Annotated in this window: 93 protein-coding genes and 1 riboswitch; of the genes, 10 read left to right on the top strand and 83 right to left on the bottom strand. The window is 40.4% G+C overall.

Annotated features, from left to right (window positions below; translation table 11 throughout):
* Positions 1–603: 603 nt before the first annotated feature.
* The 5 genes from I6N96_RS14200 to I6N96_RS14220 form a co-directional block, all read right to left on the bottom strand.
* Positions 604–2112: a HAMP domain-containing sensor histidine kinase gene (locus tag I6N96_RS14200; protein ID WP_209558222.1), complete on the bottom strand. Its 1509-nt coding sequence runs from the start codon at positions 2110–2112 to the stop codon at positions 604–606.
* Positions 2109–2795, bottom strand: a complete 687-nt coding sequence (locus tag I6N96_RS14205; RefSeq protein ID WP_086349431.1) for a response regulator transcription factor — start codon at positions 2793–2795, stop codon at positions 2109–2111. Before I6N96_RS14205 ends, I6N96_RS14200 begins: the two co-directional genes overlap by 4 nt.
* A 369-nt stretch (positions 2796–3164) precedes the next feature.
* On the bottom strand, positions 3165–4586 hold the full coding sequence (gndA, locus tag I6N96_RS14210; RefSeq protein ID WP_209558223.1) for an NADP-dependent phosphogluconate dehydrogenase: 1422 nt from the start codon (positions 4584–4586) through the stop codon (positions 3165–3167).
* A gap of 365 nt (positions 4587–4951) precedes the next feature.
* Positions 4952–5131 carry a 50S ribosomal protein L32 gene (gene rpmF / locus I6N96_RS14215; RefSeq protein ID WP_086349406.1) on the bottom strand — a complete coding sequence of 60 codons (180 nt, stop codon included), beginning with the start codon at positions 5129–5131 and terminating at the stop codon, positions 4952–4954.
* 70 nt (positions 5132–5201) lie between these two features.
* Positions 5202–5756, bottom strand: coding sequence for a YceD family protein (locus I6N96_RS14220; RefSeq protein ID WP_209558224.1), 555 nt, complete (start codon positions 5754–5756; stop codon positions 5202–5204).
* 411 nt (positions 5757–6167) lie between these two features.
* Between I6N96_RS14220 and I6N96_RS14225 the strand changes: the two genes are divergently transcribed.
* Positions 6168–6947 carry an ABC transporter ATP-binding protein gene (locus tag I6N96_RS14225; protein ID WP_209558225.1) on the top strand — a complete coding sequence of 260 codons (780 nt, stop codon included), beginning with the start codon at positions 6168–6170 and terminating at the stop codon, positions 6945–6947.
* Positions 6948–7061: 114 nt separating this feature from the next.
* Here I6N96_RS14225 and pyk read toward each other — a convergent pair whose 3' ends face one another.
* From pyk to dnaE, 3 genes are all read right to left on the bottom strand, one after another.
* Positions 7062–8819, bottom strand: a complete 1758-nt coding sequence (pyk, locus tag I6N96_RS14230; RefSeq protein ID WP_209558226.1) for a pyruvate kinase — start codon at positions 8817–8819, stop codon at positions 7062–7064.
* 66 nt (positions 8820–8885) lie between these two features.
* Positions 8886–9848: a 6-phosphofructokinase gene (gene pfkA, locus I6N96_RS14235; RefSeq protein ID WP_209558227.1), complete on the bottom strand. Its 963-nt coding sequence runs from the start codon at positions 9846–9848 to the stop codon at positions 8886–8888.
* Between the two features lie 172 nt (positions 9849–10020).
* Complete coding sequence (gene dnaE, locus I6N96_RS14240; protein WP_209558228.1) at positions 10021–13350, bottom strand: DNA polymerase III subunit alpha; 3330 nt, start codon at positions 13348–13350, stop codon at positions 10021–10023.
* Positions 13351–13436: 86 nt separating this feature from the next.
* Here dnaE and I6N96_RS14245 point away from each other — a divergent pair, with 86 nt between their 5' ends.
* Entirely contained in the window at positions 13437–13622 is a 186-nt protein-coding gene (locus tag I6N96_RS14245; protein ID WP_209558229.1) for a YjzD family protein, read from the top strand.
* A gap of 267 nt (positions 13623–13889) precedes the next feature.
* On the opposite strand, the gene I6N96_RS14250 is transcribed toward I6N96_RS14245, so the two are convergent.
* The 3 genes from I6N96_RS14250 to I6N96_RS14260 form a co-directional block, all read right to left on the bottom strand.
* Positions 13890–15086 carry a multidrug efflux MFS transporter gene (locus I6N96_RS14250; RefSeq protein ID WP_209558230.1) on the bottom strand — a complete coding sequence of 399 codons (1197 nt, stop codon included), beginning with the start codon at positions 15084–15086 and terminating at the stop codon, positions 13890–13892.
* 192 nt (positions 15087–15278) lie between these two features.
* Positions 15279–16685 (bottom strand): NCS2 family permease, encoded by a 1407-nt coding sequence (locus I6N96_RS14255; RefSeq protein WP_209558231.1) that lies wholly within the window; start codon positions 16683–16685, stop codon positions 15279–15281.
* Between the two features lie 256 nt (positions 16686–16941).
* The gene (locus I6N96_RS14260) at positions 16942–19206 is read right to left on the bottom strand and encodes a bifunctional metallophosphatase/5'-nucleotidase (protein ID WP_209558232.1); all 2265 of its coding nucleotides are present in this window, start codon (positions 19204–19206) and stop codon (positions 16942–16944) included.
* A gap of 236 nt (positions 19207–19442) precedes the next feature.
* Between I6N96_RS14260 and I6N96_RS14265 the strand changes: the two genes are divergently transcribed.
* Positions 19443–20249 (top strand): Cof-type HAD-IIB family hydrolase, encoded by an 807-nt coding sequence (locus tag I6N96_RS14265; protein WP_209558233.1) that lies wholly within the window; start codon positions 19443–19445, stop codon positions 20247–20249.
* Between the two features lie 220 nt (positions 20250–20469).
* Here the strand turns inward: I6N96_RS14265 and I6N96_RS14270 are convergent, their stop codons facing one another.
* The 8 genes from I6N96_RS14270 to I6N96_RS14305 form a co-directional block, all read right to left on the bottom strand.
* Complete coding sequence (locus I6N96_RS14270) at positions 20470–20865, bottom strand: RidA family protein (RefSeq protein ID WP_209558234.1); 396 nt, start codon at positions 20863–20865, stop codon at positions 20470–20472.
* A 128-nt stretch (positions 20866–20993) separates the two neighbouring features.
* Positions 20994–21647, bottom strand: a complete 654-nt coding sequence (locus I6N96_RS14275; protein ID WP_209558235.1) for a hypothetical protein — start codon at positions 21645–21647, stop codon at positions 20994–20996.
* A 172-nt stretch (positions 21648–21819) separates the two neighbouring features.
* On the bottom strand, positions 21820–22083 hold the full coding sequence (locus I6N96_RS14280) for a type B 50S ribosomal protein L31 (protein WP_209558236.1): 264 nt from the start codon (positions 22081–22083) through the stop codon (positions 21820–21822).
* 99 nt (positions 22084–22182) lie between these two features.
* Positions 22183–23478 (bottom strand): transcription termination factor Rho, encoded by a 1296-nt coding sequence (rho, locus tag I6N96_RS14285; RefSeq protein ID WP_209558237.1) that lies wholly within the window; start codon positions 23476–23478, stop codon positions 22183–22185.
* Entirely contained in the window at positions 23478–24755 is a 1278-nt protein-coding gene (murA, locus tag I6N96_RS14290; RefSeq protein ID WP_209558238.1) for a UDP-N-acetylglucosamine 1-carboxyvinyltransferase, read from the bottom strand. Before murA ends, rho begins: the two co-directional genes overlap by 1 nt.
* 289 nt (positions 24756–25044) lie before the next feature.
* Entirely contained in the window at positions 25045–25209 is a 165-nt protein-coding gene (locus tag I6N96_RS14295) for a hypothetical protein (protein WP_209558239.1), read from the bottom strand.
* A 52-nt stretch (positions 25210–25261) separates the two neighbouring features.
* Positions 25262–26128: a class II fructose-bisphosphate aldolase gene (locus I6N96_RS14300; RefSeq protein WP_202059605.1), complete on the bottom strand. Its 867-nt coding sequence runs from the start codon at positions 26126–26128 to the stop codon at positions 25262–25264.
* 191 nt (positions 26129–26319) lie between these two features.
* The gene (locus I6N96_RS14305) at positions 26320–27249 is read right to left on the bottom strand and encodes a YitT family protein (protein ID WP_209558240.1); all 930 of its coding nucleotides are present in this window, start codon (positions 27247–27249) and stop codon (positions 26320–26322) included.
* A gap of 289 nt (positions 27250–27538) precedes the next feature.
* Here I6N96_RS14305 and I6N96_RS14310 point away from each other — a divergent pair, with 289 nt between their 5' ends.
* A complete protein-coding gene (locus I6N96_RS14310; protein WP_209558241.1) occupies positions 27539–28033 on the top strand; it encodes a YajQ family cyclic di-GMP-binding protein in 495 nt (164 codons plus the stop codon).
* Positions 28034–28321: 288 nt separating this feature from the next.
* On the opposite strand, the gene I6N96_RS14315 is transcribed toward I6N96_RS14310, so the two are convergent.
* The 33 genes from I6N96_RS14315 to I6N96_RS14475 all read right to left on the bottom strand — a co-directional run bounded on the left by I6N96_RS14315 (position 28322) and on the right by I6N96_RS14475 (position 74843).
* Positions 28322–28696 (bottom strand): hypothetical protein, encoded by a 375-nt coding sequence (locus I6N96_RS14315; protein WP_209558242.1) that lies wholly within the window; start codon positions 28694–28696, stop codon positions 28322–28324.
* Positions 28697–28707: 11 nt separating this feature from the next.
* Positions 28708–29643: a phosphodiester glycosidase family protein gene (locus tag I6N96_RS14320; RefSeq protein ID WP_209558411.1), complete on the bottom strand. Its 936-nt coding sequence runs from the start codon at positions 29641–29643 to the stop codon at positions 28708–28710.
* A gap of 8 nt (positions 29644–29651) precedes the next feature.
* Positions 29652–30704 (bottom strand): bifunctional glycosyltransferase family 2/GtrA family protein, encoded by a 1053-nt coding sequence (locus I6N96_RS14325; RefSeq protein ID WP_209558243.1) that lies wholly within the window; start codon positions 30702–30704, stop codon positions 29652–29654.
* A gap of 308 nt (positions 30705–31012) precedes the next feature.
* Entirely contained in the window at positions 31013–31978 is a 966-nt protein-coding gene (locus tag I6N96_RS14330; protein ID WP_209558244.1) for an asparaginase, read from the bottom strand.
* 14 nt (positions 31979–31992) lie between these two features.
* Complete coding sequence (locus I6N96_RS14335) at positions 31993–34356, bottom strand: helicase C-terminal domain-containing protein (RefSeq protein WP_209558245.1); 2364 nt, start codon at positions 34354–34356, stop codon at positions 31993–31995.
* Positions 34357–34470: 114 nt separating this feature from the next.
* Positions 34471–34836: an MmcQ/YjbR family DNA-binding protein gene (locus I6N96_RS14340; RefSeq protein WP_209558246.1), complete on the bottom strand. Its 366-nt coding sequence runs from the start codon at positions 34834–34836 to the stop codon at positions 34471–34473.
* Between the two features lie 120 nt (positions 34837–34956).
* Positions 34957–35643: a Bax inhibitor-1/YccA family protein gene (locus I6N96_RS14345; protein ID WP_209558247.1), complete on the bottom strand. Its 687-nt coding sequence runs from the start codon at positions 35641–35643 to the stop codon at positions 34957–34959.
* Positions 35630–36118 carry a MaoC family dehydratase gene (locus I6N96_RS14350; RefSeq protein ID WP_209558248.1) on the bottom strand — a complete coding sequence of 163 codons (489 nt, stop codon included), beginning with the start codon at positions 36116–36118 and terminating at the stop codon, positions 35630–35632. Before I6N96_RS14350 ends, I6N96_RS14345 begins: the two co-directional genes overlap by 14 nt.
* A gap of 264 nt (positions 36119–36382) precedes the next feature.
* Positions 36383–37813: a glycoside hydrolase family 1 protein gene (locus I6N96_RS14355; RefSeq protein ID WP_209558249.1), complete on the bottom strand. Its 1431-nt coding sequence runs from the start codon at positions 37811–37813 to the stop codon at positions 36383–36385.
* 148 nt (positions 37814–37961) lie between these two features.
* The gene (locus tag I6N96_RS14360) at positions 37962–39860 is read right to left on the bottom strand and encodes a beta-glucoside-specific PTS transporter subunit IIABC (protein ID WP_209558250.1); all 1899 of its coding nucleotides are present in this window, start codon (positions 39858–39860) and stop codon (positions 37962–37964) included.
* Between the two features lie 143 nt (positions 39861–40003).
* A complete protein-coding gene (licT, locus tag I6N96_RS14365; RefSeq protein ID WP_209558251.1) occupies positions 40004–40855 on the bottom strand; it encodes a BglG family transcription antiterminator LicT in 852 nt (283 codons plus the stop codon).
* Positions 40856–41273: 418 nt separating this feature from the next.
* Positions 41274–42611: a UDP-N-acetylmuramate--L-alanine ligase gene (gene murC / locus I6N96_RS14370; RefSeq protein WP_209558252.1), complete on the bottom strand. Its 1338-nt coding sequence runs from the start codon at positions 42609–42611 to the stop codon at positions 41274–41276.
* 417 nt (positions 42612–43028) lie between these two features.
* Positions 43029–43958, bottom strand: a complete 930-nt coding sequence (locus I6N96_RS14375) for a hypothetical protein (protein WP_209558253.1) — start codon at positions 43956–43958, stop codon at positions 43029–43031.
* Positions 43959–44780: 822 nt separating this feature from the next.
* The gene (gene asnS, locus I6N96_RS14380) at positions 44781–46079 is read right to left on the bottom strand and encodes an asparagine--tRNA ligase (RefSeq protein ID WP_209558254.1); all 1299 of its coding nucleotides are present in this window, start codon (positions 46077–46079) and stop codon (positions 44781–44783) included.
* A 51-nt stretch (positions 46080–46130) separates the two neighbouring features.
* Positions 46131–47327 carry a pyridoxal phosphate-dependent aminotransferase gene (locus I6N96_RS14385; protein ID WP_209558255.1) on the bottom strand — a complete coding sequence of 399 codons (1197 nt, stop codon included), beginning with the start codon at positions 47325–47327 and terminating at the stop codon, positions 46131–46133.
* 58 nt (positions 47328–47385) lie between these two features.
* On the bottom strand, positions 47386–47889 hold the full coding sequence (locus I6N96_RS14390; protein WP_347339089.1) for a cell wall elongation regulator TseB-like domain-containing protein: 504 nt from the start codon (positions 47887–47889) through the stop codon (positions 47386–47388).
* 79 nt (positions 47890–47968) lie between these two features.
* Positions 47969–50743: a helicase C-terminal domain-containing protein gene (locus I6N96_RS14395; protein ID WP_209558256.1), complete on the bottom strand. Its 2775-nt coding sequence runs from the start codon at positions 50741–50743 to the stop codon at positions 47969–47971.
* 155 nt (positions 50744–50898) lie between these two features.
* On the bottom strand, positions 50899–52440 hold the full coding sequence (locus tag I6N96_RS14400) for a hypothetical protein (protein WP_209558257.1): 1542 nt from the start codon (positions 52438–52440) through the stop codon (positions 50899–50901).
* 375 nt (positions 52441–52815) lie between these two features.
* Positions 52816–54249 carry an amino acid permease gene (locus I6N96_RS14405; RefSeq protein ID WP_209558258.1) on the bottom strand — a complete coding sequence of 478 codons (1434 nt, stop codon included), beginning with the start codon at positions 54247–54249 and terminating at the stop codon, positions 52816–52818.
* A 309-nt stretch (positions 54250–54558) separates the two neighbouring features.
* On the bottom strand, positions 54559–54993 hold the full coding sequence (locus I6N96_RS14410; RefSeq protein WP_209558259.1) for a GFA family protein: 435 nt from the start codon (positions 54991–54993) through the stop codon (positions 54559–54561).
* Between the two features lie 4 nt (positions 54994–54997).
* The gene (gene thiE / locus I6N96_RS14415; RefSeq protein WP_209558260.1) at positions 54998–55636 is read right to left on the bottom strand and encodes a thiamine phosphate synthase; all 639 of its coding nucleotides are present in this window, start codon (positions 55634–55636) and stop codon (positions 54998–55000) included.
* Positions 55633–56445: a bifunctional hydroxymethylpyrimidine kinase/phosphomethylpyrimidine kinase gene (thiD, locus tag I6N96_RS14420; RefSeq protein ID WP_209558261.1), complete on the bottom strand. Its 813-nt coding sequence runs from the start codon at positions 56443–56445 to the stop codon at positions 55633–55635. Before thiD ends, thiE begins: the two co-directional genes overlap by 4 nt.
* Complete coding sequence (gene thiM, locus I6N96_RS14425; RefSeq protein WP_209558262.1) at positions 56442–57248, bottom strand: hydroxyethylthiazole kinase; 807 nt, start codon at positions 57246–57248, stop codon at positions 56442–56444. Before thiM ends, thiD begins: the two co-directional genes overlap by 4 nt.
* Positions 57230–57913 (bottom strand): thiaminase II, encoded by a 684-nt coding sequence (gene tenA, locus I6N96_RS14430; RefSeq protein ID WP_209558263.1) that lies wholly within the window; start codon positions 57911–57913, stop codon positions 57230–57232. The genes thiM and tenA overlap by 19 nt, the downstream gene beginning before the upstream one ends.
* A 101-nt stretch (positions 57914–58014) precedes the next feature.
* Positions 58015–58114, bottom strand: a riboswitch (TPP riboswitch).
* 183 nt (positions 58115–58297) lie between these two features.
* Positions 58298–59332 (bottom strand): lysylphosphatidylglycerol synthase transmembrane domain-containing protein, encoded by a 1035-nt coding sequence (locus I6N96_RS14435; RefSeq protein WP_209558264.1) that lies wholly within the window; start codon positions 59330–59332, stop codon positions 58298–58300.
* Between the two features lie 11 nt (positions 59333–59343).
* A complete protein-coding gene (locus I6N96_RS14440; protein ID WP_209558265.1) occupies positions 59344–59634 on the bottom strand; it encodes a DUF1294 domain-containing protein in 291 nt (96 codons plus the stop codon).
* Between the two features lie 53 nt (positions 59635–59687).
* A complete protein-coding gene (locus I6N96_RS14445) occupies positions 59688–60590 on the bottom strand; it encodes a diacylglycerol/lipid kinase family protein (RefSeq protein WP_209558266.1) in 903 nt (300 codons plus the stop codon).
* Positions 60591–60668: 78 nt separating this feature from the next.
* Positions 60669–61898, bottom strand: a complete 1230-nt coding sequence (pepT, locus tag I6N96_RS14450) for a peptidase T (protein WP_209558267.1) — start codon at positions 61896–61898, stop codon at positions 60669–60671.
* A gap of 11 nt (positions 61899–61909) precedes the next feature.
* Positions 61910–63028, bottom strand: coding sequence for a Nif3-like dinuclear metal center hexameric protein (locus tag I6N96_RS14455; protein WP_209558268.1), 1119 nt, complete (start codon positions 63026–63028; stop codon positions 61910–61912).
* A complete protein-coding gene (locus tag I6N96_RS14460; protein ID WP_209558269.1) occupies positions 63025–63729 on the bottom strand; it encodes a tRNA (adenine(22)-N(1))-methyltransferase in 705 nt (234 codons plus the stop codon). The genes I6N96_RS14455 and I6N96_RS14460 overlap by 4 nt, the downstream gene beginning before the upstream one ends.
* 439 nt (positions 63730–64168) lie before the next feature.
* Positions 64169–70309 carry a SpaA isopeptide-forming pilin-related protein gene (locus tag I6N96_RS14465; protein WP_209558270.1) on the bottom strand — a complete coding sequence of 2047 codons (6141 nt, stop codon included), beginning with the start codon at positions 70307–70309 and terminating at the stop codon, positions 64169–64171.
* A 358-nt stretch (positions 70310–70667) separates the two neighbouring features.
* A complete protein-coding gene (alaS, locus tag I6N96_RS14470; RefSeq protein ID WP_209558271.1) occupies positions 70668–73310 on the bottom strand; it encodes an alanine--tRNA ligase in 2643 nt (880 codons plus the stop codon).
* A gap of 438 nt (positions 73311–73748) precedes the next feature.
* Complete coding sequence (locus I6N96_RS14475; protein WP_245187000.1) at positions 73749–74843, bottom strand: DUF7278 family profilin-like fold-containing protein; 1095 nt, start codon at positions 74841–74843, stop codon at positions 73749–73751.
* A 100-nt stretch (positions 74844–74943) separates the two neighbouring features.
* Between I6N96_RS14475 and I6N96_RS14480 the strand changes: the two genes are divergently transcribed.
* Positions 74944–75390: a GNAT family N-acetyltransferase gene (locus I6N96_RS14480; RefSeq protein ID WP_209558272.1), complete on the top strand. Its 447-nt coding sequence runs from the start codon at positions 74944–74946 to the stop codon at positions 75388–75390.
* 198 nt (positions 75391–75588) lie between these two features.
* Here I6N96_RS14480 and I6N96_RS14485 read toward each other — a convergent pair whose 3' ends face one another.
* From I6N96_RS14485 to I6N96_RS14520, 8 genes are all read right to left on the bottom strand, one after another.
* Positions 75589–75912: a hypothetical protein gene (locus I6N96_RS14485; protein ID WP_209558273.1), complete on the bottom strand. Its 324-nt coding sequence runs from the start codon at positions 75910–75912 to the stop codon at positions 75589–75591.
* A gap of 237 nt (positions 75913–76149) precedes the next feature.
* On the bottom strand, positions 76150–76503 hold the full coding sequence (gene rbfA / locus I6N96_RS14490; protein WP_209558274.1) for a 30S ribosome-binding factor RbfA: 354 nt from the start codon (positions 76501–76503) through the stop codon (positions 76150–76152).
* 35 nt (positions 76504–76538) lie between these two features.
* A complete protein-coding gene (infB, locus tag I6N96_RS14495) occupies positions 76539–79247 on the bottom strand; it encodes a translation initiation factor IF-2 (protein WP_209558275.1) in 2709 nt (902 codons plus the stop codon).
* Positions 79248–79259: 12 nt separating this feature from the next.
* A complete protein-coding gene (locus I6N96_RS14500; RefSeq protein WP_209558276.1) occupies positions 79260–79562 on the bottom strand; it encodes a YlxQ-related RNA-binding protein in 303 nt (100 codons plus the stop codon).
* Positions 79555–79851 carry an RNase P modulator RnpM gene (gene rnpM, locus I6N96_RS14505; RefSeq protein WP_209558277.1) on the bottom strand — a complete coding sequence of 99 codons (297 nt, stop codon included), beginning with the start codon at positions 79849–79851 and terminating at the stop codon, positions 79555–79557. The genes I6N96_RS14500 and rnpM overlap by 8 nt, the downstream gene beginning before the upstream one ends.
* 20 nt (positions 79852–79871) lie before the next feature.
* Positions 79872–81092, bottom strand: coding sequence for a transcription termination factor NusA (gene nusA, locus I6N96_RS14510; RefSeq protein WP_209558278.1), 1221 nt, complete (start codon positions 81090–81092; stop codon positions 79872–79874).
* An 89-nt stretch (positions 81093–81181) separates the two neighbouring features.
* The gene (rimP, locus tag I6N96_RS14515) at positions 81182–81655 is read right to left on the bottom strand and encodes a ribosome maturation factor RimP (RefSeq protein ID WP_209558279.1); all 474 of its coding nucleotides are present in this window, start codon (positions 81653–81655) and stop codon (positions 81182–81184) included.
* Between the two features lie 229 nt (positions 81656–81884).
* Positions 81885–82673: a GNAT family N-acetyltransferase gene (locus tag I6N96_RS14520; RefSeq protein WP_209558280.1), complete on the bottom strand. Its 789-nt coding sequence runs from the start codon at positions 82671–82673 to the stop codon at positions 81885–81887.
* Positions 82674–82893: 220 nt separating this feature from the next.
* On the opposite strand from I6N96_RS14520, the gene rnhC reads away from it, so the two are divergent.
* The 4 genes from rnhC (at position 82894) to I6N96_RS14540 (ending at position 85585) form a co-directional block, all read left to right on the top strand.
* A complete protein-coding gene (rnhC, locus tag I6N96_RS14525; protein WP_209558281.1) occupies positions 82894–83832 on the top strand; it encodes a ribonuclease HIII in 939 nt (312 codons plus the stop codon).
* 70 nt (positions 83833–83902) lie between these two features.
* The gene (locus tag I6N96_RS14530) at positions 83903–84334 is read left to right on the top strand and encodes a GNAT family N-acetyltransferase (RefSeq protein ID WP_209558282.1); all 432 of its coding nucleotides are present in this window, start codon (positions 83903–83905) and stop codon (positions 84332–84334) included.
* Positions 84335–84400: 66 nt separating this feature from the next.
* Entirely contained in the window at positions 84401–85246 is an 846-nt protein-coding gene (locus I6N96_RS14535; RefSeq protein WP_245186990.1) for an AraC family transcriptional regulator, read from the top strand.
* A 192-nt stretch (positions 85247–85438) separates the two neighbouring features.
* Positions 85439–85585, top strand: a complete 147-nt coding sequence (locus tag I6N96_RS14540; protein ID WP_209558284.1) for a 50S ribosomal protein L35 — start codon at positions 85439–85441, stop codon at positions 85583–85585.
* 72 nt (positions 85586–85657) lie between these two features.
* Here the strand turns inward: I6N96_RS14540 and I6N96_RS14545 are convergent, their stop codons facing one another.
* On the bottom strand, positions 85658–86314 hold the full coding sequence (locus I6N96_RS14545) for a GPP34 family phosphoprotein (protein WP_209558285.1): 657 nt from the start codon (positions 86312–86314) through the stop codon (positions 85658–85660).
* A gap of 155 nt (positions 86315–86469) precedes the next feature.
* On the opposite strand from I6N96_RS14545, the gene I6N96_RS14550 reads away from it, so the two are divergent.
* A complete protein-coding gene (locus I6N96_RS14550; protein WP_209558286.1) occupies positions 86470–87324 on the top strand; it encodes an Rgg/GadR/MutR family transcriptional regulator in 855 nt (284 codons plus the stop codon).
* A gap of 166 nt (positions 87325–87490) precedes the next feature.
* Here the strand turns inward: I6N96_RS14550 and I6N96_RS14555 are convergent, their stop codons facing one another.
* The 22 genes from I6N96_RS14555 to I6N96_RS14660 form a co-directional block, all read right to left on the bottom strand.
* A complete protein-coding gene (locus I6N96_RS14555; RefSeq protein WP_209558287.1) occupies positions 87491–88228 on the bottom strand; it encodes a hypothetical protein in 738 nt (245 codons plus the stop codon).
* Between the two features lie 36 nt (positions 88229–88264).
* Positions 88265–89248 (bottom strand): DUF5067 domain-containing protein, encoded by a 984-nt coding sequence (locus tag I6N96_RS14560; protein WP_209558288.1) that lies wholly within the window; start codon positions 89246–89248, stop codon positions 88265–88267.
* Positions 89241–91847: a YfhO family protein gene (locus tag I6N96_RS14565; protein WP_209558289.1), complete on the bottom strand. Its 2607-nt coding sequence runs from the start codon at positions 91845–91847 to the stop codon at positions 89241–89243. The genes I6N96_RS14560 and I6N96_RS14565 overlap by 8 nt, the downstream gene beginning before the upstream one ends.
* Before the next feature lie 22 nt (positions 91848–91869).
* Entirely contained in the window at positions 91870–92469 is a 600-nt protein-coding gene (lepB, locus tag I6N96_RS14570; RefSeq protein ID WP_245186991.1) for a signal peptidase I, read from the bottom strand.
* 21 nt (positions 92470–92490) lie between these two features.
* Positions 92491–93294, bottom strand: a complete 804-nt coding sequence (lepB, locus tag I6N96_RS14575) for a signal peptidase I (RefSeq protein WP_209558290.1) — start codon at positions 93292–93294, stop codon at positions 92491–92493.
* A gap of 22 nt (positions 93295–93316) precedes the next feature.
* Positions 93317–93994 (bottom strand): hypothetical protein, encoded by a 678-nt coding sequence (locus I6N96_RS14580; protein ID WP_209558291.1) that lies wholly within the window; start codon positions 93992–93994, stop codon positions 93317–93319.
* A 21-nt stretch (positions 93995–94015) separates the two neighbouring features.
* Entirely contained in the window at positions 94016–95107 is a 1092-nt protein-coding gene (locus I6N96_RS14585; protein WP_209558292.1) for a WxLIP family cell surface protein, read from the bottom strand.
* Positions 95108–95456: 349 nt separating this feature from the next.
* Positions 95457–96218: a WxL domain-containing protein gene (locus tag I6N96_RS14590; protein WP_209558293.1), complete on the bottom strand. Its 762-nt coding sequence runs from the start codon at positions 96216–96218 to the stop codon at positions 95457–95459.
* Positions 96219–96250: 32 nt separating this feature from the next.
* Positions 96251–97057, bottom strand: a complete 807-nt coding sequence (locus I6N96_RS14595) for a WxL domain-containing protein (protein WP_209558294.1) — start codon at positions 97055–97057, stop codon at positions 96251–96253.
* A 3-nt stretch (positions 97058–97060) separates the two neighbouring features.
* Complete coding sequence (locus I6N96_RS14600; RefSeq protein WP_209558295.1) at positions 97061–97438, bottom strand: LPXTG cell wall anchor domain-containing protein; 378 nt, start codon at positions 97436–97438, stop codon at positions 97061–97063.
* Positions 97439–97456: 18 nt separating this feature from the next.
* A complete protein-coding gene (locus I6N96_RS14605) occupies positions 97457–100147 on the bottom strand; it encodes a WxL domain-containing protein (RefSeq protein WP_209558296.1) in 2691 nt (896 codons plus the stop codon).
* A gap of 33 nt (positions 100148–100180) precedes the next feature.
* On the bottom strand, positions 100181–101518 hold the full coding sequence (locus I6N96_RS14610) for a pectate lyase-like adhesive domain-containing protein (protein ID WP_209558297.1): 1338 nt from the start codon (positions 101516–101518) through the stop codon (positions 100181–100183).
* Positions 101519–101659: 141 nt separating this feature from the next.
* Positions 101660–102352 carry a response regulator transcription factor gene (locus I6N96_RS14615; protein WP_209558298.1) on the bottom strand — a complete coding sequence of 231 codons (693 nt, stop codon included), beginning with the start codon at positions 102350–102352 and terminating at the stop codon, positions 101660–101662.
* A gap of 418 nt (positions 102353–102770) precedes the next feature.
* A complete protein-coding gene (locus I6N96_RS14620) occupies positions 102771–103883 on the bottom strand; it encodes a tyrosine-type recombinase/integrase (protein ID WP_209558299.1) in 1113 nt (370 codons plus the stop codon).
* A gap of 603 nt (positions 103884–104486) precedes the next feature.
* Positions 104487–105278, bottom strand: coding sequence for an NUDIX domain-containing protein (locus I6N96_RS14625; RefSeq protein WP_209558300.1), 792 nt, complete (start codon positions 105276–105278; stop codon positions 104487–104489).
* 343 nt (positions 105279–105621) lie between these two features.
* Positions 105622–106461: a nicotinamide riboside transporter PnuC gene (gene pnuC, locus I6N96_RS14630; RefSeq protein ID WP_209558301.1), complete on the bottom strand. Its 840-nt coding sequence runs from the start codon at positions 106459–106461 to the stop codon at positions 105622–105624.
* 37 nt (positions 106462–106498) lie between these two features.
* Entirely contained in the window at positions 106499–107644 is a 1146-nt protein-coding gene (locus I6N96_RS14635) for an AAA family ATPase (RefSeq protein ID WP_245186993.1), read from the bottom strand.
* 449 nt (positions 107645–108093) lie between these two features.
* Positions 108094–110787: an ABC transporter permease gene (locus I6N96_RS14640; protein WP_209558302.1), complete on the bottom strand. Its 2694-nt coding sequence runs from the start codon at positions 110785–110787 to the stop codon at positions 108094–108096.
* Between the two features lie 9 nt (positions 110788–110796).
* A complete protein-coding gene (locus tag I6N96_RS14645; RefSeq protein ID WP_209558303.1) occupies positions 110797–111492 on the bottom strand; it encodes an ABC transporter ATP-binding protein in 696 nt (231 codons plus the stop codon).
* 719 nt (positions 111493–112211) lie between these two features.
* Positions 112212–113864 (bottom strand): hypothetical protein, encoded by a 1653-nt coding sequence (locus I6N96_RS14650; protein WP_209558304.1) that lies wholly within the window; start codon positions 113862–113864, stop codon positions 112212–112214.
* Positions 113864–114598 (bottom strand): ABC transporter ATP-binding protein, encoded by a 735-nt coding sequence (locus I6N96_RS14655; protein ID WP_209558305.1) that lies wholly within the window; start codon positions 114596–114598, stop codon positions 113864–113866. Before I6N96_RS14655 ends, I6N96_RS14650 begins: the two co-directional genes overlap by 1 nt.
* 221 nt (positions 114599–114819) lie before the next feature.
* Complete coding sequence (locus I6N96_RS14660) at positions 114820–115227, bottom strand: hypothetical protein (RefSeq protein ID WP_209558306.1); 408 nt, start codon at positions 115225–115227, stop codon at positions 114820–114822.
* Between the last annotated feature and the right edge of the window lie 116 nt (positions 115228–115343).

Raw genomic sequence — 115343 nt, forward strand, 5'->3', positions numbered from 1 at the left:
TTGTCTTACTTTGTTCAGTTTTCAAAGGTCTACTTGTTTGCCTTGCAGCAACTTTTATATCATATCAAAGTTCTGATTTGATGTCAACTCTTTTTTTGAAGAAGTTGAAGTTTTTTTCTGCTTGGCTGTTGTCGTTTTTCTTTCGTAACAACTTTTATATCTTATCAATATTTTTGTTATTTGTCAACAACTTTTTTATTGATAAAACTGATTTCTTTGTTACTATTTTTTCAACGCTTTGTTATATTATCATGAAGAATCATCTTCGTCAAGATAAAATTTCAAGCTTTTTTTCTGTGCTGTTAGACAGCAATTAGAACATTTATTAATATATCAATTCTTACTCTAAAATGCAACTATTAATTGGTTCTTTTTTCGCCTTTTTTTCGATAGCGAACAAATCACTGATTCATGTGCTTAGCATTCGCTTTTTCCGATACAATCTATTTGCTTCTTCTACTATTATTCGCCATGCAAAATTTGTTGATAGTAAGAAGAAATTGCTGCAAACTGAAATTTATCAGTAAAGAATAGCACAGTACTATATTCTTGCTGCTTATAAAAAACTCCGAATCAGCTTTAATGCCGATCCGAAGTTTTATTTTATACTTCTGCATTCTTTATTATTGGGATATATATCCTGAATATCGTACCTTGACCAATAACACTTTCTGCATCGATTCTTCCTTTATAGCTTTCGATAAGCTTTTTAGCGATAGACAGACCTAATCCATTACCGCCTTTGGTTCTGGCTCTGGCTTTATCAACACGATAGAATCGATCAAATATTTTATTGATCTCTTCTTCCGAGATACCTTCTCCAAAATCTTGAATCGCAATTTCAAATTCTCCAAATGTTCTTGAAATAGATACATGAACTTCTTTTCTAGTGGTTGAGTACTTGACTGCATTATCCAAAATGATGATCAACAGTTGTTCAAAGTGATTACGGTAAATTCCAAGTACAACCTCTTCACTCAAATCATCATCCAAAGTCATTCGAAAATCAGGGTACAACAGCTTGAAGTTATTGAACACTTGATAAACGACTTCCTTTGCATTGGAGGTTCGATCAGAGTATTGAACATCTACCTGCTCTGCCCGGGAAAGGTCCAACATCTCCTGAACCAAACTCTTCATTCGAACAATTTCCTGAAGACTGGCTTTCAATGACTCATCCAAAATCTCCGGATCTTCCTTCCCCCAGCGATTCAATAGGTTCAGATGACCTTCAATAATTGCAACTGGTGTCCTCAGTTCATGAGAAACATCCTCTACAAACTGCTCCTGCTGTTCAATATATCTTCTCATCCTATCCAGCATTTCATTAAAAATCCCAGCTAAGTCTGCCAGTTCATCCTTCGAACCAATGGCAGGTACATGAGCATCAGATTGTGGGTTCTTCCTAACTATCTCCATTGTATCCCGCAATAATTTTAGCGGCTTCAGGAAGTATGAAGACAGAAGAAAACCAAGAATACTACTTAATATAAGAGAAATAACTTCTAAAACGAGCAATGTGAGCAGCAAGCGATTCCTAATTTCATAGAAAGAAGACAGCTCATAGAACGCTTGAACATACCCTACTTGTTCTCTCGCACTTTTTGAATGAACTGGTTGAACAATCAGAAAACCAGTTTCTTCTTCTATAGTTTGAATTTCTGCTTCCTGTTTCCCATCCGTAAGAAGTTTAAAATGCTTTTTCTGTGTTTCAAAGAGCAAGTCGCCTTTGGTGTTATAAACGGAAAGATACAGTGCTGGTGCTCCAAGCTCGGCAATGACGCTGTCCATCTCAAGAAGGCTCCCTACTGCACTCCTTTGATTATAACCGTCTGTGCTTTCAGGTGAAGGATTTTTCAAAGAAGTAAACACTTCCGTGACAGTCAGCTCTGATTCGGCATTTGACAGACGGTTAGTTACCTCAGCGACAATTCGTTCAACGTTCTCGCGTTCCTTTTCTACAAATAAATTGACTGACGTCTTATATGTGATTACAGCAAATATTGTAAAAACAACGAATATAAAGAAAGAACTTGCAAGGGCCCACTTAACAGTAAGTGAGGGCCCTCTCAGTTCTCGTTTCACTATTTCTTTAAACTTGTTCTTTCTCACGAGCGCATCACGTATCCAGTCCCGCGAACAGTTTGAATGTAGCTTTCTTCCCCAGGAACATCGATTTTATTACGTAGATAACGGATATAAACATCGACAACGTTGGTTTCCACCTCTGTTTCATATCCCCAGACCTTATTTAAAAGAACATCTCTTGCTAAAACAACATTGACATTCTCCATAAGGGTAAGCAGCAGCTCATATTCACGTTTCGTCAGCTCAATCATCTCAGAATTACGACGAACAACACGATTTTCTTTTTCGATCGTCAGGTCACGATAAGTGATTGTTGTTTGTTTCGCAATATTTTTATCGCCTTCAATATCGATTCGGCGAAGAAGTGCACGTAGTCGTGCCAATAATTCTTCAATAGCAAACGGCTTCACGATGTAGTCATCTGCTCCATGATCCAAACCTGATACACGGTCAATTACTGAATCACGCGCAGTCATCATGATGATTGGTGTATTCTTCACCTGTCTTACACGTCGACATACTTCCAGTCCATTCAACTCCGGCAACATCAGATCCAGCAGAATCGCATCCCAATCATTATTCAAGGCAGCTTCTAAACCTGTCCGTCCATTATAGTGAACTTCGGTTCTGTAACCTTCATGTTTTAATTCCAGCTCAACGAAGCGTGCTAAGTTTTTCTCATCTTCAATAATTAGAATATTACTCATTGATTTGCTATCCTTTCTCTCGTAACAGCCTTTTTTCAGCTTTTTCATTATACCTACTTTTATAATAAAAAGCCAGTAAATCTATTTTAGGGCAACAGACTTCAAATTATCCCTTTCAATCAAAAAGTACCGGCCCTTCATCAGTAGAATAATTATATGAATCCTTCTTCTCAGCAGATATAGTCCGTATAAGGCAGGCTAGCTACAGCTTAAGGCACCTGCCTAAACAATGAGGACTCCAATATCATACTGTCTATTAGCGAAATTCATAGGTTGAATAAGTTAAAAATCAAATCTGTTTTCGATTCCAAAAAATCGACAAAAGCAACGAACTGTCCAAATAATCAAACGCTCCGACTTATAGCATGTTTACTCTTCAGTATACCAGCTGTAGTGGTAGATTCCATCTTTGTCTGTACGCTCATAGGTATGGGCACCAAAGTAATCACGCTGCGCTTGGATCAGGTTTGCCGGCAAGCGTTCAGAACGATAAGAATCATAATAAGCGATTGCTGATGCAAAAGTTGGCACTGGTACACCAGCTTGAACGGCCATTGCAACAACGTCACGGACAGATTGCTGATATTTTTTCGTGATATCTACAAAATAGTCATCTAATAATAGATTTTCGATATCTGCATTTTTTTCATAAGCATCTGTGATCTTTTGCAGGAACTGTGCTCTGATGATACATCCCGCTCTCCAAATTTTTGCAATATCGCCAAATGGCAGATCCCAATCATATTCTTTAGAAGCCACACGCAGTTGAGCAAAGCCTTGTGCGTAACTCATGATCTTGCTGAAGTATAACGCTTCACGGATCTTCTCAACCAACTCTTTTTTGTCCCCGTCATATTGATAAGGTGCTGGCTTCGCCAAAACACCAGATGCTTTGACACGTTCTTCTTTATACGCAGAAATGAATCGAGCAAAAACAGATTCAGTGATCAGTGGCAATGGTACACCAAGATCTAACGAGCTTTGACTAGTCCACTTTCCGGTACCTTTGTTTCCAGCAGCATCCAAAATCACATCGACGATTGGCTTCCCGGTGCCTTCATCATCTTTGCGTGTCAGGATATCAGCTGTGATTTCTACTAAGTAGCTATCCAACTCACCTTGATTCCACTCTTTGAATATCTCAGCCATTTCATCTACTGATAGGCCAAGAATGTTCTGCATCAAGTCGTATGATTCAGCGATCAGCTGCATATCTCCGTATTCAATACCATTATGCACCATTTTTACATAGTGACCGGCGCCATTAGGGCCAATGTACGTTACGCATGGTTCGCCATCTTCTGCCTTTGCAGAGATTTTCTCAAGAACAGGAGCAACTAGCTCATATGCTTCTTTTTGTCCTCCCGGCATGATTGAAGGTCCCTTCAATGCGCCTTCTTCACCACCCGATACACCTGTACCGATAAAGTTAATACCAGAGTTAGCTAATTCTTCGTTTCTGCGCATTGTATCTTTGAAGAATGTATTTCCTCCATCAATAAGGATATCTCCTTTATCTAAGTGAGGCAGCAATTCTTGAATTGTTGCATCTGTTGCAAAACCTGCTTTGACCATCAACATGATACGACGAGGTTTTTCGATTGAATCTACGAACTCCTCGATTGTATAAGTTGCTTTGAAATTCTTATCTGGATGTTCTTCAACTACCTCAGTTGTTTTTGAACCCGTACGGTTAAACAATGCAACAGAGTATCCTCTACTTTCAATGTTCAAAGCCAGATTTTTTCCCATAACAGCCATTCCTACTACACCAAATTGTTGTTTTGTCATCATACATCCTCCCAATTACTAAAAAACCTAAATAATTCTTTATAATCTATTTCATTATAGCTTAGTTTGGCAGTATTGAAAACAAAATCGTTCGAATTATCACAGCTTTCTTCATACGAAACTAGGCTCTTAAACCCTTGGCAGCGCTTGATTTCAAGGCGAGATTCTGCCATCTTATTTCTACTCTTGAACATCTTTCGTTTCAATTTTTCAGTTTTGTTTCGCTTCTTCCGGCTCTTAGTCACCATTAGATTCCATATCTTCTCAATGTCGGGTACTGGTTCAGAGCTATCTGAACACACTAAAAAATCCCCGAGGCTCCATGGTTAGCCTGGGGGATTTTAACATTTTTCAAAAAAATGTTTTTACGCTTCTTTAGACATTACATCTTTTCCATCGTAGTGACCACATGCTGGACATACGTGATGGCTTTTTCTCATTTCACCACAGTTTGAACATGCGTTCAAACCTTTGATTGTCAACTTGTAATGTGTACGGCGTTTTGCCTTTTTAGCTTTAGAAGTTTTTCTAGCTGGTACTGCCATTGTTGTTCCACCTCCTTGTAAAAATCTGTGTATGTTCATACACAATATATTCCAATCTTAGCCAAACAAATTACTCTGTATCATCTTTCAATAATTCAGATAATTTGGCAAGACGAGGATCCATAGTTTGTTCTGCTTCTTTTTCCCGTTTTTCATAGTAATCATCCTCTGAAATCACTTCCCAGTCTGTCCCTTTCGGTAACTCGCTGTTTTGCTGCTCTTCTTCAGATAATACCTGCAACGGAATCGCCAGTAAGATATTGTCTTCCACTGACTCAGTCAGATCGATCGTCGGTTTATCAAGAACAATGATTTCTTCATCTGAAATCAATTCATCCTTGCCGCGAAACTGCTCTTCTGTCATAAACGTTTCATCAACACTAAGTGCCATTGGAACAGCAACCGGTGTTAATGATCGAGAAGAAGGTACTGTCACTACAACAGAAAGCTTATAATGTAGTAAGTAACCATTTTTTTCAACTGTGATTATGCCATTTACTTTCGCAGGGGAAACATCAAGTATTTGATTATCCCTAGCCATCAGTGTTTGTTTTACATCGAGCTCTTCTGAAAATTCAAGAGGAATTTCCCGATGTTTATTCAGTTCTAATAATGACCATTTCATCTCTCTCACCTCTACACAACAAAAGCTATTATACAGGGCTATTCGCCCTTTGTCAATGAAATTTTCTCTGCATTTTCTTTCATACATATTTATAAAAAAATTGTTCTCTCATCCTTTTTTAATGTTAAACTATATAGACCCTGTTTCGTTTTTTAATATACAGAAAACAGTCTTTGACTATAATGAGACACTGTAATTATCGTGGCTTGCAACAGGAGTCTTAGACACTCATAACGAAAACTGAATATTCAAGACTACTTCCTGTTCTTTGACAGGATTCATACAGAGGGATATTGCTCAATAAGCGATAAAGAAATAATTGCTATTTATTTATGCCATTGGTGCTAAAGAAATTATCACAGGAAAAACTATTTCACAAAAGTCATAGCAGCAAAAGGAGGAGAAATGCGGATGTCAATCATCAATTGTAAAGACGTTTCACTGATCAAAGATGGGAAAGTTTTGCTTGATCAAATCAACTGGACTGTTGAAAAACAGGAACATTGGGCCATTTTAGGTCTTAACGGTGCCGGAAAAACATTATTACTCCAGATCATCACAGGCTATCTCTGGCCCTCCAAAGGAGAAGTGACTGTCTTAAACCAACGATTTGGAACAAGCTCTATCCCTGAGCTGCAGCGACGAATCGGTTGGGTAAGTACTGCATTGCAGCAACGGATTCGCGGAAATGAAACAAGCGAGCGAGTGATCCTATCGGGAAAATTTGCAAGTATTGGAATCTATGAGCATTATTCCACGAAAGACATGGAAAAAGCCAAGCAGCTTCTAATGGATTCCGGTGGTTCTTCTCTTTTAGGGAAAAGCTATCAGATTCTTTCTCAGGGAGAACGTCAGTTAGTTTTGATCTGCCGTGCGTTGATGGCCGATCCAGAGCTCCTTATCCTTGATGAACCCTGTAATGGCCTTGATCTGTTTGCCCGAGAAAAGCTGCTTGAACAAATTGGAGGGATTGCTGAGTCACAAAACAGCCCTACCCTTCTCTATGTCAGTCATCACACAGAGGAAATTCTTTCCTGTTTTCAACATTTGCTATTGTTGAAGGAAGGCAAGATTGTGAGACAGGGACTTAGAAATGAACTATTCAATGAAGAAGTCTTGACATCTTTTTATAATGAGCCGATCCAGTTACTGCCTTTAGGCAAAGATCGACTGGCAGCTTATCCAGTGTGACAGCTGTTTAGCTATCATATTGCTGCAAATTTAATAGATCTAGAAGCTTACAACAAAAAACTCTCTGAGGCTTTCAATGATGAAAGCAACAGAGAGTTTTTATTCTAACTAAGCTTAGATAGCTGTTGTCGCGCCACGGTATACAATACCACGTCTAGGGTCAACAGTGATCAATTCATCGTTAGATACAAGCTCAGTAGCGTTAGCAGCGCCAACGATTACTGGAATGTCTTTCGCAATAGCAACTACTGCTGCATGAGAAGTCAATCCGCCTTCTTCTACAACTAGCGCAACTGCTTTATCGATAGCAGGCATGTAGTCTTTATCTGTAGTCTTAACGACCAAGATAGAGCCTTCAACTGCTTTTTCATTTGCTTCAGCAGCTGTTTTAGCAACTACAGCTTTAGCAATAACTGAATCTTCTCCAATACCTTGACCTTGAACAAGTTTTGAACCGATCAATTGGATCTTCATCAAGTTTGTTGTTCCTTTTTCACCAACTGGTACACCAGCAGTGATGATGATTAAATCACCTTCGCTTGCGAAACCGTTCTTTTGTGAAATTTCTGTTGCAAGAGTGAATACTTCATCTGTATTTGATGGTTTTTCAGCAACAGTTGCATAAACGCCCCATGATAGAGACAAGCTGCGTGCTTTTTGTTCTGAGAAAGTGATTGCAACGATGTGTGCTCTTGGACGATACTTAGCAATCATACGTGCTGTGTGACCAGATTCTGTCGCAGCAACAATTGTTTGGATACCCAAGTTACGCGCTGTATGCCCAACAGATTGACCAATTGCTTCTGTCATGTCTGTTTTGCTGTATAGTTTCAATGCAAATGCATCTTGGTCAACTAGTGCTTCTTCAGTACGAACGGCAATACGAGCCATAGTTTGTACAGATTCTAATGGGTAATCCCCAGCAGCTGTTTCACCTGAAAGCATTACTGCATCAGTTCCATCGTAGATTGCATTGGCAACGTCATTCGCTTCCGCACGAGTCGGGCGAGGATTACGCTGCATTGAATCCAGCATTTGTGTTGCAGTAATAACTGGTTTACCTAATGCATTACACTTTTTAATCAATTCTTTTTGGGCTACAGGAACATCTTCTGTTGGGATTTCAACACCAAGGTCTCCACGAGCAACCATCAAACCATCAGAAACTTTTAGGATTTCGTCAATGTTGTCGATCCCTTCCTGATTTTCGATTTTAGGAATGATTTGGATATGTGTTGCATTTTCTTCTTCCAAAATTTTAGTGATTTCCATCACGTCAGCTGCACGACGAACGAAGCTGGCAGCGATGAAATCAATTCCTTGGCCAATACCGAAACGGATATCTGCTTCATCCTTTTCAGTGATACCAGGTAGGTTTACAGAAACACCAGGAACGTTTACACCTTTTTTATTCTTAAGAACGCCTTCGTTTTTAACGATTGTTACGATTTCATCTGCGTTGCGATCGATATCAGAAACTTCTAAATCAATCAAACCGTCGTCCAGTAAGATATGTGAACCAACGTTTACGTCATTGATCAGTTGTGGGTAAGTAACAGAGAATTTCTCAGTAGTTCCCAACACTTCTTCCATGGAAATGCGGATAGTATCACCTGTTTTAAGTGTCATTGCTCCGTTTTCCATATCGTTCGTACGAATTTCAGGACCTTTTGTATCTAGTAAAATTGCTACTCTTTTTCCTGAGATTTTCATAGCCTCACGAATGTTTTTGATACGGTTGCCATGCTCTTCGAAGTCTCCGTGAGAGAAGTTCAAACGACAAACATTCATTCCGGCATTCATTAAGTCAACCAGCATTTCAACAGATTCACTTGCTGGTCCAATCGTACATACGATTTTTGTTTTTTTCATTACTAAACGCTCCTATTCGATTTTTTTATACAAAAGCTTTAAAGCCTATATACAGTAATCCAGTGTTTAAAATGAGATTTCTTTATTCAGATCGTAAAGAGACAGATCTGGTTTATGTCTATTGTTTTCTAATGTGTCAACGATATCAGCTGCTACAACTTTATTGTCAAGCATACCAATACATAATCCGCCCTTGCCTTCTTTCAGTAATTCAACAGCATAGGCACCAAATTTACTTGCTAAAACACGGTCGCGCGCGCTTGGAGAACCACCACGTACAACGTGACCCAAAATAGAAACACGTGTATGGAAATCGCCGTAAGCCGAAAGTTTATCAGCAAATTCATTTCCACCCATCACACCTTCTGCAAGGATGATCAGGCAATGTTTCTTCCCGCGATCTCGGCCTTCTCTGATTCTTTTAGCAACTAATTCCATATCAAATTCATGCTCAGGGATGATGATTTCATCTGCCCCGCCGGCAACACCAGACCAAAGAGCGATATCGCCTGCATCACGTCCCATTACTTCAATAACGAATGTACGTACATGAGATGTAGCTGTATCACGGATACGGTCAACGGATTCTAATACAGTATTGATCGCTGTATCAAAACCAATCGTGAAGTCTGTCCCCGGAATATCATTATCGATCGTACCTGGGATACCAACAGCCGGATAGCCGCGTTTTGTCAGAGCCATTGCTCCGTGATAAGAGCCGTCTCCTCCAATAACTACTAATCCTTCAATACCGAATTTCTTCAATTGCTCGATTCCCTTCAGCTGCCCTTCTTCAGTAGCAAACTCCGGATAACGTGCAGAGTAAAGGAATGTTCCTCCACGTTGAATCTTGTCACCTACATCAGCAATGTCCAGACGACGAATATCTCCAGCTACCAAACCAGCAAAACCGTAGTTGATGCCATATACTTCAATTCCATCATAAATTGCTTTACGTACCACTGCACGAATTGCAGCGTTCATTCCCGGAGCGTCTCCTCCACTGGTTAAAATACCGATACGTTTCATTCGCTCTTTCACCTCATACATAATATTATACTTTGATAAAGCAGTCTTACTTTACCTTTATTGCCTCAAAAATACCACGTCACCCATTTTACCATTAATAGTGCAAAAAGTCTTGAGTTAGCGCTAAAATTTTTGAAAAAAATTGAAAGCGTCTAGTAGATTTTACTGAAACTCATTTGAAAACGACGTTTTCCGCTCCAAGAAGCGTTGAAAACGACTCCAGAACGGTTTCATTTTCCATGATCCAATAATTTTTATCCAATACCACTTTTTTCTTTTTATCCGCATAAAACAGCACAACAGGAACGTTTCCGGGCGCTTTTTGGATGATCTCCCTCACCTGTCTAAGAATGTCCTGTGAGCCTGTTGTCTTTTCAATTTTCAAATAACAGGTTTTATCACTGATTGCAGCCTCTTGCGGCGCAGCTTCCGAGATTTCATTTACTAGAACCTGCAGCTCTTGATTGTATCGACTTCGTTCTACTTTTCCTTCCACGTAATAGACCTTGCCTACCTCTACAGTTTGTCTTATGGAACGGAAAACACCGGGGAAGAGTGTCAGGGAAATTGCACCAGTGCTGTCATCCCCCTCGACAAAAGCCATTTGCTCTCCTTTTTTAGTGCGAATCGCTCGGACATCTTTCACATAAATCAATAAGCGGACGGCTTGATTTTCAACGACATCGCTGATCGATAGAACTTGCTTCAGCTTCGCCAGCTTTGAGAATTCTTCGCTAGGATGACCTGAAAGATATACACCTAGATACTGCTCTTCTTCCGCCAGACGTTCTTCCAGTGTGTAATCCTGAATTTCTTCTTCTTTCAATTCCAGTGTTTCAAATAGGTCGGCGCTGCCGCCGCTATAAACGATATTCTGGATTTTGCTTTCCAGTTGATTAGCCAACTGCCTTCGATTCGCAGTCAGTTCATCAAATGCACCAATAGCAATCAATGGTAGAATGTTTTCTTTTTTCCGCCATTTTGCAGGAATACGAAATAGGAATTGGTCAAAGCTTTGATAACGGCCGCTGTCTTTTCGCTCATTTAGAATATCTTGGATAAAGTCTCTTCTTATACCTTTCAGTGAACTGAAGCCGAACATGATTTCAGCGGAATCCTTCAACATAAAGCTGTATTGACTGTGATTGATGGAGGGCTGGATGATGGTGATGCCGTTTTTTCTGGCTTCACTGATATATTCTTTGATTTTATTTGGGTTGTGCCGAACAGAATGCAGTAATGCCGCATAAAATGCAGCGGGATAATGAACCTTCAGATACGCCATCTGAAATCCTATAAAGGAATAGGCGAAGGCATGTGATCGGTTGAAACCGTAGTTGGCAAAACGTTCAATATAATCATAGATCATATTAGCTGTTTCCTCAGAGTACCCTTGTTTCATTCCACCCTCAACAAAGTGCCGACGTTCCTGATCCAGTACCTCTTTTTTCTTTTTACTGATGGCTCTTCTTAAAATATCCGCCTGTCCCAGACTAAAGCCTGCCATTTCCGCAGCTACCTGCATGATTTGTTCCTGATACACGATAACACCGTATGTATTTTCCAAAATCGGCTGCAATGACGGATCAGGGTATTCAATCGGTTCTAATCCTTTTTTTCGACGAACAAACAAATCGATATTCTGCATAGGCCCTGGTCGATATAAAGCGTTAACTGCTGCAATATCTTCAATACTGGTTGGTCCCAGCTTTCGCAGAACATTTCGAATACCTGCTGATTCAAACTGGAACACACCGCTAGTCTCGCCTCTACGGAACAACGCCAGCGTTTTTTCGTCATCTAAAGGAATCTCATTTAGAACTAACTCTTCTTTATACACTCTTTTAACAGATTTCAATGTATCGTCGATGATCGACAGATTTCTCAGCCCAAGAAAATCCATTTTCAGCAAACCGATTTTCTCTACATCGTTCATCGTGAACTGTGTCAACAAAATATCATTCGTGCCTGTTTGCAAGGGAGTCAGCTCCAGCAAATTCCGGTCACTGATCACCACCCCCGCTGCATGGGTGGATACATGTCGCGGCAGTCCTTCCAGACGCACAGCAGTGTCAAAGAGTAGACGATTACTTTCAGAGCTCTCAACTAACTCCACCAGCTTCTTGGATTCCTTCCAAGCCTGCTTCAACGTAATCTTCAGTGTACTTGGAACAGCCTGTGACCAGCGATTAGACTCGCTTTGAGAAAGTCCAAACACACGAGCGGCATCCCGCAGCACCATTTTTGCTGCCATTGTTCCAAAGGTTGCAATTTGGGCCATATGATAATGACCGTATTTCTTTTGTACATAGGCTAGGACTTGCTCTCTGCGGTTATCAGGAATATCCAGATCAATATCCGGCATAGAGAAGCGTTCCGGATTCAAAAATCGCTCAAATAGTAAATCATACTTGATTGGGTCGACATCTGTAATCGACAGTACATAGGATACCAATGATCCCGCTGCTGATCCCCGACCGGCACCTGTTACTATTTTCTGCTGGTGGGCAAAGGCCATAACATCCCAAACAATCAGGAAGTAATCATCAAACCCCATATCATGAATGATCGATAATTCTTTTTCCAAACGTTCTTCATAAACAGAAGACACTTCCGCCACCCGCTGAGGCAGCCGTGTCATGCATAAATCACGCAGGTAAGCCCCTGCTTCGATACCATTTGGAACCGGATAATGAGGCAGCAGCTTCTGATGGAGAGGCATGTCAAATTGGCAGGTTGCTGCAATCTGTTGAACATTAGCAACACTCTCAGAACCAATCAGCTCTTCCAATTGCTGCTGTGCTTCTTCCGGTTTTCTTAAATAGTAAGGACCATCTATCTCTGTTTCCTTGAGGTTGACCTTCATAGCAGTTCCAGATTCAATATGCTCTAAAACCCGTAAGGCAAATCCATCTTCCCTTACCAAATATCTGGTTTCCTGCAATGCAGCCAACGGAAATTGACAATTATGTATAAAATCGAACAACAATGGATCAGTCGACGGATTGCACATAAACGAAGCACCTACAAAGAAGGAAGCTGGATCGATTTTTGCAACTAGTTTCTTCAATTCACGTTGAACATCCTCCTTGTCCCGCTCCTTCAAAAAATTTATTACGCCCTTATCTGCCGGCATAATAACGATTATTTCTTTTAAATAATCAGCGAAATCTTCCAACTCAAAAGAACCCTCTTGCGTCATTTTCAAACTGGAGATTCGCATTAAATTTTGATACCCTGTCAAGTTTTTAGCATAGAACTGCAGCTCTACTTGTCGATCGCTTAAGGAAGAAGTATATTCTAGGGTCATTCCGATGATTGGCGTGATCCCTTCTGCTTTACAGGCTTCATAAAATTCAACAGCTCCGTGCAGAACGTTTATATCCGCAATTCCTAAGTGGCTATATCCATACTCCTTGGCTTTCTTGACAAATTCTGGTATCCTGATCGTGCTGGAAAGTAAAGAGTAGGAAGTGATTGTATATAGCTGTGGAAACATCATGAGTCCCTCCTTTATAACAAAATTCCCTCATTTCTTTACAATAAAAAAAATTGTGCTAAACTAAAGCTAGAAAAGAGGTGCTATCCATGCGTTACATTATTGTATTATTCTGGTCCTTCATTTTGGGACAAGTGGTAGGATATATTGGCGGTGCCTTAAACAACGGCAGTTACGACTTTGTATGGACGTCTATCATCTCACTTGCCGCCGGGGTACTTATCTTGTTGATTGGTCAGTTCGCACTGCCTAAAAAGAAAACGTCTCAGATTTAGAATCTGCAGCAGAAAACAACAAAGCAGGCTTCGTTTCCCTCTCTAGATTGACTGTTCATTCAACTCAACCCAGAGTAGTCGACTCGATTGCCTGTCTTTCTCTTTTCTCAGACAAAACATACTCGAAAAACAGCAGTGTTCTATTCACAGTTTGTTTTGCGAGTTATTTTTTGCTCTCTTTTTTCTTCTTGTATCCTTATATCAAGTGAAGTGCTGCAAAAAACCAGTTACATTAATTGTAACTGGTTTTTTTTTGTTTTCAACTGTTTATAATCGTTTCGTCAAAATTTTTCTGAAATTGAAGACAGATAAACCGATATTCCCTAAAACAAAGCAGGCCGTAGTAATAAATACTGAACTATAGCCAAAGCCATGGGCAACTGTTGAGCCAATCATCGGCCCTAAAACCTGTCCAAAGTTACTGAACATCTGATTATAGCTGTATATTCTGCTGACGCCTTCCGGTGGTGTCAGCTTACCGATAAGCGTATTGATTGAAGGCATCAGTGCTCCGGTAGAAAAGCCCAGCAGGAAGCGTAAGACTCCTAGTTGAAAAGGCGTCTTTACAAATGCCATAGGTATGTAGCAGAGGAGCGATAGAACCAGCCCACCCAGAAGAACCTTGTGATTGCCGATTTTATCCCCAAGCTTTCCGAGAGACGGCGAAGAAATGATCGCAGACACCCCCGCAACAGAAACAATCAATCCACTGACAAAGAGAATATTTCCTTGATCCCCACTCAACGAACGAATGTACAAAGTTAAAATGGGACTGATGCTGGTCACACCGATTTGTAAAATCAAGGTTGTGACAAACAAACCAACTAAGATGGACAGATGATCGATTTTTGAAAAGATCTCCTTGGTTGACAGTAAATCCTTTTTCTCTACCGGTTCAAAATCTTCCTTGACCATAAAGATTGTCAATAGTGTCGTGATCAGCAGCATAAATCCGGTAATGATAAATACATTTTCCATTCCAAACCACTGCGCCAGTGCACCACCGATAGAAGGTCCTATCAAATTTCCCGCAACCGCTCCGGTAGATAACGTCCCCAACGCCCAGCCGCTTTTAGACTTCGGTGCTTGAGAAGCAATCATCGCAGTCGCATTTGGGATATAGCCAGATAAAATCCCATTTAGAAAACGCATGATCAGCAGCCAGTAGACATTCGGAACGAAGGCCAAAGAGCCCATCGTGAAAGTCATCCCCGCAGCTGCACGGATCATCATGATTTTCCGTCCTTTTCTATCCGCAAGATTTCCCCAAATTGGTGCAACGATGGCTGCCGCAAACGCAGTCACTGATATCGCCAGACCTGAAAAAAGCTCGATCTGACTTTCGGGTGTACCTAATTGTTCAATATATACAGGAATGAAGGGCATTACCAGACTGATACTGGCTCCGGTGAAAAAGCTTCCCAGCCAAGCCACCATTAAATTCTTCTTCCAGTCTATCTTCATCTTTCTATCACCGCCTATAAAGGTTCTCTTTAACTATACTCCATTTTCAGAAAACTCACAAAATTTTTATTTCCATTTTTTCATTCTTTGCCCTCGTCTAAAGCTTTTGAATGCAAAAACAGAGCTGATCCCCATCAGCCCTGTCAGTATTCTATCGTTTTCCCGAATCTTTTTTCATTTTTTCCTTCACTCTTATAATATCGCTAAAATTACAAAGTTAATGATAAACAACAGATTAACGATCCAGATGATTGGTGACACTTCATTGATTTTTCCTTTTGCAACTTTAACAACTGCAAAGAAGATAAATCCAGCTGCAATCCCATAAGAGATACTGTAGCATAGACCCATGAAGATAGAAGCAAAGAATGCTGGTACAGCTTCTTCCAAATCTGTCCATTCAATGTCCTTGAAGGAAGCCAGCATCATCACACCTACTAAAATCAAGGCAGGCGCTGTTGCTTGTGCAGGTACAACAGAAATCAGTGGAGAGAACAAGCTGCTTAGTGCAAATAGTGCAGCGACTACTACAGAAGTCAGCCCCGTACGACCACCAGCTCCAATGCCGGCAGCACTTTCTACGTAAGTTGTAACATTTGATGTTCCGAACACTGCACCAACTGATGTGGCAATTGCATCCGCAAACAAAGCACGGTCCATCTTCGTCGCAAGCCCTTTACTGTCTTCCAGAGCAATTTCATCCTCTTTAGAGAAAATCCCTGTACGACGACCTGTACCAATAAACGTTCCAATCGTATCGAATGTATCAGATAAGCTGAAAGCAATGATTGTCATCAATACTTGAGGTATTTTAGATGTATCACTAAATAATGACTGCATACCATCTGCACCAAAAGCGGCACCAAATGTTGTTCCCAATTCTGAAATAGAACTTCCCAGAGAATTACCATGCCAGTCAATCGCAGATAAATCGACAACGCCCATCGGAATTGCCAGTATTGTTGTGAAAAGAATCCCTAAGAGAATCGCTCCACGGACATTCATCACAACCAAAATCGTCATGATCACCAGTCCCATAACTGCCAAAATGATACCGGGATTATTGAAATTCCCCAAAGCAGGTACGATGCTGTCTCCGTTAACTGCTCCATTTACAGGATCAGCTTGAATAGTAAAATCGAGTAAGCCAGCGTTTTTAATCCCGACATAAGCAACAAATATCCCAATACCTCCGCCAATGGCATGCTGCAGACTTTCAGGAATGGCACGAATCACCAGCTTACGAATTTTAGTAACAGTGATCAGGATGTTTACCAGTCCACAGATAAAGACCATTGCCAATGCCTGCTGCCATGTATATCCAAGACCAAACACGACTGTAAATGTGAAAAATGCATTTAATCCCATTCCCGGAGCTTGTGCATAAGGAACATTTGCGAATAGTCCCATAACCAGCGTACCAATAATCGAAGCAATGATTGTTGCTAAAAAGACAGCCTGAAAGGGCATCCCTGTTTCCGACAAAATAGACGGATTAACGAATAAGATATAGCTCATGGCAAAAAATGTTGTAACTCCCGCCATCACCTCTGTTGAAACAGTTGTACGATTTTCTTTTAAATTGAAAAACTTTTCCATGAATTTTTTTCTCTCCCTCAAAGTGATTCCTATTATTTGCCAGAAAAAATAAAAATAAGAGCAAAATAGTAATTCCTAACAAATACTATTAAATTATAGGAGACAACCAACTATTTTTCAACAAAATACTAACAATAGATTCATTAATTATTTTTAATGTTCGCATTTAATGCGTTTACATTTATAGATACACTGTTTTTTAAGGTAAAAAACAGATCAGATGAAAAATTCATCTGATCTGTCCAGTAATCAATTATTATCCTTTGACTCTCTTTTTAATAATCATGAATGAGCCGCCAACTAAAAGAATAAACCCGGAAATCAAGCTGATGTTGGTTATTGTCTCACCAGTATCAGGTAAGGCTCCAGTTGGTTTATCAGATGAGGTAGTTGTTCCCCCACCTGCTTCTTTTGTACTCGTTTCCACTGTTGTAGAGCTTGAGGAATCTGTCGATACAGAAACTTCGCTTAAAACATCCAGAGGAAAGACTGCACTATAGTCGTCTTCATCAATGACAACCGCAGTTACTCTCTTCTTGCCTTTCAGCTCAAGCGTAGTAACGTCGATTTTCACTCGACCTTCACTGTCTGCTTTAGCAGTGATATCCCCTTCCGGAAGAACATTTGCATCGATTTTACTTTGAGGGATTTCGCCATCAAATAAAACAATTGTGGCATTCGGCAATGTCACGCCCTGAAGATATTGGTCAGTTTCATGTAATGGATCAAAGAACGTCGCTTGACGAATGATTGCTTCTCTATCCTCTGGGAAAATAGAAGGCTCTTCAATCAATACTTTGCGATCCTGAATACCAGCTTCGATCAGCTCCCCAGCGGCTTCCTTCGATTCGATGTAGCCAATGAAGGTTTCTGTATCCGGCTGCATAGCATCTACTAGCTTAGCTTCTGTAAAGCCTGCAAACCCGTCACCGCCGCCATATAAGAAATCATTGATCACAACTTTATACGTCTTACTTGCCTCAAGTGCATTTCCATTCGAATCCTTGATTTGCCAAACCTTGAACGGTTGGTTTGCATCATCATTTTTAACAAATGTATAAGACAATCCGGAAACTTGCAGGAAGTATTTCTCTTCTTCATCATACTGCTCGTTCAATACCTGCTCAATTTGAGTACCTGTCATTTCCACAATTTGCATGATATTTCCAAACGGCTGCACTGCCTGCGCAGCACCCCATGTGATTTCACCACCACTGCCAACCTGAAGATCTGCACGGATTCCGCCATTATTGGTCATAGCAAAGTCAACATCGATCCCGTTGGCCTTAGCCATCGCAATTTGACCATCTGTGATCAAATTCCCAACAGGAGATTCTTTGTGTTCATTCACTTCACGAGTGATTGCTTCCGCAGTCTTGGCTGTACCGATTTTCTTACTTGTTACTGCGGACACACGACTGTCTGCATCTGCAACGATTGCTGCAACAGCTTCATCAGCGACCGGCACATTGTCCCCTTCCGGAGAAACAGGAACGATTTCAGCAGTTGGTGCTGCTTCAAAATCTTGAGTGCCCACATTGATATATCCTCGTACATCTGCATAGCCCTTCCCTTGAGAGGTAGACTGTACGACACGAGTTGAGCCAACTAGTCCATTCGTATATTGATGATTATGTCCAGCTAGAAGAACATCCACACTATTAGCAGGATCGATTTCATTTACAGCCTTCAATATATCTGCCGCTTCTCCAGAAACAGCATCTGCTTTACTTGTAGAAGGAACATGGGCAAGCACAACGATTGCGTTCACGCCTTCTTCCTGCAGCTGATCTGCATAGTAAGCAATTGTTTCTGCTTCATCAAGGAAGTCATAATCCTGATAATGTTCTTTCAATACCAGATTCGGTATTTCGGTTGTTACTACTCCAATGAAACCGATCTTGACCTTCTGATCTGTTCCAATTTCTTTTACCGTATACGGCTTCCAGTTATAAGGGATTTCTTCTGTATCCTTTTTAACGACATTTCCGATCACGATTTCTGTCTTCGATGTTTCTCTAGGATAATCCTTCAAGATACCATAAGGATCGGTTGTCGGATTGCCGCCGGTCATGATTCGATTGAATTCAGCCAACCCTTCATCAAACTCATGATTCCCTAAAGTACCAACAGAAAAATTCATCTCATTCAACACTTTAATCGTTGGTTCATCTTGAAGCAGCCCAGAATTAGCCGGACTTGCACCGACCATATCCCCAGATTGGACACGCAATGTCTGAGCCCCCGGATTTGCATCTGCAAACTCTTTTTCAGCCTGATTTAGATAACCGGCTAAAAGTGCTGCTGTTCCTGTATTGCTTACTTTATTTCCTGCATCATCATAAAATGATCCTGTCGTGCTCAATGCACCATGAAAGTCATTGATTCCCAGTAGCTGAACAGGAATTTTTCCAGTTTCCTCAGCATATACTGTTTGATTTCCATTAAACAAGAAGCTGCCCGCCCCACTTGCTGCTATTGAAGCCAGCAAAAGACAAAGCCCCCTATTTCTCTTTTTCATCTGCTTGATCCTCCTTATTGTTCTCACCCTTCAGACTAACAATTAATCAAATCAGTGTCAATATCATTTGACATTCTTTTCAATAAGTTCACTGTCAACACAACACTTTTCCTTATTTAGACTTGTCATTTCTGCTCTTTGTGCTAGACTAGGACGTATCTAAAAGCTCTGGCGGCAATTATTTTTTAGATAAATATGCCCTAGTGAAAAAGAAATTTGTCCAAGGAGGAACTGCTTTGAAAAAACTAATAGCAATCGATCTGGATGGAACAACATTGAATGTTCAATCTTTGATCAGCGAAAAAACTGAAAAAACACTGCGAAAAGCAATTGCCCATGGGCATTATGTTAGTATTGCCACTGGTCGGCCTTATCGTTTGAGTCACCAATTCTACAATCAACTTAAATTGGATACACCAATGATCAATTTCAACGGTGGTCTTGTTCATATTCCAGAAAAAACATGGGAAAAGGAACGCTCATCCAGCGTAAACCGAGACATTGTCTTCGATATTGTTTCACAGAAAAAAGCGCTGAACCTTGATTTTGTTGCTGCCGAGAATAAGGAGACATTCTTTATTGACAGCTTTGACCACTTTGATGAAAAATTCTTTGCGGCACAGGCTACAGAGAAAAACCTGCTCACTGCACAAAATCTGACAACTGACCCAACTTCTCTGATGCTTTGTGCCCCACGAGAACTGGTTAGCGGTATTTCAGACACCTTGATGCAACAATACGGCGAACATCTGGATATCCGGACTTGGGGAGGCGCAATGCCTATCTTAGAGGTCGTCTCAAAAGGGATTCAGAAGGCTAAGGGTGTTGCTGAGGTTGCAGATTACTTGAACATCAAGCAAAAGGACATCATTGCCTTCGGTGACGAGCACAATGATGAAGAAATGCTGGAATACGCTGGTTGGGGTGTCGCTATGAAAAATGCGACTGATCATATCAAGAGTGTAGCCAATGATATTACTGAACGAACGAATGATGAGGATGGCTTGGCAAGCTATCTGGAAAACTATCTGGACTTAAATTAAGAAGAGGCTGAGACAGAAGTGTTTAGCTACAAGCAATAAGCCGGAATTCACGAAAATTGTTTCACAAATTTTTGTTGAATTCCGGCTTATTGTCGTAGGAGCTACTTCTGACTCGCCGTTTATTCGGATTTAGAGTATGGAAAAGAGTGGCAACAGATTATTGTCCCACTCCCTTTTTTATTCAACAGAGAATGTGCATAATCAACTCTCTATTATCCAATCAGTCCTCCACTTCACAAGCAGCCCAAGCTTCGATCTCAACCAAGATCTTTGGTGTCGCTAATCCTTTCACATACAACAAGGTCATACATACCTCTGCTCCTTGTAGAAATTCATTGAGTATCTGTGTTCTTCGTTCGAAATCGATTGGTTCCACAAGATAAATGACTAGCTTCGTCAAATCCTGAACAGCCATGCCCCCTGCTTCAAGATTTCTTTTGATGTTTGCCAGAGCCTCTTTGAATTGTTCCTCAGAACTTTTCGGAAGCTCTTTTGACGGATTCATCCCTACCTGACCAGATAAGGTCAGCCAACGGATATTTCCAGATAATTCAACCTGATGAACGTAGGCTCCTAACGGCGGATGGATCGTTTGTGGATTTCTGTTTTTTCTCATGATTTTATGCTCCTCGCTTTGCTTAGTTATAGTTATCCTGTTTATAGACAGAAAAAGATTGAGTCATCAGTTTACACACTGACAATCCAACCTTTTAGCTCCAGATTATCGATTCTTTTTGACCGTTGCTACATCATGATGGTCCGAATAATATCAACCACATATCGAATCAAGCGATAAAGTAAATATAAGGTAAACAAATTTCCAATAATCAAGCGAAAGACATTTGTTGAACTCGACTTGAGGTTGCGCCAAGTGAATGGGCGAAGGAAGCGCGGCACTCTGGAAACTCGGTTCTTACTCAATCTATATTTTTCTTCATAAGTTAAATCGTACATATTATAATAAAGAACGTGAAACGGCTGCTTATTGAAAAATGCTTTTGTAAATCCGACAAGCAACGTCAATTCTTTATTGTTGGAGGGAAGATTTCGGACACCCTTTTTATTGATTTTCAGCTTCTCGCCATTCTCCAGCAATACATTGTAGGTAAACTCATCTTCTTCTATTTTTTCGATTTTAGGCTCCTGCTCATTTGCCTTCAAAAACCCGTCGTATAATTCATTGAACTGCATTCTTTGACGGATGAAAAAAATCAAACCTGCTCCAAACAACAGGATCAACAATAAATTGATCAAGATACTTTCAGGAAAAAACACTGTATAAATAACCGTGATCAATAAACCGACAGCCATGATGATGATTCTCTTCAAATAATAGCTATGGTACATACCTTCCATCGTTCGTTTATAGTAACTAAAATCAAATGCAACAAACTCCATATTTTCCTCTCCTTTTTATTCATTTTAACGCATTATTCAGATTGATTGAACACTATTGATCAAAAATGCTGAACATGCTGCTTTTCAAAAGAAGCTTCTTACTCCTTTTTGATATAAGAAAAAAGAATTTCTCTTATACAAGAGAAACTCTTTATTTGTGACAATCTTTTGATTACTCTGCAGCGTTTTGATCTTTGAGACCGTATTTCTTGTTGAATCGGTCCACACGTCCGTCTGCTTGAGTGAATTTTTGACGTCCAGTGTAAAATGGATGAGAGTCAGATGTAACCTCCACACGAATCAGTGGGTAAGTGTTTCCGTCTTCCCATTCAACTGTTTCTTGTGTGTTCTTTGTAGAACCTGACAAGAATTTGAAACCAGTAGTTGAATCCATAAATACTACTGGATGGTAATCTGGATGAATTTCTTGTTTCATACTTTCTTTCGCTCCTTTGCCCTGAGTCATTTGCTGAATCAGAGTTATTTTGTCGATATACAACAGTACAATAATAGCATGTTTTATTTTGTGTTGCAATCATCTTTTTAAATTTCTTTTTGGTGCTGTTTTATTAAAGGACACATCATGAAAAGCGGTAAAAAACTCCTGATTACTCTTTGTTTTTCGCAGGAACTTAATCAACTGCTCAGTATATTCCAGAGAATCACCCTTCATATTCTTTCTCAGCTTCCATATTTCTTCAAGCTGCTCGCTGTCCATCAACAGGTCTTCTTTTCTCGTTCCAGATTTCTTGATATCGATCGCCGGGAAAATACGACGTTCTGCCAACTCTCTTGAAAGATGCAGCTCCATATTCCCAGTTCCCTTGAACTCTTCATAGATCATGTCGTCCATTCGACTTCCAGTATCCACTAATGCTGTTGCAAGGATCGTTAGGCTTCCGCCTTCTTCAATATTTCTAGCAGCACCAAAGAATCGCTTTGGCTTATAAAATGCCGCAGGATCGATCCCGCCGCTCAATGTTCGACCGCTTGGCGGTACAACTAGGTTATAGGCTCTTGCCAGACGAGTGATACTATCCATTAGAATAACGACATCACGTTTATCTTCTACTAAACGCATCGCACGATCCAAGACAAGTTCGGCAACACGTGTATGATTTTGCGGCTGCTGGTCAAAGGTTGAGGAAACAACATCTCCCTTAACACTTCTCTCTAGATCAGTCACTTCCTCCGGACGTTCATCGATCAGTAATAAAATCAGCTCTACCTCAGGATGGTTCTCAGTAATCCCATTAGCAATTTCCTTTAAAACACTTGTCTTCCCCGCTTTTGGAGGTGCCACGATCAATCCACGTTGGCCAAAGCCGACGGGAGAAAAAATATCAATCATTCGAGTCGATACTCTTCCCGGAGTTGTTTCCAGTTTTATCTGTCTTTCCGGATACAAAGGGGTCAGCGCCGGAAAATGCGGACGCAGCTTCGCTTCTTCCGGATCTTTACCGTTTACGCTCTCTACGTGCATCAAACCATAATAGCGCTCTGACTCTTTAGGCGGGCGGGCTTTCCCTGCTACCTTATCGCCATTTCTCAGACCAAAACGACGAATTTGAGATGAAGAAATGTAAATATCTTCAGCACTTGGTCCGTAGTTGATTGGGCGTAAAAAACCATAGCCGTCCTGAGAAACGATATCCAGAATTCCCTCCATAAAGAAGAACCCTTGTTTTTCTGCTTGCGCTCGAATAACAGCTAGGGAAAGTTCCTTTTTGTTCATCTGGCTGTAATAAGGTATCTTGAACTCCTTCGCATAGGCGTAGATATCCTTTAGTGTACTATTCTCAAGCTCAGCCATCGTTAAGTAGTCGCTCATCAGCTCACCTCTGATTCTTTTTCAGTTTCTATCATTTGAATATCGGCACCTAGAGCGGTCAATTTCTCAATGATATGATCATATCCTCTTAAAATATATTCTACATTATAAATTGTTGTTGTTCCCTCTGCCATCAATCCAGCGATAACCAGACAAGCACCCGCACGTAAATCAGAAGCAACTACTTCTGCTCCATGCAGCTTGGCAGGCCCATTCAAAATGATCATGTTTCCTTCAACAGACGCATTTGCACCCATTCTGACAAGCTCAGGAATGTGCTTTGTGCGTTGTGCATAGATCGTATCCATGACCTGCCCTGTCCCATATGCTTTCAAAAGCAATGGCGTCAGCGGCTGTTGTAAATCTGTCGCAAAGCCAGGATAAGGATAGGTCTTAACATTGATCATTTTCAAATCATCAGAAGGATGGACTTCAATCATATCTTCTTCAATCGTCATCTTCACACCTAGCTCCTGCAGCTTGGCAATGAAGCTTTCCAGATGCTCATAAATCACGTTGCGAACCTTAACGCCTTGACCCATCGCCGCAGCAATAGCTAGGTAAGTTCCGGCTTCGATTCTATCTGGAATAATAGAATGGCGGCAGCCATGCAGCTCTTTCACCCCTTCGATTCGGATGATGTCTGTGCCTGCACCTCTGATCTGCGCGCCCATGTTATTTAGCAGCGTCGCCACATCAATGATTTCAGGTTCACGTGCCGCATTTTCGATAATCGTTTTACCTTCAGCCTTTACAGCAGCCAGCATCACATTGATCGTCGCACCAATAGAAACCATATCCATAAAGATTCTCGTTCCTGTCAGCCCATCTTCAGTTCTTAAATACATAGCACCATGCTCATTGTTTACAGTAGCACCCAATGCTTCAAAGCCTTTGATGTGCAAATCGATAGGACGCGGTCCAAGATAGCAGCCCCCCGGCAATCCAACAACACCTTCTCCAAACTTGCCAAGTAAAGAACCCATAAAATAATAAGAAGCCCGCAAGCTGTTGATTTTTCCAGTCGGCATTGGGACAGACACGATTTCTGTCGGATCGATCACTAATGTATTATTTTCAAATGTCGTTTTTGCACCCATGATTTCCAAAATCTCAATCAATGAGTGGACATCCTGAATATCTGGAACACCATCTAAAGTAACCGGTGAATCGGCCAGAATGGCAGCTGGGATCAAAGCAACTGCACTGTTTTTCGCACCACTGATACATACTTCCCCTGATAAGGGACGATTACCGTTTATTACTATTTTTTTCATTTATTTATCTCACCTAACTATGTCAGAATCTGATTCTAATTTTATATATACCCAGACTATTCTAACACAAGACCCTTTAATAAAAAAGTGAGTATTTTCAAGAAATGCAAAACAATCACCGCTGTTCTGCTTTTCAATGTTATTTGAAGAGCAGTCAGAGAATAGTTATTCTGACAAATCGTCCTTTAAATATTCAAAATAAACAATGGCATAATTGGTCATCCGGCTCATATGAGCCAACTACTTCAATAGACAGTAGTTGAATCATTTAGTTAAGGTATCGCTGAACTCAATTCGTACACTCTCTGTTTTCCTTATCATACTCCGCCAGAACAGATTCCTTGACTGCCGTATATTCTTTCATAGCTTCAGCAATTTTTCCTCCAGCTGTTTTCTGCCATTTTTCAATTACCATTCCCCTCTTAACTTCATCATTTCCCTCTTCATACCCCACAACAAAAAAACTGCTGACGCGAAAATGCGTCAACAGTTTTTTATAGCAGCTATTATGCTTTGTTTTCTGAACCGAACCATTCGATACGTTGTTCAACTAGTTCAGTGATTGCTTTAGTACCAGGTGCTAATAATTTACGAGGGTCAAAGCCTTTTCCTTCAAGGTCTTTTCCTTCTTCAATGTATTTACGAGTTGCAGCAGCAAATACTTCTTGCGCTTCAGTATTTACGTTGATTTTAGAAACACCCATTGAGATTGCTTTTTGGATTTGATCTAAAGGAATACCAGATCCGCCATGTAATACCAATGGAATATCGCCAACAGCGTCAGCAATTGCTTGTAAGTGGTCAAATGCAAGACCAGCCCAGTTTTCAGGATAAGAACCGTGGATATTACCGATTCCGCAAGCTAGGTAGTCAATACCAGTTGCAACCATTTGTTTACATTCTTCGATGTCAGCTAATTCGCCGGAACCGATGATTCCGTCTTCTTCTCCACCGATAGAACCAACTTCACACTCTACAGAAACACCTTTTGCGTGAGCTTTAGCAACTACGTCTTTAGCTTTTTCGATGTTTTCTTCGAATGGCAAGTGAGAGCCGTCGAACATAACAGAAGTATAACCAACTTCAATACATTCTAATGCATCTTCGTATTCACCATGGTCTAAGTGAAGTGCAACAGGTACAGTAATGCCCATTGAATCTACTAGATCTTTTACCAAGTCGTAACATACTTGATATCCGCCCATGTATTTAGCCGCTCCCATAGAAGTTTGGATCAATACTGGTGCTTTTTTTGCTTCTGCAGCTTCAAGAATTGCTTTTGTCCATTCTAGGTTGTTTGTGTTGAATCCGCCAACACCGTAACCATCTTTGCGAGCTGCTTTAAGAAATTCTGTTCCTGATACTAATGGCATAAAAAATTCCTCCTAAGTTTTAAAAACCATATTTGTTAAGGCAATCCTTAACCAACAGTTACATTTTATCAGAACTTTAGGTACTTTTCTACTAAAATTACTTTTTTCAGAAAATTTTATTCAACTTTTCACAAAGTCCTTCTCTTCCTGTTTTTCCTCACATCAGAATCTCCTCTTACAAAAATGCTTTCCTAACGGATTCGATGCTTTTTCAACTCAGGAAAACTGCCAGTACTTTTGAAAAATCTTTGTTCATCTTCATTGGCAAATCTTCCTAAAACTGTTTGAGTAGGGACGATATTCATAAACGCATTCTCATCGATCGAGTGCACGATTTGTTCCAGATCATAGAGCTCATAGCGTGTAATAACCATCATGATCATTCGCCCTTCAGCTTTTGAGTAGCCGCCAATCGAAGGAAGCAGCGTCATACCTCGAGCCATTTGTTCAGCGATCCCCTGAACTACTGCATCTGAGTTTGTTGTGATGATCATGGCAGTAACCTTTTGATGGCTGGTATGCAGAGCATCAATTACTTGGGTCATGCAGTAAATCGAGATGATTGTATAGAGGGCACTTTCCCAGTTGAAAAGAAACCCTGCAACAGCAACAATGATACTGTTCAACGCAAAGATATATCTTCCAACAGTTCGTCCTGTTGTTCTGGATAAGACAAGCGAGACAATATCCATGCCTCCTGTTGTAAAGCCCATTTTTAAAGAAAGCCCGGCACCGATGCCAATCATTACGCCCCCGACAATTGCGTTCATCAGCGGATTATCTGTTACCGTATACACCGGCAAAATCATTGTCAGTGCGGATGCGACAGCAACATTGATAAAGCTGAAAATCGTTGCTTCTTTCCCAAGTTTCCAAAAGCCTAATGCAAATATAGGTAAGTTCAACAGGAAAATAAACAGTCCTGTATCGATCGTGATTGATAAATGATTATAAAGGAGTGTTGCCAGAATCTGGGCGATCCCGTTCATTCCCGCCGAGAAAACCTGTGCAGGAATCAAAAACATATTCAGCCCCATTGCTCCTGTGACCCCTGTCAGAAGAATCACTAAAATTTTCTTGATAAGCTCAGAACGCTTACGCAGTACAAGACTTTTCCCCATTTTTATCTACCTGCCTCCATCCAATATTTTCTACCCTAAAATCTGTCCTTCCTCATTATATGTTTTATAAAGATTTTCGCAAGATTTTTAATGGACTTTATCATCAAAATCTTTGTTTCAGATAGAAACAGCTCCGGTATGTGCCAGCGGATATTCTTTAGTTTTCCAGAGAGCTGCAGGTTTGTAGAGAGCGGCTGCTCTTATTTCTCTTAAAATTTCCATTAAATCACTTGTCGTGTTGCGCTTTCATTGTTACTATGGATGTAAGTAGAAATTAGGAGGTTAGTATATGGCCGCAAAAGATGCAAGTTTTGATGTTGTTTCTGAAATGGACATGGAAGAAGTAAAGAATGCGATGCAAATCGCTTTAAAGGAAATCAAGAATCGTTTTGACTTTAAGGGCTCTCTTGCTGATATCAAATTGGAGAATGATCGTTTGGTTGTTATTGCAGATGATGATTATAAAGTGGATCAGGTCAAGGATGTTCTGTTTGCTAAGCTAGTCAAGCGAGGTGTACCGATAAAGAATATTCAGTTTTCAGCTAGTGAGAAGGCTTTAGGGGGAACAGCTCGTCAATATGGTGAACTAATTAGCGGGATTGACAAGGACAATTCTAAAAAAATCAATGTGGCGATCAAAAACTCCGGTTTAAAAGTCAAATCACAAATCCAAGATGACAAAATCCGTGTTACAGGAAAAAACAGAGATGATTTACAAAAGATCATTACTCTGCTAAGAGACTTGGATCTGCCGATCGAGCTGCAGTTTACTAATTACAGATAAATCTAAAAACACCGATAACAGATTTCCAGACAATGGGACCAGTTATCGGTGTTTTTTATTTAAATGCGAAACTATCTATTCAATTGATTTTGGGGAATCAATAATAGTCAAAAAAACTAATTCAGCTCACTTACGGTCTCTCTGCTTACCTCTCTCACTGGTAATTGACGAAAGCAGCTGAAACAGCCCTCAATGCTGTTGACTTCTTATTCCTTTGGAATGATCAACCAGATCAATCCCAGAACCGCTGTAAAGAGAATACTTAGAAAAAGCCACATCCTGATCACCTCATTTTATATACGAAAACATCGTCAATACACATGCCGGCACAAGAAATACAAAGCTCACAATATAGAAAAAAAGAATGTACGGTGAATCCGTTCCGGCAATCTCCACGACCCCTGTCAAAACAAGAGCTGCTGTAAAAATAGCCAAGCTTGTATTCATCAAATTGAAACTCAAACGAAACAAGGAGGTTCCTGTTTTTTTAGGCTTACTGAAAACAAAAACAGTAAACAATGATCCGACAATCAACGGTGCGACCCAAATAGATTCTAAAGCGAAGGAGGTCACCCCATGCCCATAAAAATGATAGACTTTCTGAAAAAGGAAGAGTAGTAAACTGATGACTAAATAACTGATTATTAGTTTCTTTCTGTTCATTTGATCTCCTCCTAGTTAAAATATAGAATATCGCTGACAGAACGTTCTCCTGAACCCTTTTCTGTCGGCTGATTGATGACATTCCCATTGAACCATAATGTTGAAGAGCCGCCGCCATCTAAATTGTAAGCAGTAGACGCTCCAGCTTCCTGAAACACTTCAGCTAATTCATATAAAGACAGCCCTTCACTCTCATCCGTTCGTCCATCGGCTACAATTATCACGTAATGATTTTCACCAATTTGACCGATGGCCGTTCGCGGGTTGCTTTGCATCGCTTGTCCGACTTCCTCATCCTCAGTGACTGTGATTTCTCCGTTTTGAACCAAGCCCGGACCAAAAGAAAGAATCTGACGAGCACCATCATTCAGTAAATCCTCCGCTGAAGCATTGTCTTCTTCAACAATCTGGAAATCACCGTTACTGTCAATTACCAGTGCTTCTGTCCCGCTATTCACTGTATCTCGATAGAGAACGCCATTCCTTAAAACAAACCCCATATTCCTAAAGCCATAGTAGTCTCCATTGATTGCTACGATTGCCTGATTATCCTCTGCCATTTGAGACGTTGTTTCTTTGATATTTCGACCGTAGGTATTTTCAGCAAAAGCAGTCTTTAAGGCATCGGCACTGCTGACCTGTATATCGACGATATAGATTTCTGTTTCATATTCTCTTGTCGTTGTAAGGGAAACAGAAAGATCATCATCTGTATAGCTGGTTTCTGTGATGATAGGATCTGACTCCGCTGTCTCAGTAGTTGTAGTTTTTGCGGCTTCAGCGATTACATCCTCGCTGCTTTCGGAAGAGACAGAAGCAGCCTGCACAGCTTCTATGCTGATTTTATGAGAAAGGACAAAGGTATCCAGTAAAACAGCTGTAACAGCAGCGGATAAACCCAGCCCACAGCAAATAGTCCACAAATATTTTTTTGAAAAAAACTGAATCAACCGCTTCATTCCATCACCTTCCATTTTTGAAAAACTATTCGATTTTGAATAATAAAGCTAACACCAAATAACAGACTATCCACCAGCAATTTACTGATAAACGCAATTGGCAGAAATTTCAACAGCAGCTGAACGCCTATAGAGCTCAAGAACATTTGTCCTAAAAACAGCAAACCATATTTCCACAAGGTTGTTTGCACACGGCTCTTATCTTCAAATACCCAAGCACGAGCCAGCAAATAGTTGACAACGCCGGAAATGACCCGAGCAATGATTGTCGCAGGAACTACAATGTCCTCGGAGTTTCCCAGCAAAAACAGCAGAAGTAAAAAAACGGTCATATCAATTAAAAAGGAAAATAAAGCAGAGGAAATATAGCGGATCAATGGTTTATAGATAAGGTAAGAATCCTGAATTGCCCTGAAGTGGGAATGCTCATTGTTGCTCTCATAGATCGTTTCGATTGGTAGCTGCTCCAACTGAATCTTACGCTCTTTGCTCTGAAGTAAAACGTTCATTTCATATTCAAATCGCTCGCCTTCTATTGTTAAAAGCTCCGGCAGCAGCTGATGCTTCATTGCCCTCAAGCCTGTTTGAGTATCTTCACATTTCAATCCTGTAGCAAAATAGAAAAAGATGGCAGAAATCCTGTTTCCCCAATAGCTTTTAAAGGGTGTCTTCTTTTTATTAAAGGATCTTGTCCCTAAAATCAGAGTATGTGTCTGTACGGATTCCACAGCCGCAATCATCCGCTTGATATCATCGATGCTGTGCTGCCCATCAGAATCTGCCGTAACAACTCCGTCGACATCAGGATAGTCAGACATGATTTTTTGAAAGCCAATTTTTAGCGCTGCGCCTTTCCCTTTATTTACTGGATAAGAAAGAACTGTGACAGATGGCAAGACAGATAGCTTTTGGAAAATTTTCTGATAACGGACACCACTGCCGTCGTCAACAATCAATATTTGTGTTCCGGTCTCTTTCTCAAGCTGTTGCACAAACAGGAAGACCTTCTCCTGCGGCTCATAGCTGGGAATCAAAAGCATTACTGACATTCACTCATCTCGCTTTCCTGTTCTATTTAACGAAAGAATAACAGCAAGAACTTAAAAGGAGCTTAAACAAAATCTTTTCTATTTATCCTGTCAATTTGACAAGAAGATAACAGCAAATACAAAGCAAAAAAGAGAGTGGGACAATAATCTGTTGCCACTCTTTTCCATACCCTAAATACGAATAAACGGCGAGTCAGAAGTAGCTCCTACGACAATAAGCCGGAATTCAACAAAAATTTGTGAAACAATTTTCGTGAATTCCGGCTTATTGCTTGTAGCTAAACACTTCTGTCTCAGCCTCTTTTATATCAGCTCTCTAGATAAACCCTTAATTGATCTGTCGACTTGGCAGCGTTCAATCCCACCAGTAAACGTATACGTGCCTTTTGACCATTCAAGCCCTTCATGAAAATCACCCCATGCTCACGCAAGCCAACGCCGCCACCTTTATAAGCATAAATATCTTCAGCAATCCCATTGGAACATCTTGAAACAAGCACGACAGGTATTCCTTTAGTGAGGATTTCCTGTAACCCAGGCAGGACAGCCGGCGGCAGATTTCCTGCTCCTAACGCTTCAATCACCAAGCCGTCAAGATTCTCTGTGTTGATCAGCCTGAATATCTGATCATCCATTCCAGCATATGCCTTGATCAGAAAAATGTTCCCTTCAACGGCTTGGATATCACAGACTTCTTCCGCCATGACTTCCTTCGTAAAAAATGTTTTTCCTTTCGTCAGCATACCAATAGGCCCGAAGGTCGGTGTTCGAAAGGTTGCAACATTTGTCGTATGAGTCTTTGTCACATATTTAGCCATATGAATTTCATCGTTCATCACAACTAAAACGCCCTTATTTCTAGATTCCTCTGAAGCTGCCGTCCAGACTGCGCTCATAAAATTATACAATCCGTCACTGCCGATCTCATTGCTTGAGCGCATTGCACCAGTCACAACCACAGCAATCTCCTTTGGTACCGTCAATTCAAGAAAATAGGCAGTTTCTTCCAGTGTATCTGTTCCATGAGTAATAACCACTCCGTCCATTCCTTCAGCTATCCCAAGCAGAATACGTTCCTTAAGCTGCAGCATCCGCTCCAAGGTTATATGCGGAGATGGTAGATTGAAAATATCTTCCACGATAATCTCAATTTCTCCTTGAAACAGCTCACTTTGATTCATTAGTGGATTTCTTTCGTTCAAGATCACACCGCCATCGTCATTTTTCGACATGGAAATCGTTCCGCCTGTATGTAAAACCAGTATTTTCTTCATTGGCTTCCTTCCTTTCATTCTAATTTATCCTTTTCATTCCAAAAGGCACGAATATTTTCTTCCAAGTGATGAATCGTCGGCAGTATCTGAGCCTGATGCCAATGGGGAGGAACCAGTCGCTGATACGCTGGGCTGGCAAAACGCTGATCCAGCAACAATACTACGCCGCGATCCTCTGCATCCCGAATCACTCGTCCGGCAGCTTGAAGCACTTTATTCATTCCCGGTATCTGGTAGGCATATTGAAAACCCAATCCCTGTTCATCAAAATATTCCTTGATCAATTCCTGTTCCTCATTGATCTGAGGTAAACCAACACTGATGACTGCGGTTCCTATCAGTCGATCCCCCTTAAGATCGATCCCCTCTGAAAATACACCACCTAAGACACAAAATCCGATCAGTGTTTCTTCCGGCTTCTCTGTAAATTGCTCTAAAAACCGTTCCCGTTCCTTTTCATCCATCTCCGTTTGTTGGATCAGTGTGGAAATTTCCGGATTCTTCTTTTTGAAAGCATCATATACCATATCCAAATAGACATAAGATGGGAAGAAAAACAGATAATTACCTTTTTTCTGAGCAACCATTGCTGTCAGGCTTTCAACCAGATAATCCAAACTGTTTTCTCGTTCTCTATAGGTTGTCTGTACATAACGAGCAATCAGCAGCCGCTGGTTTTCATCAGGAAACGGATTCGGGATTCGATACGTCAGGCTATCTTCTTTACCACCAAGTATATCCTTGTAATAGCTCAGAGGCGTAAAGCTGGCTGAAAAGAGAACACTCGCATTGGCCATATCCAGCTTTTGCTCCAATAGATAAGAAGGGTCAAGGCAGAATAATTTAACAGATATCCCGCGATTTTTTTTCTGAATATAGGTACAATAATGGTCGTCATAAAATTCGCTGATTTTCAAATAATTCAGTAAGGAAAAGTAAATCTCTAACAATTGATTCAGTTCCGGCAGCTCCTGATTCTGCGGCAGCCACTCGCCGATTTTCTCTGTCAATCGAAAAATCTTCTTTTCAAGGCTGTCAATTGGTGCGGCCTGAGCAATAAACTCTTTGCCCTCGCTGATACAAAATTCATCTAGCTGATCAAATTCATCGATCACTTTATTGACCGCTCGTGTCAACGATGTTTGCTTTTTCTTCAGCAGTTTCTTCATCAGCAAAAGCTGCCCTTTAGATAGTTCTGCGGAATACATTTCTCTGGAACGATTAACCAGATTATGAGCCTCATCAATCAAAAAGAGATAATCCTTTTTGATTCCTTCATCAAAGAAACGACGTAGATAGACGGTTGGATCGAACACATAATTATAATCGCAAATGACCAAATCGCACCATAAACTTACATCCAAGGATAACTCATAAGGACATAGCTGATGCTTCTGTGCATACTTCTCAATGATTTCTCGTGTGAACTGATTCTCTTGATGGAGAATATCCCAAAGCCCTTCGTTCAGACGATCATAATACCCTGCAGCAAAAGGACAGTGCTCAGGTGTACAGTTTCTTTCTGTCAGAAAGCATATTTTATCCTTGGCAGTGATAGTAAGACTTTTGATTTTCATATCCTTTTGGTTCATTGCCTGAACAGCATCCTCTGCAACCTGTCTCGTGATTGTTTTAGCAGTCAGATAAAAGATCTTTTCCGCCTTCTCTTCGCCAAGCGCCTTTAGCGAGGGAAATAATGTAGATATCGTTTTTCCAGTGCCCGTTGGTGCCTCCACAAAAAGGCGCTGCTCACTAAGGATCGTTTTATAGACCCCCACCGCCAGCTCTCGTTGACCTTTTCGATAGTCTCCATATGGAAACGGCAACTCCTTCAACGACTGGTTTCGAATCTTTCGCCAGCTCTCGCTGAAAATCAACCATTTTTCATATTCTTCCAACAGTTCATCAAAGAAGGATTTCAGCTCAGAACGTGTAAATGCCTTTTGTGTCTTGGTGATTTCTTCAGTTGTTGTTTGAAAGTAAGTAAGCTGCAATGTGATTTCTTCCAGCTCTTCCTGCTCACTGTAAATAGCACCATAGCATTTTACCTGGTGCCAGTACATTGCCAGCTGCTCCTCATATAAATCATCAAAGGCTGTTTCTGATGTCTTGATTTCATCAATTACCAGCTTTTCCTGCTCATCAGTGAAGACGCCATCCATTCGTCCTTCGACAGAATAGGTCTTCTCGTTCAGTTCTACTTCCTTCGCGATTTTTACTTCCTTCTGATAGCCTTTACCAGCTTCTTTTTGAAGCTTTCGATGGATTCGTGAGCCTTCTTGAGCCGTATGGCTGCTGGTTCTGCGTGAATCAATGCTTCCCTTACGCAAAATGAATTCCACCAGTCTGCGAATCGGAATTTTCTCTGAATTAAACATCTGCCGTCACCTCGCAATCTCTCCTATTATAAAACATACGTTCGCAAATAGAAAGTAACTGGCGAAAAAAATACTGACCCTCACATTTTTTTGTAAGAATCAGCTTATGGACGTTTATTCCCCTAATGTATCACGAACTTTTTTAGGTAATTTCGCAACGACCAGCTCATAGGATTTTTTCAATAAGGCTGCACACTGCACTTCACTCAACGTATTGTCTTTCAGGATGATTGAATTCCAATGGGTTTTGTTGGCATAGTAGCCGGGAACGATAAAGCTGTATTGCTCTCTCAACAGCTCGTTTTCCTCCGGTTCTCCCTTAAATGTAAAAATCTCATTGCCTTCCTTATCCTGTCCCAACATTGCAAAAAACTTTCCTGCAATGTCAAAATAATCACAGTCCCAGCTTTCTCTATAGTAGACTGTCGCTCCTGGAAATGTTGCTGCTTCTTTTTTTAACGCCTCTTTTAACTTTTCCATTTTGTCTGCTCCCTCCCTATTCTTTTTCTGTTAATGATAAAAAAAGAGGAATTGCGGCATATGACTGTCACAATCCCTCAAACTTAAATAAATGATGATTCAAGTATATAGTTCTTTACTCTATTTTTTACCAAAAATTCGCAGGAATGCCAGAAACAGATTGATAAAGTCAAGATATAGCTGTAAAGCCATATAAACGGCAATACCATTTCCAGCTGTTCCATTTGTTGCAAAATAAATGGTTCTGATTCGCTGATTATCATACGCTGTAAGTCCTGAGAAAATCAGAACCATCAGGATAGAAATCACATAATCCATTGGACCGCTGTTGAAAAAGAATAGATTCAGCAGCATCGCAACGATGATCCCAATCAATGCTGTAAGTAATGCACGACCCATCCCAGACAGATCTTTTTTGGTCAACACACCAACGATTGCCATACAACCAAATGTAGATGCTGCACTAACAAACGCTGAAACAACTGTTGCCTCAGTATACATTGCCAACGTGACAGCTAATGTGACCCCATTTATTGCAGAGTAAGCAATAAAGCCGCCAATCGCAAGTGGTGGATTTTTCTGTGCTTTCATCCCAAGAAAAATCACTAAAGCAATCTCTACGATCCATAATCCCATAAAAGCATATGGATACTGATACAGGAACATGACCATTTCAAAGTAGAACACATTCAATATCAGATAAGAGATGACTGCACTGATTCCGATACCCAATGCTAAAAACCCGTAAATCTTCGCATAAAAACTATTCAAGCCCTCTTGTGCTTTTGTTGATTCAATCTGATTCATTCAATACCCCTTCTTTCTCGCCTTCTTCTAAAACAACATGCTTGGGCGGCTGTACAATAACAACTGCATCCAGCACACGATTTTCTTCTTCATTGACCGCTTCGATAGAAATCGTCACGACATCTTTCATCTTGTCGATTTTGATTACCTCAAAGTGAAAAGTCAGTGTTTCATAATGAAAAACAGGCTCTAAAAAATTAATAGAAAAATTAACCACGTGGGAGCCTGGTCCCGGCAAATGCTTTGAAATAGCACTTGTGATGATTCCCATCAACATGATCGACGGTACGATCGGTTTTTGATACTCTGTTTGTTTGGCATAATCATGTTGGATATAGAGGGGATTGGCATCATTCGTCAAGCCTAAATAAAGCAGCAGATCCTTGTCTTCAATCGATTCAGTTAAAGACAACGAATCGCCTTCCTCAATATCTTCGATGGTTTTGCCTAATTTCCTCGGTTTTCCGATGTTCAAATTAGTACACCTCCATTAATGATATGATAATTGTACCAAAACCACTGCAAAAGGCAAGTCGTTTGTTACAAAGGAATTGATCGAATGCTGATAACATAGGAAAGATACCTCATGATCATTTTTGCGACAAAAACTCCAAAGCCGATATTATTCCTGCTTTGGAGTTTGCTTCTTATTTCTATAACTGTTTTTCTCTGCAAGTGTTCTTCACTATGACGGTCTAAATCGTCTAAGTTCTAGCCAAGAGTACACAGACAGTATATTTTACAAATCAGAAAGATTTTTACCATTGGATTCAATCACTTGCTTATACCAATAGAAGGATTTCTTTTTACTTCTGGCAAGCGTTCCGTTCCCTTCATCATCACGATCAACATAGATAAAGCCGTAACGCTTACTCATCTCTCCAGTTCCTGCACTAATCAAATCTATACAGCCCCAAGGTGTATAGCCAATCAAATCGACACCATCATCAATGGCTTTCTCCATCTCAATAATATGGCGTTTGAAATAATCAATTCGATAGTCATCATTGATTGATCCATCTTCTTGAACTTCATCAAAAGCACCAAGCCCATTTTCAACCACCATCAACGGCACTTCATAGCGAGAGTAGATTTGATTCAAGGTATAGCGTAATCCAACTGCATCGATTTGCCAGCCCCAGTCGCTAGTTTCCAGGTATTCATTGGAAACGCCGCCAAAAAGATTACCACCAGATTTATCCTCACGTTTATCCAGATCTTCAGCAATACAAGTGGACATATAGTAACTGAAGGTATAATAATCGACTACTCCTTCTTGAAGCAATTCTCGATCTTCTTGAGTAACTTCCAGTTGAATATCATTTTTTTCAAAATAGCGTTTCATGAAATAAGGATATTTCCCTTTTACTTGAACATCTCCGCAGAAATAGTTAAATTTAGCATTTGCCTGCTGTGTCTTCAAAACATCTTCCGGGCGACAGGTTTTAGGATACATCGTAATATAAGCCAGCATACAGCCAATTTTAAATTCAGGATTGATCTTATGCCCTGCAACGACAGCTCTAGCAGACGCAAGAAAGATATTATGCAGCGCCTGAAACTGTTCCGTTTCTGAATATTCCCGATTAAATAAGCCGTTGATTCGCTTACCGTGATCCATGGTTCCAAAATTGATTTCATTGAATGTCAGCCAGTATTTTACTTTATCCTTGTATCGCTCAAATAGTGTAGTCGCATATTTCTCGTAAAAGCCAATGGATCGTTTATCTAAAAATCCGTCGTAATTCTTGCCTAAATGGAACGGCAATTCAAAATGAGAAATGGTTACCAGCGGTTCGATACCGTATTTAGCCAGTTCGTCAAAAACATCATCATAAAATTGCAGGCCTGCTTCATTCGGTGTCTCTTCATCTCCATTAGGGAAAATACGAGTCCATGCGATAGACAAACGATAGACCTTAAAGCCCATTTCAGCAAACAAAGCAATATCCTCTTTATAATGGTGATAGAAATCAATTCCTGTATGACTAGGATAATAATACTTATCTGTATCGATCACTAAGTCAAAAGCACGATGCGTATTCGCCGTTCGACTTCCCGCACGATTGTGATCGCTGATTGAATCCCCCTTACCATCAACATCCCAGGCACCTTCACATTGGTTGGCCGCTGTTGCGCCGCCCCATAAAAAATTCTTTGGAAAACTCATAAACTTCTCTCCTTACAATTGATTTTAAAATAGAAAACTGCATGAAGGTCAGCAAATACCTGTTTCATGCAATCTTCCACTAAAGAACGATTATCTTATTTTTCTATAAAAGATAAACCGTTTCTTAAGATATAATTGATTATACTTTTTAGTTTGAAATGACAGCAGTGATCAGTACATCCCCTTGTTTCACAGATCGATCTGCCTGTATGATTAAATCGGCATAATCTGGTGTATTGGTCACGATGATTGGTACCTGCGTGCTGTAACCCGCTTGTTCGATAGCAGCTATATCAAAGGAAACCAACTTATCTCCCTTTTTCACTTTGGCATTTTGCTCTACAAATGCTTGGAAACCTTCTCCCTCCAATTGAACAGTATCGATACCAATATGAATAAGCAGTTCAATACCTGTATCTGAAATCAACCCAATTGCATGCATTGTAGGGAACAGCGTCATAACTGTACCATCAAAAGGAGCAACAACTTCACCATTTGCCGGTTCAATGACAAGCCCTTTGCCCATGATTCCTTCAGAAAAGGCAGCATCTCTCGCTTCACTTAACGGCAGAGCTTTTCCTTCTAGCGGCGAAAACACTTCGTCCTTAGCTAGCTTTTTTTTTTGACCGGTTGCAGCTAATTTCGCATCTTCCTTTGATAATTGAACAGTTGGCTCATCATCTTTGAAGCCAAGTACCCAAGCTAATCCAAATCCTGCCGCAAGTGCGATTGCATCTAAAATCATACTGTAAATTGCCAGCTTCATATCCCCATCCGGAGAAATTTGTCCTGTATATCTAAATATACCAAGTCCGCCCATTTGATACGCTTGAATGCCTAAGCCCATTGCAACAGCACCTAGCACACCACCGACAATACATGAAGCCCAGAAAGGTTTCTTTTTAGGCAAGGTGATTCCGTAAATAGCCGGCTCAGTAACACCAAAAATCCCTGAAATAAAGGCTGGGATTGACAGTTCCTTTAATTTCATATTTTTTGTTTTTAACATTACTGCTAAAACGGCACCAGTTTGAGCAAACGACACGCTTCCTGATCCGGTTAGCAGCGATGTTGGTTGACCTTGAGACAGCGAGATAATAACAAATGGGATGAGTGCCCAGTGCATCCCAAACATAACGAGGATTTGCCAAGAAAATCCGACAATTGCCCCAAAAATGATAGGGTTAAAGTCTTGGATAGCCAATAAACCATTTCCTAGACCATCTGCAACAACATTCATGATTGGTCCAATGACTAAGAATGTCAAAGGGATTGCAATCAATGCTGTAAAGAACGGTACCAAAAACAATTTAACTACATCCGGAATAATTTTTCTCAATTGCTTTTCGAGAAATGCACTAAAGGCAGCAGCAGCAATGATCGGCATCACGGTTGAGCCGTAACCAGCTGCTGGGATCGAAAATGGAATACCGAAGAAATTCAAGCCTCCGCTCTCTGCAAAAGCGGCGGTAGCAGAGCCGTCAATAAATCCTGTATAAACCAGACTCGAAGCAATCATCATCCCTAGGAATGGCGATCCGCCAAATTTCTTCATTGCTGTATAACCAATAAAAATAGGTAAGAAAAGGAATAATCCATCCCCCATTGCGTTAATGACGGCGTAAGTTGAGCTTCCTGAAAAGCTAGCTCCAAGAGCGAAAGCTAAAACAGCATTCACCCCTTTTAGCATACCAGCTGCAGATAGAGGTGCCAGAATCGGCTGAAAAATACCTGAAATCATATCTACAAATCGATCGAATAAGTTCCCTTTCGGTCCATCATCGGCAACTGGTTCCAATACACCTAAAACAGCATCTACATCTTTCCGTACATCAGGAACGTGATTACCGATCACTACCTGATATTGACCGCCCGCCTGCATAACTGTAACCACACCATCCATATTTTTTAATACTTCTGTGTTGGCTTTCCCTTCATCCTTCAGCTTAAAGCGAAGACGAGTGATACAGTTAGTTAATGAATTGACGTTTTCTTTGCCCCCAACTTCTCTAACAATGTTTATCGCGAGTTCTTCATATTTCCCCATGTTTGTTCCCTCCAAATTAGTTTTTGTTCTTTTTATTCAGAGGTCTCGCCAACTTAATGTCACGATCCAAATCCCTTCCACAGGATAGCGCTGTCTACACACTCCTTTTCTTGAAAATGATTTATCTTAAGGAAACCAGTTCCTTAATTACTAGTTTTATCTATTATTCGAGCCAAATGTATGGTGATGTAAATCTGTTCATCCTTTGAAACATCATAGTCCCGTCGAGTTTTTAACAGCTCAGCAACTTTTTTCGTTGCTTCAAAGGCTTCCGGATACTGTTTACGAACCAGTAAGAACAGCTCATTTTCAATCTGGTCTTCTGTTTTTGCATCACCTTGATCTTTAAGTACCCTTTCAGAAAAAAACTTTAGGTGTGTGATAAAACGCTGAAAGTAAATATCATTTTCAATGAAATTGATTCTCAACGTATATTTGATGACTGTCAATATTTCTTCAATCAGTTGAGTTAGACTGATTGCATCATCATGATTACTGTCAATTTCTGCATTTGTGATATGCAACGCCAAAAATCCAGCTTCATCATCCGTCAAGTCAACATTCATTTGCCGATTCACCATCTGAACAGCCTCTCTAGCAATCTCCAATTCTATTGGAAAAAACCGCTTGATATCCCACAATAAAAAGTTTTTCACTTGAATATTTTTCTTTCCTCGTTGAATGGAAGAATAAAGATGATCCGCAATAGCAATAAAAGATGTCTCATTTAATGTTTTATCTAAAACCTTTTGAGCGTGAGATAAAATATCATAGGAAATTTGTATGATTTCTTCTGGTATCTCTGAAAACAGTTTTTCAATTTGTTCTGTTTCTACTTGATTTTTTAATTCAAAAATTTTTTCAATTTTTGCAGAGTCAACTTGGCTACCGGATTTCATTTGAAAACCCAACCCATTCCCCATCAAAATAACTTCTTCATTTTCCTCATTTAGAACAATCACAACATTATTATTTAGGATCTTTAGAATTTCCAAAGCAGCCTAGCCCCCTTATCCTTGTCCAAAAGATTGAAAAGAAAAAAGACCTAAACATTATCCTTCTCAGGTATTGTTTAGGTCTAGCTTAACTTAATAATAACCATCCATTTGATAAAGCAAATATACACTATAAAGAAAGCGCTGTCAACGTGTTTCGATATATTCCTTGCTAATTATTTTTATTCGTGACAAAAAGAACAGCTTTTCCATTTTTCGCCGTTGGGATACAAAAAATGAGGCTGAGACAGAAGTGTTTAGCTACAAGCAATAAGCCGGAATTCACGAAAATTGTTTCACAAATTTTTGTTGAATTCCGGCTTATTGTCGTAGGAGCTACTTCTGACTCGCCGTTTATTCGGATTTAGGGTATGGAAAAGAGTGGCAACAGATTATTGTTCCACTCTCCAGCCTGATTTTAAAGTACATTTCTTGTGGTATTGCTCAATAATGTTTCATAGGCTTGTTCAAATTTCTGAACATCTCCTGCACCCATAAAGACAAATACTGCATCTTCAAAATCCAGTAATGGCGAAACGTTGTCTTCTTTAATGACCTGTCCGCCTTTCTTGATACGGTTGCCAAGATCTTCGATTTTCACATCACCCTGTGTCTCACGGGCAGAGCCAAAGATATCGCATAGGAATACATGATCTGCCAAGTCCAATGCTTCAGCAAATTCATCCATCAAAGCAATCGTTCGAGTGAAGGTATGTGGTTGGAATACCGCAATGATTTCTCTGTCCGGATATTTTTGACGGGCACCATCAATCGTTGCCTTGATTTCAGTTGGATGATGCGCATAGTCATCAACGATCACTACATCCCCAACCTTTTTCTCTGTAAAGCGGCGTTTTACCCCTTGGAAGGTCAGCATTTCTTCCGCTACCTTCTTCATATCTAAATCTTCAAAGTAAGCAACAGCGATCACACCAAGAGCGTTCATGATATTATGCTCGCCAAATGCCGGTAAATCAAATCGGCCGACAAAATCTTCGTTATGGTATACATCAAATACAGAGCCTGTCGTTGTCCGCTCAATGTTTCTTGCTTGGATATCATCATTATCGTTCATACCATAATAATAAATCGGCACATCCGCCTCAAGCTGACGTAGGTATTTATCATCTCCGTATGCAAAAATCCCCTTTTTCACTTGACTGGCCATTGCCTGAAAAGCAGAAAAAACATCTTCAATGCTCTTATAATAATCTGGGTGATCAAAATCAATATTCGTCATGATCACATAATCAGGAGAATACGCCAAAAAATGACGGCGATATTCACACGCTTCGAATGAGAAAAACTCAGCATCAGGTACACCATGACCTGTGCCATCGCCAATCAAATAGCTTGTTGGTTTGATCCCGCTTAAGATATGGGACAGTAATCCTGTTGTCCCTGTTTTCCCATGTGAACCTGTAACAGCAATACTTGTATAAGGTTGAATAAACTGACCAATAAAGTCATGGTAGCGAATAACCTCTGCGCCTAGTTCCTTTGCACGCACCAATTCTTCATGAGCGTCAGGAAAAGCATTTCCGGCAATTACTACCATATCTTTTGTAATATTTTCAGCGTCAAACGGTAATAGCTTAATACCGGCTTTTTCTAAATCACGTTGTGTAAAGAAGTACTCTTCTACATCAGAGCCTTGAACATTATAGCCTTTTTCAAAAAGAACCAGGGCCAGTGAACTCATTCCAGAGCCTTTGATCCCTACAAAATGATATAACTTATTTTCACGATTCTCCATTATGATCCTCTTCTCTTAAATCTCTATGTAAACAATAATTATTAAAATTATCATAAATCGTACGTTCCTCATTATCGTATAAAACAGTAAAATAATCAACTAAAAAAAAATATTCCATTATTTTTGATAAATCAATTGTAAATCAAGAATAAAGAAGTGTATGACTATCTTTACTTTTTTAGAAAGAGTATCGGAATAGTATATCTCCTACTTTCTTCTACTCGTCGAACCTTCTACACCATGTACATTTTTTTAGAATAGTTTTCCTCATTCTGCTTTTTGCTCAGGAGTCCCTTTGACAGACGCTTCAGCTTTGTCAGCTAAAGATATAGAAAAAAGCCGAGAGCTGATTTCATCTCGGCTTCTTGATTATTGTTGTTAAGTAAAATGTGATTCTCCCTTTGATTCCTGCATTCATCAATTAAAGTACTTGCTGTTATCCATTTCCAAGCTGGATTCCTCAATAATACCACTTAATGATTTATCCATGATCCCTTTTTTTTGCTCGTTTTCTGCTTCTGAAACCTTCTGTGCATAAGATGTCTGGTTCTTCGCAGATTTAAGCTCTGTACGAGAACGTGGTAATTCTGCATCTGTATCAGCCCCGCCAAAGCGTTGCATATTTGGACGGATTTTCTGATATTGTCTACGAGTCAACGGGATATCCGGCTCTTCATTAGGAACATTGAACTTTTGAACGGATGGGTCCTCTGTTCTCTTTTCTCTGAATGGCACATCTTCATTGTCCAGAATCAAATAAGACTTTGAATCCTTCTTCATCGCTGTCAAAAGATCCTGATCAGAAATCTCTGCCATCTCAGGCACCTCATCAGGTATCACAGATGCTGGAACATACGTAGGTACAAAATACGATTCGGTTTTCTTCGAATCATTGAAGGAAGTAATTTTCCTACCTGTTGTTCGTTTGCCGAATGAAGCGGCATCGAAGGATTCCTTACTTGTTTTATGCATGTTGCCGAACAGATTCGGTTTCTTCTGTGGTTCGATCACTCTACTATGATTGTTTGAATAATCCGGAAGATTGAGTTTATGACGCTTCAGCTCTTCCACTTGTTCTTTTGTATGTGTCTGTTTTGGATCAACAGTTGATGTTTGTGTTTTTGGTGCAGCTGCTGGTGCAGTTGGTGCAACAGTCGCTACGGGTGTTGGTGCAGTTGTTGGTTCGAATTCTTGATAACCATTTGCAGTTATATTGCCTCTTTCAGTCAGAAGTGGTTCATTTTGAAAAAGATTTCTTCTGCTTCCAGTAGAAATTTTCACTCCTACCTGATCATCATAGGCTGGAAATCGAATATGCTTTCTTGTTACTTGTGCTGGGTTCCCCATTCACGTCAGTCCTTTACCTTTGCTTTCCGTCCATTTTACCATAAAATTCTGAAATTCTAAACAACTTACCTTACTTTTCTTAAATATATATAAACCTTACAGAAAATTTGAGTTTATCCAATAGTTTCTCTAACTATACAATTGATTGTATGATTATACCTAGTCTTACGTTATTCGATTCTCAACACATGTACATTTATCTGAAAGTACAGCGCTAGCTTCTCATGTAATGAACGCTTTTACAGGATATATGTAACTCGTGAAAATATAGAGCCAATTATTCATTTCAAAAATAAAGAATGGAGACTGCACTTGTTGATCAGGCTCCATTCTATACGTCATTAATTGATTCTCCACATGCTTCTGTCATTGAAAAATTGCATGATTTCATTTCTACTTTCGTAACCCGTTGACTATGTTCAGCTAACACTGCAACTAGATGACAACAGGTATAAATACTAAGGTCTGGATTTCAACTGATCCTCAGCAAAACCAGCCTTATACAGGAAGGCTTCTTCCTAAGGTTCGTCTAATCAAAAAGCACATCCCTCCTTACAGGCAGCTGTTGAAAAAGAAAAAAGCGGTGCTTCGGCAGCTGCCTCCAAACTGAAATTTTCCTCATACAGATTCCCCCTTCTTGACCATGCTGTGCTTACTCTTAGTCTAGCATCCTCTCTTACTTTACTCAATCAATAACCCTTAAAAAGAATCCGCTTTCAAATTATACTGACTTAACTATAAATTAACCGCACAAAAAAGCAACTGAGTACTACTTATTACAAGCGGCACTCAATTGCCAATACCATATTTATTTCTTTCAGATTAAGGATACAATCTGTTCAGCAGACGTGGGAATGGTATAGATTCGCGAACATGCTCAATGCCTGAAAGCCACGTAACTGTTCTTTCCAACCCTAAACCGAAGCCAGAATGAGGCACTGAACCGTATTTTCTAAGATCCAAATACCATGAGTATTCTTTCTCATCCAATCCGTGCTGACGAATTTGCTCCAACAGGAATTCATAATCCGTCGCTCTTTCAGAACCGCCAATGATCTCTCCGTAGCCTTCCGGTGCAATCATGTCCGCACAAATCACAACATCATCTCTTGTTGGATGCGGCTTCATGTAGAAAGGTTTGATCGCTTTTGGATAGTTCAAGATAAATACAGGCTGTTCGAATGAATTCGCAATAAATGTTTCATGAGGTGAACCAAAATCATCGCCCCATTCAATATCATCAAAGCCATTTTTCTTCAGTAATTCAACCGCATCATCATATGAAATACGAGGGAATGGTAATTTTGTGTATTTTTTAAGCAGCTCTTTGTCTCTTTCCAGTATGTCCAATGCATGATCACAATTATCCAGCACATTCTGCACTAGAAAAGCTACATACTTCTCTTGAACCTCAAGACTGTCTTCCTGATGCATAAAGGCCATTTCAGGCTCGATCATCCAAAACTCGATCAAATGACGGCGTGTTTTAGATTTTTCTGCACGGAATGTCGGTCCGAATGAAAAGACTTTCCCAAAAGCCATAGCCGCAGCCTCCATATACAACTGACCACTTTGTGACAAGTAAGCTTCTTCATCAAAATAATTCGTATGGAATAGCTCAGTCGTGCCTTCCGGTGCACTTCCTGTAAGGATTGGCGGGTCGATTTTCACAAACCCATTTGTATTGAAAAACTCATAGGTTGCACGAATGATCTCGTTACGAACCTGCATCACAGCATGCTGTTTTGAAGAACGCAGCCATAAGTGACGGTGATCCATCAGAAAGTCTGTCCCATGCTCTTTTGGTGTGATTGGGTATTCATTACTTTCCCCGATCACTTCGATTCCGGTAATCCCGATTTCATAACCAAATTTTGAGCGTGTATCTTCTCTGATTTCTCCGGTGATCATCACTGATGTTTCTTGATTCAGCCCTTTGGCAAGCTGGAAAACCTCTTCAGGTACTTCACTTTTTACAACAACTCCTTGAAAATAAGCTGTTCCATCACGAAGCTGTAAAAATGCGATTTTACCACTTGAACGTTTATTCGCTACCCAAGCACCGATTTTTACTGTTTCTCCCACATGATTCTTTGAATCAATGATTTGAATTTGTTCCACTATTGTCTCTCCCGTTCCTTCAATTTTTACCTATCCCGAATTAAGTTGTTCTTAGTTGTTTTCCCGGATCTTTTTCTCTATAAATCCGGCGATTCGCTCGATTGCCTGCTCTAAAACAGCTAAATCTGATGCATAGCTGATTCGGATGTGATTCTCAGATCCGAAGCCTTCACCAGTGACCAACGCCACATAAGCTTCCTCTAATAGATCATCCACCCAGTCAGTCACATTATTATAGCCGCACAGGGTCAATGTCTCACTGATATCAGGAAACAAATAGAATGCGCCCTGCGGTTTTGTCAGCTTAAAGCCTGGCAGCGCAGCTGCTTTGGGATAGATCGTATTCAATCGTTCCTCAAACGCTATACGCATTTCTTCCACCGTCTCTTGATTGCCATTCAACGCTTCTACTGCTGCGTACTGGCTGACTGCTGTCGGGTTGCTGGTTGAGTGAGAAGCGATATTGTTCATCGCATTGATCAACTGCTCATCTGCAATTGTATAACCAATCCGCCAGCCAGTCATTGCGTAAGATTTAGACACGCCATTGATAATGATTGTTTGTCGACGAATATCTTCTGATACTGACGCAAGCGGTGTAAACGTATTTCCATTATATACAAGCTGACCATAGATATCATCTGAAACAATCATGATATCGTGCTGAACCGCCCAATTTCCGATTGCCCTCAGTTCATCCTCTGTGTAAATCATTCCTGTCGGGTTAGAAGGAGAATTCAGAATCATCAGTCTTGTCCGTTCTGTACGAACCTCTTCCAATTGATCGACAGTCACTTTAAAATCATTTTCCTGCAGACAGGAAATAAAAATCGGTGTTCCTTCTGCAAGCTTTACTTGTTCACCGTAGCTGACCCAATAAGGAACTGGAATGATGACCTCATCTCCGATATCCAGCATCGCCTGAAACAGAAGGTACAGCGAATATTTAGCGCCATCTGTAACAATCACATTTTTTGCTTCATAATCCAAGCCATACTCTCTGCGGATCATTTCAACAACGGCTTGTCTCAATTCAGGAATACCAGCTGATGGTGTGTAATAGCTTGCTTTCCCATCTGTGATTGCCTGGATCGCCGCCTGTTGGATATTCTTCGGCGTAGCAAAATCCGGTTCCCCAACCGTCAGATTCAATACATCTTTGCCTTCAGCTTTCAGCTTCTTAGCCTTTGTTGATGCAGCCAAGGTCACTGACGGCAACAACTGACGAACACGTTTTGATAATTTCATACTTCCACCCCTCATTTTTGACTTAACCTGCTTTTTAATTAAAATTCAGTACTCTTTCTTAGATATCTAAAACAGTATTGACCTCTTCTCCACTTTCAAAATCAATCAGGTAATAATTCAATGGCCCTTCAGCAGTCTTACAGACAACCTCCCAAACTGCTTTTCCATCGAATATTCCCAGATTGGCTTTCTGGATGCTGCTCTTTCCGTAACGTTCCTTGACCAGTTGTCCCACTTGTCCTTCGCTCAGACCTTCATCCTGACCAAATGTCGTGATATCCCCGCCTTTTTCAGGAATGATCACCACGATTTCTTTCCCTGACGTATCCGTTCCAGTTAGACCAAAATAGGTTTCATCTCGATTAAACCAATAGAAATTTTCGACAGCATCCAGCTGTGCATGCTCTTCAGCAATTTTGACAGCCTCCCGCTTCGCTTGGGACCTTGAGTGAGTCGAACGGATATAAAAAATACTCAGCATAACGATGATGGTCAGCAGAATAGCGACCAGTGCTAAAAGTACTACAACTCTTTTATGTTCTTTCTGTTCATCTGATGTCACAATCACGTCTGTCCTTTCAAAACTTACTGTTTTTCATTATAGCAGAAAATAAATTCTTTTTGATGTACGACAGGCAAAATTATCCTTTTTCTTTAAAAAATTCATGGATTGATGCCATGGTATCCTCTAAAGTCAAATCCTCGACAGGAAGCTTTTTAGGCAACGCCCGCAGCATTCGCTTTCCATATTTAGTTCGGACTAGTCGACGATCCAAAACAAGCAAAACACCGTGATCATTTTCCGAACGAATCAAACGACCCAATGCTTGTCTCAAACGCATGGACGCTTTCGGCAACGCCTCGCCGGTAAATGAATTGATCCCTTGAGCTTCAAGGTAAGCATATTCCGCTTTCACCAGCGGACGATTAGGGTTCTCAAATGGCAGACGGGTAACAATCAGCAGCTGCAGAGAATCTCCCGGCAGATCCACGCCTTCCCAGAAGCTGTCTGCACCTAACAAAATACTATTTTTACTATGGTAAAAACGCTTAAGCAGTTTCTCTCTTGTTCCACTGATTCCCTGAGCCAAAACCTCTCTGCCTTCATTCATCATTGGCTGATGCAGATGAGCATATGTTTTCCTCAATACCTCATGGGAAGTAAACAGTACCAGAATCGGCCGATCCTCCTGCCTTGCAGCCTCCTGCACAGTCTTGCTGATATATTCTGCAAACTCTGCGTCAGACACCTCATGAATATCTATCGGCAGTTTGGGAATGTACAAACGAGCAGACTGTTCATAATCATACGGATCAGATAGAACCTTCACTGAAAAATCATCGATACCAAGCTTATTCGGCAAGTAGTCGCGATTTTTACCAAAAACCAGTGTGCCTCCAGTATAAAGAATATGTTCATAGTCGGGATACCAGCTGGCTTTTTTGATAATGCCGGCACTTAAATCATTGACCGCCAACACCGTCAACCCTTTCTTATCTGTACGATATTCCTTGACCCAATGGGCATCCCACTGGTTGACAAAAATATCAAAGCACTCCGCCAGATGGGTAACTTCAGAAAACAGTTGGAAAAGCTCTGTCAGCTTCATTCGCTCAGAAACTGAAAAGCTCTCTAATTGACGCTCGATTTCCAAACGAACCTTACGTTGAACTTCTTCCAAATCATTCAAATACATTTCGATTTTTCGAATCAGCTTTTCACCTTCTAAGGAGAGCTGATCAAACTGTAATTTCTCAATAACAGACTCTTGCAGTTGGTCTCTTCTGTTAACGTTCAACAGCTGCTCCAGTTCATAAGCAAAGTCCTTCAAATCCTCGACAATATCTAAAAGCGTACGAGAATACAGCTCTACATATCGTTTTTCCTCCGGCAGCTTTTCAAGCAGTTCAATTGCTTGATCAAACAATTGCCCCTCTTCACGTGCCTGAGTCACTCGCTTTTGAAAGCCGTAAATCGGAATAGTCTGCAGTGCTGTCCGCTTGACGACATCGGGTAAATGATGTGCTTCATCAATGATCAAACTTGCTTGTTTAGGCAGCAGCGGCTGCTTCCTAAATGATTCCTGCATCAAAAAAGCATGATTGACAATCAGCAGATTACTTTGCTCAGCCTTCTTATACAGAAATCGTACAAAGTCTTCCTTGTACAGCGGATCATCCTTTTTTAAAAGGTCCGTTCCTCTATGAGCTGTGTCTCTCCAGAAAATATGATTGAAGTTGATAAGCTGCAGCTCGTCAAGATCACCTGTTTCAGTCTCCAAAAGCCAGACCAGCACCCGCATTTGATAAAGGGCATACTGCTTTTGCTTCAATGGATTCTTCAAGGTTTCTCTGAAGCGTTGAAGATCCAGATAATGACGGTGACTTTTAAGCACAGTAGCCTGAAGCTTTCTTTCGGCGAAACGATTGGTAAATGGAATATCTTTATCAAAAAGCTGGTTTTGCAGCATGATTGAAACGGTACTCACGATTACCGGCTTTTCCGGCTGTGCGAAATAGCTGATTGGAAATAGATACCCAAAGGTCTTTCCGATCCCTGTCGCTGCCTCAATGAATAAATTTTTCTCTTCTCCATCGGTGAAATGCTTATACACATCATTCATCATTCGACTTTGTTCTTTTCGATAAGTCAGCTGCTTAGAAAATACTCGTTCTTTTTGTTTCTTTGATAGTGGATACTTTTCCGTTTCATAAACGGCTGATTCAAAATAAGCCAGATCCTTTTTCCTTAAAACCAGTCCATCAATAACTTGAAGGCCATCCTTTAAGGAATCAGGATGCTCCTTCATCTCTTCATAAATTCTATTTATATAAGCCCCAGTCTCCATCCCCAGTTGATCACTTAAGGATAAAATCATCTTTAAAGTCAACAAAGGTAAACGCCGGATTTTCTGCTCAAGCATCAGGAAGACCTCTGCAGTAACTTGTGCATCACTATCTGCCTGATGAGGATTATCATGGATCAAACCAAAGCTCTCAGACAAATCTCCTAGACGAAAGCTTTTTTCAGTAGGAAAGAATATCTGTGACAGCTCAACCGTATCGATTCCCGGGATTTTAAGCTCCGGTGCACCACAGCGTTGAAGCTCTTTATTCAAAAAGGAATAGTCAAAGTAAATATTATGGGCCACAAATATTGTCTCTGCCAGTAAATGATGGATCGTCAGAGCAATATCCTCGAAATAGGGGGCTTTATTTACTTGCTTATTAGTGATTCCTGTTAAATGCTGGATTTGCGGCGAGATACTGCGTCCTGGGTTTACGTCTGTTGAAAAGCGTGTGACGATCTCCCCATTTTCGATCAACGCACAGCCAAACTGAATGATTCGATCTACCTGCGGATCGGTCCCGGTGGTTTCTATATCAACGACCGCGTATATTGGATTTTTCTTCATGGTCTCTCCACCTTTCTGCCGTCTTGAAAATTATACTATAAAAACCAAGTTTTTCACTATCATTTATAGATAAAGCAGCATATTTTTATCAGCAGCCTGTTCAAGCATAAAAAAGAAGCCTGCTGCTCCTTACGGATTCAGCGGCTTCTTGATTTTTATTTATAATCTTCTTTAGATATCTGACTCAGCTTCTGCATGTATTGATCCATCAATACATAGCCTTCCAGTCTTCTCAGCTTATCGACAGAGCATTTGACCTTTCTTGTGAAAAGAGAAGGTCTGTTAGCTGTTCTCTTCATGTCATAAAGAAAATCATCCAGTCCACTGACTAATCCGGCACTGCTAAGACGGTTGCAAATCAACACATCTTCTTTTCGCAACTTCAGAACTTGTCCCCAAGAATAACTTAGGTATTCTGCCTTTGAAATCTGGCTTAATAGCTCAGATTGAGGAAGCCGCTTCTTCTGATCACGGCTTTTCTTCTTACCGATATTGATTCGTTTATTCATAAAGCGCAGATAGATATCATCTTCAAGATTTTCCATCTCACTTCTTGAAAAATTCGGAATTTTCTTAGGCGCCGGAACAATGTGACTATCCTGCATCAGCTTAGAAAAACGAGGCCAGTTACTCGGTGTCCGCTTTCTTGTTTTATTTCTTGCAAGAACTAATTTTTCCAGTAGTCTGCTTTTGATCTCTTCTTCAGAAAGCTCTGGCTCAACTGCTTTTGTTAAGGCTTCAGAAGCTTCTTCTACTTCTACGGTCTTTTCGATTTGGTTCTCGATATTTTTTCGCTTAAGTTTTTCAGCAGAAGATTCTTTTACAGGCTCAGTCTTATCAGCGTTTACTTCGCTTGGAGAGGCTGTAGCCTCTTCGACTGGCAGGATATCTTCTTGGACCGTTTTTGAACTCAGTCCGGCTATCGGCTTTTTTTCAGGTTCTGTTTCCTGTTCCGTCGGTTCAATAGTTACCTGCTGGATCTCAATCGTCGCTTCTTTTTCTTCTGAATATTCTCCTTCTACCGTTGGAGCTTCTTCCATCTTCACTTCAAATTTCTTTACAGGCTCTTTTGAAATTTCCGGATTTTCTATAACCAGAGGTTGTGCTCGCTTCAGATGGATCGTATGAACGCTTCTGGACATCAACGGCTGATTCTTAGCTTCCAGTCTCGCTTGCCCAATGGTTTCACTAAGGTCGCCAATCATTTTACGTAATCGGAACATTTCGTTCGACGCTTCCATCATCTGCTTCATGACACTATTTAGCTCAGCTGATTCGATTTCACTACTGCCCTTATGAATCAACGGTTGTGTGTCCTTCTCAACAGCAACGTCTGTCAGCCATTGCTTCAGCTCAGTCTTCGCTTCTTTGTTCAATGGATCAAAGCTGCCCATCAATAACGTGTAGTACATCAGTTCAGTCTCTACATAAATGTAGATTTTCTTGACTACCAGCTTATTGAATTCCTCTGCAGCATCCCAACTATCACAGATTGCATCAAAATAAGCTTCTCCTTCAGCCAGATTCTGGTAATCCTTCGCTAAATTCAGCTCACGAATTAAATAGAAATTATATGGCGTTTCAACATTGTCTGCATAAATTTCTCTACCTAAAAATTCAGGATCGACTGTCTTACAAAGAAATACAGATTTCTTCTCAATGTCTGACTTTTTACTCCGTTTACTAATTTTTCTCACTTCCTCGAATAGTCTTTATCTTATTTTATAATCATCTTTCAAAAAAGAAAAATACACTTCCTCAATAATTATACCGTTTATAAATAAAAATTGCTCTCAATTTTTTCTAAAAAAACTACTATTTGTGAGTCAACAATGATTATTTTACCATTTCTATGCTGAATCAGCAAAGTTCTTTAGTTGATCGTTCGTTTTTGCGCCTATTTTCTAATGAAGGAGTCTCTTCTGCAACTCATATAGACACGTATTTCACGCTACTAAAGAGGCATCCTTCAAATCTTTCTCCAATAATAAAACGAACTATCCGAAAACTATAAAGGATAATTTTCGGGTAGCTCGCCTCTTTTTATAAAGATGATGTATCCTGTTTTTAGATTACAGCTGATTTTTTTCCCGTCGAGCGATTGCCGGTAAGATCATCCCTAACATGATAAGAACGATAGGTGTCAGTATGTTTGATGCCAGTTGGAAGAACCAGCCCTGAGGATCGGCAGCAAAATCAAACTTCGGTACCATCCCCAGAACACAGGCAAACGCTGTGAAAAGGAAGCACCAAAGACCAAAAATAAAGCCGGCTTTCGGATTTTTCATGAACTTGTATTCAGACTGATAATTTTTATACGCCTTATTCAGCATCATGTATGCAAAGAATACCCATAAATAACGCATCGGCATAACAACTGAATTCAGGTTTGTCAGCCATTTCACAAGCTCATTCATGTTCTTCAGACCAAACATCGGCAAAGCAATGATGATGCTGACTAAGATACCTGTCAGCCAATAACCATTGACCAAGGTTCCCTTTTTCGTCTTCTTACGCAAAGCTGCTGGTACAAACTCAGGATCGGCATCTGCCAGAAGAATTTTCAGCGGCGCATCGATAGAAAATGCTAAGGCAGCAATTTGTCCTGCACCATTTGTCAAAGCATAAATGATCATCAGCAGGTTGCCGACACCATAATACTCACCTAAAATTTGGAACGCACTATAAGCACCATTAGCCATTAGATCTTCCGGAATATTGTTGCTGGCAAACAGCATGCCCATTGCAAATGAGCCAAGTACAGCAGATGCACCCACCATTGCAGCAAGGAAGATCATTCCCTTTGGAAATTCTTTTGCCGGATTTTTTGTTGCATTAACATAAGGAGAGATTTTTTCTGCTCCTCCTACTGCAAAAACAAGCATAGAAACCGTTGTAAAATAGCTAAAATCAAATTTTGGAATATACGTACTGATTTGCTCCATGTGAGGTGTAGCAAACTCAACAGATGAATTGATTGCCGGAGCCCCTACTGCAAAAAGAATGAACAGCATAGACATCACAAACGTTGCTGTCCCCGCAATCCCTCCGATCACTTTCAAGGTTGCCAGACCGCGCGTAGACAGCAGCAGGAACAGAAGAAAGATGACCAGCGAGAGAAAGGAAACTGTTGCAATCGACATGGTATTGACCAGATTTCCATTGCCTTGAATCGCCCAGCCCAGAGCAATTAGGATTGCCTGCGGCTTTTGTGCAAGATAGGGGATATGTACGACCCAATACGTCCAAGCCGCATAATAAGCCAGTCGCTTCGTACTGGTATTTTGAACCCAAGAGCTCACTCCACCATTACTATCCTTGAAGGTTGAACCTAACTGTCCGACAATCAACGCATATGGGATGAAATAAAGCACCAAAATCAGAACCCATGATGTGACAACAGAAATCCCTTGCTGTGCGTAGTTGTTCACAACATTCCCAATGCCCCAGACCATGTTGAAAGCAATTAGCCCAACACTAAACCATCTCAGCTGTTTTTGTTCCATAAAAACACTTCCTTCACTTTAAATAAACACAAAATGAATAATAGCATCCATTTCCCAGAAGCAGATAACCTCTGTTTTGAAATGCATTTTCAATAGTCTTATCATACTCGTTTTTCCTGTTAACTCAATTGTTAGTACAAAAATTCTTTTGATTTATTATCATTTCGCCATAGTCTTCTATTTTTAACTTTCAAATCTTAATCTGTCTATCAAAAATAACCGGAAAAACCTTTCCATTTAAAGGTTTTTCCGGTTGTTGTTTCTCATATTCTTTTAAGTTTTCTAATTTTTCAAAAAATTAAACTCTAATTAGTTTTCTGTACCTTCTGTTTCCTCTACAAACTGTTGATAAACCTGAGCTGCTGTCATTTTTTCAGTCTGATTACTGAAGGAATAGTACTCCGGTTTATTATCGTACATGATTTCCAGAGTCAGCTGAGCTTGATCAACAGTATCCAGCAAATCAATCGGAATATAGTAGCTGTCATCTTCTAAGCCGTGATAGAACAGTGATGATCCGCAATTTTTACAAAAGCCTCGTTCCGCCCATTCCGATGATCGATAGCGTCCAATTTGCTCTACGCCTCCAAACAGCACATTTTTACCGCTTCCGGCATCGATCGACAGCAATGGTCCTGATGTCCATTTTCTGCACATGCCGCAATGACAGGCAGAAACGGTCGGCTCTGCCTCCTTGATTGTAAAACGCACCTCTCCACACAAGCAGCTTCCATGATGTTCCATTTCGTTACCCTCCCATTTTTATTTTTTTGATGGTTTCATTTATATCGTCAGATTGTGTAACAGCTGAAATCACTGCTGATCCGGCAACAGTCGTTTTTTTGATTTCCCCGATATTGATTGTACTAATGCCTCCGATTGCAACAGAAGGTTTTTCCGCCAATACAGCCAGTTCACCAAGTTTCTTCACTCCAATAGGCGGTTTGGCATCCGCCTTAGATATAGTGCCGAATACTGGACCAATACCATAATAGCTGATTGCTGTCAGCTGGTTCGCCTCAGTGATTTCCTTTTCATCATAGCAGGACAGCCCAACAATTCTATCAGCAAACAACCTCAGCACTTCTTCAATGTGCTGGTCTTCCTGTCCAACATGAATCCCATCCGCGCCAATTGCCAATGCCAGCTCTACATCATCATTGATGATGAATGGGATCTTGTATTTTCGGCAGAGCTTCTGACAAGCTCGTGCGGTCGCTTCACGTTGTTCTTTTTGCTGAAGACTTCCTAACCCCTTTTCACGATATTGAAAGCAAGTCACTCCGGCAAGCAATGCTTGCTCTAACAGCTGAGGTAGGTTACCATCCGCTACGTCTTGGGTTCCAGCAATCAAATACACACCCAAATACTCCCAAGGCTCCATCATGACTGCTCTACCTTTCGATACGCCCAATGGTTGGTTGGTCCGTTTCCATGTCCCACATCGATACTGTCTGATATAGCAGCTTGAATAAAGGCTTTAGCTGTACGAACAGCTTGTTCAACAGATACACCCTTAGCAAGCTCAGCTGTGATACAGGCTGAAAAAGTACATCCTGTTCCGTGAGTCTTCTTCGTTTCGATTCGTTCAGCAGAAAGCCATTCACTCCCACCTGTAGACAATAAAAGCAAATCAGCAGATTCGTTGCCTTCTATATGATGGCCGCCTTTGACGACTACATTTCCAACACCCAGTGATTGAATTTTCTTACCTGCTTCCATCATAGCATTTTTTGAAGTGATTGCCATCCCTGTAATGACTTCTGCTTCAGGTATATTGGGTGTAACAACTGCAGCAAGCGGCAACAGCTCTTCAATCAGCGCTTTTACAGCAGAATCCTTTAGCAATGCATGCCCACTTTTCGCAATCATTACCGGATCGATCACTAATGGTCCAAAATCGACTTTTTTCAGGAAATCTGCTGTCAGATGAATAATCTCGTCTGTAAACAGCATTCCCGTTTTAACTGCCTGAATAGAAAAATCCTCGGCGATCACTTCTAGCTGATCAGAAATAGCAGCTAAAGGAATATCATAAACAGATTTGACTCCTTGAGTGTTTTGAATAGGTAAAGCGGTCAGAACCGAGGTGCCGAATACCATTCGTTCCTGAAAAGTCTTAAGATCAGCCTGTAGTCCGGCGCCTCCGCCACTGTCGAAACCGGCGATTGTTAATGCCTGAATGGTTGTATTCATGTTGTTCTCCTCCTGATTTTAGCCATCTGTTCAACTGTACTGCTATCTAATTGTGATAACACATCCAATAAATTGTTTCTAAAGGTACCTACAGCCAAACCATTTAGTTCTGCACTAGCCAGCTCACCAGCCACTGCATAGCTGCAATTTGCAATAACCACCGCTTCCAGCTTTCCCTCATTCGCCACAGACAGAAAAGCGCCGCAAAGACAAGACAGCAGACAACCTGCGCCTGTCATCGATGGAAAGAAGGCTGTGCCGTTCTCTACAAAATAAGTCAGCTGCCCGTCTGTGATGATATCTGTCTCCCCGCTAACAGACACTAGCGTTTGGTATTTTCCAGCAACTGTTTCAGCTGCATTAACTAGATTCCCAGAGCCGCTTCCGGCATCTACTCCTTTACTCTCCCATGGAATGTCAGCCAAAGCAGCAATTTCTCCGGCATTCCCTCGAATAAGAGAAGGCTGAACCTCTGTTAGCAGTTGGCAAATCTCTCTTTTTCTAAAAGCTGTCGCTCCGACACCTACTGGATCTATTATCACAGGCTTAGCCAACTGGTTAGCTTTCTTTCCGACGATTCTCATTGCCGCTAACTGCTCACTGGATAAAGTCCCTGTATTCAACACCGTCGCTGCTGCCAGCTCGGCAACCTCTTCCATTTCCTCCGGCGCACTTGACATGAATGGGGACGCACCTGCTGCTAATAATCCATTGGCAGAATCATTCGCTACAACAATATTGGTAATATTATGAATCAAAGGATTTTGTTTTCTTATTTCATCAATCAAATAATATGGATACATGCGCTGTCCTCCCATTTTTCCTGTACATAAGCCATCTCCCAGAATTTCCATTCCTGATAACTGCTGATTAGAAAGCCTTGCAGCATCGCCTGACGTTCTGTCTTAGTTGCTGAAGCAGCCAAACGATCTGTCAGTTCTTTTTGTCTCGTCACAGCCTCTCGATACCCTTCACTATCATAGGTCTCGATCCAACGCTGGTACAATGGATTTGAGGAACCGCTTTCTATCAGCTGTTCTCCTATTTCTTGATACAGCCAATAACAAGGCAGTAAGGCAGCAGCAGTTCGAGCTGTGCTTCCAGTAGAAAGCTCACTATGCATATGAGTCGTGTAGTGATAGGCCGTCGGTGCAATCGGAACCATTGCAATTTCTTCATTCGAGATTTTAAGCTCCTTGAAAAAGCCTTCTCTCACTGCAATCTCTGCTTCTTCCAGACCAATGACACCAGCCAAAAACAACTGCTTCTCTTCCTCGCGAACGGCAATATCCGCTGCCTTCTGATGAATCTTCGCAAACTGCTCTAAATAATACCTGTCCTGCAGTAAATAATAACGAAAAATATCCGACGATAATGTTCCTGCCTGTAATTCTTGAATAAACGCATGCTTCTTACTTTTTTCCCACAGCTCTTCTGCTGCTGTCCTTGCTTCACTTGTAAAGCTCATGTTACTCCTCCTCATGATTTTTTGAGAAGAAAGCCGAAAAAACAGAAAAAGACACTTCAAAAAGGTTATTGAACCATTTTGAAGTGTCTGAAATATCTATTCTATTCCTTAGACTACTTCCCTACGCGAGTCTCAACTCACAGGTTCAAAGGGTCCGTTCAGGTGAACATCTCAGTCATAATGACTCCCCTAGTATGTCTAACAGTATATCATACCGGCTTCATGGAAGACAGCAGAATCTCTGGCTACCACCGTGAAAAGATAGCCGCACTTAAAAGAAAAAGACCAAAGAGCAGCAGACTTATTTTGTCTCATACTCTTTGGTCATCTCTTGTAAAATCAATAATTGCTAAACAATCAGCCAAGTGATTCCTCAGAAAAAGTTTACTCTGAAGACTCCTCCCGTACAGCGATAATTTCCTCTTTTATTTCTCTGCGCTTGATCAGCATGACATAAACCATCCCAATCAGAAATGGCAAGACAAAGCTGCTGAATCGATATAACAGTAAAGAAGATACAGCATCAACCGTTCCTACAAGCGGCTTGAACAACAGCAGATAAACAAACTCAAAAGAGCCGATCCCCGCCGGTGTTGGGATTACTCCCGCCAGTACTATGGAGAAGCTGGTATATGATAGAACCTGCAGCAAATCAATAGTCGGATGCTGTTCCACCAGTGCAACATAAGGAATCAGCAGCCAGATCAATACCTTAGCAACATTCCAAAAGAAAATCCGCAGCAATGCAGAGCGATCCTTGATGATTGTCTGTACTGTATCCCTCAATGAGTAAATTTGAATGTTGCATTTATCGACCCAGTCACGCAGTTTTTGACTCTTGATAAACTTGTTGGCCCAGACTGTCAGAAGAACTTGAAGTCGAATGCTGACTGATAATGCCAGTATCGCAAAAACAATCAAAAATGTAATGATCATCCCCGCCAAAATAAACGGAATCATTTTTGGGGAGCTTTCATAAAGCTGTGTAAACTGAGAAATCAGACCCAATACTGCTAAAAAAATGACAGCCAGCTTATACATGATCATGTGGAGGGCAGTAACACCCATCCCTTGCGAAACAGCCAGTCCTTTCTTTCGATAAAAAAGAACTTCGGATACCAGTGTTCCGGTACCAAATGAAACAATGCGATAAAACGCTACATAGCAGGATGTAAAAAAGCCATCTGTCATAGTAAAGTTTGGTTGAAAACTCTCAACTATTTCCTTAATAGACTGTCCTTCCACAAATTGATACCCGACACCCAAGATAACGACCAAAACAGCAACGACTGCGCTGGTCTTCATCAACTGAGCAAAGATATCACTTAATGAATTATCCACCACATAGAAGACCACACCAATCATGACTGCCATCAGCAGTACATTCAGAAAAATCTTCAATTTAGGTTTGTTTTTCATTCTTTCTCCCCTTAACCATAATAATTAGTGAAGTAAAAATAGAGAATTCCGCAAAATACGACACTGCCAATTATAAAGGCAACATAAAATTTTGGTTTCTTCGTTTTATGACGAAACAGCTGTTGACTGATCAATCCTGCCGGTCCGCCGCCAAGAACTCCCGCCAGCAAAATCTGGCTTTCAGGAATCCGCCATTCTCTTTTTCTTGCCTGTCTTTTATCATAATACATCAGGATCAATGTATACAAGTTGATTCCTACTAAATAAATCCAAAATAGTTCATTTAAGCGTTCAGTTATCATGACCTTCCTCACTTTCCTCTCATCTGTAGAGGATCAAACCGTGACGACAGAAGCTACTCTTCCTTAGGTGCAAAAACTGACAGACCCTGTTTGACCATTATCAGCTCCACCGGTAAATCTTCAGCCGGATCTCCGTCTACTCTGGTTCGAACTTTTTCCTTTCTTCGATTTTTTATTGTAACATGAGCGCCTGTTAAGTAGTGAATATCCGGCAGCTCATTGACTTTTCCCATAATGACCTTTGGAAGGTAGAAAATCAGCCGCAATGAATTGATATGGGGCAAGATGATCAGATGGAATAGTCCATCATCCGGTTTTGCGGCAGCATCAAAATTACGATAACCACCCACAGAATTTGTCATCAGCAATGCAACAAGCTGTGTTTTCCCTTGCCATCGCTCATTATCCACTACTATATCCAAATCATAGTGCTTTTTCTTTAGCAGCAGCTTGAAAAAATTCCGAATGAAGATCATTTTTCCATACTTCTGCTTTTCTTTTTGAGTGATTCTTGCAGCCGTATCAGCCAAAATACCAATGGTCATTGTACTGACAATACTGTGTTCACCAATCAACCCATAATCGACCGCTCTTGTATGACCACTCAATATAACATCCGCAGCCTTCTCAAAATCACTCGGAAGCGCAAGCGCCTGAGCAACATTATTGACTGTTCCTCCTGGTAAAATCCCCACCTTCAAATGAGGCAATTCTTCTTTGAAGGCAGCGACCATTCTATTGATCGTACCATCTCCACCAATAATGATCAAGGTGTCGATTTCTTTCTCTCTTGATGCATCAACAGCTTCTTGATCGTCAATATCCGGACCGATTTCTTGAAGATAGCAGCTCAGCTCTTTGTTTTTTCCCTCTGCATACTCTTTGAAATGTTCTGCCAAGTCCTTGCCTTCATCGCTTCCGGAAGTATTGTTAAACAAAATCATCAATTTCTTCATGCAATCTCCCCCTACCGGAAAAAATCAGGCTGGAGCTTATCAAACTCATCAGCTCCAGCCTATCTATATGTTTCCTGATTATTTAGCGTTCAGTTCAGCAATTTTCACAATCACATCTGTCGCTTTTTCCATCGCTTGTAATGAAACAAACTCAAAACGACCATGCATATTTTCGCCTCCGGCAAAAATATTTGGTGTTGGTGTTCCCAGATAAGAGATTTTTGACCCATCTGTTCCGCCACGGATCGGCTCAATCAATGGTTTGATTTCCAAGTCGATCATTGCCTGTTTCGCCAGCTCGACGATACTCATATCCTTTTCAATGATTTCTTTCATATTATAGTACTGATCAGTCATCTCAACAGCGATTCGCTCTTGATCAAAGGCTGCGTTCATTTTTTCTTGAAGTTCAGTGATCAGTTGCTTACGCTCTTCAAATTTTTCTCGGTCGTGATCTCGAACGATATAAATCGCAGTAGCTTCCTCCGGTGTGCCTGATAAAGAATACAAATGGAAAAACCCTTCATAGCCATCAGTTTTTTCAGGAACTTCATTTGCAGGAAGCATATTCTGAAAATCAATCGCCAGCTGTAACGCATTGATCATCGTATTTTTCGCTGTTCCCGGATGAACATTTTTACCATAGAATGTTATATCCGCTTGTGCGGCATTGAAGGTTTCATACTGTAGTTCCCCAACAGGTCCTCCATCCATCGTATAGGCAAAGTCAGCATCGAACTGCTCTACATCAAATTTATCTGCCCCTACACCGATTTCTTCATCCGGACCGAACGCAACGCGGATCGTTCCATGTTTAATCGATGGGTTCTTAATCAGGATCTCCATTGCTGTCATGATCTCAGCAATTCCTGATTTATCATCTGCCCCCAATAAGGTTGTTCCATCTGTTGTGATCAATGTCTGACCAGCGTAGTTTTTTAGATTAGGAAAATCTTTTGTGTTCAGTGTGTATTTTCCAGCCTTATCTAATTTGATTGTAGATTCCCCGTCGTAGTTCTCTACGATTTGCGGATTCACATTCTCTGCATTGAAATCAGCCGTATCCATGTGAGCAATAAATCCAATCGTACGAACAGCCTTTTCTGTATTTGCCGGTAATGTTGCAATCACAAAGCCGTTGCTCTCATTATAGATAACATCAGACATGCCGAGCTCTTCTAGTTCCTTTTTCAAGGTATGGGCAAAAGCAACCTGTGTTTCTGTAGATGGTGTTGTCGTGCTCTTTGGATTTGAGCGTGTTTCTGTTTTTACATAGCTTAAAAATCGAGGTAATAAATTTTCGTACATCTTGATTACTCCTATCTAAATTTGAATGGATTCGTATTTATTTCAGATTGTATAAATGTTACATTCCAATTATAGTCCTTTTTCCATTGATTGAATAGTTTGACCAACTCGGGCATGCACAGTTCCTCAATATGATGGCCAGGATCGATGACGGCTAACCCCTCCGCTTCCATATCATGAGCGGTGTGATAGTAGACATCTCCTGTAATGTAAACATCTGCCTTTTTAGCTAACGCATCTTTGTAAAATTTCTCGCCGCTGCCTCCGCAAATTGCCACTCGTTTGATCTCTTTTTCTTCATCATCTGCTACCAATCGCAGGCCTTCCAATGAGAACTTTTCTTTGATCAACACAACAAATTGAGCGAGAGAAACAGGGCTATCCAACTCTCCTACTCTTCCTAAGCCGTAATCTTTTTTCAGATTATCGATTGTATACAAATCAAAAGCAGGCTCTTCATATGGATGAGCTGCAAGCATAGCCGAGATCACTTGTCTCTCCAAGGTTTCAGGAAAGATCACTTCGATTTTTGCCTCCTGCACACGCTCTTCTTGGTTAAGCTCTCCAATCGTTGGATTTGCACCATCGACAGGTGTAAAGCGACCTGTGCCAATCATTGAATAGCTGGTATTTCTATAATCACCCTGTGTTCCGGCGCCAGCTTGTCCTAGCGCAGTCCTCATTTCGGCTGCATGCTCCACCGGAACAAAAACAGCCAGCTTTTTATAAGGAACAGTATGTGTTTTCGTTAAGTAGGTCGTCTCATGAATCCCCAGCAACTCACAAAACCAGTCATTCAAGCCATTTTCAATAATATCAAGATTTGTATGGGCAGCAAACACAGCAATGTCGTTTTTGAGAAGATCCGCATACATCTTTGTTTGAGGCTCATCTATATCCAGCCGCTTTGCCGGACGAAAAATCGGCGGATGCTTGGCAATAATCAAATCAACCTTTTTCTCAATTGCCTCTGTCACTACCTCCGGACGAACGTCCAAAGTCACCATGACCGTTTCAATTTCCTTATTTAGTGTACCAATGTGCAACCCAACCGGATCACCAGCTTCAGCCAGCCATTGAGGGCAGTAGCTTTCAAACTTCTCAATAAAGGTATTTCCACTGATACTCATTTTTCCAGAACCTCCTCAATCCTATTGATCTCCTGTTCCAGCTCAATGATTTTCTGCTGCTGATTGATTTTAGATTTTTTCAGCTGTTCAACAACGTTCCTACGCTGAGCGATTTCACGCTGCCATTTTTTCATGAATACATTGCCTCTTGATTGAAGCAGAAGCGGGCCAAAAGTCAGTTCTTCCTCTGTATATACTGCAGCAGCGCTTTTTCGTTCCGCACAGATGATTTCATAAATTTTTTGATTTTCTTCTAAAATTTCCTCGGATAGAATGGTATAGCCCTGAGCCATCAGCCAGCTTCGCAATACCTTTTCGCCAACATTCGGCTGAAGGATCAACATTTCATTTCCATTCAAATGACTAGTTGCTCTCCCTTTTTCCAGTATGTCTCGAATCAGGATGCCGCCCATACCGCAAATTGAAACAGCATTGATTTCATCCTCTGCCTTCACTGCATCTAGACCATCAGCTAAGCGAACAATGATTTTTTCACTCAGTCCATTTTTACGCACCTGTTTTTCAGCAGATTCATATGGTCCTTTGACAACCTCGCCGGCGACTGCATATTCTATTTTCCCCTGAAGCATCAGCGCAACAGGTAAATACGCATGATCTGAGCCGATATCTGCCAGACGACTGCCGACAGGAACTAACTCTCCTACACGCTCTAAACGTTTCGATAATTGATTTTCATTCATGTCTTGATTCCTCCACAGCATATTATAACATTCAATAGTATAGAAATCCTGTTTAATAGTCGTGAGAAATCATTATTTTCTTTGCCGGAGCTGTGATTGACTGACCTTGTTTAAGGAGATCAAATTTCACTAAACAAAAAGATTTTTATTTCCAGAGTCACTCTCTTAAAAAGCTTGCTTTGGCTAAATTTTTTATAGTCGTGAAGCAGACAAAAAGTAAGACAGCTTCGTTATTCTACAGTGGTCAAAATGGAAAAAGAGAGAGGGACAATAATCTGTTGCCACTCTTTTCCATACCCTAAATCCGAATAAACGGCGAGTCAGAAGTAGCTCCTACGACAATAAGCCGGAATTCAACAAAAATTTGTGAAACAATTTTCGTGAATTCCGGCTTATTGCTTGTAGCTAAACACTTCTGTCTCAGCCTCTTTTTTACTTATCATTTTTTAGGTTTTCTACTTCGTTGGATCAGTATACCCGATGTCACAAGTACAACAACGATCCCTGCATAGAGCCATAGATTGTTGACTAGCGAATTCAGATTAGCTAATCTGCCGCTTGGTTTACGTGGTACTTTTGGTGTCGTAGGCGTTGTTGGTGTTTCCGGAATCCTACTATTTTGATAGTCACCCAAATCGATTTGTGTTGGTTTTCCAGCAGCTTCCTCTGAAACAGTAAAGGAAACAGACTTGTCACTTAACTGGAAGCCGTCCGGTGCTTGCGTTTCTTTCAACTCATAGCTACCCGGTACTAAATCACTCATGGTCACTTTACCCGCTGCATCAGACACATAGCTTTTCAGTTTAGCTCCTGTGCTATCATACAAAGCAAATGCTGCCCCTGCTAAGGTTTTTCCGTTTTCATCAACTTTCAGCAGCTGGGCTGATCCTTTATAGTTGATATATTGACCATTGAATATTCCACCATTTTCAGCACTCAGTTCACCTGAAACTTCTTTGCTGATTGTAAAGCTAAGTGGTTTCGTATTCACCATATAACCGTCGGGTGCTTCATCTTCCACAAGGGAATATGTTCCCGGTGCTAAACCGCCTCCGGCTATCAAACCTTTATCATTAGCAGAAAGCTTAGTAACAGAATTACCCATTAGGTCAGTTACCGTCTGCGTTTCCCCCTGCTCATTCTCAATATGGAAGATACCGCCGCTAAGTGCTTGTCCGGCATCGTTTACCTTCTTGATCGAGAATTTGCCTTTATAGTTATTGATATCTCCTAAAGACAATTGAATGCTTTCAGGTTTTCCAGCCTGGTTTTCTACAGTGAAGAAAATCGGTGTGGTATCAAGTATATAACCATCCGGCGCTTTTGTTTCTACCAGTTGGAAGGTGCCAGCTGCCGTACCTGATGCGAAAACTCTACCGTTTTCATCTGAAGTCAGCTTATTCGTATCTGTGATTTCATTTCCATCTGCATCATAGATCTGCTGAGTTTCATCCAAAGGTGTACCGTCCTCATTCAGAACAACAAACTCAGCTCCAGCTAGGCCTCTGTCTGGTGCATTTGAATCACCATCAAGTTTATAGGCTTCAATTGAGATCTGATAATTCGGCACTGTCACAGGATCGACCACAGGGGCTGTTTCTGAGTTATCCTGAATCACAAAGTAAATTGGCTGTGTATTGATAATATAACCAATCGGTGCTTTCGTCTCAACGATCTTGTAGCTGCCTGGACGCAAATTACTGATATCAATTTCTCCATCGTCACCAACTGTCACTACCCGTTCAACGATCTCTTCATTTTGATCATTTGTTCGGTAAATCGTAAATTCTGCACCGGCAATTGTTTGAGGAGCTTCTCCCTCCTTCGTTAACGAAATCTTTCCTTTGAAGTTTTGGAATTCACCCATATCAAGTACTTCCGGTTCACCTTCTGCTGATTCGGGTATTGTGAAGAAAACAGGGTAATCATTGATTACATAGTCCTTGCCTTCATCATCAACAGGTGCTTTCGTTTCCTTAAAGTAATATCTGCCAGGAGCCAGCTCATCAATACTTACTAAACCATCAGCGTTAGATGTCAAACCTTCTTGTATCAGCTGATCGTTTTCATCATAAACTGAGAATTCTGCACCGGCCAAAAGATCACCTTGTCCGTTCACTTTAGTTAGTTCCGCACTTCCCTTATAATTGACTGCCTGACCAACATTGATCACGGGAAGCTCGCCATTGTTTGTTTCAGGAACAGTAAAGGAATAGGTTTGTGTATTAAGAATATAGCCGTCTGGTGCTTTCGCTTCTTTGAAATAATAGGTGCCTGGTGCCAGTTGATCGATTGTCACTTCTCCGTTTGCATTTGAAACAAGCGGTGCCGTGTTGACCTTTGCATCCTTTGCATCATACACATCAAATTCGGCACCATTTAAGCCGTCTCCTGCCGCATTCATTTTCTCAAGAACTGCCTTGCCTTGGTAGTTGACCGCTGTTCCTGCATCAACAACTTCAGGCTCACCAACTGCTTCAGAAGCAATCGTAAATGGATATTCCTGCTGATTTAAAATGTAGCCGGTTGGTGCTTTTATTTCTACGAATTTGTAGCTTCCCGGAGCAAGATTTTCTATGGTCACAACTCCTGAAGCGTTGGACACAAGAGGTGTAGTATTCACCACCTTGCCGGAGGAATCCACTACATTAAACTGTGCGCCTGCCAACATTTGTCCGTCAGCTGATTCCTTCAACAGCGTCGCAGCACCTTGATAATTTGTCATATCCAGATCGATTTCCGGTATTTGATTATCTGCATTTTGAACTACTGTAAATTTAATTGGCGTTGCATCCAGCAAATAGCCAGTTGGTGCCTTTGTTTCAATCAAGCGATACTCACCGGGGAGCAGCTCATCAATTTCTAAAATTCCTTGTGCATTCGTAACAAAGGTACTATTCGCTGAAGCCGGCTGCCAGACGCCATTGAAATTTTGCTCTAGTCTGAAGGTTGCACCGGCCAAGAGTGCACCATTCGTCCCTGTTTTTGTCAAATAAACTTTAGACGTTTCGTTGACTACTCCCAGAGGTTGAGCGGAATCCTTACTTGTTTCTTGAGAAATCGTGATTGTACGTCCTGAAACCAGATCATCGGGAATCGTATACCCCGGCAAGCTGCTGGTTTCGACCAATAAATATTGACCCAATTTAAGATTACCAAAAGTGATTTGACCATTGGCATCCACATCCCCTTCACGAAGAAGCTGAGTTTTATCCAGATTCCAAAGCTCAAAATGTACCCCCGGCATAATAACATTATCTTCTGTCGTCTTCTGTAAAGTAATTTTCCCTTTTGTTCCAGAAGCACTACCAGCACTATGATCAATTTCAACGGTTGTATCTGTATCGGTACCACCGTCAACCTGTTCGGAGCCAGTGCCGGTTATAGATACCTGGTTACTTACCTTATCGGTACTCCCTGCCGCAGAAGAACTGATCAATGCCCGATACTCCATAACATAGGCTGTATCGATTTCATGCAGGAAGCTGACCTTCAGCACTTGATCCCCTGTTACACTGTCTGTGATGATCTCTACCTTGTAATCAACGTCCTCTATTAATTCATTACTATGATCCACTGTCACTGTACCATCTGCGGCAACCGTCGTTCCATATAGTTTAATAGAATCCTGATCAATAATTTGATTATTAGATGGCTTGTCTGTAACAACAACATCAGTTAACGTTGATTGACTTGGATTAATTGTGACATTCCACAAAACATAGTTTGGATCAGTGGGGTCCTGTTTACCGCTTTTTTGAATATGAGAACCACCGTTTTTAATAGACACTTTACCAACAATGTCTCTACTAACACCATCATTGACATAAGTTGCTGTATTTTCATAGGTCTTTGCTTCATTGACCACTTTATCGGTCAGTGTTGTCTGAAATTCAATGTAGTAGGTCTTCTGATTGTTTGGATACTGGATAAATAACGTATTGTTGTTTTCATCTGGTGTTTTGATATCAACCATTTCACTACTGATTTCAGTATCGCTTTCCTTTATTACACTACCATCAGGCTGAGTCACACCATAATAAATCTTCAAAGAACCTGGTACGTATTCCTGATTACCAGTAATAGGATCCGTCAATGTTGCATCATGCAGCTGATTTTGACTTAGGTTCGTGTGAAGCGTCCAAGTGATCATCTTGGTTTGCGCATTGTACGCACCACTTTTATCTGCATTATAAGAAAAAGCAGGGAGTGGTTCAAAGTCCTGATCATCTGAAGACGTTTGCGGATCACCGTTTTCATCAATCCAGTTTGCTGTCCCTTTGTTATAAAAATGGTCCTTCGCTGGATCACGCGGGTCGATCACACTGATATCAAACTTCGTTGTGTAATCGATTGTGAATGACTCCGTTGTACTTGCATAAGCACCAATGAACTTAATATCAAAACCGTAGTCACTACTGCCATCGTAATTGTTAACCACTAATTCATAATCTCTGCCTAGTTCGAGAACATTACCTGATGATGAAGTAATCGTCAATTCATATCCATCGCCTACGCCTTCATCAGGTCTTGCCAATGCCATTCCCGGAACCGGATCAAATACATCCTTGATGGTCAGATTATTCATAGTATAGTGATTTCTATTGACAACAAAACGCCAATTAGCTGTTGAAGTTGTATAGTCGACAGAAGTTAGGCTTTTGATTATATTTTGTTGGATTGCATTCCCGCCGCCGGAACTGCTCTCGCCAGTACCGACAGTCACTTCGTTATTTACCGGAGTCGTTCCTGTAACCTCTCCAGCTACCTGTGTCTTATAAGTAATTTTGTAGGCTCCATCAATATCATCCGCAAACTTGATGACAAAGCCCGGGCCATTTGGATTCGGCTCAATTGTATACGCTGAAGCAGGCAGCGGATCATGCTGCACCTCTGTGCCATCTGCATTAAAGGTGATTGGATAAATAACCAGTGAATCTTGGATAAAATCCATGTTATCACTCATGCTATCTGTGATGACTGCGTCATCTTTGGCAACATCTTTTTCTCCATAGTTATATTTGATTGTCCAGTCAAACTGCTGATTTGATGAATCGTAACCATTTTGACTCTTTTCAAGCATCTTGCCGTACTCTGCTGTAACAGTTGCTTCAGCAGGAATTTTTGTAGGATCTTTATCATCTGAAAGATCAGCTTGATTTTTAAGAGGTACTGATCCGCCATCATTCGGCTTTATATCTTCATCAATATCTGTCACATATTCTACTCGATAGGCATCAGAAGTATCTCCCAAAATCGTTACGTTTCCGTTCGCATCAATCGTGTATTGATCTGGATTTAAGGTTTCACCAACTGAGTTGACTGTACCGTCCAGATTCATGACCAGCTTATAGACCTTGATGGAATCTTTATCAACTGTCACTCCATTCGGCCAAGTTTCTGTAACAGTTGGGTTTTCAAGCTCATTCATTGCCTGATTGATATCAACTGTCCAGGTAACACTATCCGGATTTGGTGTTTTATTCAGCTTACCAGCTTTAGAAATAGAGGTATCTGTTGTGGGCTTTACAAAAACATCTACTGGAGGTAAATTATCTTCCTCAGGAAAAGTAATGGTCTTGTCTCCCGGATTTGTGATAACGTTAGGATTGAATTTTGTGTCAAAATCAAAAGTCCCATTGATATCAAATTCATCTGTCACATTCTCATTAAAAAGCATCGTTACTTTTCCATCTGCATCCACCGTATACGTACCATAGATTGTTCCATCTGCATTTTTTAGCTGACCAGAATGTGGTGTAGCAACTACTTCATCCGGCAGTTGGAAAGTAAAGTAGTCGTTTGGTTGGATTTTATCGCGAATTTCTTCTGGAATCGACCAGTCATAGTGAATATTGACATTAGCATCCGCTGGAATCGAACCTGTCAGCTCGTTTCCGTCACTATCATAATAAGTTACTTCTGCACCAGATATGATCGTTCCAGTTCCGTTGTCAAAATACGTACGGATATCTGTCCCTTCATCTGCTCTTACCTGTTTTTTTGGAATCAAGGAGGAATCTTGTATCTCCTGTTCTGTGCTTCCCGTAGTCTCTTGCGTCACACTGCTTGATTCAACAGGCGCGCTGCTTTCTGTCGTAGCGCTTTGTACAGGTTCGACGCTGGAAGAACTTGTTGTCTCTTGCATTGGAAGTATCGTAGAAATAGCTTGACCATCGACAACAAGTGTTAAGGAAGAGCCTCCCGCAACAGATTGCTTATCGACTGAAAATGCAAGGCTGAAATCACCCTGTGCATTGGCTGGAAGCGTCAGCTGAAGACCACCCTCAGTTACAGAATACGCAGCCGCAATATTTCCTGTACTCACACCATCTTTGGCAACCAGCGTTGCTGCTGTGCCAAGTATAAACTGTTTGTCGAGCGAAGTACTATGAACATTTTCAGCATGACCATCGAGCTTCAGATCGATCGTGCTTTCTGTTTCTCCGACAACAGTCATTCCTGATAGAGTCAGTTCATTACTTGCCTTGACCAGTTCCTCTGCGATAGCAGGCAATGGTGCCAGATACTGCAGAAAAATAAGCACAGCCATAAAGCTGTATATCAATTTTCTATTCATTTAATATTCCTCCCCTATGATTCCCTCTCCCTTACTTTACAAAAAAGTTATATTTTTTGGAAATATATTGCTTTAGAATCTATACATACTTGTTTTTTTGTCGGGTTTAATGGCAGTCCATTTATTTCATTTTCATACTTTTTTCATCAAAAAAAGAAACTTTTTGAAAAAGCCTTTCAAAGAGCTCCTTTACTTTTAACAGGCTAAACATGGAGATTCATGGATTTGTAATCGCCTTGAAAACAACTATAACTTTTTTTCATATAAAAATAACAGGCAGCTGAAACAAATCTGTCTCAACTACCTGTTATCCTATTAAATTATTCAGTATTCGTTTTTTTTGACTGAATCAACGATTTTACTTATTTTTCAACCAGATAGCAGCTTCTGCCAAAGCATCTGCAATCCCTGCCGGATTCTTACCGCCTGCCTGTGCCATATCGGGACGGCCGCCTCCGCCTCCGCCGACTTTCGGCGCAATCGCTTTGATCAAATCACCGGCCTTCAAACCAGCATCATTTGCCTTCGGTGACATCGCAGCAAGCAAGCTGACCTTATCATCCTGAGCAGTTGCCAGTACCAATACATCTGACAATTCTTTTTGCTTCCACTGATCAGCCAGTTGGCGCAGTTGATTCATATCCTTGACGTTGACCTTTGCAGCAATATACGTATGTCCGTTTACTTCTTTGATATCCTTAAAGACATCACCTGCTTGTTGGTTGGCAAGCTTGCCGGCCAACTGTTCATTTTCTCTTTGCAGTTGACGAAGCTGTTGCTGCAATTGCTCAGTTTTTGAAACAACCTCTTTTAACTGAGGTGATTTAACGATCCCTGCAATTGCCTTCAATTGTTTTTCTTCTTCATTCATCAGCTCATAAGCTTCCTTGCTTGTAACTGCTTCGATTCGACGAACACCGGCACCAATCCCTGATTCAGAGACAATCTTGAAGATTCCAATGTCTTCAGTATTTTTAACGTGTGTTCCCCCACAAAGTTCGATAGAATAGCCGTCAATATTGACCACACGCACTTCTCTTCCATATTTTTCACCGAATAGAGCCATTGCACCCATATTTTTCGCTGTATCAATATCTGTTTCGATTGTTTCAACTGGAAGTGCTTCCCAAATTTTTTCATTAACAATTGCTTCCATTTGAACCAGTTCTTCCGCAGTTACTTGACCAAAATGAGTAAAGTCAAAGCGCAAATGTCCCGGTGCAACAAGTGAACCAGCCTGATTCGCATGATCACCTAGAATATCCTTTAGTGCACGATGAAGCAAATGCGTTGCTGTATGGTTTTTCAAGATACGATTGCGCATCTTTTGATCAACCTTAAGCTGATAGCTGTTGCCTTCTGTTAAAAGACCAGTCAGTTCAACCGTGTGTAAAAATTGACCATTTGGTGCCTTCATCACATTGACAACATTCGCAACAACTGTGCCTTCACCGTCTTCAATCGTTCCATGGTCAGCAACCTGACCACCCATTTCCGCGTAAAAAGGTGTCTCTGAGAAGATCACTTGTGCTGTACCTTCTGAAATGGAATCAATGATCTCTTCATCCTGAAGAATGATCAAGAGCTTGCTTTCAGCTTCAAGTTGAGTATAACCGATAAATTTACTTTCTACCTTGATATCTGTCAAAACAGCAGATTGAACACCCATTGAAGCCGCTGTACTACGGGCAGCACGAGCACGTTCACGTTGACCATTCATTTCTTTTTCAAAGCCTTCATGGTCAACTTTCAACCCTTCATCCTCTGCGACTTCTTCAGTCAGCTCGACAGGGAAGCCGTACGTATCATAGAGCTTGAAGATATCTTTCCCGCTCAAGGTCTCTTCTCCATCTGCCTTCACTTTTTCGATAACCTGATTTAAGATTTCCAGGCCTTCATTGATTGTTTCATGGAAACGTTTCTCTTCATTATGAACAACTTTTTCAATAAAGTCTTTCTTTTGAAGAACTTCCGGATAATAGCTGACCATGATTTTCCCAACAACTGGAACCAATTCGTACAAGAATGATTTGTCGATCCCCAGCTTCTTCCCATGCATGACCGCACGGCGCAATAAGCGACGAAGGACATACCCGCGACCTTCATTCGATGGAACAGCACCATCACCAATTGCAAAGGACAAGGCACGGATATGATCCGCAATTACCTTGAAGGAAATATCTGTTTGAGGGCTTTCTCCGTATTTTACGTGTTTGCTCAATTTTTCCACTTCATGGATGATTGGCATAAACAAGTCTGTTTCAAAGTTAGTTGGCGCATCCTGAATGATAGAAACCATTCTTTCAAGCCCCATCCCTGTATCAATATTTTTATGTGGAAGCGGCTCGTAAGAACCATCTGCTTGATGGTTGAACTCTGAAAATACTAAATTCCAAATTTCCAAATAGCGTTCATTTTCTCCACCTGGGAAGTTTTCCGGATCATCTTCTGGAATATCAAGGAAAGATTCACCGCGATCATAGAAAATCTCTGAATCAGGTCCACAGGGTCCTGCACCAATATCCCAGAAATTATCTTCTACATCGACAATATGATCTTCAGCTAAGCCGACTTCTTCACGCCAGATTCTTTTTGCTTCTGTATCTTTTGGATAAACTGTTACATAAAGTTTTTCCGGATCGAAGCCGATCCATTCAGGAGATGTTAAAAACTCCCAAGCCCAATGGATTGCTTCTTTTTTGAAATAGTCGCCGATAGAGAAGTTCCCCATCATTTCAAACATTGTATGGTGACGAGCCGTCTTTCCGACATTTTCAATATCATTAGTACGAATTGACTTCTGTGCATTCGTGATTCTTGGATTTTCCGGTACAACGGAACCATCAAAATATTTTTTTAATGTCGCAACACCTGAATTGATCCACAATAATGTTGGATCATTGACTGGCACTAATGAGGCACTAGGCTCAATAGAATGTCCTTTGCTTTTAAAGAAGTCCAAATACATTTGGCGAACTTGACTACTGGATAATTGTTTCATTTCTTTCTTCCTGCTTTCTTCAATTAATTTCTTTGACTGTCATAACTGCTTTCCTTTGACCGCGATTTCAAAGTAGAACATATTTCTCACTCATTTATAAGATCGGGATAACGGCCTTTTCGTTTTTCTCCTGATCTTATCTTTCTGAACCCACTGGAAACCGTCCAAAAACATAAAAAAACACCATCGCAGTCAAGGACGATCGCTCGCGGTACCACCTTGATTGCAATGATGTTTATCATTACCTCTTAAGCTCGATAACGCTGAGTTGCGTCAGCATTTCTGCTGATTGTTCATAAAGGGAGCCGATTCAACCATGTATTGTTTTTCTCTCAGCAATGAAAAACTTTCTGTAAATACAGCGGATCAAAAAGATGTCCTTTAGATTTCTTATCAAAGTATAAGGAAAATATACGAAAAAGTCAACAGTTCCTTGAATCAGAGTGTGACAATCACAGCTTTTCTATATAAATAGATATCTGGACTGAGAATCTGACTCTTCGTAAGAGTGTGTCTTGACTGATAATAAGTAGATAAAGGAAGCATATTTTCAATCAATGAGCGCTGAGGACGCTGCCTTTCCAGCTTAACGATCTGTTCTTTATCCGTTAATTCATATCTGCTTTGATGGCTATCAACAACAACGCCAAACATATTCGGTCCGTTTATTTTATCAAGAATTTGACGTCCGGATGCCTTTGGAGGAAGTAACAGTTCGTTCCCCCAGCGGAAAAGTCGTCTTGTACCTGCTCCTACTGCAAATTCCCATTGATCCTCAGATAATAAGCTGAAGCCTTTTTGCTCCACTCTTTTCTTCAGCTGTGCATGCGTTTGCTCACGAGCAGAGTATACGAGATACACATCCGTTGTCGGAACAAACTCTAAATAGTAGTTATCCCGCTTATGGATCGATTTAGGAAATTCCCAGAAGAGGCTCTCCATAGCAGATAAAGTCGGGAATAAAGCTGCCATGATCTCCTCTTCATAAGGGAGATAGTTTTCCACTTCGCCTCTAAAGCTGCCAGTCACAGTATCCATGATCCCTAAAACCTCAGTTCCTGCCGGCAATGCATATTTTTGAACAAGCATAGCAGGAATTTTCATCCTCCGCAGTTCACTTGTATGATCATTGATATATAAGCTGATTCCTTCCAGAGAACTGAAATCATAGGATTCCTCTGCCTCGATCCAATCAGCGGCTTCACCGAGTTCTTCCTGTCGCAAGGAGGTTTTGAAGGTCTTGTCTTCTGTTTCCAGTAAATCAAAGCCTAATAGTTCGTGACTTCGCAGTCCTTCTGTACCAAGATCCCATCCTAAGATCGCTTCCTGATTTCCCGGGACAAAGACAAATGTTTCTCCATCCAATTCTAATTCGAAGGTTCGACATTTGATTCCGTATAATTCATAATCTTTCAAGCGGATGTCGCTGATTTCTATCATAGGATGTACATAATAAAGCAAAACCTGCTGAAACACAGACTTTTTAGCTTTATCAGACATTTTCTTCCAGCTGATCCAGTCTAATTGCTCCATGAACACTATAAAAGAACCTCCTCGTATTTCTGCCTCATTTCTGGTATTATAAGTATACCACTGAATCACTATTTTATTCTAAGAAACATGGAGGAAAATCATGAAACTACATTTTGGAAGCGAACGTTGGAATCAGGCGGCAGCTTTTGCCCTTCGATATGAAGTGTTTGTCAAAGAACAGCATATCTCAATTGAAGATGAGTTCGACAAATTGGACACGCCGGATCGTAAATATTTTGTTTTGTACGAAGGCAGAGAAGTCATCGGTACGCTCCGCTATGAATTGGCAGAAGAAGAGATTGTTCAACCAGACCGTCTTTGCGTGCAGGAAGACCACCGCAGAAGAGGAATGGGTCGTAAGTTGATGAAGGCATTGGAAGATAAAGCAATTGCCGAAGGCTGTACAACATCCACACTATCTGCTGAAATCAGTGTTGTTCCTTTCTACGAAAAGCTTGGCTATACCAAACAGTCAGGAACCTATTTAGAAGACAATATTCTATGTGTAAAAATGTCAAAAGATCTATCTGTTTCAACAGAAGGCTAAGAGTAAATACATAGCAGTATTTATTGAAACCGACCCAATTAAGTTGTTGAGCCAGTTATAAAAAAGATAAATCAACATAGTTCCTTTTTTGGAACAACTCTAAATATCTAGACAGATCATATTGACGCATTAAAAAAGATGCCGGAGTCTTAGCTAGACTTTCGGCATCTTTTTATTTTGATACGCTTCTCTCATTCCTTACCTTTGTTCCTCCTGCTTCTTCCATTCTTCATACTTTTTAGATAACTGCTGAATATAATAGGGAATCCGCTCCGGATTACTTCCTAGTAAAGTCAACGATTTCTGTTCAGCTTTCAGCATCTCCTGATCGACTACTTCCATGATTTTCTGCATTTCTGCTTCAAGGTCATGAAGCTTGTCAAACCACTCAAGTGATTCTTCAACCTTTTCCGGATTTTCCGGGTAATTCTTCTCTAAATCTTTTTCGAGTTCTTTTCGAATAAAGGGATAGTTTTTTACATGATCGATTTCCACGTTTAAACGAGGACGTTTTTCACTCATAGTTCACCTCTATATTATTATTAGGGTAATAAGCTAACTTAGAAACTGCTTTACTAAAATAATTTCTTTCCACTACAGTTTAATTTACATAACTATTTGTATCAAGTTTTTTCTGTCAGATAGTTGTGAAACTTTTATTATCTTATAGAATCAATCAAAATAAGCAGTGAGACAGCCTATACAAAAAAAGCGAGGAAGGCCCTACAATCAAGCCTTTCCCCACTTTTCAGTTATAATTTAATCTTGGTTTTGGTTGAGTTTACGAATCAATTCATCGATATGATTTCCATATGCAACGGATTCATCCTTCTCAAAAATCAGCTCAGGTGTTTTATACAAAGTCAGGCGTTGACCTAGTTCTTTACGGATCAATCCTTTTGCTTTATCTAAGCCCTCCTGTGCCTTTTGCTGATCAGAGGCCAGATCTGAAAGCAGGCTGTAGTAAATTGTTGCCTGCTGCAGATCGCCCGTCACACGCACATCTGTAATCGTAATATCCTGAACTCTGGGATCTCTGACACGTTTTCTCAAGATGTCGTTGATTTCCCGCAAGATTTCCTGTCCAACTCGACGGTCACGATAATTTGCCATTTCTATTTTCTCCTCTCAACTATGGAGCAGAGGGATTAAGCTCGTTTGATTTCTTCCATTACGAAGCCTTCGATCACATCATCAACCTTCAAGTCGTTGAAGTTTTCGACCATCGCTCCACATTCAAATCCTAGTTTTACCTCTTTCGCATCATCCTTGAAACGCTTCAAGCTGGATAACACGCCTTCGTAGATAACGATACCGTCACGAATGACACGCACACCGCTGTCTCTGCGGATAGAGCCATCTGTTACATAACAACCGGCAATCGTTCCAACTTTAGAGACTTTGTATAGCTCACGAACAACCATTTGTCCGGTGATTTTTTCTTCGAACTCAGGATCAAGCATCCCTTTCATAGCAGTTTCGATTTCTTCGATTGCATTATAGATGATTCTATGCAGACGAATATCTACTTCTTCCTGGTCAGCCTGTTGTTTCGCCTGAGGTGTCGGACGGACATTGAAACCAATGATGATTGCATTACTTGCTGCTGCAAGTGTTACATCACTCTCATTGATTGCACCAACTGCAGAATGGACGATCTTCACGCGTACGCCTTCAACATCGATTTTTTGCAAGCTTGCTGCCAATGCTTCTGCCGACCCTTGTACGTCCGCCTTGATGATGACATTAACTTCTTTCAGTTCGCCTTCTTTCAAGCTTTCAAACAAGTTGTCCAGAGTCACACGGTTGTTTGCTGAACGTTGCTCCAGCAATGCCCGTTTCGCTCTTTCTTCTCCAGCTTGTCGTGCTGTCTTTTCATCTTCCAATACAGCAAAACGATCGCCGGCCTGAGGTACACCATTCAATCCAGTGATCTCAACTGGAGTTGCCGGTCCTGCCTCTTTGTCTCTGCGGCCAATATCATTGGTCATAACACGAACCCGTCCGTAGGTGTTCCCTACAACGATTGGATCGCCGACTTTCAGTGTTCCCTGTTGAACCAATAGTGTTGCAACAGTTCCTTTCCCTTTATCCAAACGAGCTTCGATAACAGTACCGATAGCTTTTTGAGTAGGATCAGCCTTCAAGTCTTCAACTTCAGCTATCAATAAGATATTTTCAAGCAATTCATCGATATTCTGATTGAACTTCGCTGAGATATTGACAAAAATCGTATCCCCGCCCCATTCTTCTGGAATCAATTCATGTTCAGATAATGCCTGTTTCACATTATCCGGATTTGCGCCTGGTTTATCAATTTTATTGACTGCTACGATGATTGGTACCTTCGCTGCTTTCGCATGGTTGATCGCTTCAACAGTCTGAGGCATCACACCATCGTCTGCTGCGACAACCAAAATAGTGATATCAGTGATACTTGCTCCACGAGCACGCATACTTGTAAACGCCGAGTGACCTGGTGTATCCAAGAAAGTAATTGGTTTTCCTTCGATCTCGATCTGATACGCACCAATATGCTGAGTGATTCCGCCCGCTTCGCCGGAAGTTACACGAGAATGACGCAAGGTATCCAACAAAGTTGTTTTACCATGGTCAACGTGTCCCATGATTGTTACAACTGGTGGACGAGTCACTAGATTCTCCTCTGAAATTGCTTCTTCTTCAAAGAATTTGTCAATATCAGCAATATCAATCTGAACTTTTTCTTTCGGTTCAATACCGTAATCAACAGCTAGAAGCTCAATGGTTTCTTTATCTAGTGATTGGTTTTGGTTTACCATAACACCCATCATAAAGAGTTTCTTGATGATTTCTGCTGGCTCACGGTAGATTTTTTTAGCGATATCTGCTACGTTCATACCTTCCGTATATTCTAATACTTCAGGCAGCTCCTTGAACTTTCTAGCTGGTACTGGAGGCTTCGTAGATTCTTGATACTTGCCCTTTTTCCCTTTTTTGTTGAATCTGTTGCGGTTTTGGTTATTGTAATTGCCGCGATTATTGCGGTTTTGGTTGCCTCCGCCGCCAAAGCTGTTATTTCTATTTTGATTATTGTTACGATTTTGATTGTTTTGACCAGTTCCAGCCGTAGTACCTTGGCGATTTTGTCCGCCTTGCTGTCCCTGTTGAATTTGCTGCCCTTGTTGCGGACGATTGTTGCTTTGGTTTTGCTGATTTGGTCTATTTTGCTGACCTTGCTGTGGACGATTATTTCCTTGTCCTTGTTGGCTTGGTCTGTTTTGCTGACCCTGTTGAGGACGGTTATTTCCTTGTCCTTGTTGAGTCGGTCTGTTTTGCTGACCTTGCTGTGGACGGTTATTCCCTTGTCCTTGTTGGTTCGGTCTGTTTTGCTGACCTTGCTGTGGACGATTATTGCTTTGCCCTTGTTGGTTCGGTCTGTTTTGCTGACCTTGCTGCGGACGGTTATTCCCTTGTCCCTGTTGACTTGGTCTGTTTTGTTGACCTTGCTGTGGACGATTATTTCCCTGTCCCTGTTGACTTGGTCTGTTTTGTTGACCTTGCTGTGGACGATTATTTCCTTGTCCTTGTTGACTCGGTCTGCTTTGTTGCCCTTGTTGCGGGCGATTGTTATTATTATCTCTCATATGGTCTGCTTTTTGTCCTTGCTGTTTAGTTGGCTGCTGATTTGCTGGTTTCTGTTGAGGTGTCTGACTGCTCTTTTTGGTAAACGCCGAACGGATTTTTGTTTCATCATCTGAACTGATCGCTCCCATATGATTCTTCACGTCAATGCCCAGTTCATGCGCTCTGGTCACGACCTCTTTACTTGATTGATTCATTTCTTTGGCTAATTCATATATTCTCTTTTTTCCCATGCAATCACCTTCCTAGCCTTTCATTAATTCCTCGAATTTCCCGGCGAAGCCTCGATCGTTGACACCAACGACCATACGGGTTCTGCCAATTGCATGACTGATCTCCGATTGGAGCAGTTCACTGTTACAGGAAACTTTATAGTAGGAACATTTATCTTTGATTTTTTTCCGTGTATTTTCACTTGCGTCTGCTGCAACGAATACAAAAGCTGATTTATTGCTTTGGATATCTTTCACGGTCAGTTCTTCCCCTGTGATCAATTTCCCAGCTCTCATTGCCAGACCAAGTAGGCTTAATGTTTTTTCTTTATTCATTTCCAAACAACTCTTTACGTGCTTTCTGGTGTTCAACATATTCCAGCAGCTCTTGATAAAATTCATCAGTCAGCGTCGTTTCCAATACTCGATCGAGTACTTTACTTGTCTGCGCTTTTTTCACTTCCTCCGGTTCAAGGGCAATATAGGCTCCTCGTCCCGGCATTTTTCCTGATGGGTCCAGAGAAACTTCTCCTTCTTTCGAGCGGGTAATACGAACCAGTTCTTTTTTAGGCTTCATTTCTCCTGAAACAACAGATTTGCGCATTGGAATTTTTCTTTTTTTCATTTCCGATCCCCTCCAAAACGTTATTCTTCTGTTTGTTCACTCTCTTCAGGCTGCTCAGCATCAAACTCAGCTTCCTCATAATCAGCATCTTCAAGAACGGTTTCTTCGTAGTCACCATCTACTGCATCTGTTTCTACGAACTCTTCTTCATAGCCGTCAAGAAGCTCTTCTCCATCGGCTGCTTCAGCTTGCTGTGCATAGAAATCTTCCATCTCTGATTCTGGTTTGATATCGATTTTGAAGTTTGTCAGCTTCGCTGCCAGACGTGCATTTTGTCCGCGTTTACCGATTGCCAATGACAATTGGAAATCAGGAACAACAACGGTACAGGCCTTTGGATTTTGAGCATCAAAGATCACATCAACAACCTGTGCAGGATTCAATGCATTACTGATGAACACGGCTGGATCATCATTCCACTCAACGATATCCATGTTTTCGCCTTTTAATTCATTAACGATTGCCTGAACACGCTGCCCTTTAGGACCTACACATGTTCCCACTGGATCAACGTTCGAATCATTTGAACGAACAGCTACCTTAGAGCGATCGCCTGCTTCTCTGGCGATACTTACGATTTCTACGATTCCATCGTATACTTCCGGAATTTCCTGTTCAAACAAACGACGCAACAGATCAGGATGGCTGCGGCTTACAAAAACCTGTGGTCCCTTTGATGTATTTTCTACACGAGATACATAAACTTTGATTCGATCATGCGGCTGATAAAATTCATTCGGCATCTGATCTTGCTTTGACAACACTGCTTCGATCTTACCAAGGTTGACATAAATATAGCGACGGTCTTGTCTTTCAACGATCCCCTGCATAATGTCATTTTCATAAGCACTGAATTCATTGTAGATAACAGTTCTTTCTGCTTCACGAACACGTTGTAAAATAACTTGTTTTGCAGTCTGCGCTGCAATACGACCGAAATCCTTCGGTGTTACTTCAAAGCGGATTTTGTCCCCTAGCTCATATGCTTTGTTGATAGCCATTGCATCTTTTAAAGATACTTCCAGCTGCGAATCCATTACTTCGTCAGTCACTTCTTTTACAGCATAAACGTGGATGTTTCCTTTTTTCTCATCGAACTCCACTTCAACATTTTGTGCTTGACCATAATGTCTTTTATATGCGGAAATCAAGGCTGCTTCCAGCGCTTCAATCACCGTTTCTTTTTTTATTCCTTTTTCAGCTTCTAATGCATCTAAAGCATTTAACATCTCTTTGCTCATTAGTTATTCTTTCCTCCCGATTTTTTAGTCAAAGCTGAACGAATCTTGTCTCTCCTTATCTGAAAGACAAACCGTTAGAAGCTACTGCCTTAAAACTTTATTGCTAAACGAGCCTTTGCAATATTTTTACGATCTATGACCATTTCTTTTGTTCTTGTTTTGATTCTTACAGTTAAAGTAACTGTCTCTTTGTCAAAGCCTTCCAACGTTCCTTCGATCTGCTTTTCACCATCTACAGCCTGATAGAAAGAAAGGTGAATATATTCTCCTACAGCATTCTCATAGTCGGATTCCTTCTTCAATGGACGTTCTGCTCCCGGAGAAGAGACTTCGAGAAAATAAGCCTGCGGAATCGGATCCGGTTCTATGGCATCCAGTCGTTCACTTAATTGTTCACTGACAAATGCACATTCTTCAATATCAATGCCGCCTGTTTTATCAATAAACACACGTAAAAACCAGTTCTTCCCTTCCTTGACAAACTCTATATCTACAAGTTCAAAATTCTGCTCTTTCAAGATCGGTGTGACTAACTCAGTAACAGTTTCCACGACACTACTCAAAATTTTCGCCTCCTTCGAGATTAGATGTAACGTACCATTGGCAACTCAAGGCTCCTGATAAATGCCATTAAAAAGAGTGAGCAGAAACCCGCTCACTCACAATCAGTATCATTACTTGTATACAGTCTAACATAAATAGGAAGAAATTTCAAATAAACAAATCCCTCATGTTTTCTTACTGCTGTATTTACGCAAGACTGTCACTTATTAACTCTAATTTCCGTTGTTATTAATTGCTCACTGATTCTACTGGTTTCGTAAACAGGTGGTTGACTGAAAATGCCGTTTCTGCAAACCCCAGCTTTTTATAAAGGGACAACGCCATGCCACCAACGTCTGTGGTCAGACCTGCACCCAAGCGTTTATCCGCTCGTTCTTGAACAGCCGTCTTGATCAATGTTCCCGCAATCCCTTGCTTACGATACGCTTCATCCACATACACATTTTCTACCTTATAATAGTTTTGCAGCTTATAGATATCGACACTTCCCACCACCTTGTCATTTACAACAGCAATATAGAAATCAACAAAGGCTGACTGGTACAGCCAACGAATCAGCTCATCTTTTTCTTTCGCAAAGCTGAGGGAAATATTTTCCGCATCAGCAAAGGCAAAGTCACGGTACAGCTGAACATCCTGCTCGGTCGCTGCTTTTCGATAAGTAATTTCAGTCTGAGACTTATTTAATGCTTCCGGATCTACCAAAGACATATAAACCAGCTGTTCCTCAGAATAATCATAGCCTTCCATCATCGGTACTTTCCACTTTGCCTGCTGTTGTTCGGATACGATCGATCCGAACAGCTTGAGAAACTTTTGTTCAGCTGCTATTTCTTTCATAGCGGTCGACCACTCAGAAACTAGCTGCGGTTCTTTTATATAGAAAAAATTATGATCATACATTTGCGGAACTAAGGTATTGCTATATCTATTCACCTGTTCACTTCTCTGCTCTTCATTTACCAAACCGTAATAATACAGTTCATTTTTTTCAATTTGTTCCGGATTCATTCCCATCCCAACCTTTCACTTCCCTACTTTATTATTTCCCATTAAGCCATTTATCTTATGATGCTCATCCTTAAATCAATGCGTAGGAATGCTTCATTTATTCAACGGACTATATAATAGTAATCTTACTTGTTTACTCTGCAAAAACCAAGAGCATTTTTAAGTTGCCTCTTTCATTTTCTTCAATTTTCTTTTACCATAGAGGAAATGAAAGCGAGGAAAACGGATGTCAAATCAAGTAATCAAAGTATCTAAAGATACCTTAAATAAAATGAAGCAGACCTATCAAAGAAATCTGCTGAATAAAACTGTTCCCTATACTGAGTTTGCTGCAAAGGTGGGAGCCGTTACCATTACTGCTTACACGTCAGGAAAAGTCATGTTTCAAGGTAACGGGGCTGAAACAGAAGCGGCAAAATGGGGAGCTGTTTCTACTGCCCCTTCTGGAAAGTCAAACGGAAAAGCAAGTGGAAAAAGCAGCGGCAGCTTGCCTGCCGGCTTTGCCCAACGCTCAGCAATTGGCAGTGATGAGGTGGGCAATGGCAGCTATTTTGGTCCAGTCACTGTCTGTGCTGCTTATGTTGAAAAAGAGATGATTCCAAAGCTTCAAGCCTTAGGTGTGCGTGACTCTAAGGAATTGACTGACACGCAGATCGTCAAGCTTTCAAAGGTTATCAAAGAGCTGATTCCTTATCGTCTCTTAATTATGGAGCCTAAAAAATATAACGAAATACAACCAAAATACAATGCTGTTCATATGAAGGTTGCCCTGCACAATCAAGCAATCTATCTGCTGCTTCGTGATCTTGCACCAATCAAACCCGAAGGGATACTGATCGATCAATTCACTCCGGAAGGAAACTATCGAAAGTATGTCCGCGATGAGAAGAATCAAGTAACGGAAAAACTATACTTCATTACCAAAGGAGAGCAATATCACATTGCTGTTGCTGCAGCTTCAATCATTTGTCGTGCGGCCTTCCTTGAAGAGCTGGATAAAGAAAGCAAGGAGTTGGGCTATACAGTCCCATCCGGTGCCGGAGCAAAATCAGATCAGGTTGCTGCTCGTATTCTAGACCAAGGCGGTATGGAGCTGCTTGCCAATTACGCAAAGCTGCACTTTGCCAATACTGCTAAGGCACAAAAAATTGCTGAGAAGGGATAAGACCTTCTTATACAAAAAATGAAAAAACAGCTTTGACTGACAAAAATCATTATACAGGGAGGAAACAATAATGGAATTAAGAGAAGCACAGTTATCAGATGCCGAAGCATTGCATTTTATTAATCAAACATCATTAGGCTATGATTATCCACTAGCCCAGACAAAAGAACAGCTGTCGGACTTGCTTGAACAAACTGACAACAAATTGATTGTATGCAGCATTGATAATCAGGTATGCGGCTATATTCATGGTGCGATTTACCAAACACTTTACGCACCAAGAATGATTAACATTTTAGCTCTCTCGGTCGACAATGACTTCCATGGCAAAGGCTGTGGCAAAGCGCTGATGACGGCGATGGAAAAGTGGACCCTTGATGTTGAAGCTGAAGGTATCCGTTTAAGCTCCGGGGAAAACCGAACCGCTGCTCATCGCTTCTATGAACATATCGGCTTCACGAAACGAAAAAATCAAGCGAACTATTATAAAATACTTCAATGATTCAACTGTTTATAGGAATACACAAAACATAGCTTCTTTACTAACGAACAGAGGCTCTTTGAAAGGATGATTGATTTGAACAAGCAAGAGATAGTAAACAGAAGTATCGATTATATTTTGCTTAATTTTGAAAAAAACATTACAATCGACGACTTATCAAATCAGCTCCATATTTCAAAATATTACTTTTGCAGAATTTTCAAAGAGATAACCGGAGAGAGTGTTTATGCTTTTATTAAGCGGTTCAAAATGGAGCAAAGTGCCATAGAACTCAAAATCAACAATAATCAACTGCTTTCAGAGATTGGCTTAAATTATGGTTACAGCTCTACAAATTTTAGCTCTGTCTTCAAACAACATTACCATTCTTCACCATCGGACTATAGAAAACTAGCTGGTCGCTTAAGTACAGTGAACCCCTTTTATCCGGAAATCATTGAATGCTTTGACTCCTATGAAGCGTTTGACAGTAAGGTTCAAATCAAGGAGCTTGACAGCTTCTATATAGTATACGAGCGGACGCTGGGAAACTATGTCGATTTAAAAGAAAAATGGCAGCAATTTATTGATAAAAACAAGAGCTGTCTGAATGAAGGAGACCTTTTAATAGAGAGATTCTATAGTGACCCTTCCTCCACCACACTTCATAATAATGTTTGCGACTTATGTATACCCACTGTCGAAGCTGAGTCTTTTGAGGAAAATTTTGACGTAATAACCGGCGGAAAATATGCTGTTTACCCCTTTAGCGGAAGTGTTCAAGATATTTTTAGAGAAATCCAAGGATTATTCAGTATTTGGCTGCCTAAAAGTCCCTATCAAATGACCAAAAAATATGGATTAACGATTTACCGAAGAGCCGATTTTGAAAATGACCATGTCGCAATAGATGTTTGTATCCCTATTAAATAAGGCAAGAATTCAGAAGTTTATAAAAAGACTTTTTTCTATAATAAAGATGATTCAAGACAGAAGATTCTTTATAAGAAAATAGTCTTTTTTATTATCCTATCTATTAAGGAGGTACCTTATATGAAGACTGTCCGCGTAGTTCCTCCTTACCCCATTCGATACTAATTCAATGACAACTAAAGGAGCTTAATTATGCCAAAAATGAAGACACACAGCGGCTTAAAGAAAAGAGTCAAAGTCTCTAAAAGCGGCGAAATTAAAAGGAAAGCCAAGAGCACAAAGGGATCAACCCACCTTGCAAAAGCTGACCTTCATACCGTTAAAAAGGCGATTCGCTAAAAAATCTATACCTATTTATCGAATGAAAAATCGGATGGCCAGCTGAGCCATCCGATTTCTATTATTCCTTTATTATACAATCGCAACAACCGCCAGCATTACATACATCTGGTCAATGACATTCATCATTTTCTGGACATCTTTTGCTAACGGGCTGTGCTTCAATTCCTTCAAATCTTCTTTCATCACTTTCTGGTCGTGCTTAGATAAGTATTGTGCCAAGGCATTGGATTTTTGCAGCAATAACACTAACGTCAACTGATCTAGGTGTTCATCGACATTATCAAAAGCCCCCTTCAACGAATCAATAATCTCTCCTATTTTGGCTTCATCAGCAAACCAGCTGACTTTTTCACCTAGAAGCCCGCTTTCCTGTTTCTTTTGAATGACGCCTTTCTCCTCCAGCCTCTGCCGAATATTTTGTATCAGCAAATTCAGCTCTCTATCAAGGAAGGTGCCCCCATACGCATCAGCAATTTTTTCAAGCGTTCGTTTTTTCATCTCGTATATTTTTGCAGCCAATGGTGCCAGACTTTGGTAGTTTTCCGGTATTTCTGTCTCTAAAAGAACGACTTGGCTTTCTTGGATTTTGAGTATCCCTGCATTCTGCAGATCCAACAGACCTGCCATGACTAGACTAACTTTTCCATAGTCATTTAATGCACCGATCGTCCCCTTTTTCGTCATCATCAATAAGAAAAACTGTTCACTAATCGTTAAATTTTTCATCGTCATCACTCCTCTATTTGACTATAATCATAACAGCTGATCGGTCGAAAAATAAAAATCAGAAAAAATTTATTCAAAAAAACTTTTTCAGCAATATATTTTTGATAAAATAGAAGAGAATGAAACTATAGTTTCAAAATGAAAGGGGGAGTCATTTGGAATCTACAGGAAAATTCTTCAAAAAAATTAGAGAAGAAAAGAATCTCTCTGTCAAAGAAACAGCAGAGGATATCGTTACGACACAGTTTCTTGGAAAATATGAAAGCGGAAACAGCGATATTCGTTTTACGAACCTGCTGCAGCTGCTCTCTAGAATGAATGTGACAACGGAAGAATTCATAGCCCATATAACGGATAATATGGACAGTTGGTTGTTGAAGATCGAACAGGAACTGGACGCAGCCTTTAATGCAGGCAACTCATTTTTGATGAAGACATTTATTGAAAAGCAAGAGGAAGAATTCGCTGAAACAGCAGATAAAAAATATAAATACATCGCTGATATAGGGAAAAAATACTACAACTACATTTTCTTTCAGCTTTATACCGTCGATCTTAGTGAAATCAGAGGTTACCTACGTGAAACTGAGCAATGGGGAAAATTCGAATTGTTTCTGCTGACTTATTCCGGTCAGCTTTTTGAATCAGAAGAAGCCTTTATTTATGGAAAGCAGTTGTTGAAACGAAAATCTACTTCAGTCACTATCAATCAGTGGCGTTGCGATGGTGTGCTTCATATCATTCTGCAGCTGATAAGGGTAAATGACTTGAAAAGAGCAAAAGCATTGCTGGATGGTTACCTGACACAAATTTCCAGTGACAGAGAGTTTTACTACCTTCATTACGACTTGTTTGCCCGATTTGTTCAAGGGCTGTTTCTGATACAAAAGGGTGAGCACAAGGGAAAGGAACAGTGCGAGAAAATTATTGATATTTTTGCGGATACTTTAGGATATATGGATTATGCCAATCGTCTAAACACTCTTTATGACTATTACGGGTCAAGCTGAATGCTGCTTCCAATTAATAAAAAGCAATCAGCCGCCTTCCTTAGTGAGGAAAGCGACCAATTGCTTTTTTATTGATCAGAGCGATCATCTAGTTGAATCGTGTTTCATAAAGATGATTGCCCACTATCAAGTTTTTTTGAATGCATTCCTGAATTTTTCTGACAGGTCACTTCAGACTGTAGTTCTCCATAATCAGAATCACTTGGGAAACAACTCCGGCTTCATCTCTTTTTACGTATAATTTTTTCCCGATGGCCTTTTCCGTCTCAGACGCTTCAAGGGTGTCGTACAAAACAGTTAGCGTGTCTGATTGCTGCAGTACTTCGGATAGCTTTACAGAGAAATCCTGTTCAGCAATGTTGTATACACCGCTTAATTGGGAAATCAGCTTTTTCAAATCTTTTCCGTTGAATTTTCCCGTAGTAGTCGCATTCGTTATTTCAATAGACTCTCTCGAAACATAAGCCTGCTCCTCTTCCTCATCATAGGTATAAAGAGTTTGGGTTTTAACATACATCGGATAATACCCCTCATTTGTTTTAAACGTCCAAAATTCTTCATAGCTCGCTTCATTTTTCTCTGACATCACAGCATACTGAGTGTCCTCAACCCACTGCTCGTTCGGCGTTGCCAACTGTTCCAGTAAAACCTCTGAAGCCTTTTTCAATGTTTCTGTATAGGACAGGTGCAATTTTTCCACCAATAAATCATCGGCTTCCTCTTTGTTTAAATCAGTAAAGCTATAATTATAAAAACCTGAATCCCTTGATTTTGACCAACTTATTTTTTGGTCTTCTGTTGTTAGTTTCTTTGCAGCTGATTCATTACAAGCTGTCAGCAACATGCTTAAAAATAAGATAATCAGCATTATTTTTAAATTGTTTTTCTTGCGGCAAAAAATCATCAAGCTCTCCTCTTCTGCTCTCTGTCATTAAACCCTTTAGTCATCAAACGTACTTAAATCCAAGTGGATCTCCTCATCACGTTCAAATTCATCTTCGTTAAATTGAACCTTCACTATCCGCTCATTTTTATCCGAAGATACTTTATAAAAAGCAAGACCCTCCTGCTCTTGTCCCTTCAAAACCTCTTCATCGTTTGTCACAGCTAGCTCTTTCAGGTTGCCAGCCTCTGCTCCCTCTGGAAAATCGGCTTGAACCAGCTTCGTTTCTCCCTGAGTAAGGATTGCTTTCTCATACCAAAGTGCCGGAGTTACTACAGTATCCGTCTTATTCATGATTTTGAATCGTACGGCTAGATATTCTTGATCATCCACAGTGATTTTTCGATAGCCGGTCACATCAAATCGAAGAGCATCATTTTCAGTATACAAGCTGCTGCCTGCTGTCTCAGCAGAAGAATCAGCTGTTGCTGTTGTTTCTGCCTCCCCGACTTCCCTTAAACTATCTGCTGACTCATTCAAAATCTCCACGCGCTTCTCATAATTTCGATCATCGGCTGAATAGAAATTGATTTGGACAACACTGTGCTCGGTCACAAGATAATAAAAATGCGCCCAGATACTTTCATCCTTGAAATTTGTATTTACAGTATATTTAAATGCAGGATAGCCGTTCACTTCATATTCCTTCATGAAAATATCCTCTATATTTTTATAGCCATGAACCTTCTGCAATTCTTCCCTTGTTTTTTCCCCAAAGCCTTCAAGCTCGATCTCTTCTTTAGGAAAAGTCAAAACGTACATAAACGAATCACTTTTTTCATCCTCAGCACCAAAAACAGCTGCCTCACCAAAATTATTTTTGTATACGGATGCCTCTTGCTGCTTCCAAGAATCCGGCAGCTGGAATTCATAGTGATACCCTGACCCATCAAATACTGCTTTTTCCTCTGCCAGCTTTGCCGAACAACCGCTCAAAACAAAAAGGAACAGCATCATCATATATAACCTTTTTTTATTCATTTACAAGACCCTCGCTTTTCTTCTTTCTTCTCTCATACCAGGCAAATCCCTGAAACACAACGAGACAACTTGCAAAAAGCACTGCACCGATTTTAAAGCCTTGAGGTAGAAATACAAACTGAATCTCATGTTTACCGGCCGGTACTTCAAGAGTTAGAAAAGCCTTTTTAAATGTCGGCATCGTTACCTTTTTCCCATCAATGTAGGCACTCCAACCAGCATCATAGGGAATAGTTGTAAAAATCACCTGATCTTCCTCTAAATCAACCGTTGCGGATGCTGTTCGCCCTGTTGTTTGAAAAGACACACCCTTTTCCTGAATCGCTTCGACTGCCTTTTCAAAATCAACTGTATCAATCAATAAAATATCCGGTTTATAAATTTTGACCATACCCGCACCAGTAAAGGATGCCGTTACCTGCACAGTGGTTCCTTCCTCGTAATAACCCAGATTATAGTACTGACCTGTTGACGATATCTTTGATTCTCTAGTCACACCATTTACTGTTGTCTCAACACTACTTTCAAACATATAGCTCATATCTGTAGGATACAAGCTAATATAGGCTTGCTGCTTTGCCGGCACGTAGACTGACCAAGTGATTGTTTGAGGGCGAGTCGGACTGATTTCCGTGTAAACCTGTTCCTTCCCCGAGGAAGTGACTGTTGTATTTTCTAACGCCACTTGTCTAGGCTCAATAATCTTTATCCCAATGTCCTTTACACCGGATAAATGAGTGAATAAATCAACTTGATTCTTTACAGCATCTGTTCCAAATATTTCTTTATCTGTCAGCATCCCCAACGGCAAGGCGTATTGGTTTTCATATAAACTATACGCACCGCTCTCTCCGATTTTTTGGAATCCGAACTTCATCGGCTCTTCTTTTGAGATGTTGTACTTGATTCCCAGCAAAGCATCCATCAAGAGTGTGTTGTTGGCATAACTGATATTCAAATTGGTTCCAAGCGAACGATAGCCAAGACCATTCAAATAGGCCGAAGAATGACGATTTCTAATAGAAGAAAACATCGTCACACCACTATAACCATAATTAAAACTATCATTGAAGGAGACCTCATCTAGGTTCTCCAAGCGATACAACGAATCATTTTCCGCCTTCGTCCCATCTACCAGCTGCTCGATATCTAAATACGGCTCTGTATAATATTCCCGTTTGGGATAGCCCCAGTCTGATCTGATCCCCGCAACCATCCCTTTCGTATTAAAGAACACTTCTACAAGCATCAGAGTCAATAATAAAATGGGCGCAATCTTTTCCAGACGTCCCTTCGTTTTATAGACTGAAAGAAAAATCAAGTAGGTGACCAATAAGCCAATCGTTACATACAGCGTTTCATTGGTAATGTAGTTGTACCTTTTCGGATTCGAAAAAAGAATGGCAGCAATGAACAGCCCTCCTAACGAAAGGCAAATATTGAATAATTTATTTCGATCTTCTGTTTCATAAGCTTCAAAGCCGTAGCACCCCAGCAGAATCACTATGAATGAAGCAAGAAAACTGAATCGGAACAGAAACATATTTGGTGCGTGGAGACCATGCCACAACAAATTCAACGGCTCAATATAAACGCTGGCAACAACTAATAATAGAAGAAATCCATAACCAATCTTGCTTCGCAGTGAAAATTTTTTCGATACAAAATAAAAACAGCAAAAAATCAGCGGTATCAATCCGATATAGACAAATGGAGCTGACTCATACTTACTAGTGTCATACGTTCCCACCATATTTTTTACAATAAAATCCCAAATACCGGTATCCTTCGTAAAGAAATCCATGACTGTTTCCAATGATTCCCCGTTGTTTTTCAAATCCATGATTGTCGGTAAAATCGTTAGCATGGATGCACCACCAGCAGAAAGCGCGGCAATCAGATAGGAACGAATACTTTTCTTATGTTGCTTCCAGTCAATAAACAACTGTACAAGATAAAACAAGAAAGAGAACAGACCTACAATAAATGCCATATAGAAATTAGACAAGAACAGCAGCAGATAACTCCAAAATAATACCTGCGGACTCTTTCCTTTCAGTAAGCGATTGATGCCTAAAATGATCCATGGCAGATATACAAACGCATCCAGCCACATGATAACCGGCGAATAAGCAACGGTATACCCCATCAATGCATACGCAACACTGAAGGAAATATATTGCCACCAAGACATCTTCTTAAATGTTTGTGTGGCGAAAACGCAAAATGACAAACCAATTGCCCCAAATTTCACCAGTGTAATAACATACAGCGCATCCGGCATCGCGCTGTTATCAAAGAAGAAAACCAGCGGCGTAAACAAGCTGTTTAGATAATAGGCAGAAAATGACCAGTAATTTAGTCCAAGCGATCCGTACCATGTATAAAAAATATTTTGTTCTCCATGCAAAACATTGTTAAAGCTCGCATGAAAATTGGAATACTGGGAAAAACTGTCGCTTGCAAGCAATGTCTGCTCACTGCCAAAATAGATCCCGTTCATAGCGTAGACAATAACCAAAATAGTGATTGGTAATATAAAGCTGGCTAGCAATGCTATGTAGTTATTCTTAATATAGCTCCCTATCTTGTTTTTCATATATTCCTCACATTCATTTCCATTAATTTATAGTCCCTATACTCGAAAATGGATAGTAACAAAAAACTGCTGTCCCTTCGACCTGCTCTGATCGAATGAACCCTAAATGGCGACTATCTGTTGAATGAGTTCGATTGTCTCCCAGCACGAAATAGCAGTCTGCAGGGATCACCTCTAAATGCTCCAGCTCATTCCAGACTTTTTCTGTAATTGTTACCTTCACCGTTCCATCCGGTAATTCTTTAGCAGGAAGATCACGCTCTGGTTCACTATCTTCCATCTGATAATTGATGAATAGGGCATTTCCCTCAACCCAGATTCGATCCCCCGGCAAGCCGATCACTCGCTTGATGTAGGATTCGTCTGGTGTATCATCCGGCGTAAATGTAATCAAATCATATCTCTTCAGCTCATCTGTTTTCCACACGACGACACGATCGCTATTATGCAAGGTGGGATTCATTGAGTTACCGTCAATCCGATGTGTACGTACCTTCAAAAAAAACAAAAGCAGTAAGCCGACGATACAAATAAAGAAGAAAGCAGAAATAAGTAACTCTTTCTGCTTTGCCGGAGACTGTTTCTTTAAACGCAATTCAATTAATTTCTTTCTTTTCATCATTCAGCAGATCCTTATCTAATATTAAAAAACTGTCATTGTATGGAAAGGGAAAATCCGGAACTTTACTACACCGACAATCTCCTTTTCCGATACAAAGCCGAAATGGCGACTATCTGTTGCATAAGGACGATTATCCCCCAGTACAAAGTAACTCTTTTCAGGAACTTGTTTTTCTTTTGTCAGTTCAAACAAGGTAAAATCTTCTGTAAATTGAACGTCACCATTTTGTGCCATTCCAGCAGATAGATACCGTTCAACTTTTTCTGTTTCATTGATATAAAGCTGATCCGCTTTATATTCTAAACGATCTCCCGGCAAGCCGATCACTCGCCTGACGAGAAGCTCATTTGTTCCAGGCTCTTTTATGCACACCAAATCAAAGTGTTCGATTTTTCCTAGTTTGTTTACAAACAATTGATCCCGATCATTCAGAGTCGGTGTCATAGAATACCCTTGAGTTTGAACAACCTTAAAGGTAAAGAAAGAAACCAGAAAAAACAGTCCTAAGAAAACAGCCAGAGTGAGACTGATTTCCACCATAAACAATTTTAGTTTTCTTTTCTTCAAACGCCCTGAGGAGCCACTCTTTTTCTTCCCATTAGGTTTCCTCTTGGCTTTTAATTGTTTCTGCTGAGCCTGTTTTTTCAATGGTTTCTTTGTTGTTGGTTTCCGAGCCTGCCGCTGTTTTTCCGACGGGTTCTGCCTTTTTTTCTTCCTTGCAGTTTGATTCTCTTTTTTTTGGTCGGCAGAGCGTTCAGAAGAAGCTGTCTTTTGCTTCTGCCTCAGCTTCTTTTTCGATTGATCTCTTTTATCGTTCTTTTTCATATCTATCACTTCTTATGCTGAATCATTTTTTCTGCTGCAGGGCACTTTCATTCACTTGATACTCCTTGAATACTTTTTGCTGACTTGTTTTCACTTTGTCGATATCCGCCAAATATGTTGTTAATTCCTCTTGGTTTTCCAAGATTTCCCTTGCCTTTGCATTCAGATTGATTCCTAAATTTTTCACTAAATTGAAATGTCGATTCACTAACTTCTGACCATCAACAGCCATTCCAACATAAGCTGTTTCTGTTCCCGCACCTGCAAGCTGCTGTGATAAATCACGAATATTTTTAGTTGTCTTTTCAATAGAAGCGCCATTTTTGTACGAATCCAGCTGACCTTCAATTTCATCAATAAGATAATAGCTTTTCGCTAAAGCAGCTGCATTGGATGAACTCAAACTTGTCAATTGATAATGCCGTGCATACCCTGCACTACCGCCAAGTAGTATAGATACAATGATCAGTAAAATCCCATTTCTCATTCGTTTCTTTTTCGTCTGCTCTGTCTTCTTACAGATTCGTTGCCATTGCTTCCTCTTTTTCTTGTTTTTAGGTCTTCTAGCTTTCATCTTTTTTAAATGTCGTTTAGAAGCAGCGCTAAGGAAAAGAGTCAGAATTCCCAATAAGAACAAAAGAATTCCAAATGACAGCAGACCTATGAAGGTCAAATCCAGCATACTCATATTCAAATCCATAGATCGTCCCTCATTTTCAAACTATTTTCTATTCCCCTTTTTAGAAGGTTTACGCTTCCCTTTTTTCTTCCCATTCTTCTTGAGAACAGTACGCACAATTACAAAAATAATTAAAATGACTACTAATGCTCCACCAACAATCGCCGCAATCATTTTCCAGTCGATCGTTCTTTCCTGAAGCAGCGATACATCTTGTCCATTAAATTTATCTGCTTCTTCATCGGTAATGGTAAATGGTTCTGTCCATTCCCAGCGTTTTTCACCGGCAGTTACTAAGACATACGCCTTATAATCTCCCGGCTCCATTCGATCCCCATTCATCGTGACTGGAAAGTTGATCAATGTATTCGGTGCCATATCCATTCCGGCCTTTTTCGTATCGTAAAGAACTTCTTCTGAGTCGGCAGGCATGATCTGAACATCTACTGTCATGTCTCGTAGAAATTCAGCTACTGTATTCGAAAAATTGATAAAAACAGCATTTCGATAATTCGACAGTCCAGCATATACCGTATTCATGGTTAAATCCGGCTCCAATACTGTTTCATTTTCCTGCAGCACCATTCCGACCATGTACGCGTACTCATTGATGATTCCGCCTTGACTGTCAGTATGATCTACCTCTTGCTTTAATTGGACACCACCAACAATCTGTCCATCATAGGACGCTTCAGGCATCTTGATTGTCAGGTAATAAGGAACAATTGAATTTGCCGGCAGGACTACCTTATTTTCTCCGGTCACTATATCAGTAAATTTGTACTTCAGCGATTTATCATCTTCTATGTCGGTTGGTCCGTATTCAATGACTCCATTTCCATTCGTTTTCGTTCCATTCAATGAAATATCAATAGTCATTTCCTGAGGAGAATCATTGATCAGCTGAATTTCTACTGTTTGCTCCTGTGCCGGTGTCATCATCAAATTGAAATACCCTACATCTCTTGTATGTTGATTATCCGGGAAAACAACCTGGTAGTTAAATCCGCCTAAAGGATCTTCGGTCCCGCTTTCGGTTGTTGTTTCTTCTGCATATGTAGTGATACCCCCAATAAAACTTGTAACTATGTACAGAAGGAATAATGGCCATAAATAATTTCTACTTCTCTTCATCGCTCGGTTACCTTAATGCCTTTCATATTTTCAACAAGAAGAGTCTGGGGCATTAGTTTGATCCCAGCCTCTTCTTGTATTAGATGCGAATAAACGACGAGTTTGGGACATCTTGTAACGCCCAAACTCTTGTTGTGCTAAAAACCGAATAAACGGCGGGACAATCTCTGTGCTTCGAAAATCGCAACGAAGTCCTTCAATCCTTAATAGCTTTGCTATTTAGAAACTGAAAATATCGGAGCAACGTCGAGTGATATTCGCAGGCACAAAGCGGCTTCATACATCGAGTATTGCAGAACCGTAGATGCAGAAACAACTTCTGTCCCAGCCTCAATTTTATCGTTTCAGCTTATTTTACGTCTGCTAAAGTCCAAAGAACTTTCGCTGTATATTTTGTTTCAAAAATTTGTGCAGCTCCGTCAATGTCCAATTTCACTGCATCAGTTGCAGTACCAGCATCGTAGTCACCAAATGTAAGCTCGTAATCGCCGGCTCCTTTATCAGCTTCAGTGTTTTCTAAGAATTGCACTGATCCGCCGCCTACTGATAATTCAGCACTTGTAGCAAATTGAGGATTTGCTGGTTGTAAATGACTTGCATCAATAGATCTTAGTTTCAAGTTTTTGAATGTCAATTTAGATCCAGCTAATGTTACTGGTGTACCATCTACAGTACCAGTAAATTCTTGAGTCATTTCAGCACTCAATGTATATTTACGGTTCAATGTTGAACGGTGGTCACGGAATTTAACAAAGTTTTCTACTTTGTATGCATCCGCATTTCCAGCATTCGCTTCGAATGGAAGTGCAAAGTATTCACGTGTAGCAATAGATCCTGCTACCACTTCATGAGAACTGAAATCCAATGGAGTTACAGCCATGATCCCGAAGTCGCCTGGATCAGTAACGCCAGGAATATTTGTGATTGTTGAATCTTCTGTACCTGGTTTAGTGATTGTTGTTCCAGGTCCTCCATCTGTGTTACGTGTGAATTCAATGTATGCATCCCCACTGTGTTCAAGGTTATTCACCGCTTGTGTATTTGGTGCTGCTACTGCAACTGCCGCTACTGCTACTAAAGCAGCTCCGCAAAGTTTGTGTGTCAATTTCATTTGTATTTCCTCCTAATGTGTGTGTATGATATTTATGGTAACTCGGCTAATATCCAAGTTATCACCGTTGAGTAGGGTACCGGGTCGACAGTTGTGCCTCTCGGTACAGTTAATTTTATTGCGCTGTTTTCATGAACTTGCTGATTGTTGAATGACGCATCTAAAAGAGGCGCACCATCCTTATCAACCTTAGGGGTCAGTGTTGATGCTTGACCATCCGTATGTTCAGGCGAAGCACCGAACGAAATACTCCAGGTTCCCGCTCCGCTGTTTTTTCCAGCAGTTGCTAGTACATACGTATCACCAATATTGTTCAAGCGAATGACTTCGCTCGAAACAACAGGGGCACTCGTTTTCGAATTCGGTGTGCTCGTCCATGATTTATCAAATGACAATACCGCTCCATTTAATGAGCTGTTTGTCGTGTTCGAATTAGTAAATTGACTTTCCTGTCTTACTTGCAGCGTCCAGCCTTGAGCTGTTGCTGTCGTCCGGTAATCGGAAACCTGAATGAAGTTCCCACGCGGACTGGTGTCATCTAAAAACAATTGGGCATTGACTGGATAGGAAACTTCCTTGTCCGAGATAATGTTGGAAGAAAAATTCAGTTGAGGGACAAAATCGATCCTCAGTCTTCCTGTTGTGCTCGGACTTTCTCCCGGATCAACTGGTATTTCCGGATGTTCCGGATCAACGATATGATCGATCTCTGTTCCATTTGTAAATTCAATGACCCCATCTTGATTGACCCCTTCTTCGGCTGCAGCTGTCTTTCCACAGAAAAAGAGCAGAGAGGTTGAAAACAATACAACAGCTGGAAGCAGTTTAGTTATCTTCATATGTTAATTCCCCTCTCTCTTACTGTTTTCTTTTCGCTTCTTCAAAAAGAAGAAGAATAGAACAGCGGCTATGACAGCTACTCCGCTAATAGACAAACTCACCTTTACCAGTTCGCCTGTTGAGGGAAGCTTGCCGCCGGCCGGCTTCTCAACAACGCTTGATTCTGTTGTTGATGGTTCCGGCTCTGAAGTAGCTGCTGTAGAGGAATCTGTCGGTTCTGTCGTTGAAGACGAAGATGTTTCATCATAAAAAGTGATCACACCATTCGTTTGAACAGCCCCGCCGTTTCCATTTGCTGCAGCATCCATCGGAAAAGAAGGCAGTATACTCAACACCAGGAAGAAGGAAGCAATTATCAAAGCAATCGATTTTTTTCTCATTTCTTTTCTTCCCCCATCCTATGGTGTATTCGCCAATACATACTGCATTGTTGCCTTATATTTACCCATCTTATTCACAGCTCCTGCGGGAAGCTCCAGCTTGAAGCCTTTGCCTGCAGGAGTCCAAGTTGAACTCACATCATATTGCCCCTCGTGTGTTTCAGAAACAATATCTCGTAATTCTTCTGTAATGATCACTTCTTCGCTGCCTGTATCATAACGAATAGCATCTGCCAGTACGTATGCCATATCCGGATTTTCTTCATCCGGAAGTAACGGCGACAGCAGCTTAACAGATAATGTCCAGCCATTTGCCACGCTGCGATAATCGGAAACGATCAATTTATCCTTGTTATCTACATTGTCTGCTGCGGTATAGTTTTCATTTTCAATCAAGCTTGGATTATCTACCTTTACCCCATCCGTTGCTGTTACAGACTGCTTGCGGAAATCCAGAGTCGGTACTGATTCCAATTTCAGCTGACCAGTAAAAATATATTTCACTGTTTTTGCCGTACGTTCTACAATTACTGCAGTCTCATCACTTGGACGACCTGTATCAAGTAATGTATAACGTCCTGTGGCAACAATTGCAGAGATTGCGTCAGTCACACTTGATTCTAAAGTTAAATCAAGTGAAGTCCCGACTTCCTTATTCGTCAATACAACTGGTGCTGCTTCTTGTACTACAGTTTCCACACCTTGTTTTGACATATAATAAAACTCTACAGTCACAGTTCCAGCAGCCTTGGTAAGAACGTATTTAACCTCTGATCCGCCTTCAACAAACTCCACAGCTGCTTCGTTTGTTGGTCTGCCGTCTGGTTGTTTGATGTCATATCCAGCAAGAGTCAACGCATCTAGAACATTCGTTACATCGTCTTCCCTTGTTAAATCTACTGTTTCTCCAATCACGCCAGTAATTACAACTGGAGTGTAGCCAACAATATCATTTCCATCTGCATCAACAAAGCGAACAGTCAGGTCGGCACTCGCTTGCCCCAGCGTTACTGGGACAGCAACGGTTGTACTCACACCTTGTTTCGTCGTTAAAACAACATATATTATTTTCTCGCCAGGTGTAGAAGTATCAGGTAGTCTAGTATCATCGATCACAATACTAGTGATTTCATCAAGTGGAATATTGCCTGTATCAACAGAAATATTCTCAATCAATGTATCTTCAATTTCCTGTTGCGTCAGACTGCCAAAGTCCGTTCCTACTGGGTAGGCAACATCTTCTCTGGCATCAGCTGATGGAACGCCATCATATCTGACCTTCGCCTGTGACTGTCCGTCAACTACTTCTGCTTCCAACGTTCCTTCAAATTTAATGATGCTTATATTTGTTGGATCGTTGTATTTGTAAGAGGTGGTTGTTTTAGGACCGCCTTCTTCGAAAATCATATGACCATCATCAACGCCGCCGGTTTGATAGTTGTACAGTACTTTATCAAAGCTGAACTTACTGTTCTTTTTAGCGATCACCTTGATTTCATAGATCTGACCGTTAAAAGCATCAGAAGTAGGATCAATAGCTTCCAGAACTGCTTTATTGTCTGTCATTGTGATGTTGAAACGTCCGCTAACATCTTCTGAACGTCCAAATTCATAAACCTTGATCGAATCGATCGAATAAAAATCCGGCGTTTCAGTATTGATGATTACGCTGCTATTTCGATTTTCCTTCTTGTTATCCATCACGTTTTGTAAAATGGAGTAACGTAGTTCTAAATAATCTGATTCTGCATTTCCAGCTGAATTCTTCTCGCCAATAACGATTGGGGTTGCCGGAGCAATCCGAGCCAGAGACTCATTACTGTATAGTACCCCCATTCGATTATCCGAAGTTCCTCTGAAAATCATGTTTGTTGCATAGCTATTTCCTGAATACAAATAGGTCAAACGACTTTTTTCATCATTCATATTCTCAGTTTCACCGTAAAGTTCCAGCTCTCCAGCTGCCGGAGTATCTGTTTTGTAACCAATCCAGCTATCTTGCTTGACATAGATATTTTCAAAATCATTTTGGAATGGAACGGAAACAGACTTTAAACTGTTGATGTTGTTGTAGTTCCAACTTCCTTTGATATTAATTCTTGCACCTGACTGGTCGTAAAACTCATAATGATACTCTGCAGTGTCACCTGTTGTATACGTATCATAAAAACCAGAATTAAACAGACTACTACTTCCTACCATGAAGTAGGCTTCTTCCCATTTACTAATGCTCCCAGTTGGAAGCTGAGAAGTGTTGCCCTTTTCACTTGGATTTAATGCAAAGAAGTTGAAATAAGGATTGTTTTTAAAATTTAACGAGTCAATCACTAATTTGACATCAATCTTTTCACCATTATAAAATCCGGCATTTCGAATCCAAACACCCTGTTCAAGGCTGGAGCCCTTCGTAAAGCGATAGATATTGGATTGTGAAGTGCGGTACTGTGCCACTTGGCTTGGGTTGATTCCTTCATATGTAGTATCATCCTGAACTTTCAGCATAAAGCCGTAATCTCCCGGAATCTCTGCATCTGAACCGCTGTTACCAACCTTATTGACAGAAGGATTTGCTAAAATATCTTCATATCCTTGAGACACAGGAGCCGCTAAAAGCGACTGCTGTGTACTGAAGTAATACATAAGATTAAAGGCAATGATGGAAGTCAAAGATAGAATAAACGCATTTCGTTTCGATATTCTCTTTTTCAACTCAGAACCTCCTCATTTGTATGATTGAATCAATTAGTTAGCACCGTTACCGATTTTGATTTTTCCGTAATTTTCTAACTTGATATCTTTTACACCTTTACCAAATGTTGATAATGTTTGGCTGTTGCAAAGCTTACCAAAGCTGATTGAGAAGTTTCCACCATCGAATCCATAATCTGGTGTGTCCGGATAAATAGCTCCTCTTTGGTTCCACGCAAGAATCTCACCAGTACCAAAACCATTGATTGTTGTGTTTGTTGAGTAGAATAGTTTAGAATTTGCTTTGTTGTTTGTTACTTCAAAGTTCTTAGGATTTTCTAAGTTGAATGAAGCACCTTTGTATTCACTCTCAATAACACCTTTTGTACTGTTACCAGTAACTACTAATGAAGAGTTTGAATCTAAATTAACTTCTGTGTTGTAATATTGTAATTTCATCGCTGCATAGTTACCGCCACCACGGCCATTGAAGTTCGCTGAAGAACCATCTTCAAGGTTCAAGCTAGGGTTTCCGCTCTTATAATCTGCACGTGGAATGAATTGGAAAGCAACACCTGCTGCATCAACATTCAATTCTGCTTTAGATTTCAGCGTTACTGTATCTACCTTGTCATAGAATACTGGGTAGTAATAGTTAACTAAGCTTTGAGGTCCAATCTTCACATTTACTTTTGCATTTTCGCCGATTGTTACTTCACCGGTTGCTTTGCCGTTGATCAATGCACCATTGAAGTAGAATGCTGAGAACTGAGAATGATCACGGTTTGCTGCAGTTCCTGTATAAACAGAATCAGCTGCAAATTCCAAATCATGTACCCAAGCATTTTCAGCTCTTGTATTGATTACGTTATTTCCTTCAAAGGTTAATTTACCTTCACTTAAATGAACAAAACGTGCACCATCGTAGTTTACGTTTTGAGCAACAACATCCCAACCGTAGCTTGAAGGACCATTTCCTGCACCACCTGTGAAGAAGCGTCCGTCGCCGCTGTCACCAATGATTCGTGCGTTTTTGATAGTTAGTGTGTTTCTACCTTTTGTATTTTGTTTTCCGTAGATAGAGAAGTGACCGGAGTTGATAACGACTCCCTGACCTTTTCTTCCACGAATTTCAACATCACGATTTGGAATATCAGTAATATTTTTATTGAAAGAAATGCTTGAAGTCACAACGACCACATTCACATTTGCATCTTTCAATGCAGCTTCAAACTCCCCAACTGTAGATACTTGAACTGTCCCCGCCGCTGCTTCAACACTTTGCGGTGATAAAAATGGAACTCCTTCCACACCCAATGTTGTTACAGCACCTAATGCAAAAGTTGCAGCAAGTGTCAAAATACCTTTTTTAAGAATGTTTGTCTTTTTCAAACTGTTCTCCTCCTAAATTTTTGTAAAGTGTTTTTTGCCTGAAACCTTAGTAGTTCCTCCCTCCTGGCTGTGTGTGTGATTAGCCAGTTTCGCGGCAGATTCTGTAGCCTGAACGATACATTAGTGTCTCCCCCTCCCATTTTAAATGACAAGCTTATATCCTAAGGAACGGACATTTTTAATATATCTCGGTTCCTTTTCATCCTTCTCAATTTTCTTTCTCAAGTGGAATATCATATTGCTGACACGATACCTGCACGGTTCACCATTTTTCCAAACATTCTCATAAATTTCCTCATACGTGACTGTTTCCTGTGCATTTTTGTGCAGATATTGAATGACCATGAATTCCAGTTTTGTCAATTCAACCTCTTTCCCATCCTCCAAAACAACACTCAGATTCTTTGGAAGAAGTTGAAAATCATGGCTGTCTTCCTTTTCATCTGTATGCATTTCTCGGTTTAAAATCGCTTGACTACCACTTCGTTCTAATGAATTTCTCACGATTAAACTAAACTCATCAAAATCATCTGAACTGTCCGCCACACCATTTGCTCCTAATTGCAGATAAACAAGTCTGATTGATTTAGGAACGATCACTTCCGGCGATAAAACCCAAATCAATAGATTAGAGCTCTCCTTAAGCTTCATTAGCAAACTGCACACCCAATTGATATTGGATGCCGTTTCTTCCAATACAACTCCGTCTAATAAAGAATGATCAAGAAGCTCCTCTTCGTTGAGTTCATGGAATTTGTATAATTGATCATCCAAAAAACGATCAATATATTCACTTTTTTGATTCTTTGATACCAAATAACCGATGTGATACATCCTATCTCCTCCTTCATCTCATCGCCTTAGAACTACTCAAAAGAGTTTTGACTCCACAAAATAACCCATTATGGGTTATACTTTAAATAAATCAGCGGATAGCAACATTCATATTGTGCTTATTTGGCGGTCAGCGAATATGAAAATATACTGGATAAAGAGTTTGTAGATTGTATTTGTATACTATTTCATTCACATTTTTTCTTTTATGAAATGAGTATAGGAAAAAGGCTGGTAAAGCTCATTTTAATAACAGTGCTGATCCTATCTGACCATTTTTTGACGACGTAAAATCAAAAGAGAGAACCGGCTGATAACTTATCCGGCTCTCTCTTTTTTTTATGAATTGGGTTAAACCTTACTGCTAAACTAAAAAAAGAAAACAAGAGGCTCTCCCTCTTGTTTTCTTTTTTATGGATTAGTCACTTTCCAGCTGACGGTCGATTCGTGTAATTGCCTCCATTCTATTTTCCCACATCGAATCTGCGTAGACATCAAGTGTCATCTTTGTAGAGGAGTGACCTAGGAGTTTACTAACAGTCACAATATCGACTCCCTGCTCAATACAGCGGGTCGCAAAGGTATGCCGCAGCATATGAAAGTGAATAGAAGTCAGCTCTGTCCCGATTAACAGCTTCTTAAACCGATAATTGATCAATCTCGGTTCAGCATAGCTACCTCGACATGAAATCACATATTCAGAAGTAGATTTCTTTCTTTTTTCCAACAGATATCCCTTTAGATTGCCTGCAATAGGAATCATTCGTTTAGACGATTTGGTTTTAGGAGAATCAATGATCACCTGTGTCTTTCTCCCCTTTTCAACAGCATTCGTTCGATACAGAGTACGATTAACAGCGATTCTTTTATTATCAAAATCAATATCCGACCATTTTAGTCCACTGATTTCACCAATCCTCATTCCTGTATACAATGCAAGCAATACAGCAGAACAGTTTGGCTCTTTCAATGAAACCTTCTCCAACCATCGCTGCTCTTCCCGAGTCAGTGCTCTGACCTCTTGCGCATCATTTTTCTTGAGAACGATATTCTGACAAGGATTTTTCAACAAGTGATTATCTGTTACAGCTTGATTCAATGCGCTTTTTAGTACAGTAAGGATTGACCTGATCGATGAACTTGAGATATGCAGCTCCTCCAAGTAAGTGATAAATTCTTGAATTTCAGCTGTTCGTAGATCAATCAGCTTGATCTGTCCGAGAAACGGTAAGATATACTTCCTTATCCTTAATTGGTAGCTTGAGTAGGTAGAAACTTTGATCCTGCCTCGCATCGGGCCGTTCAACCAAAACCACAGCCATTGTTCCAGCGTGCCTTCATAGATCTTTAAGCTGCCGTAGCTGGTAATATAGCGAACTTTCAGCTCAGCTAATCGCTGCTTTACAGCTGTATACTTTCGACCATATACATATCCATAAACTATTTTTCCCTCTTCATTCCTCGCCTTTATGTATCTGCCTTCCCAGCGCCCGTCTTTTCTCTTATAAATATTTTCTCCTCTTCTACTCATAAAATAACATCCTCTCCAAAAGAAATTGACGGCTTATTTGACGGCTTAAAAATATGATTGATTTTTCAGTGTTATTTTCAACACTTCTATGAGTTTTATGTTGTTTTATCCAAATAAATAAATGTTTTTATCGTTTTTTCAAAAAAAATATCGAAAAAAGCCTTTTTTTGGTGTAGACTATTTGTAATTAATACGTTAAAATGATTAAAGAATTGATTAAACGAGCGGATACAACAATCTATTTATCACATTTTTTCCTATACTCATTTCATAAAAGAAAAAATATTACGTAATTTGATATAATTATCACAAATTCAATAATATAACAGATATTATTATATGTCCACCTAAATTATCACTTTTCTTTAATAATACAACAGTAAAAAAAGCGTAAAAGGGACGACCTTCTACGCTTTTTTTGTTTTAATAACATTTCTTTATACTTTAGAATTATATTATAGATAGAAAAATCGATAACAATTCTAATAAACTTCTTCTGAAAAAATTCGGAGATTTCTTTTTTTAGATATAAATGATTTCTTGTGCTATATAAAAGAACAAATCATGAACAATTGTCATAGTTATTTTTATCATCCACATTTCTTAATTGAAACGTTTTAACTTATATATTTTCCTAGGCCGCCCCTTTATCGGCTTTGTTTCAAATCCCATGTCAATAAAGAATTTTCCGTGTGTTTTACGAAAATTGCTGTTATCCAGCTCCTGCAGCGAAATACCTAGAAATTTACTATAAACCTTCCTTGCTTCAGTCAATGTAAAAGTAGCTCCCAGAATTTGCAGAACCGTCGGAACATAATCCAGCCTGTTTTTGATTCGATGTACAGCCTCTGTAATGATTTCCTTATGATCGAAGGCCAGTTCATCCAAAGGAATTTCCTTTTCATTATAAAAGAGCTGCGGTGTTCCTTCTCTATCTGCCCGCAGTGTGACCCAATGTGCTTCTCGTGCGTCGTCTCCTGCCGTTACCTTCACAGCACCCATATCAGGTAGATAGGTCAAGTGAGCGACAGTGATTGTCCATGCTCGCGGGTCCCGATTTGGCGTAGCAATTGTTTTCAATTGTTCTACATAGTTCTCATCGAGAGTAATACCAACTTCCTCTTTGACCTCCCTCAGTACAGCCTCTGTTGTATCCTCTTTTTTATCCACAAAGCCGCCTGGAAGTGCATAATGACCTCGAAAGGGATTTGCTTTCCGCTTGATCAACAGAAGCTTCACTTCATCTTCATTCCAGCCGAGAATGACATTGTCAACTGTCACAGAGGGCTTTTCATATTTAGGCAAATCTTGTTTTTGATACCATTTCAGAAAATCTTCCTGATTCGCCTGCTGCTCATAATACTTCTTTTCTTCTGCGTAATTATTGAACTTCATTTTTCTTCACTCACTTTTACTTCAATTTTTAATTCACTGGGTCAAAAATATATATAAAATACTTAACGATGATGCAGGAAACAAATGGAGTTCCTTCTACTTTATCACCCGAGAGCTGAGCAATCAGTTCGGCTTTTATTTTATCCAGCTTTGTGAGCTGACTTCTTCGGTAATAAGCAGACTTGCGGCGAGGATTGGTAATCCTCTTTCGCTTGTCTTTATTATTACTCAGAAGTCAATCAAGCTCACTCAGTTTTTATTTTATCCAGCCTTACTGATTAGCTCCTTCGTCAATAACTTGAACTGTCCTTGAGGGGATTCCCCCTCTACAGCCTGTTCTACTTTATTGCTCGAGAGCTGAACAATCAGTTCGGCTTTTATTTGTCCAGCGAATGTATCCTACTATTGAGTTTACTAGAAAGACCCAGTACATGACAACCATTTCTAAGCTGGCGCCCCACCATAAATAGATACTGAAGACGTTTGTTCCAATCCAGAATAGCCATTGTGCTGAGTATGAGCCGTTCATCAGCCATTGTCCGACATAGTTTGTTCCATCAGTAACAGAGTCACGAAATGGACGGTTTGCACCAATGCTCCGATAGATGAAGCCAAATAGGCCCCAAATGAAAGTCATTCCGATAATCGCTTTGATCCAGCCGGCAACAGATAATCTTTTGGGCTTCACGTAAGCTGTTTCTGCGTTCCCATCTTCTTGCTTATCAAGATTCAAAAGCCACAGGTAGGTTCCTGTAAACTGCATTAAAAAGAAATAAATCGACGTTAGTACCTCGCCATAGAACCCGCTGATAATACTTAAATAAAGATAAATCACTACATTGATTGTACCAAAGAAATAATTACTGATTTTCCCCTTAGTTACGAAGATAACATTGATGATCCCTGTTGCACCAGCAATCATTCCTAAAAAGCTGTCAGGTTGTTTGATATAAACGCCCAACTGAATCCCAACTAAAACCACTAAATAGAGAACTTCAAGAGGCTTCCATCCCAAGAAGATATCCTTGAGCAATGCGAATAAAACACCTTTTGCGCCAAGCTCTTTCGCCTGCTTCGCCAAAATTGAAAGATTTTTACTGATTTCCATCCCTTTATTTTTCCAATAACTTCCCTGTAATCTTTCTGCTGCCCAATATTTGATCCCTTTAACTGTTTCCATCATTGCCACTCCTTCTCTTCTACATATTCTTTTAAACCTTTTACCAAACTGTAATGTCCAATCGCTCTTCGATCTTCTTTTGAGCGAGCTGATATCTTCCGTAAAATCCCTGAGGATCTTCCGCAGTCAGCTCTACTTCAAGCAAGATGATTTTATCCTCTAATCCTGCTTCTTTAAACAATTTAAGCAGATGCTCATGAAATGCCCAGCGAATCTCTTCTTCTGCCATTGTCATATCTCGAAATTGATCATCTACATATTTCGTTACCGGCGGAACAATAAGTATCAAGTCCCATTTTTCCTGTCGAACTGTCGTCCAATATTGACGAGCCAACGCTTCCAGCTCTTCACTTTTGACAAGGGTTTTCCCATTTGCGGCTTCCTGCTCATTTTGCGTCAAATACCAATCCATGTACGCCTTCGTGACTGTGCTGTTTGTATCTGCAAAAACGACCCCATTATTCGCCGTTCCTTCAATTTCATTTGATGTCTGTCTGTATTGATTCGCCAGTAAGTACATGTAGTCTTTAGCATTCAGCTCTTCATCCAATACATTATATTTTTCCTGATAATGCCTGGCATACTCCAAAGAAAATGGGCTTCCGTAGCTCCTTGCTAAATCTCTGATCAAGGTAGTTTTCCCTCCGGAAGCGGAGCCTGCTACGAGGATGTTTTTACTAAAATGCCGTCTAAACGGGCGAGCAATTTTTTGCCAGTACTTTAAAGGATTTTCCCGAATACAGGTTGCAGAGATGGGCAGCAGTTGGCGATCGATCAACACTACTTGCCATGCTGGACGTAATTGCTGCAGCATCTCTTTATATTCACCTTCTCCAACAAAAATAGTGATTTCTATATTTTCAGCCTCACAATTGTCAGCTATAAGTTCCTCCAACATTCCAAGCCATTGTACCCAGCCTTGCGGGTAGCGAGGAATCCTTGTTTCATCGATTTTACCGACAACAATCAACTCATCATCGCGAAAGGTCTCTCTTGTGTAGCGGAATCTCTTCTCTAAATTCAATCCAATCTCATCGCCACGATCCCCTTCATACCCACTGACTGCTAAAACCACCCCTTCGCACAAACGCTTGGCTTGATGCACAGCTGAAATATGTCCGATATGCATAGGTGCCCATGTTCCAAAAAACACACCAATCTTTTTCCCTGATAATTTTTTTCTCATTTAAGCTCGCTCCTTTTAGGTAAAATTTACCTTTAATGATTTAAAAGAAAAAACCAATGAAGGTTCAACTCGTTTTTTCGCTTTTCGTTTTAGGTATTTTTTACCTTTAACTTGAATTAAGTTTAGCATTGATTCATCGGTTTGTAAACCTAAAAAAGATTAAATAACTAATCGAGACAAAAAATAGAATAAAGTAATGCTATCCTCCACACACACACTACATAAGAAATAAACTTATATTTATTAACAATATGAAGCTGAAATAAATCCAAATGACATCAAACATAAGTATCAAAAATAATTTGTATAAAAAAACAGAGGTACAAGTAAAAAAAACATACTTACACCTCTGTTTCACGTTTTAAATACGACAACACTCAGGAAGAAAACTGACCTTTTTTCTTCAAAATTTAATGAAGATTCGTTCCCCTACATATGCACACTTGCCGTTATTCTCTATCCTTCAAATCGCCAAGAGTGTCTAACTGTTTGATTCTATAATGCATAACAACTATAAGTATGCTGAAGGTCAGCAGCAACGTGCTGGCTGATTGCAGAAATATCGTTGATTGTGTCGGCTCAGGAAATTTTATAAACTCAAGCTCCAGCTGCTTCATAATCAAACGATAAACTGGAAATCCTAAATAATAGCCTGTAAATAAAGAGAATATACCAAGAATGATCATTTCGCGGAAGATATGAAAGGTCTGTCCAATCGGACGATACCCCATCGCATAGACAATTGATAATTCCTGTTTCCGCTCCAGGATATTGATATATGCTAAATTATAAATCACAACTAATCCTAAAATTACAGCTGCAGCGATCACAACAATGATCAAGCGATTCAGTTGTTTGGTCATCTCTTCCATCTTTTCTATCATCTGAGCCTTTGTTGTTAAAGAAGCTAATGCTTTTGTTTCAAGCATCTCTTCTTTGTCCTTTTTCGTAAGATGCTCATACTTCACCAATTCCATGTTTGATGAGATTTCTTTACTAATTTGTTCCTTATAAATATCAGTACCTAAATACACATAGTGACGATAGTAATTGTCAACAACACGAGTAATCGTCACGCTTATTTTTTCGTTTTCTGAATTTTTTATTTTTAACTGATCATTAACTTCCACATCCAGCATTTGTGCCAGCTTTTTCGTTATAAAAACATCTTTTCGTCCAAGTCTCATAGGATGCTTCGAAGAACTATCCAACAATTGAATATATTGATCCAAACGATTTTCCGGATTTTCTGATAGAGGAACGACCATATTGATCTGCAAATTCCTTCCGTTCTTCAATGTCGCTTCCCAATTTTCCTGATTTGTTTCCAGTGTACTTAGATTTTTATTTTTCATTAGTTCATGATAGCTCTTCAATTCAGCGTCTTCTGCATTCGTATGAAATACAGTCACCATATCGTAGTTCAACACTTTGTCAAATTGGGATTCCTGTAACTGACTAACTACATTTCTTGCCCCATAACCCGTGACCAGCAAAACCATACACCCGACTATTCCTGTAAAAAGCAAAAGCATTCGCAGCTTGTAACGGAAAATATTCCGTAGCCCCATTTTCGTTGAAAATGAACATCGCTCCCATATAAATGGGAAACGCTCTATAAGAATTTTCTTGCCCTTGATTGGCGGCTTCGACCGCATTAATTGAATAGCCGGACTGATCAATGTTTGTCGATAAAAAAGATAAGGAATAAAAATGATCGACAGCAGGCTTGCACCACCTGCAAGCCAGAGAAGCGGCCAATAGATGATCAGCTTATATCCAGCAAAAATATATAGGGGAGAATACAACCCTATCAGCAAGCTTGGAAATAGAAACACACCACCCAAAATACCGAGTATCAAACCAAAGCTCCCTGACAACAAACTGTACATCATATATTTTCTAATGATCAGATTTGATTTGACACCAAGGGCTTTCAAGGTCCCAATTTGCTTACGCTCTTGTTCAATCATTCGTGTAATGATTGAAACGGTAATAAAACAGGCAACGAAGTAGAAAATAATAGGCAGAATATTTCCCAGCGCATCTAAGGATTCAATATTTTCCTTGAAGCTGCTGAAGGTAACTGTCTGATCGATCCCTCGAAGCTCGTATGTCGGCTCTTTATAGGATTCACGCATATCTGTCAATGCTTCTAACTCTTTTTCCAATGTTGAAGTAGTTTCAGCTGCCTTGGCTTGCTGATTGGTCAACTCCTCTATTCCAGAATCCGAGTGTTGAGGAGTCTCCATTTGTACAGGCAAAGCACCTTCAGCAATTTGGCTAGTCATAAGATGATATTGTTCTACCTGATCATCCAATTGAATACGCAGGTCCTTTGTCTCCTGTATTTTTCCTTCTAATTCTTTTTCATTTTTTGAAAGCTCCTCCTCAAAAGAGCGATTCATTTCTTCCTGCTGCTCATCTCTCGTTTGCTGAACAGCTTTTTTCATTTCTTCCAGCTTCTTCGGATAGCGTTCGCCAAATGGATCATTCTCACGGATACTTTCCGTCAACTGTATATCCAGAACATTGTAGCCTTCAATAGCAAAAGCAGAAGAAACCACCGCCGCAAATAGATTCAGCTCCCCGTTACCGATAGAAGTATTGCCTCTCGCATCTTTGCTGAGGTAACGGTAGGAGTTGGCAAATCCGACAACTTTGAATTCAGCCTCCTTAAAATAGTCTTCTTCTGCCGCCTTCGATGACTTGAAACGAACACTATCTCCAAGCTTAAAATATTGTCCGGCTTTTTCATCTAAAAGGATTTCATTCGCCTTTTTCGGCGCTCTCCCGCTGCTGATCTCATATTGACCTTTTTCATAAGTATCGACTTCGGCAATCAAACCACTTGGCTCCATCACTTGATGGACAACTTTTTTCAGCGTGCTTTTCTCTACATGATCCAGTTCCTGTATTTCCTCGACCTGCTCTTCTGTGAGCCCGGAGGTTGAAACCAGCCGCATATCATAAAACTGGTATTTTTCAAGGTATTGGCTGCCGGTCGTCAAAATATTAGGAGCTGCTGACTTTAGACCTACAAAAAAGGAGGTGCCTAAGGCGATCAATGCCGCAATAGAAATAAAGCGCATAAAAGAATTTCGAATTTCACGTAACAAATCCTGTCTCAATATCTGTCTCATGCTGCAGCCTCACCATTCCAAGGAAGAAACGTATCTTGGTCTGTCATTTTTTATTTCCTTTTGAATTTTCCCATCCGAAACCTCAAATACTCGATTGGCCATCGGAATCAGTCCCCGATTATGGGTAACCATCAAAATAGTCATTTGATTTTTAGTTGAAAGCTGCTGAAGCAAAGACAAAATATCCTTACTCGTTTGATGATCCAATGCTCCGGTCGGCTCATCGCAAAGCAATATATCCGGCTTCTTAACAATTGCTCGCGCAATAGAAACTCGCTGCTGTTCGCCTCCTGACAGCTGACTTGGAAAACTATTCAAGCGATGGCCAAGACCCACCATCTCTAATATTTCCTTCGCATCATGGCTATTCCCCTTCATCCTTGCAGTCAATTCTACATTTTCCTTCACAGTAAGATTCGGAATCAAATTATAAAACTGAAAAACAAAGCCTACTTGATCCTTTCGATAATCAGCCAATTGATTTTCGTTATACCTGCTGACATCAACGCCATTGATTGTTACACTTCCTGAATCAGGCTTTTCCAATCCGCTTATAATGTTTAAAATCGTTGATTTTCCAGCTCCGGATTCTCCCACAAAAATGGCAAATTCTCCCGCCTCCACAGTTAAGCTTATATCATTGCTCACCTTAAATTTCTTTTCCCCCGAAGAATAAACTTTTTCAACACTTGCCAATCTAATCATATTTACCCCTAGCCCCTCACACCTGATGATACCATCACATCTATTTTTTATAAAAAGTGTTATCTAAATTTAAATATAATTAAAACCACAATGATATACTTTATGATAAATAACACTTACTTCACTAATGAATAATAACACATTTGCAAGTTAATAACTATCCTATTATTTGCTAAAATGGAAAATCGATGAAAATTATCAAAATGGAGCTATCGATAAAATAATGAGACAAATAAAAGCCAGCATTCTACAATAATTTAAATATCGAGATAATCAAACCGCTGATTCATAAAAAAAAGCGATCTAAAATCAACTATTTGAGCTTTATCGGCAGTTGATCCAGTAAAATAAATCAACAAAAAATCGCTGTTCATAAGCTTGAGTGTCAGAAAAAAAGAGAGAGTGGGACAATAATCTGTTGCCACTCTTTTCCATACCCTAAATCCGAATAAACGGCGAGTCAGAAGTAGCTCCTACGACAATAAGCCGGAATTCAACAAAAATTTGTGAAACAATTTTCGTGAATTCCGGCTTATTGCTTGTAGCTAAACACTTCTGTCTCAGCCTCTATAAATATACAGCGATTAAATTCTCAACGAGTAGCGAAAACACTCACTGCTTCGTTGTTTCAGTAAATGACGCTCCTTACTCTAAAAGGAACATATCCCTCATGATTTCAAACGTTTGTTTTCAGCGAACTCTTCCTTCTGTGCTCATTTTCACGCTCTGATCTTGAATGTCTCCGGCGCTTTTTTATAGATGACAAGAAAACCAATACCAACATAAAGCAGACTTAGCGCTGAAACAGTCAACGCATAATAGAAACCTGTAAAATGAACCTGCACATTCATATATGAAATCCAATAGAGGACACCTGAAATCACTTTGTATAGCGGACTGACCACTTCCATATCACCAGTAAACGGCTGAATCAAATAATAGATAAACAGCTCATGGAATGAAAACAGCATGGAAAGTGCCAATAACAACAGAAACAAGACTGCAAAGAAATTCCAGGATAAAAAGAAATTATTCAGTATGGTCAGTAACAGATAAACACTGAATATTCCCAGAGACAATAAACCGTTATAGAAAAAGGTTTGTTTAAAACGATAATTGAAGCCGCTGATTATTGTCTTTGCTTCTCTATAAAATGGATAATACAGCATAGAGACATCGCAATTGACAAATACCATTTGTACGACTTTTTTCCCAAAGGTCATTAAATACATCAAGAAAAATAGGATTGGTAAAGTGGCTGTCATATCATGAGCGGAAACAGATTTGAACAGACCGAAAAGGCTTGCTCCCGCCACGAGAAGCAGCGCTGCTCCAATGCCGAAAAAGCGTAAGCGCAGTGCTTTATTCAAAATTGGTCGATAACGACTGAACAATAAGGCATTTAGGTATGGAGCACCCTTTAGATGCTCAAACTGGCCCTCGTTTGTCATAACCAATTTTCTCTGCATAGCGATCCCTTCGCTAATATAAGAGCTGCTGCTTGTCTGACTTTTCGCTTTTACCAGCGTCAAGGTTGCTTGATTGATCCAGTACAGTAAGTATTCGTTTTCCTGCTTGAAATGCAGCAGTAGGTAGATACTGCCGGCAAATACAGCCGCAAAGACTGCGACACCGCCCCAAGACACGAAAAACGAAGTGATGGGAACCGCCAATTCCAGCAAATAAATCACAGCGGCAGAGCCTATGACCAGAACTGCGGCAGCTGTCCCCATAACCAAACGTTTTTTCCCTGAAAGATGCCAAGTGTAGATGACTCTCCCCAGATAAAGAAACAGATAATTAAAGCCACAGTAGGCAAACAAAACAAACAGCAATGTCTCTAAGGGTCTACCAAGCAACGCCCCATAAATCAACGCAGCAGGAATGTAAGCTAAACCTTGTATACCAACATCCATAAGAGTATATCCTCTAACAACGGTCATTCTGGAAAGATGAAAATACTCAATGAAATCAATCATTGGTTTATGGGCAGAAAAAGCATAGCCATTATAGAAGCCTAAAAAGATAGGAACAAAAACCACCCAATAAAACAACCCCGACATCAGCGTTTCCTGACCGAATAGTGCAAACCCATCTTCTGAAAGCCCTCTGCTTCCCAAAAGAACCGCAATACCATAATACATTGCCATCCATAGCAGCTTCGCCGCAAAGCTGGAAACATAACTGAAAATCAAGCCAATGATAGCCAGGGCTTGCTTGATTCCATAGCTTTTATAAAGTGTTGGAGGAATGAACTTACCGATAACAGGTATCCGCTTAAAATAATAAATCAGACCGTTCACCTTTTTAGCGATCGTAAATTTTTTAAAATGCCAATAGTTCCTTATATAAACAGATAAATTGTCCATCATTACACCTCTTTAGCTTCTGGAGTGTCAAGCGTCTCTTTATCAGAAAGCAGATCGATGATCTCATTTTCAAAATCTTTGTCATGAATCCTAGAAGAATCCACCTGATTCAGCTTACGGTGATGAAGTAAAACGATCTCGTCGCAAAGATCCTGAGCCAACTGCAGAATATGTGTCGAAAAAATCACGATCGATTCAGATTTCATCTGTAAAATCAGCTCCTTCATTTCATGCGCAGCAACAACATCAAAGGAAGTCAGAGGCTCATCCAGAAGTAGAACCGGCGGCTTCACCATCAACGAAGCCAGCATCTGAACCTTATTCTGCATACCATGAGAAAAGTCCTTCAGCAAACGATGCTGGTCCTCACGTTCGATCCCAACGGAATCAAGATATTCCTCCGGTGTTTTCGGATGTTCGATCCTGCCACTATTGATTTCCATAAAAAATTTGATAAACTCATAAGCAGTCATAAAGGCCGGCAAATGCGGCTGAGTATAAACAAAGCCAATTTCTGTATTGTCATAGTTTTTATTCAACTGACCATCATTTTCAGTAGCAATCATCCCTTCATCAAGGATCAAATTTCTGGAAATACAGTTGAATAGAGTCGTTTTTCCCGCACCATTTCTCCCTAACAAACCATATATTTTTCCCTTTTCAAAGGTAAAATTCGCGTTCTCAATGATAGTTTTATCATCAAAACGCTTCGTTATATTCTCCAATACCAACTTCATTTTTTCCACCTGCTCTTTCCCATGTCTTCCAAATCAATTATCTCTACTCTTTTTATTTTACTCCATGATATGCTTTGCTTCCAATCTTATTCCTAAAAAATAAGCCGCTTTATTTTCATTAGGGATAGGATTTCCTTTCTTTTTTGAGAAAAGCAGCCTTAGACATCTCTAAAAAAAGACCAGAAGGTTCAACTTCCCTTCTGGTCTCCTACTGTTTACTATTAAGATTTCTTTTTAGATTTCATAGATGCAATCCCTAGAATGAAGAACATTGCTGCTCCTACAAAAACAAGATAAACACCTGAAGCAATTGACATATTCAATGTATTGACAGCAAAGACTGCGATACCACCGATACCCGCTATTGCCAAGCCGCCCAAAATACTTACAACTCCCGCAAGCTTGCTTAATGCTGGTTTTTTCGTCACTAGTGTAAGAACTGCCGCAATACCAATAATAACAGCAATAATTATTGTCATCCGACCAAGGTCGCCGCCGCTATCCTCGATAAGCGAAGAGCGCCCCTCTGAAGCGTATGTGTACAATGGTAAAAATACACTGATGATACTTACAACAACTGCCACAACTATACCGAATAACGGCCAAACCTTTATTGTTTTTTCTTCCATTTTCTTTCTCCTTTTTGAAGAAACTGACTAAACAGCAATCCACTTTCTTCATCCTTTTATTTGACTGGTCAAAAACCAGACTCAGATAGGATACCATAAAAAAATAGACAACTTCA

It is taken from the genome of Enterococcus larvae (assembly GCF_017830045.1).
GTDB classification, from domain to species: Bacteria; Bacillota; Bacilli; order Lactobacillales; family Enterococcaceae; genus Enterococcus_L; species Enterococcus_L larvae.

What these genes read in the sequence shown, in the direction of transcription:
- I6N96_RS14205 (WP_086349431.1), bottom strand. Translation starts at nt 2,795, where the DNA reads ATGAGTAATATTCTAATTATTGAAGATGAGAAAAACTTAGCACGCTTC.
- gndA (WP_209558223.1), bottom strand. Translation starts at nt 4,586, where the DNA reads ATGACAAAACAACAATTTGGTGTAGTAGGAATGGCTGTTATGGGAAAA.
- rpmF (WP_086349406.1), bottom strand. Translation starts at nt 5,131, where the DNA reads ATGGCAGTACCAGCTAGAAAAACTTCTAAAGCTAAAAAGGCAAAACGC.
- I6N96_RS14220 (WP_209558224.1), bottom strand. Translation starts at nt 5,756, where the DNA reads ATGAAATGGTCATTATTAGAACTGAATAAACATCGGGAAATTCCTCTT.
- I6N96_RS14225 (WP_209558225.1), top strand. Translation starts at nt 6,168, where the DNA reads ATGTCAATCATCAATTGTAAAGACGTTTCACTGATCAAAGATGGGAAA.
- pyk (WP_209558226.1), bottom strand. Translation starts at nt 8,819, where the DNA reads ATGAAAAAAACAAAAATCGTATGTACGATTGGACCAGCAAGTGAATCT.
- pfkA (WP_209558227.1), bottom strand. Translation starts at nt 9,848, where the DNA reads ATGAAACGTATCGGTATTTTAACCAGTGGAGGAGACGCTCCGGGAATG.
- dnaE (WP_209558228.1), bottom strand. Translation starts at nt 13,350, where the DNA reads ATGATGTTTCCACAGCTATATACAATCACTTCCTACTCTTTACTTTCC.
- I6N96_RS14245 (WP_209558229.1), top strand. Translation starts at nt 13,437, where the DNA reads ATGCGTTACATTATTGTATTATTCTGGTCCTTCATTTTGGGACAAGTG.
- I6N96_RS14250 (WP_209558230.1), bottom strand. Translation starts at nt 15,086, where the DNA reads ATGAAGATAGACTGGAAGAAGAATTTAATGGTGGCTTGGCTGGGAAGC.
- I6N96_RS14255 (WP_209558231.1), bottom strand. Translation starts at nt 16,685, where the DNA reads ATGGAAAAGTTTTTCAATTTAAAAGAAAATCGTACAACTGTTTCAACA.
- I6N96_RS14260 (WP_209558232.1), bottom strand. Translation starts at nt 19,206, where the DNA reads ATGAAAAAGAGAAATAGGGGGCTTTGTCTTTTGCTGGCTTCAATAGCA.
- I6N96_RS14270 (WP_209558234.1), bottom strand. Translation starts at nt 20,865, where the DNA reads ATGAGAAAAAACAGAAATCCACAAACGATCCATCCGCCGTTAGGAGCC.
- I6N96_RS14275 (WP_209558235.1), bottom strand. Translation starts at nt 21,647, where the DNA reads ATGGAGTTTGTTGCATTTGATTTTAGTTACTATAAACGAACGATGGAA.
- I6N96_RS14280 (WP_209558236.1), bottom strand. Translation starts at nt 22,083, where the DNA reads ATGAAACAAGAAATTCATCCAGATTACCATCCAGTAGTATTTATGGAT.
- rho (WP_209558237.1), bottom strand. Translation starts at nt 23,478, where the DNA reads ATGAGCGACTACTTAACGATGGCTGAGCTTGAGAATAGTACACTAAAG.
- murA (WP_209558238.1), bottom strand. Translation starts at nt 24,755, where the DNA reads ATGAAAAAAATAGTAATAAACGGTAATCGTCCCTTATCAGGGGAAGTA.
- I6N96_RS14300 (WP_202059605.1), bottom strand. Translation starts at nt 26,128, where the DNA reads ATGCCATTAGTATCAGGAACAGAATTTCTTAAAGCAGCTCGCAAAGAT.
- I6N96_RS14305 (WP_209558240.1), bottom strand. Translation starts at nt 27,249, where the DNA reads ATGGGGAAAAGTCTTGTACTGCGTAAGCGTTCTGAGCTTATCAAGAAA.
- I6N96_RS14310 (WP_209558241.1), top strand. Translation starts at nt 27,539, where the DNA reads ATGGCCGCAAAAGATGCAAGTTTTGATGTTGTTTCTGAAATGGACATG.
- I6N96_RS14315 (WP_209558242.1), bottom strand. Translation starts at nt 28,696, where the DNA reads ATGAACAGAAAGAAACTAATAATCAGTTATTTAGTCATCAGTTTACTA.
- I6N96_RS14325 (WP_209558243.1), bottom strand. Translation starts at nt 30,704, where the DNA reads ATGTCAGTAATGCTTTTGATTCCCAGCTATGAGCCGCAGGAGAAGGTC.
- I6N96_RS14330 (WP_209558244.1), bottom strand. Translation starts at nt 31,978, where the DNA reads ATGAAGAAAATACTGGTTTTACATACAGGCGGAACGATTTCCATGTCG.
- I6N96_RS14335 (WP_209558245.1), bottom strand. Translation starts at nt 34,356, where the DNA reads ATGTTTAATTCAGAGAAAATTCCGATTCGCAGACTGGTGGAATTCATT.
- I6N96_RS14340 (WP_209558246.1), bottom strand. Translation starts at nt 34,836, where the DNA reads ATGGAAAAGTTAAAAGAGGCGTTAAAAAAAGAAGCAGCAACATTTCCA.
- I6N96_RS14345 (WP_209558247.1), bottom strand. Translation starts at nt 35,643, where the DNA reads ATGAATCAGATTGAATCAACAAAAGCACAAGAGGGCTTGAATAGTTTT.
- I6N96_RS14355 (WP_209558249.1), bottom strand. Translation starts at nt 37,813, where the DNA reads ATGAGTTTTCCAAAGAATTTTTTATGGGGCGGCGCAACAGCGGCCAAC.
- I6N96_RS14360 (WP_209558250.1), bottom strand. Translation starts at nt 39,860, where the DNA reads ATGGGGAAATATGAAGAACTCGCGATAAACATTGTTAGAGAAGTTGGG.
- murC (WP_209558252.1), bottom strand. Translation starts at nt 42,611, where the DNA reads ATGGAGAATCGTGAAAATAAGTTATATCATTTTGTAGGGATCAAAGGC.
- I6N96_RS14375 (WP_209558253.1), bottom strand. Translation starts at nt 43,958, where the DNA reads ATGGGGAACCCAGCACAAGTAACAAGAAAGCATATTCGATTTCCAGCC.
- I6N96_RS14385 (WP_209558255.1), bottom strand. Translation starts at nt 47,327, where the DNA reads ATGAAATTATCAAAACGTGTTCGTCAGTTGTTGCCGTCAGTGACCTTG.
- I6N96_RS14395 (WP_209558256.1), bottom strand. Translation starts at nt 50,743, where the DNA reads ATGAAGAAAAATCCAATATACGCGGTCGTTGATATAGAAACCACCGGG.
- I6N96_RS14405 (WP_209558258.1), bottom strand. Translation starts at nt 54,249, where the DNA reads ATGGAACAAAAACAGCTGAGATGGTTTAGTGTTGGGCTAATTGCTTTC.
- I6N96_RS14410 (WP_209558259.1), bottom strand. Translation starts at nt 54,993, where the DNA reads ATGGAACATCATGGAAGCTGCTTGTGTGGAGAGGTGCGTTTTACAATC.
- thiE (WP_209558260.1), bottom strand. Translation starts at nt 55,636, where the DNA reads ATGATGGAGCCTTGGGAGTATTTGGGTGTGTATTTGATTGCTGGAACC.
- thiD (WP_209558261.1), bottom strand. Translation starts at nt 56,445, where the DNA reads ATGAATACAACCATTCAGGCATTAACAATCGCCGGTTTCGACAGTGGC.
- thiM (WP_209558262.1), bottom strand. Translation starts at nt 57,248, where the DNA reads ATGTATCCATATTATTTGATTGATGAAATAAGAAAACAAAATCCTTTG.
- tenA (WP_209558263.1), bottom strand. Translation starts at nt 57,913, where the DNA reads ATGAGCTTTACAAGTGAAGCAAGGACAGCAGCAGAAGAGCTGTGGGAA.
- I6N96_RS14435 (WP_209558264.1), bottom strand. Translation starts at nt 59,332, where the DNA reads ATGAAAAACAAACCTAAATTGAAGATTTTTCTGAATGTACTGCTGATG.
- I6N96_RS14440 (WP_209558265.1), bottom strand. Translation starts at nt 59,634, where the DNA reads ATGATAACTGAACGCTTAAATGAACTATTTTGGATTTATTTAGTAGGA.
- I6N96_RS14445 (WP_209558266.1), bottom strand. Translation starts at nt 60,590, where the DNA reads ATGAAGAAATTGATGATTTTGTTTAACAATACTTCCGGAAGCGATGAA.
- pepT (WP_209558267.1), bottom strand. Translation starts at nt 61,898, where the DNA reads ATGTACGAAAATTTATTACCTCGATTTTTAAGCTATGTAAAAACAGAA.
- I6N96_RS14455 (WP_209558268.1), bottom strand. Translation starts at nt 63,028, where the DNA reads ATGAGTATCAGTGGAAATACCTTTATTGAGAAGTTTGAAAGCTACTGC.
- I6N96_RS14460 (WP_209558269.1), bottom strand. Translation starts at nt 63,729, where the DNA reads ATGAATGAAAATCAATTATCGAAACGTTTAGAGCGTGTAGGAGAGTTA.
- I6N96_RS14465 (WP_209558270.1), bottom strand. Translation starts at nt 70,309, where the DNA reads ATGAATAGAAAATTGATATACAGCTTTATGGCTGTGCTTATTTTTCTG.
- alaS (WP_209558271.1), bottom strand. Translation starts at nt 73,310, where the DNA reads ATGAAACAATTATCCAGTAGTCAAGTTCGCCAAATGTATTTGGACTTC.
- I6N96_RS14475 (WP_245187000.1), bottom strand. Translation starts at nt 74,843, where the DNA reads ATGGAGCAATTAGACTGGATCAGCTGGAAGAAAATGTCTGATAAAGCT.
- I6N96_RS14480 (WP_209558272.1), top strand. Translation starts at nt 74,944, where the DNA reads ATGAAACTACATTTTGGAAGCGAACGTTGGAATCAGGCGGCAGCTTTT.
- I6N96_RS14485 (WP_209558273.1), bottom strand. Translation starts at nt 75,912, where the DNA reads ATGAGTGAAAAACGTCCTCGTTTAAACGTGGAAATCGATCATGTAAAA.
- rbfA (WP_209558274.1), bottom strand. Translation starts at nt 76,503, where the DNA reads ATGGCAAATTATCGTGACCGTCGAGTTGGACAGGAAATCTTGCGGGAA.
- infB (WP_209558275.1), bottom strand. Translation starts at nt 79,247, where the DNA reads ATGGGAAAAAAGAGAATATATGAATTAGCCAAAGAAATGAATCAATCA.
- I6N96_RS14500 (WP_209558276.1), bottom strand. Translation starts at nt 79,562, where the DNA reads ATGAATAAAGAAAAAACATTAAGCCTACTTGGTCTGGCAATGAGAGCT.
- rnpM (WP_209558277.1), bottom strand. Translation starts at nt 79,851, where the DNA reads ATGAAAAAAAGAAAAATTCCAATGCGCAAATCTGTTGTTTCAGGAGAA.
- nusA (WP_209558278.1), bottom strand. Translation starts at nt 81,092, where the DNA reads ATGAGCAAAGAGATGTTAAATGCTTTAGATGCATTAGAAGCTGAAAAA.
- I6N96_RS14520 (WP_209558280.1), bottom strand. Translation starts at nt 82,673, where the DNA reads ATGGGAATGAATCCGGAACAAATTGAAAAAAATGAACTGTATTATTAC.
- rnhC (WP_209558281.1), top strand. Translation starts at nt 82,894, where the DNA reads ATGTCAAATCAAGTAATCAAAGTATCTAAAGATACCTTAAATAAAATG.
- I6N96_RS14530 (WP_209558282.1), top strand. Translation starts at nt 83,903, where the DNA reads ATGGAATTAAGAGAAGCACAGTTATCAGATGCCGAAGCATTGCATTTT.
- I6N96_RS14535 (WP_245186990.1), top strand. Translation starts at nt 84,401, where the DNA reads ATGATTGATTTGAACAAGCAAGAGATAGTAAACAGAAGTATCGATTAT.
- I6N96_RS14540 (WP_209558284.1), top strand. Translation starts at nt 85,439, where the DNA reads ATGCCAAAAATGAAGACACACAGCGGCTTAAAGAAAAGAGTCAAAGTC.
- I6N96_RS14545 (WP_209558285.1), bottom strand. Translation starts at nt 86,314, where the DNA reads ATGAAAAATTTAACGATTAGTGAACAGTTTTTCTTATTGATGATGACG.
- I6N96_RS14555 (WP_209558287.1), bottom strand. Translation starts at nt 88,228, where the DNA reads ATGATTTTTTGCCGCAAGAAAAACAATTTAAAAATAATGCTGATTATC.
- I6N96_RS14560 (WP_209558288.1), bottom strand. Translation starts at nt 89,248, where the DNA reads ATGAATAAAAAAAGGTTATATATGATGATGCTGTTCCTTTTTGTTTTG.
- I6N96_RS14565 (WP_209558289.1), bottom strand. Translation starts at nt 91,847, where the DNA reads ATGAAAAACAAGATAGGGAGCTATATTAAGAATAACTACATAGCATTG.
- lepB (WP_245186991.1), bottom strand. Translation starts at nt 92,469, where the DNA reads ATGATGAAAAGAAAGAAATTAATTGAATTGCGTTTAAAGAAACAGTCT.
- lepB (WP_209558290.1), bottom strand. Translation starts at nt 93,294, where the DNA reads ATGAAAAAGAACGATAAAAGAGATCAATCGAAAAAGAAGCTGAGGCAG.
- I6N96_RS14580 (WP_209558291.1), bottom strand. Translation starts at nt 93,994, where the DNA reads ATGGATTTGAATATGAGTATGCTGGATTTGACCTTCATAGGTCTGCTG.
- I6N96_RS14585 (WP_209558292.1), bottom strand. Translation starts at nt 95,107, where the DNA reads ATGAAGAGAAGTAGAAATTATTTATGGCCATTATTCCTTCTGTACATA.
- I6N96_RS14590 (WP_209558293.1), bottom strand. Translation starts at nt 96,218, where the DNA reads ATGAAATTGACACACAAACTTTGCGGAGCTGCTTTAGTAGCAGTAGCG.
- I6N96_RS14595 (WP_209558294.1), bottom strand. Translation starts at nt 97,057, where the DNA reads ATGAAGATAACTAAACTGCTTCCAGCTGTTGTATTGTTTTCAACCTCT.
- I6N96_RS14600 (WP_209558295.1), bottom strand. Translation starts at nt 97,438, where the DNA reads ATGAGAAAAAAATCGATTGCTTTGATAATTGCTTCCTTCTTCCTGGTG.
- I6N96_RS14615 (WP_209558298.1), bottom strand. Translation starts at nt 102,352, where the DNA reads ATGTATCACATCGGTTATTTGGTATCAAAGAATCAAAAAAGTGAATAT.
- I6N96_RS14620 (WP_209558299.1), bottom strand. Translation starts at nt 103,883, where the DNA reads ATGAGTAGAAGAGGAGAAAATATTTATAAGAGAAAAGACGGGCGCTGG.
- I6N96_RS14625 (WP_209558300.1), bottom strand. Translation starts at nt 105,278, where the DNA reads ATGAAGTTCAATAATTACGCAGAAGAAAAGAAGTATTATGAGCAGCAG.
- pnuC (WP_209558301.1), bottom strand. Translation starts at nt 106,461, where the DNA reads ATGATGGAAACAGTTAAAGGGATCAAATATTGGGCAGCAGAAAGATTA.
- I6N96_RS14635 (WP_245186993.1), bottom strand. Translation starts at nt 107,644, where the DNA reads ATGAGAAAAAAATTATCAGGGAAAAAGATTGGTGTGTTTTTTGGAACA.
- I6N96_RS14640 (WP_209558302.1), bottom strand. Translation starts at nt 110,787, where the DNA reads ATGAGACAGATATTGAGACAGGATTTGTTACGTGAAATTCGAAATTCT.
- I6N96_RS14645 (WP_209558303.1), bottom strand. Translation starts at nt 111,492, where the DNA reads ATGATTAGATTGGCAAGTGTTGAAAAAGTTTATTCTTCGGGGGAAAAG.
- I6N96_RS14650 (WP_209558304.1), bottom strand. Translation starts at nt 113,864, where the DNA reads ATGATGGACAATTTATCTGTTTATATAAGGAACTATTGGCATTTTAAA.
- I6N96_RS14655 (WP_209558305.1), bottom strand. Translation starts at nt 114,598, where the DNA reads ATGAAGTTGGTATTGGAGAATATAACGAAGCGTTTTGATGATAAAACT.
- I6N96_RS14660 (WP_209558306.1), bottom strand. Translation starts at nt 115,227, where the DNA reads ATGGAAGAAAAAACAATAAAGGTTTGGCCGTTATTCGGTATAGTTGTG.